The following is a 110919-nucleotide window of genomic DNA, read 5'->3' as shown; positions in this document are numbered from 1 at the left end:
CTGTCGAGCCCCAGCACCTCCGCCAGCGCGCGCGTGCGCGACTGCTGCGAGCCCTGCTCCGACAGCAATCGGGCCAGCGAGATTTCCGCGCCCTTCTGCGCCAGTTCGAGCCATTGGCGGCGCTGGCCCTGGGGCTGGAACACCAGGTTGATGCGGTGGCCGCACTGCTCCTGCAATGCCATCATCAGCTCGGGCTGGTCGAATTCGATGTTCAGGATGATGATGCCCGGGACGAACTTGTCGCCGTAATGCTGCGCCATGAACGCCGCGAGCACCTCCACTTCGATCGGGCATTCATCCATCGCCTCGCCCACCTGCGTCGGGAAGTACGCGCGGTCGCCCAGGTGGCGGCCGCCGCGCACCATCGCCAGGTTGACGCATGCGCGGCCGCCCTGCACGACCACGGCGATGACGTCGACGTCCGCATCGCCCGTCGTCTCCATGCTTTGCTGGTGCAACACGCGCGACAGCGCCTGGATCTGGTTGCGCACGCTCGCCGCCTGCTCGAATTTCAGGTCCTCGGCATACGCGAGCATCTTCTTCTCGAGCTCTTCCAGCACTTCCGTCTGGCGGCCGCGCAGGAATTTCGCGGCGTTGTCGACGTCGCGCCTGTAGTCTTCCGGCGCGATCAGGTCCACGCAGGGACCGCTGCAGCGGCCGATCTGGTGCAGCAGACAGGGCCGCGTGCGGTTGGCGAAGACGCTGTCCTCGCACGTGCGCAGCATGAATACCTTCTGCAGCAGCTGCATGGATTCCTTCACGGCCCACGCGCTCGGGAACGGTCCGAAGTACTGGTTCTTTTTATCCAGCGCGCCGCGGTAGTAGGCCATGCGCGGATAGTCGCCCGCCGTCAGTTTCAAATACGGGTAAGACTTGTCGTCGCGGAACAGGATGTTGTAGCGCGGCTTGAGCGTCTTGATCAGGTTGTTTTCCAGGATCAGCGCTTCGGCCTCGCTGTGCGTCACCGTCGTTTCCAGGCGCGCGATCTGCGACACCATCATCGCGATGCGGGGGCTCGACAGCGTCTTCTGGAAATAGCTCGACACGCGCTTCTTGAGATTGCGCGCCTTGCCGACGTAGAGAACCCTGTCTTCCGCGTCGAAATAGCGATACACGCCGGGCAGGTCGGGCAGCCTGGCCACCGTCGCCAGGACTTGTTCGCGCGCCGCCTCGGTGGGGCGCACGGGGGATTCCGCATCCTTCGTCATCGTCGCGATCAATTCCTCTTTCATGGCTTGCCACGCATCCGGACGGGCGCGCGGCGCTTTCGCCGGGGGCTGCAGCGGCTTGCGCCGGCGCGCCTTCAGTCCCGTGCTTACTACGACTTCGTCTGTCACTTCCGCTACACCTAGGCAGCGGACACTCCCTCGGGGGCCTGGGTGACGATGACGAACGCGACGCCGTAATCGGCTTCGTCGCTGATCGTCACCTGGGCCGTGAGCCGGTGCGTCCGCATGAATTCATCGAGCGCCCCGCTGCATACGATCATCGGCTTGCCGCTCGGGGCGTTGAGCATCTGGGCCGAGCGCCAGGTCATGGGCATGCGCATGCCCAGGCCGATCGCTTTCGAGAACGCCTCCTTGGCCGAGAACCGCGTGGCCAGGAAGCGCAGCCCCCGCACGTCGTTCTTGGCGCGGCGGGCGTGGTATTTGACGAGTTCCTCGGGACCGAGGATCTTTTCGGCGAAGCGTTCGCCGCTGCGCTTCAGGGCAGCCTCGACGCGCGAGATCTGGACGATGTCCGTGCCGATCCCGTAGATCATCACTGGCCCGCTTTGGACGAGGCGTAAGAGACGCCCAGGCGCGCCGCGACCATGATCGCCTTCATCTCGCGCACCGCATTTTCGAAACCCGCGAACAGCGCGTGCGCGACGATCGCGTGGCCGATGTTCAGCTCGTGGATGTCGGGGATCGCGGCGATCGGCTGCACGTTCGTGTAATGCAGGCCGTGGCCCGCGTTCACGCGCAGACCGTGCTTCACGCCGGCGCGCACGCCGGCCTTGACGCGTTCCAGCTCGCGCGCGTGCTCCTCGGGGCTTGAAGCCTCGGCGTAGCGCCCCGTGTGCAGCTCGATGACGGGCGCGCCGACGGCGGCCGCGGCCGCGATCTGCTGTTCGTCCGCATCGATGAACAGCGACACGCGGATGCCCTCGCTTTTCAGTTGCCGGATCGCGGCCTCGACTTCCTTCTGGTAGCGGATGATGTCCAGGCCGCCCTCGGTCGTCACCTCTTCGCGGCGTTCGGGCACGAGGCAGACGTCCTGCGGTTTCACCTTGCAGGCGAAATCGATCATCTCCTGCGTGACGGCCGCCTCCAGGTTCATGCGCGTCGCGAGTTGCGGGCGGATGGCGAGGACGTCGGCGTCCTTGATGTGGCGGCGGTCTTCGCGCAGGTGCAGCGTGATCAGGTCGGCGCCCGCCTGCTCGGCGATCAGCGCGGCGCGCAGCGGATCGGGATAGACGGTGCCGCGCGCGTTGCGGACGGTGGCGATGTGGTCGATGTTCACGCCCAGGTCGATCACCTGGCCGGCGGGTTGCAGGAAGCTCATGGTCGTAGTCTTGGTTCTCAAAGCTGCATCAGGTCGATCAAAATCTGGCGCGTGTTCAGCGGCGCGCCTCCCAGGTGATAGGCCAGCAGGAAGCGCATCAGCTGCTTGCTCTGCGCCTTCGTCTGCGGGTCGGCGTAATCCTCGCGTTCCATGTCGACCAGCGTCTTGCCGGACACCACCGGCCACGACTCCACGGCCTGCGCCGTGCGCGCGCCGCGTTCCGGGTCGACGACGTACAGGCCGTCCGGCTCGACGGGGGCGCGCGTCGTCGTGCAGCGCGTCAGGTCGGCGGCGACCCCGGTTTCCTTAAGTAAGGCCCGTTCGAATTTTCGCAAGGCGATCGGCGCCGGTTCGCCGTGCGCCAGTTCGTTCAGCGTGGCGACGTAGTGGTTGAACAAGGCCGGATGCGCGTCGTCGCGCGCCAGCAGTTTCACCAGCAATTCATTGAGATAGAAGCCGCACAGCAGCGCATTCTTCTCGATCGGGAGCATGCCGCCGACCCACTCGGCATCGATCAGCGTGCGCAGTTCGGACTTGCCCGAGAACGACACGGACAGCGGTTGAAACGTCTGCAGCACGCCGCGCAGTTTCGAATGCGGCCGCTTCGCGCCCTTCGCGACAACACCGATGCGGCCGTGATCGCGCGTAAAGAGGTCGACGATGAGGCTCGTTTCCTTGTACGGATAGCTGTGCAGCACGAAGCCCGGTTGGCCGACCACGCGGCCTTCGCGCGCGGGCGTGCGGCGCTTGTTCACCGGCGTCGCGTGCGGGGCATGCGACGCGGCTGAATGCGCGTCATTGTCCTTGTCGATGAGTTCGTCGTCGCGAGTGGGCATGCGGAGATGATACCCCGGCTCGTTACTCGTAACCGTAAGCGCGCAGGCCCGCTTCGTTGTCGGCCCAGCCCGATTTCACCTTGACCCAGATTTCCAGGTAGACCGGTCCGCCGAACAGTTTTTCCATGTCGAGGCGGGATTGCGTGGAAATCTCTTTCAGGCGCGCGCCCTTGTTCCCGATGATCATGGACTTGTGCGTGTCGCGCTCGACGAGGATCGCGGCGAAGACGCGGCGCAGATTGCCCTCTTGCTGGAATTGTTCGATGAGGACGGTGCTCGTGTACGGCAGCTCGTCGCCCAGCAGGCGGAACACTTTTTCGCGCACGATCTCGGCCGCGAGGAACTTCTCGCTGCGGTCCGTGATGTCGTCCGGGCCGAAGATCGGCGGATTTTCCGGCAGGTGCCGCTTGATCTCGCCTTCGAGCGCATCGACCTGGAAGCGCAGCTTCGCGGACACGGGCACGACCGCGGTGAAATCGCGCAGGCTGGCGACCTTCGCGGCGAACGGCATCAGCTCGGCCTTGTCCTTCATGCGGTCGGACTTGTTGATGACGAGGATGACGGGCACGTTCTTCGGCAGCAGGTCCGCTACCAGCTGGTCGGCCGGGCCGAACGTGCCGGCCTCGACGAGGAACAGGATCACGTCGGATGCCGTCAGCGTGTTCGACACGGTCTTGTTCAGCGTCTTGTTCAGCGCGTTCGCGTGGCGGGTCTGGAAGCCGGGCGTGTCGACGTAGATGAACTGGGCGTCGTCGCGGGTCTGGATGCCCGTGATGCGGTGGCGCGTCGTCTGCGCCTTGCGCGACGTGATCGACACCTTGGCACCGATCAGCACGTTCATCAAGGTCGACTTGCCCACGTTCGGACGGCCGACGATGGCGATGTAGCCGCAGCGGAAACCTTCCGGTGCAGTGTCGTTGGTCTCGGTGGTGGTCTCGATGTTCATGCTGGGGTGTTTCCTGACTTGTGGGATTGTTTCTGCTGCGACTGCGGCTCTTCGGCCTGCACCGCCAGCTCGGTCTGGTCGGTGGCGATGCCAGCCAGCTTCAGCTGGGCCGACCGGGGCCGCGACTTGCGCGTCGTGGACGGACTTTTTTGCAGCAGTTGCTCGGCCGTCTCCAGCGCGAGGCGCGCCGCGGCCTGCTCGCCGGCGCGGCGGCTGCCGCCGCGGCCGAACACCTGGATGCCCAGCTTGGGCACGAGGCATTCGATCTCGAATTCCTGGCTGTGCGCGGCGCCGTGCGTGGCGACGACGTTGTACGTGGGCAGCGAGATCTTTTTGCTCTGCAAGAACTCCTGCAACAGGGTCTTGGCATCCTTGCCGAGCGTACGCGGGTCGACGGAATCGAGCAGCGGAATATAAAACGAGCGGATCGCGGCGCGCGCCGCATCGAAGCCGCTGTCGAGGAAGATGGCGCCGAGCAGCGCTTCCAGGGTGTCGGCCAGGATCGACGGCCGGCGGAACCCGCCGGATTTCAGCTCGCCCTCGCCCAGGCGCAGGAATTGCGACAATTCCAGCTTCTGGGCGATCTCGAACAGCGATTGCTGCTTGACGAGGTTGGCGCGCAGGCGAGAGAGGTCGCCTTCGGCCAGGTTATGGAAACGTTCGTACAGGATGGAGGCGACGACGCAGTTCAGGATCGAGTCGCCGAGGAATTCCAGGCGCTCGTTATGCAGACTGCTGTGGCTACGGTGGGTCAACGCCTGTTGCAGCAGGCCGGCGTCCCGGAACGTATAGCCTAGGCGAGTTTGCAATAACTGAAGATTCATTGTCGTACCAATCTAATGGGCCGGCGCCGCGCGCCGATCCCATCGCGCGCCTCCCGGCGTATTACTTGTCGGCCTTGTCGGCCTTGGCGGCATTGTTGCCGCTGGGGTCGGTGGTACCGTCGAACTTGAACGTCAGGTTGATGCTGTCCGTCAGCGGCACCTGCTTCTCGTAGGCGAAGCTGATCTCGGTCGTGCCGCCATCGCGCGTGATCACGAGGTCGCGGCCCTGGATGGCCGACACGTCGTTGACGCCGGCATTCTTGTCGAACGCCTGCTGGATCTCGCGCACGGTGCCGGAGCCGGCCTCGGCCTTCGCCTTGCCGATCGAATCCTTGACGGCGCGGTATTCCAGGAAGGCCGGCGTCACCTTGATGGCCACCAGCGCCAACGCGCCCAGCACGATCAACACGACGATCAGGCCCGACAGCGAGACACCGCTTTCCGCACCGATCCGATACCGCTTGCCACCTTTCATCACACCCTCCGCGCCGGCTTAGTGGATACCGCCGATGCGCTTCAGGTTGCTGAAGTTCATCCAAACAAACACAGCCTTGCCGACGATGTTCTGGTCCGGCACGAAGCCCCAGTAGCGGCTGTCTGCGCTGTTGTCGCGGTTATCGCCCATCATGAAATAATTGCCCTCCGGTACGATACAGGTAAATTCATCGTACGAATAGTTGCAATTTTCGTGATGGGGGAACTCCTCCACGGCGCTCTGGTTGTAAGTGCGGGCTCCGTCCATGTTCAGGATGCGGTGCGGCGCGTTCGTCAGCTTTTCCAGGAATTGCTTGTGGTAGACCGGGCGCTCGTCGTCCAGGTAATCGTCCATCGGCACGTACTCGACCGGCTGGCCGTTGACGGTCAGGCGCTTGTTCTCGTAGTGGATTTTATCACCCGGCACGCCGATCACGCGCTTGATGTAGTCCTGGCTCGGATCCTTGGGGTATTTGAAGACCATGACGTCGCCCCGCTGCGGATTGCCGACTTCGATGATCTTCTTGTTGATCACCGGGAGGCGGATGCCGTAGTCGAACTTGTTCACGAGGATCAGGTCGCCCACGAGCAGGGTCGGCACCATCGACGACGACGGGATCTTGAACGGCTCGAACAGGAAGGAACGCAGCACGAACACGAGCGCGATCACGGGGAAGAAGCTGCCGGAATACTCGACCCACGTCGGCTGGCGCAGGATCGATGCCTCCAGCGCCGCGCGGTTGCCGTTGTCCAGCTTGATGCCGTCGGCCGTCAGCTTGGCGTGGCGCGCGTCGTACTCGGCCAGGGCCGCATCCGCCTTCGCGCGGCGCTGCTTCGCGAGGACGAACACGTCGAGGCACCAGATGACGCCCGTGATCACCATGGCCACGAACAAAATCAGGGCAAAATTGCCGAGGATCGGTTGCAGATTCATCGTTTCTGATTCTTCCCTTATTTTTCTTCCACTTGGAGGATGGCAAGGAAAGCCTCTTGCGGGATCTCCACCGAGCCCACCTGCTTCATGCGCTTCTTGCCGGCCTTTTGTTTCTCAAGCAGCTTCTTCTTGCGGCTGACGTCGCCGCCATAGCACTTCGCCAGCACGTTCTTGCGCAGCGCCTTGACGTTTTCACGCGAGATGATCGTCGCGCCGATCGCGGCCTGGATCGCCACGTCGAACATCTGGCGCGGGATCAGTTCGCGCATCTTCGCGGCCACCTGGCGGCCGCGGTAGGCGGCGTTGGCGCGGTGCACGATGATGGCGAGCGCGTCGACCTTGTCGCCGTTGATCAGCATGTCGACCTTCACGACGTCCGATGCGCGGTATTCCTTGAACTCGTAGTCCATCGACGCATAGCCGCGCGACGTGGATTTCAGGCGATCGAAGAAGTCCAGCACGATCTCGGCCATCGGGATCTCGTACACGAGTTTCACCTGGCGGCCGTGGTAGCTCATGTCCATCTGCACGCCGCGCTTGCCGGTGCACAGCGTGATGACGGCGCCGACATATTCCTGCGGCATGTACAGGTTGACGGTGACGATCGGCTCGCGCACTTCCTCGATCTTCGACACTTCCGGCATCTTGGACGGGTTGTCGACCTTGATCATGGAACCGTCGCGCATCACGACTTCGTACACGACGGTCGGGGCCGTCGTGATCAGGTCCTGGTCGAATTCACGCTCCAGGCGTTCCTGGATGACGTCCATGTGCAGCAGGCCCAGGAAGCCGCAGCGGAAGCCGAAGCCCAGCGCTTGCGATACTTCCGGCTCGTACTGCAGCGCGGCGTCGTTCAGCTTCAGCTTTTCCAGCGAATCGCGCAGCGCGTCGTACTGGTTCGCTTCCACCGGGAACAGGCCGGCGAACACCTGCGGCTGCACTTCCTTGAAGCCGGGCAGCGGCGCCAAGGCCGGACGCGACGCCAGCGTGACGGTATCGCCCACTTTCGCGGCCTTCAATTCCTTGATGCCGGCAATGATGAAGCCCACTTGGCCGGCCTTCAGTTCCGACAGCTGCACGGAGCGCGGCGTGAACACGCCGACCTGCTCGACCAGCTGTTGCGAGTCCGTCGCCATCAGGAGGATCTTGTCTTTCGGACGCAGCGTGCCGTTCTTCACGCGCACCAGCATCACGACGCCGACGTAGCTGTCGTACCACGAGTCGACGATCAGCGCCTGCAGCGGCGCGTCCGGATCGCCTTCCGGCGGCGGCACCTTCGCGATCAGCGTTTCGAGCACGTCTTCCACGCCCAGGCCCGTCTTTGCGGAGCAGGTGGTGGCGTCGGTGGCGTCGAGGCCGATGACGTCCTCGATTTCCTGCTTGGCGCGGTCCGGATCGGCGTGCGGCAGGTCGATCTTGTTCAGGATGGGCACCACTTCCACGCCCAGGTCCAGCGCCGTGTAGCAGTTGGCGACGGTCTGCGCTTCCACGCCCTGCGACGCGTCGACGACGAGCAGCGCGCCTTCACAGGCGGACAGCGAGCGCGACACTTCATAGCTGAAGTCGACGTGGCCCGGGGTGTCGATCAGGTTCAGGTTATAGGTCTGGCCATCGCGCGCTTTATAGGACAGCGCCGCGGTCTGGGCCTTGATGGTGATGCCGCGCTCGCGCTCCAGGTCCATCGAGTCGAGCACCTGCTCGTCCATTTCACGTTCCGACAGGCCGCCGCACAGCTGGATGATGCGGTCCGCCAGGGTCGATTTACCGTGATCGATGTGGGCGATGATGGAAAAGTTACGTATGTTTTTCATTAACAAACTCAAAACCAAAAAGAGCGGCACGCGGCCAGGCCGACAGGCTTGGTTCCTGCCGGCGCAATACGAAAAAAGCGCCGCGTCTGGGGGACGGGAAGTTCCCCGGGCGAGCGCCTTATCGGGCGAATCGCGGCTCATGAAGGCCGCGGCTTGACCCGCAAGCTGCCCATTTTACCGGATTTCGAGGCAGAAAGCCCGGTTTCCGGGGAGGACCACGATTCAAGTTGGCCATCGGCGCGCCGTTAATGGCACATCGGCACCTTACGGCCCTTCTTTTTTGCCACCATGATCTACACGTCCGAACCGCAGCAATGGCGCACGCAGCTTTCCTTGCCCATCGAGCAACGCATCCTGCCCCTGCCCGATGAAGTGCGCAACATCGTGCACCAGGTGAACATGGCGAGCGGACTGGACGCCGTGCCCGCCCCGTGCGTGCCGGATCCCGCCCTGCAGGCCGACCTGCGCGCCGCGCTGGCGGGCATGCCGGCCGCCGTGCGCGACCTCGTGGGCCCGCTGCTGCTGGGCGTGTGCACGGGCCGCGGCCTCGGGTCGTCGGGGATCACGGACATCGTGGCGGATGCCGTCGACGGCCGCATCCTCGGCTGCGTCGTGCTGCTCGACATGGATCTGCTGGAAACGCATACGGCCAATTCCTGGGTCACGTGGAAGGAAAACCTGCCATTCGGCGGCCCCGGTTTCTCGCTCGCCGCGACGATCGCCGCCCCGCAGAACGACACCAGGGCGCACGCGCTGCAATTCCTGCTGCTGCACGAATTCGGCCACGTCGTGACGGCGGGCGGATCGTTCCTGCCGCGCTGGTGGGAACCGGCGCCGGCCGCGTTCTTCCCCTTCCTCGACCTGAGCTGGCATATAAACGCCGCCGGGCGCTTCGTGCCGTGGAGCGGCTCCGATTTCGACCTGCGCGGCGCCGTCGATTTCTACGGCACCAATAAGCTGCACAGCGACGCCATCGTGACCGCGTATGCCGGTCTTGAGGGCAGCGATTTTCCCAGCCTGTACGGCGCGACGAATCCGTATGACGATTTCGCGGAATGCTTTGCGAGCTATGTGCACAGCGAACTGCTGGGGCGGCCGTACGCGTTGCGCGTCGATTACGACGGGGTGCCGCAGGCGACGCTCGAGCGTTTCTGGGCGAGTCCGCGCAGCGAGGCGAAACGGGCGTTCATGCGGGAATTACTCGGTGAGACGGCGGTCGTCGCCAACGATGAAAAAAAGTTTGTCGCTGCATGAAAAACCGTCGCCCCCCCGCGAAGGAGGGGACCCAAAGCCGTCGCCCCCGCGAAGGCGCGGGCCCAATCCGGATCTGCCGCAACGCGTAAGACTTGGGTCCCCGCCTGCGCGGGGATGACGGCTAATTCGAGGCCGCGCTTACAACCCGGTGCAGCATCTTTTCGAACGCCCCGAACACCCGCTCCATCACCGGCCCCTTGTACGGATACCTGCCCGGATCGTCCATCGCGTGCACGACCATGGCGTTGTCCACTTCGAAGATGAGCAGCCGGCCATCGCGCGTTTCCGCGCAATCGATGCCCAGGTAAGGCAAGCCCATGCGCGAGTCGATCCCGGCCAGCGCCGCCGCGTGCCGGCGCGCGAACCCGTCGTCGAACGCGGCCATCCCGGCCGCCTCCTCCGCCCGCTTGGCGGCGCTGTCGTCCATGCCTGCATTCAGGTAATGCACCATCCAATGCGACGAGATCGCCAGGTGGCAGATGAATGGCGTGCCGTCGATGAGCACGATGCGGTATTTGCGGAACTGGCCGTCCGGACCAGAATAATCGACGAACGGCGCGAGATAGAACTCGCTCGCAGGATGCGTGGCGAGATAGGCGTGCAGCGCGGTGCCGTCGTCCACCTTTTGCAGATCCGTGCCCGCGTGCGAATCCACTGGCCGCACGATCAGCGGGAACGCATCGTCGGTTAGTTGCATAGCGCCCGCGCGGTCCAGGCGCATCGTCCGCGGCACCAGCGTACCGGCCGCGCCGTCGAGCGCCGCGCAGACGCCGTCGCGCGACAGGTGCGCGATCTGCTCCGGGCGGTTGACGACGGGACGCGGCCAGCCGTCGAGCATCCGCGCCACGTCGCGCAGCAGCAGCGCGTTGGCGTCCGATTGCGCAATCGCCACGAACAGCACGTCGTGGTCGGGCACCTTCTCCGGCAGCGGCAAATCGGGCGTCACGTATTGCACGGTCGCGGCGATGCTTGAGGTCTGCAACAGGAATTCGACGGGCGTATTGGCCATGAAGTCGCCGGGCCCCATCAGCACGAGCAGGTTCAAGGTGGGCGTGCGCGCCGGCGCCGGCAGCGCGTACAGCGACCGGATGGCCAGCGCGTGGTGTTGCACGTCCAGGCCCGCCGCGCGCTGCCCCAGCAATTGCAGGACGAAGCTGGCATCCAGCCACGCGTTCGCATCGTGGGGATGCGCCTGGGCACGTGCCAGCAGGCGTACGCCGACCGGACGCAGGTCGGCCCGGTAAAACGCGCAGCGCATCAGCGCCGCGGCGCCGATCAGCGGGGCATACGGCGTGGCGGCGGCGGCCAGGAGTGCGGTCGTGATCATGACAGGCGGCGGCCGGCGCGCAGCACGGCTTCGACGAGCGCGTCGATGTCGGCGCGGCATGTGCGGTGGTTGACGATCGCGGCGCGGATCGCGTAGCGGCCGTACAGCGTCGTCGCGGATGGCGCCACGCGGCCTTCGTCGTACAGCGCGAGCACGATCTCGCGATTCACACGTTCGGGATCCGCGCAGACGTAGCGGAAGCAGACGATGTTCAACGTGACGGGCGCCACCAGCTCCAGCGACGGCTCGGCCGCGACGCGCTCGGCGAGGTAGCGGGCCAGCGCGCACGTGGCCGAGATCGAGCGGCCGATGGCGTCGGCGCCGTAGACCTGGAACGTGAGCCACGTCTTCAGCGCCCGGAAGCCCCGTGACAGGTCGGGCCCCACGTCGCACGGCCACGCGGTCCCGGCGGCGAGCCCCGTGCTGGCGCGCTGCAGGTACGCGGCCGGTGCGGCAAAAGCGTCGAGCATGTGCGCACCGTCGCGCGCGAGAAAATAGCCGGCGTCGTACGGCACCTGGCCCCACTTGTGAAAATCGAAGGCGAGCGAGTCCGCACGCGCGATGCCGTCGAGCAGCGGCGCCACGTCCGGCGCCAGCATCCCCAGCGCCCCGTACGCGCCGTCGACGTGCAGCCATATGCCCTGTGCGCGCGTGAAATCCGCCAGCGTCGCGAGCGGATCGATGGCGCCCGTGTTCACCGTGCCGGCGCTGGCGACGACGAGGAATGGCCGCAACCCGTTGCGGCGATCCGCATCGACCTGCGCGGCGAGATCCTGCATGTCCATGCGGCCGGCGGCGTCCACGCGCACGGTGCGCAGCGCAGCGGAGCCGAAGCCCGCCATGTCCATGGCCTTCGCGATGCAGCCGTGCGCTTCGGCCGACGCGTACGCGCGCAGGCCCGCATGCGCCGCGAGCCCGTGCGCGCGCACGTCGCGCCCGAGCGCCTGCGTGCGCGCGACGACGACGCCCATGAAGTTGGCGATCGACGTGCCCGTGACGAACACGCCGCGGGCCGTAGCGGGAAAGCCGAACAGCGCCGCCATCCACTGCGACACCTGGCGCTCCACCTCGACGGGCGCCTGGTTGCGGCCGCCGACGTTCGCGTTCAGCGCCCCCGCGATCATCTCGGCGACGATGCCCACCGGCGTGCCGGCGCCATGCACCCAGCCCATGAAGCCGGGATGCGGGTTGCCGACGGTGTAGGGGATGACGTTGTCCTGCAGGCTGCGGTACGCATCCGCCAGCGAGCCCGGCGCGCGCGGCAGCGGAGTGCGCAGGCTGTCTCGCGCGGCGTCCGGCATCTGCTGCCAGACGGGTCGCGCGCGAATGCCCTCCAGGTGGTCGAACATGTCGTCCAGGATCTGGTGCCCGAGGGCGCGAAGTTGCGTCCAGTCCGCGGGGTCGAGCGTAGCGTCGGGGCCGTCAGCCATATGCATCATCCAGGAATCGATGCAGCCGATTATCGCAGGTCGGCTCGCATCCGATCCATCGAGCAAGATGTAAAAGCCATGGTTATTGCCCGAATCACTAAACTTCCGCCTGCTCCAGGCCGAGGTGACGCCGCAGCGCCCCCTCGTCGAGGAAGTAATGGCACAGCTCGGTGCCGGCCGGCTCCGCGGCGAGCACCGGCACCAGTTCGTCGTAGCGGGCGACGAGGGCCGGGTCGGCATCCACGTCGACCACGTCCACCGTGTACGCCTGCCCCTGGCGGGCCATGAACGCCTGCAGCGCCGCCCGCATGTCCTCGCACAGGTGGCAGTACGAGCGCGAGTACAGGGTGAAATGCGGCGTAAGGCGTGTACTCATTGGCGCGGGCGGATGACGAGGTAGCGCGAGACATTGTCCCTACGCACGAGCAGCGCGACCGGTTTCTTCGCGTCGACCTTGGCGACGAGCCCGTTGAACTGGGCCGCGCCCGTGATCTCGACATTGTTCATCTGCAGGATCACGTCGCCCTGGCGGATGCCGGCCGACGCGGCGCGCCCTTCGGAGAACTCGACCAGCACACCGGTCTCCGTCTTGAGCTCGCGCTTCTGGGCGGCGGTGAGGTCCGAGACGTGCAGGCCCAGCGCGTTCGGCGCCTGGTCCGGCGCCGGTTTCTTGGGCGTCGCCTTGGCCGTCGGCGATTTTTCTTCCTGCAGTTCGACGATTGTCACCGGCAGGTCGATCTGGCTGCCGCGGCGCCACACGGTGACGGTGGCGCGGCTGCCGACGGCGCTGCCGCCCACGAGGCGCGGGAGGTCGGAGCTGCGTTCGATGTCCTTGCCGTTGAATTTCAGGATGATGTCGCCGACCTTCAGGCCGGCCTTGTCCGCCGGCCCGCCCGGCTCGACCATCGCGACCTCGGCGCCGCGCGCGCGGCCCAGGCCCAGCGATTCCGCGACGTCCGTCGTGACCTCGCTGATCTGCACGCCGAGGCGCCCGCGCGTCACCTTGCCCGTCTTGCGGATCTGCTCGGAGACGCGCATCACCTCGTCGATCGGCACGGCGAACGAGATGCCGTTATAGGCGCCGGACAGCGTGGCGATCTGCGAGTTGATGCCGATGACCTCGCCGCGCATGTTGATCAGCGGGCCGCCCGAGTTGCCGGGGTTGACGGCCACGTCGCTCTGGATCAGCGGCAGGTATTCGCCCGTGTCGCGCGCCTTGGCCGAGATGATGCCGGCGGTCACCGTGTTCTCCAGGTTGAACGGCGAACCGATGGCGATCACCCACTCGCCCACGCGGATCTTGCTGGAATCGCCGATGCGCACGTTCGGCAGGTTGCGCGCGTCCACTTTCAGCAGGGCCACGTCGCTGCGGGCGTCCGAACCCAGCACCTTGGCCTTGAATTCGCGGCGGTCGGTCAAGGTCACGACGACCTCGTCCGCGCCTTCCACGACGTGCGCATTGGTCAGCACATACCCGTCGTCCGAGATGATGAAGCCGGAGCCGACGCCCCGCTGCACCCGTTCTTCCTGCGGCTGTTCCGCGGGCCCGCCGCGGCGTCCGCGCGGCACCATCTGGCCGCCGAAGAAGCGGCGCAGGAATTCCTGCATCTCTTCGTCGGGACCGCCCTGGTCGAGGCGGACGCGTTCGGTGGTGCGGATGTTGACGACGGCCGGGCCGACCTTGTCGACGAGGTCGGCAAAATCGGGCAGGCCGGTGACGGTCGGGGCGGCAACGGGAGCGGCCGCTTGGGCCGCCGGGAGAGACATCAGACTCGCGCCCGCAAAGACGAGGGCGGACAGGATCGCGCTTCCAGTTTTGCTTGTCATAGGTTCGGTAAGGTCTGTGCTTGGATGGTTCGTATGGTAAGACAAAAGAGCATTGTTGTCGCGTTGGCACCGCCGTGGCGAACGGACGGCGCGGCCCGCGCCGGCATCAGGCGGTGCCGCGTGACGAGCCGGGCGGCTCAGGTAGGGTCGGCGGCGACGGTCGCCTGGCCGGCGGCGGCGTCGGCGACGGCCGCGCGCTTGCCCGGCAGCGGCTCGGCCGCGAGGCGGGCCGCCATGCGTTCCGTGAAACCAGGCGACAGGTCAGTCGCGGGATCGGCGCGCAGGACGTCGCCGATCTGGTGGAAAAGCGCCCAGGCCTGCCGGCCCTCCGGGGTGTCGAGGGCGGCGAGCGCCAGTTCCTGGTCGACATCCGGAATCTCGCCGTCGCAGAGCGCCGAGATGAGTTCACGATTTTTCTTGTTCGTGTCCATAGCCATTACGCCGGTACGTAAAACTTTGTCTTCATATCGCTACCTACCGACGTTTGTCCGCCGAGATATCGAGCAAGGGCCGCAATTTCTCGGCGATGACTTCGCGCGCCCGGAAAATCCGGCTCCGCACCGTCCCGATTGGACACGCCATCACTTCGGAGATTTCCTCGTAGCTTAAACCTTCTATTTCGCGCAGGACGATCGCCGTTCTCAATTCGAGCGGCAAGGCCTCCATGGCCGCATTCACGGTATAGGCGATCTGCTTGCTGGCCAACATTGATTCCGGTGTATTAATGTCTCGCAAGCTATCTGCGTCGTCAAATCCTTCCGCACGTTCGGCATCGGCTTCCGTCGAGGTCGGCGCCCGCCTGCCTTGCGTGACCAGGAAATTCTTTGCCGTATTAATTCCTATTCGATATAGCCATGTATAAAACGCGGAATCGCCGCGGAAATGGCGCAGTGCACGGAATGCCTTGATAAAGGTTTCCTGCACCACGTCTTCCGCCTCGGCCGGATCGTGCACGAGACGCGACACGAGCCGCATCAGGCGACGCTGGTATTTCGCCACCAGCAGGTCGAACGCCCGGCGATCGCCCGCCTGGACGCGCTCAACCAGCAGTTGATCACATTCGCGTTCGGTCGTCACTGCAATGCCCCGTTGGCTGCGGCGGCGTCCCTGTTATACGGAAACGGTGAGCACGTTTCCTTAAGAGTTGGTCCGCTGCAATGAGTTCGTCGTGTCTTCGCATCCTTCGTTTGCATGTCCGCGCCGGCCGACCACTGCCAGCGCGACGGCCAGCGCGCGCCACACCGCGGCGTCGACGCTGTCGCGCCACACGCACAGGACGCGTGGTCCCGTGCCCGGCGCGGCGTGCCGCAACACCATCAGCATCGGCCAGACGACCGATCCGGGCAGCAGGACCGCATTGCCCTCCGGCGGCGAGCCCACGTCCTGTTGTACCGTTACGCGCAAGGCGCCGGTTCCAGAAATATCAATCCGGTGCGTCTTTGAAGGAAGGAGCGCCGCGCCCAGCACGGCGCTGCCCGCGGCCGCCAGCGCCGCCGCGACGAGAGGCGCGAGCCGGACATGCCCCGGCGCCGCCAGCCCAATGGCCAGCGCGGACGCGAGAAGGGCCAGGCCCCAGCCACCCCATACGAACCGCTGGATGCGCGACGGCCTGACGAGCGCGGACACCGCGATCGACATGGGTGTTTCCAGTTAGAATCCGAAGAGGTCAGAAATGACAAACGCCCATTCCTTGGACAGGAATGGGCGTCCGAAAGTTCGGCTATTGCGGGATCGTTAGATCTTGGCGAAGACCAGCGTACCGTTGGTACCGCCGAAACCGAAGGAATTTTTCACCGCGTAATCGATCTTCATGTCCCGTGCCGTGTTGGCGCAGAAGTCCAGGTCGCATTCCGGATCCTGGTTGAAGATGTTGATCGTCGGCGGCGAGACCTGGTTGTGAATCGCGAGCACGGTGAACACCGACTCCAGGCCGCCCGCGCCACCCAGCAGGTGGCCCGTCATCGACTTGGTGGAGTTGACGACCAGCTTGTTCGCATGGTCGCCGAAGGTGCGCTTGATGCCCTTCACTTCCGCCACGTCGCCCACGGGGGTCGACGTGCCGTGCGCGTTCACGTACTGCACCTGGTCCGGGTTGATGCCCGCGTACTGCATCGCGGCGACCATGCAGCGCGATGCGCCGCTGCCGTCCTCGAGCGGTGCCGTGATGTGGTTCGCGTCCGCGCTCATGCCGAAGCCGACGACTTCCGCATAGATCTTCGCGCCGCGCGCCTTGGCGTGTTCGTACTCTTCGAGCACCATCACGCCCGCGCCCTCGCCCAGCACGAAGCCGTCGCGGTCGCGGTCCCACGGACGCGAGGCCGTGGCCGGATCGTCATTGCGCGACGACAGCGCGCGTGCCGAGGCGAAACCGCCCAGGCCCAGCGGCGACACGGTCGATTCCGCACCGCCGGCGATCATCACGTCGGCGTCGCCGTACTCGATCAGGCGCGCTGCCTGGCCGATGCAATGCAGGCCGGTCGTGCAGGCGGTCACAATGGCCAGGTTCGGACCACGCAGGCCGAACTTGATCGACAGGTCGCCCGAGATCATGTTGATGATCGACGCCGGGACGAAGAACGGCGAAATGCGGCGCGGGCCGCGGCTGTCGTACTCCGCCTTCGTGTCTTCGATCATCGGCAGGCCGCCGATGCCGGAACCCACGAGCACGCCGATACGATCGCGATTGTCGTCGGTGACGACAATGCCCGAATCCTGTAACGCCTGGATGCCGGCGGCCATGCCGAAATGGATGAACGTATCCATATGACGGCCTTCCTTGCCCGGCAGGTAATCCTCGACGTTAAAGTTCTTCACCTCGCCCGCAAAGCGGGTCGAGAATGGCGTTGCGTCGAACTTGGTGATGTTGGCAATACCCGACTTGCCCGCCAGTGCTGCCTCCCACGCGTCGGCAATGGTGTTGCCGATCGGAGAGATGCAACCCAGGCCGGTCACTACGACACGACGGTTGCGTGAACTCAAGCGCTTCTCCTGAAATCCTGAAAGCTTAGGCCTTGACGTGAGCCTGTGCGTACTCGATAGCCTGGCGAACGGTCGTGATCTTCTCGGCCTGCTCGTCCGGGATTTCCATTTCGAATTCGTCTTCCAGGGCCATCACCAGTTCCACGGTGTCCAGCGAGTCAGCGCCGAGGTCGTCAACGAACGAGGAATCGATTTTGATGTCTGCTTCGGCAACGCCCAGTTGCTCAGCGACGATTTTTTTAACGCGTTGTTCGATATCCGACATGTTATGGCTCCATTAGGTATGTGTTGCGGAAAGTGCGCGCATTTTATCAGGGTTTGCGCGTTGAAAAACTATTTTCAGCGTCTGACGCTAAAACGGTCGAAACTACTGCGAACTGCCGAGATCTCTAATTAAAGGATGCCCATCAGTTCATGTACATGCCGCCGTTCACGTGCAGTTCCGTGCCCGTGATGTAGGCAGCCTGCGGCCCCGCCAGGAAGGCGACCGCGTACGCGATGTCTTCCGGCGCGCCCAGGCGGCCCAGCGGAATCTGCGTCAGCAGCGCTTCGTGCTGGCCTTCGCCCAGGGCCTTCGTCATGTCGGTGTCGATGAAGCCCGGCGCCACGCAGTTGACGGTGATGTTGCGGCTGCCGATCTCGCGTGCCAGCGCACGGGTCATGCCGGCCACGCCGGCCTTCGCCGCCGCGTAATTCATCTGGCCCGGATTGCCGGCCGCGCCCACGACGGACGTGATGTTGATGATACGCCCCTGCTTCGCCTTCATCATCCCGCGCAGCACGGCGCGCGACAGGCGGCCGACGGCCGTCAGGTTGGTGGCGATCACGTTGTCCCACTCTTCGTCCTTCATGCGCATCGCCAGTTGGTCCTGGGTGATGCCGGCATTGTTGACGAGGATGCCGATCGTGCCGACGTTCTTGGTGACGTCGTCGATGACGGCCGCGCACTGGGCGGCGTCGGTGACGTTCAGCACGACGCCCTTGCCGCCGAACTCGGCGAGGTAGGCGCCGATGGCTTCCGCGCCGGCTGCCGTCGTGGCGGTGCCGACGACCTTGGCGCCCTGGCGGGCCAGTTCGAGTGCGATGGCCTTGCCGATGCCGCGCGAGGCGCCGGTGACGAGGGCGACTTGGTTTTGCAGGTTCATTGAGTCCTCTTTTTCTCTAACGGGGGGATGCGGCGGCGCTCAGCCCTGGACGGCGGCGAGCACACGCTCCAGCGATGCCTGGTCGACGAGGGCCTCGCCCACCAGCACCGGATCGATCCGCTTGGCCATGCCGATCAGGGTCTTGCTCGGCGCGCATTCGATGACTTGCGTCACGCCGTCCGCGGCCATCTTCTGCATGGTCTCGACCCAGCGCACGGGACCGGCCGCCTGGCGCACCAGCGCGTCCTTGATCGCGGCGGGATCGTTCAGGATAGCCACGTCGACGTTGTTGATCAAGTCGATCTGCGGCGCGGCAAAGTTCAGGTTCGCCATGTAGTCGCGCAGGCGGTCCGACGCCGGCTTCAGCAGCGACGAGTGGAACGGCGCCGACACGGCCAGTTTCATGGCGCGCTTGGCGCCCTTGGCCTTGGCGATGTCGCACGCGCGCTCGACGGCGGCCGTGTGGCCGGCGATCACGATCTGCGTCGGCTCGTTGAAATTCACGGCTTCCACGACCTCGCCCTGCGCCGCTTCTGCGCAGACCGCGCGGACGTCGTCGGCCGCAAGGCCGAGGATGACGGCCATGCCGCCCTGCCCGACCGGGACCGCATCCTGCATCGACTGTGCACGGAAGCGCACGAGCGGCACGGCATCCTTGAAGTCGATCACGCCAGCAGCCACCAGCGCCGAGTACTCGCCGAGGCTGTGGCCGGCGACGACGGCAGGCTTCGGGCCGCCCGCGGCGATCCACGCGCGGTAGACGGCGACGGCGGCCGTCAGCATCACGGGCTGCGTGTTCGTGGTCAGGTCCAGGTCTTCCTTCGGACCTTCGGCGATCAGTTTGCTGAGGTCCTGGCCCAGCGCTGCGGACGCTTCGGCGACGGTCTGTGCGACGACCGGGTTGCCGGCGAAGCCGTTCAGCATGCCGACGGCTTGCGCGCCCTGGCCGGTAAACAGAAATGCGAATTTGCTCATCGATTCCTCTTTGGGTGTTTTTGTCTTGTTATTACATGCGCGCCAGCACGGCACCCCAGGTAAAGCCGCCGCCGACGCCTTCCATCATGACGTTGTGGCCCGGCTTGATGCGGCCGTCGCGCATCGCGACATCGAGTGCCAGCGGGATCGACGCGGCCGACGTGTTGCCGTGTTCGTGGACGGTCACGACCATCTTGTCGGCCGGGAGCCCGAGTTTCTTCGCGGTGCCCGTCATGATGCGCAGGTTGGCCTGGTGCGGGATCAGCCAGTCGATGTCGCCAGCCGGCATCTGCGCATGCGCCAGCGCTTCGTTGGCGACCTTTTCCAGCACGGAGACGGCCAGCTTGAAGACGGCCGGGCCATCCATGTACAGGAATTTCTGGTTCGAGGCCTGGTTCGACGGGTTCGCGGGGCCGCACAGGATGCCGCCGTGGCTGCCGTCGGCATGCAGCTTGACGGCCAGCACACCCGGCTCCTCGGACGCGGCCAGCACGACGGCGCCGGCGCCGTCGCCGAACAGCACGCAAGTGCTGCGGTCATCGAAGTCGAGGATGCGCGAGAACACTTCCGTGCCGATCACGAGCACGTTCTTCGCGTTGCCGGCCTTGATGAAGGCATCGGCCGTCGCCATCGCGTAGACGAAGCCCGAGCACACGGCGCCCATGTCGAACGCGGCGCTGTTGTTGCGCATGCCCAGCTTGTTCTGGACGATGCAGGCCGTGCTCGGGAAGCTGCCGAAATAATCCGGCGTCGACGTGGCGACGATGATCAGGTCGATCTGCTCCGCTTCGAGGCCGGACGCTTCGAGCGCCTTGCGCGCCGCGTTCACGGCCAGGTCCGACGCGTTTTCGTCGGGCGCGGCGTAGTGGCGGGCGGAAATGCCGCTGCGGGTGACGATCCATTCGTCCGACGTTTCGATGCCCTTGGCGGCGAGCTGCGCCGCGAGGTCGTCGTTGGTGACACGCTTCGCGGGCAGATAGCTGCCGGTACCGATAATTTTGCTGTATGTCATTGCTAACCCTGCTGAATAGTTGAGCCAGGCGCTTCCGGATTGGGAGCTTGCGGCAACATTTCGGCGATCAAGGTCGAGAGTTGCGCTTGCACATTATATTTCGCCGCGTCAAAAGCGCGTCGAAGTGCCCACTCGTAGGCGTAGGCATTGGCACCGCCATGGCTCTTGAAGACCAGGCCTTTGAGGCCCAGCAGGCCGGCGCCGTTATAACTTTCGGGGTTCAGCTTCTTGAGCGATTTGCGCGCGAACAGGGCGCCGATCTTCGACATCGTCGTTTCGAGGAACACCGATTTAACGAAGCGCGACAGGCCCTCGATCGCCTTCAGGGTCACGTTGCCGACGAACCCGTCGCATACGACGACGTCGACGGTGCCCTTGAAGATATCGTTACCTTCCACATTGCCATGGAAATTCAGCACGCCGCGTTCATGGTCGGCCCGCAACAGGGGCGCGGTGGCCTTGACCACTTCGTTGCCCTTGATCTCTTCCGTGCCGACATTCAGCAGGCCGATGCTCGGGCGGCGGTGTTCCATCGCCTCGAACAGCACGGCGCCCATGATGGCGAACTGGTGCAAGTGATGGGGCTCGCAGTCGACGTTGGCGCCCAGGTCGAGCATGTACGTCGGACCGCCCTTCTGGTTCGGCAGGATCGAGCAGATGGCCGGACGGTCGACGTCGGCCATGGTCTTCAGGACATAACGCGAGATGGCCATCAGCGCGCCCGTATTGCCGGCGGAGACGCAGACGTCGGCGCTGCCGTCCTTGACGAGCTCGATCGCCACGCGCATCGACGAATCCTTCTTGCGGCGCAGGGCGACTTCGATGGGATCGTCCATCGCGACCACGTCGGAGGCGTGGCGGACGGTCAGGCGCGGGTTGTCGCCCGCGTGATGTTTCTTGAGTTCAGCACGGACCAGCTCTTCCTGACCTACGAGGATCAGCTCGGCGTCGGGTTCGCGCTTGAGGAATGCGAGGGCTGCCGGGATGGTCACGGCGGGGCCGTGGTCGCCGCCCATGCAGTCGATGGAAATTTTGATTGTCATTTGTCGGAATGAACCGCGGGCTCAAGGTCGGCCGGCGGCTGCTCGGTCTCGTCGGGCTACAAGGTGAGCTGCAATGAGTGCCGAGTCAGTGGGGTGGTAAATGACGGAGTTACCGCAAAAGAAAAAGCGGCGCCACGCATTCGACATACGTTGCACCGCTTTCATGGAACAAAACAGCAAGACGTCGATTACTCGTCGTTCTTGGTCTTGAGCACTTTACGGCCACGGTAGAAACCGTTCGGGCTGATGTGGTGACGCAGGTGCGTTTCGCCGGTGGTCGGCTCGACTGCCAGGTTCGGGGCGGTCAGGAAATCGTGCGAACGGTGCATGCCGCGCTTCGACGGGGACTTCTTATTCTGTTGAACTGCCATGATGACTCCTAAACTTAAGTTCTAAAATTCTAACACATTCGACTTGCAAGTACATGCGCATCGAGTATCCCAGCGGCAATAACGTTGGACTGCCATTGCCGACATGTTTAACGCTGCCTTACAACGATGACTCAATACTCGAGCTGCACGCGTTTGACACGTTTTGACGCTGCGAATGCTACCCGGAGGTAGCACCCACTGCAATTCTTTTATTCAGATTTGAGGCTCTTCAGTGCCGCGAACGGCGATACCTTCTCGGACTTGATGGCGTCCAGCAGCTTGGTATCGGGGCACACCTCGTGTTTCGGTGCCTGCGGCAGGGCCAGCAGGGCTTCATCTTCCAGCAAATCGCGGATGTCGCAGGCGTGGCTGCCGACGATCACGTCGATACTTTCATCGTCGAGGATTTCCTCGATCTCGTCCGCTTCCTTGTCGTCCTTGCCCAGCACCAGCACGGTCGACGAATCGAGCTCGTAGCCGAACGGGGTCAGGCAGCGCTGGCAGACCAGCTGCACGGTACCGGAGACGGACAGCGTCAGCATCGGATACCCCTGGCGGGTCTGGCCACCTTCGATGGTCCAGGCGATCTCGCCGGACTTGTCGGCGCAATCGGCCGCAAGGCGATTCATTTCCGCCACCGGCGTGACGCCTTCACGATGGCCGTTGTTCCGACAAAATTCAAAGGCGTCGATGACAAAAGCGCTCATTTGGAAAAACATCCCCGGAAAACCTGCGATAATAGCAGGCTTCTGCCCGCGTAGTCAAAGACTTCCTCACAAAGCGCTATCTTCCTGTTTTATTTACGAAAATCGATGCCAAGCTCCACCCTGCCGCGCCTCATCCTGGCCTCCAGTTCCGCCTACCGGCGCGAGCTGCTCGGTCGCCTGCACCTGCCGTTCGAAGCGATCGCGCCCGACATCGACGAGACCCCGCATCCAGGTGAAACGCCGCAGGCGACGGCATTGCGCCTGGCCCGCGCGAAGGCCGCGGCCGTCGCCCTCGAGAACCCCGATGCCCTGGTGATCGGCTCGGACCAGGTGGCCACGCTGGACGGCATCCAGATCGGCAAGCCGGGCGACCACGCCCGCGCCCTCGCCCAATTGCAGATGATGCGCGGCCGCCGCGTCATATTCCATACGGCCCTGTGCCTGTGGGACGGTCGCACAGGCACGGCGCAGGTCGAGAATATCCAGGTGTTCGTGACGTTCCGCGACCTGCCGGATGCCGATCTGGACGCCTATCTGCGCATCGAGCAGCCTTACGACTGCGCCGGCAGCGCCAAGAACGAGGGACTCGGCATCGCCCTGCTCGAACGCATCGACAGCAGCGATCCGACCGCCCTCACCGGCCTGCCCCTGATCGCCCTGACCGGCATGCTGCGGCGCGCCGGCATGCCATTTTTTAATCTCCAACAATAACAACCATGCCCGGTACGCTCTACCTGATTCCGAACACCCTCGGCCCGACCGAGGCCGCACCGCACGCGCTATCCCACATCCTGCCCGAGCAGGTGCAGGACATCGCCAGCAAGCTCGAATATTTCGTGGCCGAGAACGCCAAGACGGCGCGCGCCTTCCTGAAACTGGTCGCCATCGACCATCCGCTCGCGCGCCCGCTGCAAGAGATTCAGATCGCGGAACTCAATGTAAACACCCCGCCACAGGCGCTGGCCGCGCTGCTCGCGCCGCTGCTGGAGGGACGCGACGCGGGCCTCGTGTCGGAAGCGGGCGTGCCGGCCGTCGCGGATCCGGGTGCCGACCTCGTCCGGCTCGCGCACCAGCACGGCGTGCCCGTGCGTCCGCTCGTGGGACCATCGTCGCTGCTGCTGGCCGTCATGGCGAGCGGCCTGAACGGCCAGAGCTTCGCATTCAACGGCTACCTGCCGACGGACGCCGGCCAGCGCACCAAGCGCATCCAGCAACTGGAGCAGCGCTCGCGCAGCGAGAAACAGACGCAGTTGCTGATCGAGACGCCGTACCGCAACGGTGCGATGCTGGAAGCCCTCATCACCAGCTGCCAGCCGGGCACGCTGGTGTGCGTGGCGACCGATCTGTCGCTGACGACGGAAACCGTGCGGACGCAGACGGCCGCGAAGTGGAAGGCGCAACTGGCGTCCGGCCAGGCGCCGGACTTCCACAAGAAGCCGACCGTCTTCCTGTTCCTCGCGCAATCGTAGAGGTCAGTGCACCTCGGCGCCGAGTTCGCGCACCCAGCCGAACGCGGCCAGTTCGATGTCGCGCACCTGTTTCACCGACAGCCCGAGCCGGTCCAGCGCGGCCGCCAGGTTGCGGCCCGGCTCCGCATGCTCCAGCGCTTCCGCCACGCTGAGCATGGCGCCATAGTCGCCGTCGCGCTCCAGCAGCGCGGCGCGGACGTCGCGCGACAGGTCGACCTTATCGAAGATCTCGCGCATCGGCACGTCGAACAACGCATCCATCAGCGACATGATGCCGACCGTAAAGGCGGTATTCGCGCCGGCCACGTCGCCCGGACGCAGGGTCAGCGTCATCAGCTCGAGCAGGCGGCCGCGCGTCGTCGCCATCTGCAGCAACGGCGAACTCAGTTCGACGTGCCCCTCCGGGCCGCTGTACAACAGGATCTGCACCCAGCGCTGCAACTGGCTGCGGCCGAGCTGGACGAGCGCCTGCGAAATCGACTCGACCTGCGGCGCGCCCGTGCCGACCAGGTGACCGTTCACGAGGCGCAGCAGGTTCAGGCTCAGCAACGGGTCGCGCTTGACGGCCGCCTCGATCGCGTCGTTGTCGGCTTGCGAATGAATGAGATCGAACAGGCGCAGCAGCACGAGCTCGGACGGCGTGATCTTCTTGCCGGACAGGATCGCGGGGCGCGCAAAGTAATAGCCCTGGAAGTATTCGAAGCCGAGTTCCATGCATAACTCGAATTCCTCGATCGTCTCGACCTTTTCCGCGAGCAGCTTCTGGTGCGGCCCGCGCACGGTGCGGACGAGCTCGGCAAGCTCGTCGCGCCCGACACCCTGCAAGTCGATCTTGATGATGTCCACGAGGCTCATCAGCTTGCTTACCTGCTCGGAATGGCCTATAACATCGTCGAGTGCGAACTTGAAGCCGAGCTCTTTCAACTCCCGCACACGGGCCAGCAAGGCCGTGGTGGGACGGACGGTTTCAAGGATTTCCAGAATGACCTTATCGGGAGGCAGGAATCGGACGAAATCGCTCATCAGCACGACCTCGTCGACATTGACGAAGGCAACCTGCTCGCCCACCACCTGCTTCATCCCCAGTTGTGACGCATGGGAGATCACGGCGGCGGTGGCGGCGGCATAATCGGTCAGCTGCGCGTCCTCATGCTCCGGCGCGGCGCGAAACAGCAACTCGAACGCCACCAGTTTCTGGTCGCGTCCGAGGATGGGCTGGCGCGCCAGAAAGAATTCGTCGGACGGCGTGGACGTGGCTGCCGTTGCTACCGCTTGCATGTAAAAACTCCTGAAACGACGGCACGCACCATGCGTGCCGGATCCGGTCTGGCCGGAATATCGGTCCGACTATACTACAGACGGGAAGTCTTTACATTTCGACATCGTATCAAATCGTTTCAGACATAGTTGTGCCTGTCAGAAACGATCGATGCGAAAAGGATCAGGAACGGCCCGATCCGCTGCGTTTGGCCGGACCGCGCGGTGCCGGTTTGGCCTCCGTGCGCGGGGTGCGCGGACGTCCTTCGGCGCCCTCGCCTTCCTTGCGCGGACGTGGATCGTCGCCGAACGGCTGGCCCGGCAAGCGCAGGCTGCCGCCGCCGGACAGCGGGCTCGCGCGGCGCGCATTGCCCACCGGCTTGCGGGGACCGCCCAGGGCCGGCACCGTGCCGGTGACCTGCGTGCCTTTTTCAATACGGAACGTTGCACCACTGTCCTGGCCCAGCACCTGCACGAGATACGGCATCGTCTCGCGCAACGTCGCCTCCAGCGTGTACGGCGGATTCAGGATGAACATGCCGCTGCTGTGCAGGCCGTTGCCGTCGGCGCGCGGGCCGGCCACACTCAACGTCACATGCAGCCATTCCTTGGCCGGCAGGCGCTTCAGGCGATCGGCAAACTGGCGCGATTCCATGCGCTGCAGCACCGGATACCAGACCGCATACATGCCCGCCGGGAAGCGCTTGAGCGCCTCGTCGAGCGCATCGCGCACGTGCTTGTAGTCGAGCTTGACTTCGTACGGCGGATCGATGAGCACCAGCGCCCGGCGCGACGGCGGCGGCAGCAGCGCCTTCAGGCCGTGGAAACCGTCCGCGTGCTCGACGAGGATGCGGCGACCGCGCGCACGCTCGCCCTGCTCCGCGTGGTGCGCCTCCAGCTTGCGGACATTCTCCGCCAGCACCCTGATGTCGGCCGGATGCAGTTCGAACAGGCGCAGGCGATCCTCCAGGCGCGCCTCGGCATCCGCGACCCACGGCGAACCGGGATACCAGCGCAGCTTGCCGCTTGGGTTCAACTTGCCTACGAGGTCCACGTACTCGGCCAGCGCCGGCGGCAGGTCGTCGCGCCCCCACAGGCGCCCGATGCCGTCGATGTATTCGCCACTCCTGACCGCCTGCGCACTGTCGAGCGCGTACACGCCGGCACCGGCATGGGTGTCGATATAGGTGTAGGCCGTGTCTTTCTGGTTCATGTATTTGTGCAACTGAACCTGGATAAAGTGCTTCAGGACATCGGCGTGATTACCCGCGTGGAAGGCGTGGCGGTAGCTGAACATAGAGATTCCAATCTGGTTGATGCGGCGCCCGCGGTGCGATCGCTGATGCGGGCCAACCGCCATTATCCCTCAGATACGTCTCGACCCCAACAGCCCAAATTCGGGGTCAGAGCACATTTTCGGCAAAATTCGGGGTCAGAGCACTTTTAGGTGAAATTTCCTGTAGATGATTTCTACTCGTGACGGCGACGCGTTTAAGGGGACAGTCGGCGCACCACGCCGGGATGGCGAAACTTCTTGCACATCCGGACATTGATCGCAAATGTGCTCTGACCCCGAATTCGGAGCGAAATGGGACCTGACCCCGAAGTTTGGAAACAAAAATGCCGCAGCGGCTTGTGGCCACTGCGGCAGACCATCGCGAGGATGGGTGGAGGAAGGTTACGCGCCGGCGCTCAGGCGACTTGTTTTTCGTCGAAGAATTGTTCGTCCTCGGTCGAGCCGTGCAGCGCCGTCGTCGAGCTCTGGTGCTGCTGGATCGTCTGGGTCACGGCGTCGAAGTAGCCGGTGCCCACTTCGCGCTGGTGCTTGACGGCCGTGAAGCCCTTGTCGGCGGCGGAGAATTCCGCTTCCTGCAACTCGACGAAGGCCGACATGCCGCGGCGCGCATAGCCGTGCGCCAGGTTGAACATGCTGTAGTTCAGCGCATGGAAGCCGGCCAGCGTGATGAACTGGAATTTGTAGCCCATCGCGCCCAGCTCTTTCTGGAACTTGGCGATCGTCGCGTCGTCCAGGTTCTTCTTCCAGTTGAACGACGGCGAGCAGTTATACGCGAGCATCTTGCCCGGGAATTTCGCATGGATGGCGTCGGCGAAGCGCTTGGCGAATTCCAGGTCGGGCTTGCCCGTCTCGCACCACACGAGGTCGGCGTACGGCGCATAGGCGAGGCCCCGCGCGATCGCCTGGTCGACGCCCGGCTTCACGCGGAAGAAACCCTCTACCGTGCGTTCGCCCGTGCAGAACGGCTTGTCGTTCGCGTCGACGTCGGCCGTCAGCAGGTCGGCCGCTTCGGCGTCCGTGCGGGCGACGAGGATCGTCGGCGTGCCCATCACGTCGGCCGCGAGGCGGGCCGCCGTCAGCTTTTCCACGGCTTCGCGCGTCGGCACGAGCACCTTGCCCCCCATATGGCCGCATTTCTTGACGGAGGCCAACTGGTCTTCGAAGTGCACGCCGGCCGCGCCCGCTTCGATCATGGATTTCATCAGCTCGAAAGCGTTCAGCACGCCGCCGAAGCCTGCTTCCGCATCGGCCACGATCGGGGCGAAGTAATCGACGTCGTCCTTGCCTTCCGACCACTGGATCTGGTCGGCGCGCTGGAACGTGTTGTTGATGCGCTTGACGACCATCGGCACCGAATTGGCCGGGTACAGCGACTGGTCCGGATACATCTCGCCGGCCAGGTTGGCGTCGCCGGCAACCTGCCAGCCCGACAGGTAGATGGCTTTCAGCCCGGCCTTGACCTGTTGCATGGCCTGGTTGCCCGTCAGCGCGCCCAGGGCGTTCACGTACGGCTCGTTGTTGATCAGGTTCCACAGCTTCTCGGCGCCGCGCCGCGCCAGCGTATGTTCGATCTGCACGGAGCCTCGCAGCCGTACGACATCTTCCGCCGTGTAATTGCGAGAGATACCTTTCCAGCGCGGGTTGGACTCCCAATCCTGTTGCAGGGCGGCGATTTGCTGTTCACGAGTTGCCATGGTGTTCTCCTGATTGAAAAGACGGGGTTGGACAGTGATTCCGTTAGAAACATCATAGCGCCGGTTGTGCGCAGCACCAATACTCTTATATAAGACATATGACGATTTTTATTTCTTTTAAAATCATATGCTTACAACCCATATTTCATGATACGGGAACATATTTCTTACAATGGAAACTGCCGGGCAGGTGCGTCTTGTGCGCTTTTCACATGCACGGACCAGTTTTCATAATGTGAAATACACCACGTTGTTTCCGCAAAGCATTCCGTAAATACTGCCGCAAATCTGACAATTTTGTCTGATTAAACAACACTAATCCCGTCATAAATAATCACAAATTGACGATTTGCATCAAATCGGGAGACAATAATTTCCGAGCACCATTATTAGATTCTTAAGAGCAATTTCTACATTCCCGAAAGAGACAACCGATGACACTGCGATTGACCGCACTGGCTGCCGTGCTGGCCGCTACGACGATGACGGCCCACGCCGGTATCCTGACGACGGACGGCGTGACTTTCACGTCGAACTGGAGCGGCAATGTGCTGACGCTGGAAATCGACGCCGCGCAGCGCAGCGGCGGGTGGAGCGGCGCGACGGGCCTCGCTGCGCTGGCGATCAAGGGCGTGGGCACCTACAGCAGCGTGAGCGTGACCGGCGGGCCGGGCGGGACCGATGCGTGGAAACTGTCGACGTCCGAACTGAAAGCGTCCGGCTGCTCCGGCACGAGCAACGGGGCGGCCGGCAGCCGCATGTGCTTCTACGGCCAGCAGATCGCGCTTGTCGACGACATGGTGTTCAAGTTCACGTTCAACGGCGCCAGCGTCGCGACGAACGAGCCGCACGTGAAGGTCGAGTTCGTCGACGCCCGGGGCAACAAGGTGGGCTCGCTGTTGTCGCAGGTGCTGCCGGCATCGCCCCCGGCCACGACGCCGTCCACCCCGACCGCGCCGGACACCCCGGTCACCCCGGTCACCCCGGTCACCCCGGTCGTTCCGGTGATCCCCGACGCACCGATCACGTCCGCCGGCACGCAAACCAACACGACAGCCGACACGAAAACGCCTACCGGCACGCCCGACGTCGCCTCCCCATCCGGCACGCCGGCCGCCTTGCCCCCGCAGGAAGACCTGCCGTCCACGCTCCCTGCCAAGGGTCCCGACGTCGTGCAAACGCCATCCGGCAATGCCACCGGCCCGGCGAACGTCCCGGAACCGGAGAGCATCGCCCTGCTGCTGGGCGGCCTGGGCCTGATGGGCCTCGTGCTGCGCCGCCGCCCGCGCTGAGCGCACCCCTCCCCCGAACGCCCCGCCCGGCCCAGCGCCCGGCGGGGCGTTGTTGTTACAAACGATGAGTTAGTCGGCTAACAGAGCCATATCGGGCCCCCTTCTACCCTTGCGGCACGGATCTGATCCGTATGTGCCCGGCGGTCTCGCAGGACGCGAGCCGTCGGGTCCTTGCATTTCGTGGAAGGAGAGAACATGACATCACGCATCCGCACTACCCTGCTGGCGGCGCTGCTGGGCGCAGGCACGCTCGCGTCGGCGCAGGCCGGCACGATCGAATTCCAGGGGGTCGACTTTACGTCATCCTGGTCCGGCAACATGCTGACCCTCGAAGTCGACGCCGCCAACCCGACCGGCAGCTGGGCCGGTGCCACGTCGCTCGGCGCCCTGCAGTTGAAGGACCTCGGCAGCTTCGACAACGTGTCGCTCACGGCCGCGCCGGGCGGCGCGTCGAACTGGAGCCTGTCCAGCAACGAGCTGAACGCGAACGGCTGCACGGGCGGCGGCCATGGCGGCACGTCGCTGTGCTATTCCGGCGCACACGTCGCCCTGACGGACGATATGGTGTTCCAGTTCACCTTCTCCGGCGGCAATGTCGACGCGACGTCGCCCCAGCTCAAGGTGACCATGTTCGGCGCGGACGGCAATAAAAAGGTCGGCAGCCTGATGGGCGAGCACCTGGTGGTCTCCGCCGTGCCCGAACCGCAGACGTACGCAATGATGCTCGGCGGCCTCGGCCTGCTCGGCTTCATGGCGCGCCGCAAGCGCGCGTAAAAAAACGCCCTGCCGGCGCCGGCCGACAGGGCGTTTCCATAGCCACGAACAGATTACTTCGCCAGCTCGACAGCCGGCTCCTCGCCGAACACCAGCTGGCCGCCGCGCACGCCGACGCGGATCGTATCCTTCGGCCCGAAGCGGCCCGCCAGGATGTCCTTCGACAGCGGATTCTCGATCTGCTGCTGGATCGCGCGCTTGAGCGGCCGCGCGCCATACACCGGATCGAAGCCCGCTTCCGCGATCTTCTGCAAGGCCTCCTCGCTGATGTCGAGCGCCATTTCCATCTTCTCGAGGCGCTGCTCCAGGTTCTTCAGCTGGATCTTCGCGATCGCGCCGATGTTCTTCTCGTCGAGCGCATGGAACACGACGATCTCGTCGATCCGGTTGATGAACTCGGGGCGGAAGTGGCCGCGCACCTCGGCCATCACCGCCAGCTTCACGACGGCCGGATCGTCGGAATCCATCGACTGGATCTTGTGCGAACCCAGGTTCGACGTCATCACGATCACGGTGTTCTTGAAGTCCACCGTGCGGCCCTGGCCGTCCGTCATGCGGCCGTCGTCGAGCACCTGCAGCAGGACGTTGAACACGTCCGGATGCGCCTTCTCGATCTCGTCCAGCAGGATCACGCTGTACGGCTTGCGGCGCACGGCTTCGGTCAGGTAGCCGCCCTCCTCGTAGCCGACATAACCCGGCGGCGCGCCGATCAGGCGGGCCACGGAATGCTTCTCCATGAACTCGCTCATGTCGATGCGGATCAGTGCGTCTTCCGTGTCGAACAGGAAGTTCGCCAGCGCCTTGCACAATTCCGTCTTGCCGACACCCGTCGGGCCGAGGAACATGAACGAGCCATACGGCCGGTTCGGGTCCGCGAGACCCGCGCGCGAGCGGCGGATCGCATCGGACACGGCCTCGATCGCCTCGTCCTGGCCCACGACGCGCTCATGCAGCTTCTCTTCGATGTGCAGCAGCTTGTCGCGTTCGCCCTGCATCATGCGGGCCACGGGGATGCCGGTCGCGCGCGACACGACTTCCGCGATCTCCTCGGCCCCCACCTGCGTGCGCAGCAGGCGCGGCTTGCTGTCCGCACCGTCCGGCTGCTCACCGGCCGCTTCTGCTTCCTTCAGCTGCTTTTCCAGCTCCGGCAAGCGGCCATACTGCAGTTCCGATACCTTCTGCCAATTGCTCTGGCGCTTCGCTTCATCCATCTGCAGGCGGATACGCTCGATCTCTTCCTTGATGTGCGTCGTGCCCTGCACGGCCGCCTTCTCGGACGTCAGGATTTCCTCGTAGTCGGCGTACTCGCGCTCCAGCCGGACGATCTCTTCGTTGATCAGCTCCAGGCGGCGCTGCGAGGCCTCGTCCGTTTCCTTCTTGACGGCTTCGCGCTCGATCTTCAGCTGGATCAGGCGACGGTCGAGCTTGTCCATCACTTCCGGCTTCGAGTCGATCTCGATCTTGATCTTCGAGGCGGCCTCGTCGATCAGGTCGATGGCCTTGTCCGGCAGGAAGCGGTCGGTGATGTAGCGGTGCGACAGCTCGGCCGCGGCGATGATCGCCGGGTCCGTGATCTCCACCTTGTGGTGCAGTTCGTACTTCTCCTGCAGGCCACGCAGGATGGCGATGGTCGCTTCCACGCTCGGCTCGTCGACGATGATCTTCTGGAAACGGCGCTCCAGCGCGGCATCCTTCTCGACGTACTTGCGATACTCGTCGAGCGTGGTCGCGCCTATGCAGTGCAGCTCGCCGCGCGCCAGGGCCGGCTTCAGCATATTGCCCGCATCCATCGCGCCTTCGGCCTTGCCGGCGCCGACCATCGTGTGGATCTCGTCGATGAAGACGATCGTCATGCCTTCGTCCTGCGCGAGTTCCTTCAGCACGGCTTTCAGGCGTTCCTCGAATTCGCCGCGGAACTTGGCGCCCGCGAGCAGCGCGGCCATGTCGAGCGACAGCACACGCTTGCCCTTCAGCGAATCCGGCACTTCGCCGTTGACGATACGCTGCGCCAGCCCCTCCACGATCGCGGTCTTGCCGACGCCGGGTTCGCCGATCAGCACCGGGTTGTTCTTGGTACGGCGCTGCAGCACCTGGATGGCGCGGCGGATCTCGTCGTCGCGGCCGATCACGGGGTCGAGCTTGCCGCTGCGGGCACGTTCCGTCAGGTCGAGCGTGTATTTCTTGAGCGCTTCGCGCTGGCCTTCGGCATCCTGCGAGCTGACGGATTCGCCGCCGCGCACGGCGGAGATCGCCGATTCGAGCGCCTTGCGGGCGAGACCGTTTTCGCGCGCGAGGCGGCCGGCTTCGGACTTGTCGTCCGTAAAGGCGAGCAGCACCATCTCGCTCGACAGGAACTGGTCGCCGCGTTTCTGCGATTCGCGGTCGGCCAGGTTCAGCAGCGAGACGAGCTCGCGGCCGACCTGCACGTCGCCGCCCGTGCCGTGCACTTTCGGCAGGCGGTCGAACGCGGAGCGCAGCGCCGTCTGCAGGCTGCCGACATTGACGCCGGCCCGCTGCAGCAGCGAGCGCGCGCCGCCGTCGCTCTGGCCCAGCAGCGCGGCCAGCAGGTGGACGGGTTCGATGTACTGGTTGTCGTTGCCGACCGCCAGGCTCTGCGCGTCGGCGAGCGCTTCCTGGAGCTTGGTCGTCAATTTATCTTGTCGCATATTCTTGCCCCTAGTGTGTTTGGGTGGGATTTCGGATTGACATGAAGTTAGGGATGCCATAGCGACTTTTCAAGATGTGGACGCGCGACGGCAGGCATTAAATCGTGCTGAGATAAAATGTCCGTCATGGAACATTCATTCTTGTCCGAGCAACGCCGCCTGCTGCCCTATATGGGGAAATGGCTGCTGCTCGCCCTCGCCGTCGGGCTGCTGTCCGGGTCCGCCTCCGCCTTCTTCCTGTTCGCGCTCGAACTGGCGACCGGGACGCGCAACGCCCACCGCTGGCTGATCGCGCTGCTGCCGCTGGCCGGCTTCGCCGTCGGCTGGCTGTACCTGCGTTTCGGCAGGTCGGTCGAGGCGGGCAACAACCTGCTGATCGACGAAATCCACGACCCGAAGAACGTCATCCCGCTGCGCATGGCGCCGCTCGTGCTGGGCGGCACCGTGATCTCGCATTTGTTCGGCGCCTCGGTCGGGCGCGAGGGCACGGCCGTGCAGATGGGCGGCGCGCTCGCCGACCAGCTCACGCACGTGTTCAAGCTCAAGATGGAAGACCGGAGGATCGTCTTGATGGCCGGCATCAGCGCGGGCTTCGCCTCCGTGTTCGGCACGCCGCTGGCGGGAGCGATCTTCGGCCTGGAAGTGCTCGCGATCGGCCGCCTGCGCTACGACGCCCTGCTCGCCTGCCTGGCGGCCGCCATCGCCGGCGACCAGGTCTGCCTGCTGTGGAGTCATGCGCTGGGCATTCACCACACGCATTACGCCATCGCGTCCGTACCGGCACTGGGCCTCTGGCCGCTGGCGGCCGTCGCCATCGCGGGGGCGCTGTTCGGCCTCGCAGGAAAACTGTTCGCGGATTGCACGCACGCGCTGTCGGGCTGGATGAAGCGGCGCGTGCCTTACGGTCCGCTGCGGCCGCTGCTGGGCGGCAGCGTCGTCGCCGCCGTCGTGCTGGCGTTCGGCGCGGACCGCTACATCGGCCTCGGCATCCCGACCATCCAGGCCGCATTCACCGAGCCGCTGGCGCCGTGGGACTTCGCCGGCAAGCTGGTGTTCACGGTCGCGTCGCTCGGCAGCGGCTTCAAGGGCGGCGAAGTGACACCGCTGTTCTACATCGGCGCCACGCTCGGCAATGCGCTGGCGCCGCTGCTGCACCTGCCCTTTTCCCTGCTGGCGGGCGTTGGGTTCGTGGCCGTGTTCGCCGGCGCGGCCAACACGCCGATCGCGTCGACCCTGATGGCCATCGAATTGTTCGGCGCGGAGGTGGGGGTGTATGCGGCCGTCGGGTGCGTACTGGCCTATCTGTTTTCCGGCCACACGGGGATTTACCGGGCCCAGCGCATCGGCCACGCCAAGCCCGGCAAGTCGTGATGCATCAAGCCTGCTGCGCTTCGGGCACGTCGCCCGCCGCAGCCAGGTCGCGCACGTTCTTTTGCACGGCGATGATCGCGAACAGGGTCAGCACGAACGACATGGCATAAAACCCTTTTTCGCTGAGCATCAAGGTCGCATTCCACAGGCCGACCGTCAGCAGCACGACGGCGGCCATCAGCGAGGTCCAGCACAAGCCGACGTACATGCCCGTCACCGGCAAGCCCTCGGCCCGGTCGCGCACCGTCTTTTGCAGCGACACGGCGGCAAAGCAGCCGTACAGCAGGATCGTCAGGTAATAGCCCTTTTCATTGAGCTGCATCTGGGCATTCCATAAACCGATGAGGTAGGCAAGGATGCCGACGATCATGGCGCCCCAGGATGCGCCGACGAAGGCCGGGCTCGGGCGTGCAAATGATTGCTTGGTCATGCTGTTCTCCGGTCAGTGAAAATTAAGACATTGCCAGATTGCAGTTCTCACGCATTGCGCGCAAGCGAACGACGCGCAGGTATCACGCGATGGCACGCCAGGTCGCATATCCTGCGACGCAGCAGCCGATCGACCCCAGCAGGTGCACCGCCGAATGGGCCAGCGCCCAGCCGTAATGGCCCCGCTGGAGCAGCACCATGGCTTCGGCGGAAAAGCTGGAAAACGTGGTCAGTCCCCCGAGGAAGCCCGTGATGACGAACAAACGCCACGCCGGGGACAGGGCCGGCATGGCGTCGAAGAAGCCCAGCGCCAGCCCGATCAGATACCCGCCGACGAGATTGGCGACGAGCGTCCCCAGCTGGATGTGGGCATGCAGCTGGCCGAGGAAGATGGTCAGCCCCCAGCGCAGCCACGCCCCGAAGGCCGCGCCGACGGCGACCGCGATCCAGCTCAGCGGCTGGCCCACTTGGCCCGGGCCATGTCGTCCGTCACGCGCGCATCGACCCAGCGCGCACCGTTCGGCGTCTGCTCCTTCTTCCAGAACGGGGCCTCGGTCTTGAGGTAGTCCATGATGAATTCGCACGCGGCGAACGCTTCGCCGCGGTGCGCGGACGTGCAGGCGACGAGGACGATCTGGTCCAGCGGCCGCATCGGCCCGATGCGGTGGATCACGAGGACGCCATACAGCGGCCAGCGCGCCCGCGCCTGCTCCACGATGTCATGCAGCGCACGCTCCGTCATGCCCGGATAATGTTCCAGCTCGAGTTCGGCCACATTGTCGCCGTCGTTCATGTCGCGCACCGTGCCGACGAAACTGACGACGGCCCCCACGCGCGCATCACCCGCGCGCAGGCGCGCGATTTCCACGCTCACGTCGAAATCCGCGGCCTCGACCCGGACCTCCGTCACATCCTTCTTCACTTGCCCTCCTTGGCCACACGCAGCGCGAGCTGCTCGATCCGGGACGCCGTACGCGCATCGACGAGCGCCGCCAACGCGCACAGGTCGCGCAGTTGCGCCGTCGCGCCGCCCTGGGCGCCGCGGCCGCTGCCCTGTCCTGCGCCTTGTCCTGATTTCAACGACGACTGCAATACCTCGACCTGCAGCTTCAAGCGCTCGCGCGCGAATTCCGGGCCGCTGTCGATGCCGGCGCCGATTTCCAGGCGCAGCAGCTCGTGCAGCAGCTTGCCGCGGTTCGCTTCCAGCGTGCGGCCATACGCGGCCTTCTGTTCCGCGCTCCCGCGCAGCGCGGCCAGCGCGGCGTCGAAACGGGTGCGCAACGTGCGTTCCATGTCGGCGTCCAGGGACGGCAAGCCGGACCAGCGCGCCTCCCAATCGGTGGCGCCGGCATTGTCCGCGGCGACGGCCTGCTCCAGTTCCTGCACGAGCCTCAGCTTGTCGCGCAACATGCCCGCCTGGGCGACGCCGGCGGCGCGGCGAGCCTGGTCCGCATGCTGCTGCACGAGCGTCACGGCCGCGTGATAACGTTTTTCCACGCGGGCTTCATGCGCGCGCGGCACCGGGCCGATCGCCTGCCATTCCGCCTGCGCCTCACGCAGCACCTTGCCGACCGTGGCCGGCGTGACGCTGTCCGCCGCCGCTTCCAGGCGCGCGCTGATGGCTTCCTTGGCGGCCTCGTGGGCGCGGCGCTCGATGTCGGCCTCGTGCATCGTTTCCTTGCGGCGCTGGAACACATCGTCGCACACGGCGCGGAAGCGCTGCCACAGCGCCTGCTCGCTCTTGCGTTCGAGCGGCAGCGAGCGTGCATGGTCCTGCCAGCGCTGCTGCAGGGCGCGCATCGTGTCGATCGCATGGCGGTCGTGCGGGTCGATGGCGGCCGCTTCCTCGATGATGGCTTCACGCTCGGCCATCTCGGCCTTGCGCTGCTCTTCGAGCGGCCCCTGCAGCACGTTCAGCGCATCGGCAAACAAGGCGTCCAGGCGCTTCTTTTCCTTGCGGTCGATGGCGCCCAGGTGGCTCCACGCGAGACGCAGCCGCTGCACCGTGCCCGCCACGTGCTTCCACTCGACGCTGCCCTCGCGCAGGCGCGCGATCTCGGCTTGCGCTTCCTCGACGAGCTCCTGGCCGCGTGCCGCGTTCGCATGGCGTTCGTCGGCCAGGTGGCGGAAGTGGGCCGCGGCCGGCGCATAGGCGGCCGTGCAGGCGGCGTCGAACCGCTCCCACAGGCTCTTCGGCGCGGCGCCGGACAGGCTGTCGAGCGCTTTCCAGCGGTCGCGCATGCTGCCGACCTTCTTGGCCAGCTCGCTCATCGCCAGGTTTTGCGTGGGCAAGGCCTCGACTGTCTTGATGAGTTCCTCGCGCGACACGTTCCCGCCCCAGCGCGCCCAGTCGGACAGGCGCTTGAGCTCGGCCCGCAGGTGGGCCAGGCGGTCGGATTGCGCGGGCGTGAGGCGCATGCCCTTTTCGCGCGCGTCCTTCAGCGCCTTGTCGTGGTCGGCGGCGGCGCCCAGCGAGCCCTGTTGCAGGGCGGCTTCCATTGCATCCATCGTGTCGATGAAATGCTGGTCCGCACCGCGCGGCTTGTTGTCCTTCGCGCCCTCCTTGGCGGGCGCCTTTGCGCCGCCTTCATGCGCCAGCCTGGGCTCGCGCGGCTCCTTCGGCTTGCGCGGCTCGGGCTGCGGCACCGTGGCCAGCAGGGCGTCGAAGCGGCGCTGCAGTTCGGCGGCCTGCTCGTCCTGGGGCAGATGCGGCAGCGCTTTCCATTCGCGCCGCAGCGTCTCCGCATTCAGCTCGGCAACCGGTTTCGCCTGCTGGGCGTCGATGAATGCGGCGCGCGCGGCGAGCGCGGCCTGGCCGGCTTCCTGCACCTGCAAGCCGGCGCGCAGCTTCTCCATCCCGGCCGCGAATTCGGCGACGAGGGCGCGCGGCAGCGACGGGTGTTCGGGCGAACGCAGGGCCTCGTCCTGTTCCTGTGCCAGCACATCCAGGCGCTGCCCCAGTTCCGCTGCCGACAGCCCGGCGCCGCCCAGCTGGCGCAAGGCGGCCACGCGGTCGATCATGGCGCGCTGCAGGGCCACCTGCGCTTCGAGGCGCTGGGCCAGTGCGGCGCGCACGGTCTGGAACGCGGCATCGAGTTCGGGGGCGGAGATCACGGACCATTTGCGGTCCAGCTCGGCCACGTGGTTCGGGGTCAGCAATGCATCCTTGAGGAGGGATTCGGCCTGCTCGACGGCGGCCTGTGCGCGCCGGTGCTCCGCTTCGCGGTGACGGTGCGCGTCGAGGCGCGACTGCATCAGTTTGGCGACGCGGCGATCGGTATTGCGCATCGCGGTGTGCACACGTTCGATCAGCGCCGGGCTGTGGACGAACTCGGCGGCGGCGAGCCGCAGTTCGGAAAATTCGCACTGGAGGATGAATTCCACCGCGGCGGCTTCATCATCCCCGATCCGGCCCAGCTTTTCAGCCTGGGCCGTGCGTTGATGGTTGGACGAATGCGTGGCGGCGGACGCGGACGGTTCCGCTTGCGCCCCCGCCTGTCCTCCCTGCCCGGCCGGCTTGTCGCCGGGCTTGTCGCCCGGCCGCTTGAATAGGAACTCGAACATGATGAAATCGCACTTCCAAAATCGCCATCATAGCAAAGAACCCTGATGGCCTCGTGACACCAGCCTGGCGCGTGCGAGCAATCGTTCATCATTTCCCACTGACAATGTCGATGCTGTCAGTGGGCCGCGGTCAACGTCGCCTGCCGTCGCGCATGCACATCGTGGCCGGCATGCCCGACCAGTTCGTGACGCAGGCGGCGCGGACCGGCGCGGTGCTCCTGCGCGTAGGCGTCGTGCGCGAGCATCTGGTTCGCGATCGCGAACCACGCGTCGCCGCCGACCGCCGCACGCGCCAGCGGGAACAACTCGTGTTCCTCGCGCTCCAGCCGGCAGCGCAGGGCCGCGACGCAGCTCTCGACGGCGCCGCAGAACACGTCGCGCGGCACCGGACGGTCCGCCGCGCCGACGCAGGCCTCGGCCGTGGCCATCGCGCTGGCCGCCTGGCCGCTGAGCCGTTCGAGCTCCTCCAGCAACCTGTCGGCCGCCGCGGTGCTGCGGCGCAGGGCCGGCACGAGGAACTTGTCGAGCTTGCGCCAGTGACAGTTGTCGTACGCCTGGCGCAGTGCAGTACACAATTGTGCGGCCCGGCCGGCGGCCAGGGTGCTGAAGTCGCCCGGCAGAGCGCGCAGCTCGTCGAGGAGCGACTGCAGGGCCGCGCGCACCGTCGTCTGTTCGACGGACAGGGCGACGAGGGTATAAGTCGATGTCAGCATTCGGTCTCCACCTTTTTCTCACGAGTGAGTTCGACAAATCCGCTCCCCGGCCGCATGGCATGCGCGGCGCTATGCAAGGTCCGTGGGAGCGTTGTTGACAGGCCCGGGGCGCTCTCGAATCGCGAGTCTCGGATCGCGAGGCGTCCTCTGGTTGGTTTCGGCCTGAAGGAAGGTCTAGTGTAAGGAGGCGGGGCTGGCACCCGTTTGATCTATCACAAACGGCTACCCGGCATCAGGCCGCGGCCGCCAGGGTCTGGCCCAGCGCGGCGGCCAGCGGCGCGGCGAGCCCGGCCGGCTCGGCGTGCGCCAGCACGACCTGCGGGCAGCCGTGCCAGCGCGCGCAGCGGGTGAACGCCGCGGCCAGGTCGCGCACGAACCGGTCGCTGATACGTACCCCGGGCTCCAGCACGAGGGATTTCAGCTCGAACACGCCGGTCTTGCGGTGCGCCTTGGCATCCACCCGGCCGACGAGCGCCCCGCGCCGCAGCAAGGGGAGCGTGAAATAGCCGTAGCGCCGTTTCTCGGCCGGCGTGTAGCACTCCAGCCGGTAGTCGAAACCGAACAGGTCGAGGGCGCGGCGGCGGTCCCAGACGATGGGGTCGAACGGCGACAGCACGCTGGTGAGCGTCGCCTGCAGCCCCCCATCGGCGGCCTGCCCGAGCAGCGCCGCATGGTCGGGGTGGACGTACACGGGCTCCTTCCAGCCCTCGACGCTGGCGCGCAGCAACAGGCCCTCGTCGGCCAGCCGCGCCGGATCGAGGTGCGGCGGCTTCGTGCGGTGATAGTCCGGAATCCAGGCCGCCTTCGCCACGCCCAGCGCGCGCACGGCGTCCAGCACGAACCGCCGCCGCGTCGCGTCGATCGACGGCATGCGCGCATCGTCCCAGCCGGGCAGCACGCGCTCGGCCAGGTCATACACGCGCTGGAATTGCTGGCGGCGCGCGATCATCAGCCGCCCGGTCGTGAACAGGACTTCCAGCGCGCGCTTTTCCGGCTTCCATGCCCACCAGCCGCCGGCCTTGCCGTCCGAGCGCTCGAAGTCGGCCGAGCGGGCCGGCCCGTTGGCCCGGACATGCGCCAGCACGCGCTCGACCTCCTCCCGGTGCGACGCCAGCCACGTCCCCGCGTATTTCCAGCCGAGCGAGCCGGGATCGACCATCCGGTGCCGGTACAGGCCGTAATCCTCGATCGGGATGAAGCACGCCTCGTGGGCCCAGTACTCGAACAGCCGGCCCTCGGCCAGCAACTGGTCGAGCCAGTCCGGGTCGTAGTCGCCCACGCGGCTCCACAGCACGAGATACGGGCTGCGCGCGACGACGCTGATGGTGTCGATCTGCAACACGCCCATGCGGCGAATCGCGGCCAGGACATCGGCTTTGGTGGCACGGGCGCGTTTCGCCTGCAGCATGCCCTGGGCCGCAAGGTGCAGGTTTCGAGCGACAGCAGGAGTCAGAATTGGTTCAGTCATCCCGGCATTCTAGTGACATCTCATCAACATTTGTACAGGTCGCCGCGAAAAAGTACTGGTTTTTTTTACAGTATCTCGTTCCATGCGATATAGTTGGCGCCCAGGTTCAACCACTGTTGCGGATTTCTTAACGACCATGCGGCTGCTGCACACATCGGACTGGCACCTCGGCCAGACCCTGCACAATTTCGACCGGACCTACGAACACCAGTGCTTCCTCGACTGGCTGCTCGACACGATCGTCGCCGAGGAAGCGGACGCCCTCTTGATCGCGGGCGACGTGTTCGACACCTCGAACCCGTCCGCCGTAGCGCAGCGCCAGCTGTACCGCTTCCTGCAGCAGGCGCGGGCACGCGCGCCGCGGCTGGACATCGTCATCATCGCCGGCAACCACGACTCGCCGGGCCGGCTGGAGGCGCCGGGGCCGCTGCTGGAAGCGCACGGCACGCGCGTCGTGGGCCACGTCATGCGCGACGCCGAAGGCAGCGTCGACCTGGAGCGCTTCATCGTCCCGCTGACCGGCAAGGACGGTGCGGTGAAAGCCTGGTGCGTCGCGATCCCGTTCCTGCGGCCGGGTGACGTGCCGCGCGTCGCGTCGCAGGCAGCGGGCGACGATGCGTTCGACGCCTACCTGGCCGGCATCCGCCTGCTCTACCAGCAGGCGTACGACCTGGCCCGCGCCCGGGCCGCCGAGGGCCAGGCGATCCTCGCGATGGGCCACTGCCACATGGTCGGCGGGGATGCGTCGCCGGACTCGGAACGCCGCATCGTCATCGGCGGCACCGAGGCCCTGCCCGCGTCGATGTTCGGCCCGGACGTCGCGTATGCCGCGCTGGGCCACCTGCACCTGGCCCAGCGGGTCGGCCAGCAGGAGCACCTGCGCTATTCCGGCAGCCCCCTCCCCCTGTCGTTCGCCGAGGTCGGCTACAAGCACCAGGTGCTGCGCATCGACCTGGACGGCATGCGCGCCGCCGCCATCGAACCGCTGCACGTGCCGCGCGCGGTCGAACTGCTGCGCGTGCCGGCCAGCCCGGCGCCCGTCAAGCAGGCGATCGCGGAACTGGGCGCCCTCGACCTGCCCGACCTGCCGCGCGACGTCTGGCCCTACCTGGAAGTGCGCGTGCTGCTCGACGCGCCCGAGCCGGGCCTGCGCGCACAGGTCGAGGCGGCACTGGAAGGCAAGCCCGTGCGCCTGGCGAAGATCGAACCGACGCGCCGCGTGGTCACGACGGCCGGCGTGGAACCCGCGCTGAGCCTCGACCAGCTCGCCCAGCTGCAGCCGGACGACATCTTCCGCCGCCTGTGGCAACAGCGCTTCGGCGAGGACGCGCCGGACGACCAGCTGGCCGCATTCACGGAACTGCTGCTGCCGACGGATGGCACCGCCAGGAACCGGGAGGCCGCATGAAGATCCTGCGCATCGGCGGCAAGAACCTGGCCTCGCTGGCCGGCGAATTCGAAGTCGATTTCGAGAGCGAACCGCTGGTCTCGTCGGGCCTGTTCGCGATCAGCGGCCCCACCGGCGCCGGCAAGAGCACCCTGCTGGACGCCTTGTGCCTGGCCTTGTACGACGCCACGCCGCGCCTCATCAAGGGGCCGCGCGTGGGCAACTACCTGCCCGACGTGGGCGACGAAACGCTGTCCGTCGCCGACCGCCGCACGCTGATGCGGCGCGGGACGGCGGACGCGTTCGCCGAAGTGGACTTCGTCGGCAACGACGAGCAGCGCTACCGGGCGCGCTGGAGCGTACGGCGCTCGCGCAACCGCGCGGCCGGCGCCCTGCAGCCGTCCACGATGAGCCTGCAACAACTGCCCGGCCTGCAACCGCTGGGCGGCACGAAGACGGAGGTGCTGGCCGAAATCGAGCGCCGCATCGGCCTCTCGTTCGAACAGTTCACACGCTCCGTGCTGCTCGCACAGAACGAATTCTCCGCCTTTGTCCGTACCGACGAGAACGAGCGCGGCGAACTGCTGGAAACGCTGACGGGCAGCGCCGTCTACAGCGACATCTCGCGCCGCGCCTACGAGCGCTGGCGCGTGGAGCAGGAAGCCATGCGCCGCCTGACGTCGCGCCTGCAGGACCAGGCGCCGCTCGGCCCGGACGCGCGCGCCGAGCTCGACGCCGACCATGCCGCCGCCCAGGCCGCGCTGACGACGGCCGAGACGCGCCGCGCCGCGCTGGAACGTCACCTGCGCTGGTACCAGGAACTGGACCGGCTGCGCGCGGCCGAGACCCAGGCGGACGGCGCGCTGGCCAGGGCCCGCGCCGAGGCCGACGCCGCTGCCGACCGCCGGCGCCGGCTGGCCACGCTGGACGCCGTGCAACCTGCACGCGCCCTCGTCGCCGACCTGAACCGCCTGGCCGGCGAACAGCGCCAGGTGCAGGCCCGACTGGCCGGCAGCGAACACGAACTGGCACGTGCCCTCGATGCGCAGCAACAGGCCGCACGCGGCCTGATGGAGGCCGAACGCAAGCTGGAAGCGGCCGAGGACGCGCAGCGCGCGGCCGCGCCGCAGCTGGACCGCGCGAAAGCCCTCGACGCCACGCTGGACACGCTCGCGCCCGCCCACGCGAAGGCGCGCGCGGCGCAGGACGGCGTGCGCACGGAGTCGACGCAGGCCCAGGCCGCCCTGCGGGCCAAGGCGGAGGAACTGGAAGCGAGCCGGCGCGCGCTGCACGACACGACGGGCTGGCTCGCCGCGCACGGCACCCGCGAACTGCTCGCCACCCAATGGACGCGCTGGGACCAGCGCCTGGCCCAGGCCGAGCAGGCCGCGCGCCAGGACGCCACCAGCGCCCAGGCCCTGAACGCGGCCCGCGCCGGCGCTGAACAAGCCGCCGCGATGGCGCAGCGCACGGCGCACGCGCTGTCGGCTTCCGTCGAACTCCTTGCCGTGCGCGAAGCCGCGCGCAAGCAGGCAGCCGCGGCGCTCGACGGCATCGACGCCGACGCCCTGCGCGCCGAACGCCGCACGCTCGACAAGCGGCGCGAACACCTCGCCTCGCTCGACCACACCTGGCAGGCTTTGCGCACCCAGCGCTCCCGCCTGGCCGACCTCGATGCACAGGCCACCCAGGCCACCCAGGCGCAGGCGAAGGCGCAGGAAGCACTCAACGCCGCGCGCACCGCGGGCATCGCGCTGGACGCGGCCGTCACCCAGGCCGAGCGCATGCTGAAGACGGCCCAGCTGGCGTGCGCCGACGGCGTCGAAAAGCTGCGCGCCACGCTCGTGGACGGCGACGCCTGCCCCGTGTGCGGCGGCACGGAACACCCCTACCGGCACCAGGACGACCGGCTGCATGCCGTGCTGGAAGAGCTGTCCGCCGAACTTGCCGCGCGCCGCGCCGAACAGCGCGCCAACGTCGACCAGCAGGCTGGCCAGCGGGCCGCGTACGATGCTGCCGGCGGACGGCTGGCGGCGCTGGCACGCGAACGCGACAGCCTCGCCGCCGCGCTCGCCCAGCTGGATGCGGAATGGGCCGACAATCCGCTCGCGGCGGACGCGCCGGACAGCGACGCGGGCACCGACGCGCGCGGCCGCTGGCTGGCGGCCGAACAGGCCGCGCTGCGCAAGGCGTACGAAGAACTCGAGACACGCGACGGCGACCTGCGCCGAGCCGAACTCGCGCGCGATGCCGCCCAGCAGGCCTGGGACCAGGCCAACCGCGAACACGCGCGCCTGCTCGACGCGGCGCAGACGGCGCAAGGCACGCTGGCGCGGCTGGATGCCGACATCGCCGCGCTGGCCGCGCGGCGCGAAGCGGCCGCGGCCACGCTGGCCGAATTGCTCGCCGAACTGGACCCCGTGCTGGCGGAAGCGTGCGGCGACGGCTGGCAGAGTCAATGGCAGCGCGACCCCGCCGGCTGGCGCCAGGTCCGCGCGAACGAGGCGCGCGAATGGCATGACCAGGCGGCACGCCTTGCGCGGCTGCAGGGCGCCATCGGCACCCTCGACGCCGAGCACGCCGCGCTAGCCACGCGCACGGAGCATGCCGGCCGGCGCCTCGTCGAGGCGGAGGCCGAATTCGCCCGCCTGGATGCAGACCTGGCCGCGCGCCGCGTCGAACGTGCGGAACTGTTCGACGGCCGCGCCGCGCGCGACGTCGAGCAACAGCTTGTGAGTGCCGTGAACGCGGCACGCGACACCGTGAACGCCTGCCAGGCCGCGAGCCTGCAGGCCGCGCAGGCGGAAGCGCGGGTACGGGAAGCGCAGTCGCTGGCCGCGCGCCGCATTACGGACCTGCAGAGCGAACTGGCCGACGCCGGCGAGCGCCTCGCGCACTGGATCCATGAGTTCGACGGCAGCGATCCGGCACTGGAAAGCGTGGCCAACGAACAGCAGCTCGCGGCCCTGCTCCAGGTCGGCGCCGGCTGGATCGCCCAGGAACGCGCGGCCCTGCAGGAACTGGACGCGGCCCTGCGCCAGGCGACGGCCGTCCTGGCCGAACGCCGTGCGCAGCGCGAACAGCATGAACGTTTGCGCGAAGACGTGGCGCCGGCGCAGGCAGACGTCGAACAGCCGGACGCGCAGGCCGGGGACGGCGCGCTCGCCACGGGACAAGCAACTGAGCTGGCAACTGAGCAGGCAGCTGAGCAGGCAACCGCGCAGGGCCAGGACGCCGACTCGGTCGCGGCCGCCCTGCGCCGCGCCCAGACCGACCGGGACGCCGCGCACGAAGCGGCGGCGAGCCTCGCCATGCGCATCCGCGAGGACGAGCAGCGGCGCGAGCGGGCGCGCTCGATGATGGCCGAGATCGAGCGCCAGCGCGCCGTCGAGGACCGGTGGGCGAAGCTGGCGGAACTGATCGGCTCCGCGGACGGCAAGAAATTCCGCAACTACGCCCAGCAATTCACGCTCGACGTGCTGCTCGGCTATGCCAACACCCACCTGGCCCAGCTGGCGCGGCGCTACCGCCTGGAGCGCGTCGTCAGCACGGCCGGCCCGTCGCTGGCGCTGATGGTGCGCGACCAGGACATGGGCGGCGAAGTCCGCTCCGTAAACTCCCTGTCCGGCGGCGAATCGTTCCTCGTGTCGCTGGCGCTCGCGCTGGGCCTCGCCTCGCTGTCGTCGAACCGCGTCAAGGTGGAATCGCTGTTCATCGACGAAGGATTCGGCAGCCTGGACAGTGATACGCTGGGCGTCGCGATGGATGCGCTGGACGCGTTGCAGTCGCTGGGCCGCAAGGTCGGCGTCATCTCGCACGTGCAGGAGATGACGGAACGGATCGCCACCAAGGTGCTCGTCCGGCCGGCCGGCGGGGGCAGCAGTGCCGTGACCGTGCAGTGCTAAAATGCGCCCCTTCCTTTGATTCATCGCTCTCTTTCATCATGAACAAACCCGCCCGTTTCCTGACCTTCAAGTGCGCCAAATGCGCCAAGCCGGTCAAGGTCGCCCTGCAGAAAGTGTCCGCCTGCTCGCACATCCAGCCCTACCAGGGCATTTGCGAATGCGGCGAAATCAAGCGCCACGCGACCGGCAACCCGGATGCCGTGAAATCCTTCGTCGAGTCGAACGAACTCCACTGGCACCACCACCATTGATCGGACGCGCGATGACGACTCCCGACGGCGCGGTGCGCATCCGCTGGATCGAACACGGCGAGGAACGCTCGGCGCGCTGGCGCTCCGAAAGCGGCTGGCCGGCGCCGAAGAAGGTCGTGCTCGCGGACGACACGATGAGCGCCGACGCGGCCTGGCGCCACGCGCTGGACGGCACGGCGCTGCTGTGGCGCGGCGACTTCCAGAACGCGCGCCAGCTGCTGCAGGCGCTCGTGCGCCGCGTCGACCATAAAGGTCCACGCGCCAAACGCGCCAAGGCCGGCAAGGCGCCGGCGACGCTCACCGAACAATTCCACCGCCACCGCCTCGCGCAACTGCAGCGCGCGCGCACGCTGGCCATGCTGCTGATGCCGTTCGACGCGGACCACGGCGTCCCGCTGCGCCGCGCGCCCGACGTGCGCGAAGCGTGCACGGAAGCCTACGGTGGGGCGACGGAACCGTACGTCGCCTCGCTGCGCGAACTGCTGGGCGTGATCGGCGCGCACGAGTGGCGCCGCAAGGGCGTGTTCATTCCCGCCCTCGACGAGCGCATCCACCCGTGGTACGGCGTGTTCTCGCCGGTGCGCGGTGAATATGTCGAGCTCGTCGCGCAGGCGCCGTTGCCGGCCGGCGCGACGCTCGCGTTCGACATCGGTGCCGGTACCGGTGTGCTGTCGGCCGTGCTGGCGCATCGCGGCATGCAGGGCGTGCTCGCCACCGACGTGGACGAGCGCGCGCTCGGCTGCGCCCGTGCCAACGTCGAGCGCCTGGGTCTCGCCGGTCAGGTCGAGATCGTGCGCGCCGACCTGTATCCCGAGGGCCGCGCCGACCTGGTCGTCTGCAATCCGCCCTGGCTGCCGGGCAAGCCGAGCTCCGCCATCGAATACGCCGTCTACGATCCCGACAGCCGCATGTTGAAAGGTTTTCTCGCGGGATTGAAAGAGCATCTGCGCGATGGCGGCGAAGGCTGGCTCATCCTGTCCGACCTGGCCGAGCACCTGGGCCTGCGGTCGCGCGATCAACTGCTCGGCTGGATCACCGAGGCGGGGCTGAACGTCGCCGGCCGCCACGACATCCGCCCCACGCACCCGAAGGCCAGCGATCCCGACGATCCGCTGGCCGCGGCACGCATGGCCGAGGTGACGTCGCTGTGGCGCCTGCGGGTGGCTGGCTAATGAATCGACAACCCGATTTGCGCTCCGGCGCCGATCGGGTTAAAATAGCGTACTCAGACGCGGGGTGGAGCAGTCTGGCAGCTCGTCGGGCTCATAACCCGAAGGTCACAGGTTCAAATCCTGTCCCCGCAACCAAATACCGTAACAACAAGCCCGACTCTTGTAGCCGGGCTTTTGTTTTCTGGGCCAGCGCAGCGCATGAGAGACAAGAAAGACAACGCGACCTTCGACCTGCCCGGCTTCGAGCCGGCGCCGCACGACGATGACGCCGCGGCTCTTTCTTCGTCTCCGTCCGCAGTTCCGGCGGCAGCCAAGCGTCCCCGGGCGCGCCGCACGGCACAGAAACAGGAACAGCTGATGCTGATGAACCTGGCAGAAACAGATGCGACCGGCCTGCCGGTCTGGAAACACGATCCCGATCTGGACCTTACCGGCTTGCCTGTCTGGAAGCCGGCACCCTGAAGCACGCGACATGAACACCGGTTCGTCGCGCCAACGAAACGCCGACACCATGTCCGACACCACCTTTTCCTCGCTGCAGCTCGCAGCCCCCTTCCTCGCCAACCTCGACCAGCTCGGCTACAAGGATATGACGCCCGTGCAGGCGGCCACCTTGCCGCTCGCACTCGCAGGCCGCGACCTCATCGCGCAGGCCAAGACGGGCAGCGGCAAGACGGCCGCGTTCGGCATCGGCATGCTGCTGAAGCTGAACCCGACCCTGTTCGCCGTGCAGGGCCTCGTCATGTGCCCCACGCGCGAACTGGCCGACCAGGTCGCGAACGAGCTGCGCCGCCTGGCGCGCGGCATCGGCAACGTCAAGGTCGTCGTGCTGACGGGCGGCATCTCGATGCGGCCGCAGATCGCATCGCTGGAATTCGGCGCGCACATCGCCGTCGGCACGCCGGGCCGCATCCGCGACCACCTGCAGCGCCGCACGCTCGACCTCGCGCGCCTGCGTACCCTCGTGCTGGACGAGGCCGACCGCATGACGGACATGGGGTTCTACGACGAGATCGCGGCCATCGTGCGCGAATGCCCCGCGCATCGCCAGACCCTGCTGTTCTCCGCGACGTATCCCGACGACATCCGCGCCGCCACCGCGCGCTTCCTGCGCGATCCGCTCGAGGTCGCCGTCGACACGGCGCACGCCCCGGCCCGCATCGAGCAGCGCTTCTACGAGATCGGCTTCGACGGCCGCGTGGATGCCGTCGCGCGGCTGCTGCGCCATCACCGGCCCGTGTCCGCGATCGCGTTCTGCAACACGAAGGCGCGCTGCCGCGAAGTCGCGGACGCCCTGCGCGAACAGGGCTTTTCCGCGCTCGCACTGTACGGCGAGATGGAACAGCGCGAGCGCGACGAGACGCTCGTGCGCTTCGCCAACCGCAGCTGCGCGGTGCTCGTCGCCACCGACGTGGCCGCGCGCGGCATCGACATCGCGGGGCTGGAAGCCGTCATCAACGTCGACGTGTCCAAGGATCCGGAAGTGCACGTGCACCGCGTCGGCCGCACGGGACGCGCGGGCGCGAACGGCCTCGCGCTGTCGCTGTGCGCGCCGAACGAAAAGCGCTGGGTCAAGCTGATCGAGGACGCACAGGGCTTCACGGCCGAGTGGCATGCACTCGGCGAACTGGATGACGACGACGGCGCGGTCGACCCCGCGCCGATGATCACGTTGTGCGTTTCCGGCGGCAAGAAGGACAAGCTGCGGCCGGGCGACCTGCTGGGCGCCCTCACCGGCGACGCGGGCCTGCTGAAGGAGCAGGTCGGCAAGATCGCCATCTTCGAATTCGTCAGCTACGTCGCGCTCGACCGCCGGGTCGCGCAGCAGGCGTTCGACCGGCTGAACGGCGCCAACCCGCTGGGACCGGATTTCGGCACCATCAAGGGCCGGCACTTCAAGATGCGCTTCATCGACGACTGATAGTCGACAGGTCGCGCTTGTAACAGTTGTAACAGGCGCGCACGGTTGAGTTGTGCACGGGCACCGGCGCTACAAATCTGGCATGATTTTGCCAAGCCCATGCCTTAGCAAAATGACCAGCCTAACTACCATCGGACCGGAGCAGCAGCACCTCGAAGGCCGCACCGTCAGGGACATCGTCGAGTACAGTCCCGAACAGGTCAACGAAGTCTGGTGCCGCAAGATCCTTCGCCAGATCCTGCAGTCGCTCGAACTGCAGTACGCGATGCACATGCCGCATCGCGCCATCACGCCCGACACGATCGTGTTCCACGAGAATGGCGAGCCGCTCCTGATTCCCACCGACTTCGGCCCGCCGGAAGCACAGGAGGCCGATGACCTGAACGCGCTGGCACGCATCATCCATTACGCCATCACGCGCGAGCTCGCACCCACGGGCCCATTGGCCGGCCGGGCCGAGGGCTACAGCGATTCGCTCGTGAATGCCGTCGACCGCTGCATGGATCCCGACCCGGCGCGCCGCCCCCAGAGCATCGAACAGCTGCGCGACCTGCTCGGCATCGTCCCGCTCGGTCCGCCCGTCGGGGCCGCGGTGGCGTCGCACATGACGCTGCCGATGCCGCCCGACGCGCCTGCGCCTGCGCCCGACCTCGGTCCCGCAGCCGCGCCACCCGCAGCCGCGCCACCCGCGTTCATGCAGACCGCCGAGCGCCCACGCCGAAGCCTGAACCTGAGCCGCTGGCAACGCTGGGCCGTCGCGGCCGGCGGCGGCGCCGTCCTCATCGCGCTGGCGCTCGCCATGTTCGCGGAAATGCGCGATTCGGGCTCGTTCGACCACGTCGTGCTCACGTTGCCTCAGCAGGCCGATAAACCGTCCGTCGCGACCGGCGCCGCGGCCGCGGGCGCACTGGACAGTGGCGAGGGCTATGTCGCACCGGATTCGCCGGCAGCGAGCCCGGCGGCCGTGCCGCAAACGCCCGCCAACCCGGCCGCGCCCATCGTCGCCGGCCAGGCCCAGTCCGCGCCGGACACCCGGCTGCCCGGTGTCGTCGTCACGCCGAACGGCAACCTCTACAAGTTGCAGATCCAGCCGTGGGGTGTCGTCTACGTCGACGACGTCGACCGCGGCGTCAGTCCTCCCGTCAAGCGCCTCGTGCTGGCACCCGGCCGCCACACGATCCGCGTGACGAACCCGAACTTCCACGACCGCGTGCTCGAGGTCGACACGGCGAGCGGCGACGGCCAGATCACCGTGGACTTCAATGCCGAACCGCGCGCCGACGCCCGATGACCCACGACCGGAGACCAATGAATACCCACCGCTTCGCCCACGCCATCCTGCTGACCGCAGCGGCCGCCCTGCTCGGCGGCTGTGCCGACCTGCCCGGCTTCGACAAGAAACCGGCACGCAGCCCCAGCCATCCGAAGGCGGCGGCGGTGGAGCGGGACACCCCGGCGGTGCGCGAAGCCCCGGCGCGGCCGAAGGAAAAGCCGCGCGACCGCGACGACGTGTCGACGCCCAGCGCCGGCCTGCAGGAAGGCATCCGGCTGTACAACGACGGCGACTACAACGGTGCGATCCGGCGCCTGTCCGCGCGCGACGTGAACAACGGCCCGCTCGCCACGCGCCTCACGGCCTTGAAATACATGGCGTTCAGCTATTGCGTGACGTCGCGCCCCGGCCCGTGCCGCCAGGCGTTCGACCGCGCACTGCGCCTCGACCCGTCGTTCGACCTGGCACCGGGCGAGCACGGCCATCCGCTGTGGGGGCCCGTCTTCACGAAGGCCAAGCAGGCGGCAACGCCGCGCTAGAACGTGAGCGCGCTGCCGGCCCATTGCGATCGCCCGCTGGCCGACAGTACGCCGACGAGCGGCCACACCGACCACCCGCACCTGGTGCTGGCCACGTCGATCCTGGCCAGCAGCCTCGCCTTCATCGACGGCTCCGTCGTCAACGTGGGCCTGGCCGCCATCGGCCGCGACCTGGGCGGCGCGGGCGCGGACCTGTCGTGGGTCGTGAGCGGCTATCTTCTCCCCTTGAGTTCGCTTCTTCTGCTGGGCGGCGCGGCCGGCGACCGCTACGGCCGGCGCCGCATCCTGCTCGCCGGCATCGCGACGTTCGCGCTGGCCTCGCTACTGTGCGCGTGGGCGCCACGGCTGTGGCTGCTCGTCGGCGGGCGCGTGCTGCAAGGCATAGGCGCAGCCTTCTTGCTGCCCAACAGCCTGGCGATCCTCGGCGCCACATTCGACGGCAAGGCGCGCGGCAAGGCCATCGGGGTCTGGGCCGCGGCCGGCGCGGCGGCCGGTGCCATCGGGCCGCTGCTCGGCGGCTGGCTGATCGACACCGTGGGCTGGCGCGCGGTGTTTTACATTAACCTGCCGATCGCGGCAGTGGCCATGTTCCTCGGCTGGCGCTACGTGCGCTTGCCGCCCGGCGAGAAGCCCGTCGCGCTCGATCCGGCCGGCGCGCTGCTGGCCAGCGTCGGCCTGGGCTGCTTGACGTGGGGCCTGGCCGCGGCATCGGCCGACAAGGGCGTGACGGCGGCATCCGGCAGCGCGATGGCGGCCGGCGTGCTCGTGCTGCTGGGGTTCCTGCGGGCGGAGCGGCGGGCGGGCGACAAGGCGATGCTGCCATTGAAACTGTTCGGATCGAGCAGCTTTTCCGGCCTGAACCTGATGACGTTCCTGCTCTACGGCGCCCTTGGCGCGCTGATGCTGCTCGTGCCGTTCGTGTTGATCCAGGCGCTGCAGTATTCGGCGAAGCAGGCGGGCGCGGCGCTGCTGCCGTTTCCCATCGTCCTCGCGATCGGTTCTCCATTGATGGGCAAGGTAGCCGGCAGCCACGGGTCGCGGCTACCGTTATCGATCGGGGCGCTCATCGTCGCCGGCGGATTCCTGCTGGGCACGCGCATCGGCGACGGCGGCTATGCCACCACCGTGCTGCCCGCCATCCTCGTCATCGCCGTCGGCATGGCGTGCGTTGCGGCGCCGCTGACGACGGCCGTGCTGTCGTCCGTGGACGCCCATCACACGGGCGTCGCGTCCGGTTTCAACAGCGCCGTCGCGCGCGGCGGCGGGCTCATCGCGACGGCGCTGCTGGGCGTCGTGCTGACGGCGCAAGGCCGCGCACTGCTGGCGCCGTTCCACGTGGCGATGGTCGTATGCGCCGCCTGCGCGCTGGCGGCATCGATCTGCGCGTTCGTGTGGGTCAGGCGCGCGGGTTGACGGACGCCGGATATGTGGGCGCGCGGCGCCGCTGGCTCGCCTGCTCGTAGGCATAGGCCATCGCGATCAGCGCCGCTTCGCTCCACGCGCCGCCGACGAACGACAGCCCGACGGGCAACCCGTGCACGAAGCCGGCCGGGACCGTCACGTGCGGGTAGCCGGCCACGGCCGCGGGCGACGAAAAGCTGGGGCCGTCGTGGTCGCCGTTGATGTAGTCGGTCAGCCATCCCGTGCCGCCCGTCGGCGCGACCAGCGCATCCAACTTTTCCTCGCGCAGGATCTGGTCGATACCCTCGTCGCGGCTGTAGCGATGGTTGTTGGCGAGTGCGTCGCGGTAGGCCCTGGCGTCGAGGCCCGGCCGGGCCGCCGCCGCGATCAGGTGTTCCTGGCCGAAGTGGCGGAGTTCCTGCGCGGCGTGCTTGTCGTTGAAGGCGATCACGTCGGCCATCGTCTTGACGGACGCGTGCGGCGCGTAGCCGGCCAGGTATGCCTCCAGGTCGGGACGGAATTCGGACAGCAGCACTTCCAGTTCCGTGTCGCCGTACTTGTCGACGTTGGGCACCTGCACGTCGACGAGCGTCGCGCCCTGCGCGCTGAGGATGGCCAGCTCGGCTTCGATCACGGCGTTCACGGCCGGGCTATTGAAAAAATTGCGCGCGACGCCGATGCGGCGGCCGCGCAGGCCGTCCGACCTCAAGGCCGCCGCGTAATCGGCCGGCCTGCCCTGCATGGTGCCCGTGGCGGCGTCGTCCGGATCGGCGCCGGCGATGGCCGCGAGCAGCAGCGCGGCGTCGGCCACGGTACGCGTCATGGGGCCGGCCGTGTCCTGCGAATGCGCGATCGGGATGATGCCGCTGCGGCTGACGAGGCCCAATGTGGGCTTGATGCCGACGATGCCGCAGATCGACGCCGGCGACACGATCGACCCGTCCGTCTCCGTGCCGATGGCGAGCGTGGCGAGCGCGGCCGCCATCGCGGCGCCCGAACCGGCACTGGAACCGCTCGTGTTGCGGTCGAGCGCATACGGGTTGCGCGTCTGGCCGCCGCGTCCGCTCCAGCCGCTGACGGAATGCGTCGAGCGCATGTTCGCCCATTCGGACAGATTAGTCTTGCCGAGGATGACGGCGCCGGCCACGCGCAGGCGCGCCGCGACGAACGCATCGCGCGTGGCGCGCACGCCGTCCAGCGCGAGCGAGCCGGCGCTCGTGCTCATCCTGTCGCCCGTCGCGATATTGTCCTTCAACAGGACGGGGATGCCGTGCAGCGGGCCGCGCACCTTGCCGGCCTTGCGCTCGCGATCGAGGTCGGCGGCGATCCTGGCGGCGTCGGGATTCAGTTCGATGACGGCGTTCAGGCGCGGCCCGGCCTTGTCGACGGCCGCAATGCGCGCGAGGTAGCGCTGCACGAGCGTCTTCGACGTCAGCTTGCCCGTTTCCATCAGCGCCTGCTGCTCGCGCACGCCGGCGTCCAGGACGGCATCGAGTTCCTTGCCCGTTGCCGTGGCGGTCACGCCGGCCGCGGCGCTCGCCGCCAGTCCCAGCCGAACGAAATCCCTGCGATCCATGCATCCTCCTCGAGAATGCGCCAGCATAACAGCATCTTGCTTATATGACATGCACGCGTGTCGGACGTATCGACGAAAAAAAACGCTGCCCGATGGACAGCGTTTTTTTCAGAGAGCGGTCGGCTTAGTTGCGGACGACTTTCTTGTACTCGGCGGTACGGGTGTCGATCTCGATGACGTCGTCCTGGTTGACGAACAGCGGCACCTGGATGGTGAACTGCTTCGACTCGATGGCGTTTTCGAGCTTGGCTTCCTTCAGGACGTTGCCCGAGGTATTGCCCTTGACGGCCGGTTCCGTGTAGATGATCTGGCGTGCGATGGTGATCGGCAGTTCGACCGAGATGGCCTTGCCGTCGTAGAACACGGCTTCGCATTCCATACCGTCTTTCAGGTAGTTGATGGCGTCGCCCAGGTTTTCTTCTTCGATTTCGTACTGGTTGTACTCTTCATCCATGAAGACGTACAGCGGGTCGGCGAAGTACGAGTAGGTCACCGGCTTCTTGTCCAGGACGACGACGTCGAACTTGTCGTCGCCGCGGAACACGTTTTCCAGCGGTGCGTTGGTGAGAAGATTCTTCATCTTCCACTTGTACGTGAAGCCCGTGCGGCTCGAGCCATTGACGTCGGAGCGCAGCACGATGAAAGGCTTGGCATCAACCATGATGATGTTGCCGACACGGATTTCTTTTGCGGGTTTCATAGGAGGGTTTTAACCTAAAAATGAGTTGCAGTAATCAAGCATGATACCATGTTCCTCGCCCGTCGCCTACCGCAGCGACCGGGCGAAATCCAGCAGGTTGCGCACCAGGTCGCCATTCGCCGACATCCGCGCCTGCCACTCGGCATCGCGTGAGCGTATCGTCGGCAAACTGGCTTGCAGCGATGTCCACAGGGCCGGCCAATCGGCCGGCGCATCACCTTCCACGCCATTCCAGCGCAGGGAAAAATCGATCAGGCTGTCCAGGTTCTCCGCGTACTTTTGCAGGAACGCGCGGAGTTTAACATGATGCAAGTTTTCATCTTGCGGATAAATGTGCCAGATGAATGGTCGTCCAGCCCATTGCGCGCGCACCCAGGAATCCTCGCCCCGGACGAAGTTTACATCGCACGACCACAGCAGGCGGTCGTAATCGTCCTGCGACAGGAACGGGATGGTGCGGACCGTGAGATTGCCGTGCGTCGCCACCGCGCCGGCGCCGACGAACGCCGCCACCTGCTCGTGTGCGACACCTTGCGGCACGAGGCACGTCACCGGACGATCCCCCGCCTGCCACGCGGCGAACAGCGCCGCCACCGGGGCGTGCGGATAGCAGAACAGGCTGACCGTCAGCGCGGCCATCTCGTCTTTTCCGACGCCCAGCCGCGCCAGGAAATCCGCCCGCGCCGCCGCGTCGGCCTGGAAGCGGTCGCGCGCGTCGAGCAGATCGCGTTCGCGCAGCAGGCCGCCCGTCTTGTCCGTAAAACCCGGGAAGAAGAAATGCTTCGTCAGCTTCAGGCGCGGATGCATCGACGGCAGCGCGTGGCAACCCTCGACCCATTCCTCGGCGCTGAGGCCTTCGTAATTGATCCACACGGGCCGCGGCTCGCACTGGGCCATCGCGGCGACATAGCCCGGCGGGATGTCGACGCCGAAGAATTCGATGACGATGTCGGCCACGTCGGCCGGCGCGTAGGCGCCATCCTGGTCGCGCCAGCGCAGCACGCGCACGCCGTCGACCACCTGTTCGCCGGCATCGACGGACACGCCTGGCCAGATGCGGCGGAAACTGGCGAGGTCGTCGACCCACAGGGTCACCGCGATGCCATGCTCGCGGTGGAACTGCCGCGCGAGGCGCCAGCAGATGCCGATGTCGCCGAAGTTGTCGACCACCTTGCAGAAGATGGCGAGAGTCGTGGAGCGTTGATCGTTGTGCATGGTCGCGGACCCAAAGAAAAACCGGAGCACCTTTCCGCATGTGCGGGTGGTCTGCTCCGGTCTTTGACTGGCGTCCCCACGGGGATTCGAACCCCGGTACTCACCGTGAAAGGGTGATGTCCTAGGCCTCTAGACGATGGGGACCTAAAACTGTTTTTACTACTGCTTGCCGTATTCTTGGCGTCCCCACGGGGATTCGAACCCCGGTACTCACCGTGAAAGGGTGATGTCCTAGGCCTCTAGACGATGGGGACCCTGGAACTTTTACCGCTATGCCTGATCGCAGGCATCTTACATCAAAACTGGCGTCCCCACGGGGATTCGAACCCCGGTACTCACCGTGAAAGGGTGATGTCCTAGGCCTCTAGACGATGGGGACCTGAACTTTGCTACTACGTATTCTTGGTGGAGGTAAGCGGGATCGAACCGCTGACCTCTTGCATGCCATGCAAGCGCTCTCCCAGCTGAGCTATACCCCCAAAACAAAAGCCGCTCAAGGCGGCTTCCTTGCAACTCTACTGCGACAGGCCAATCAAATCTTGGCGTCCCCACGGGGATTCGAACCCCGGTACTCACCGTGAAAGGGTGATGTCCTAGGCCTCTAGACGATGGGGACCCTGGACTGCACTGTGTTACTCTGTTTTTCCCTGCTTGGTGGAGGTAAGCGGGATCGAACCGCTGACCTCTTGCATGCCATGCAAGCGCTCTCCCAGCTGAGCTATACCCCCTACGGGAAAACAGCACTATAACACACTACATTTACTGCTTACGTCGTTTTTCAACGTCGCTGCCGAATCTGGCGTCCCCACGGGGATTCGAACCCCGGTACTCACCGTGAAAGGGTGATGTCCTAGGCCTCTAGACGATGGGGACCTGGACTACGACATACTGCACTTCAGAGTTGGTGGAGGTAAGCGGGATCGAACCGCTGACCTCTTGCATGCCATGCAAGCGCTCTCCCAGCTGAGCTATACCCCCGCAGCGCTGAAGTGCGAGCATTATAGCGGACGCACTTGCATTACGCAAATAGTCATAGCCCGGCTTTCACTCGTGCGATCACCGTTTCGCGGCCGAACAATTCGAGCACCGCGTCGATGGCCGGCGTCTGCAGTTGACCCGTAACGAGAAGACGCAGCGGCATGGCCAGTTGCGGCATCTTGAGGCCGTGCGCGGCCAGCACTTCCTTCATCAGCGCGGACAGCGCGGGCTTGGTCCATTCCACGTCGCGCAGGCGCTCGGCGAACTGGGCCAGCGCGGGACGCACGGCGTCGGTCAGGTGCTGGGTCAGCAGCGCCGCGTCCGGCTTCGGTTCGCGGTAGAACAGCATGGCGGCGTCGGCCAGTTCGTTGATCGTGTTGGTGCGCTCCTTCATCAGGCCCAGCACGGCGGCCAGCGGCGGCGCGCCGTCGAACACCGCGCCTTCGCGCGCCATCTTCGGACGCGCGAGACCTGCCAGGCGCTCGTTGTCGGCCTGCTTGATATAGTGGTTGTTCAGCCAGCCCAGCTTTTCCGGATTGAACTGCGCGGCCGACGCGGTCAGGTGGTCGAGGTTGAACCACTCGGTGAACTGCTGCATCGAGAAGATCTCGTCGTCGCCGTGACTCCAGCCCAGGCGCGCCAGGTAGTTCAACATCGCTTCCGGCAGATAGCCCTGCTCCGGGTATTCCATCACGCTGACGGCGCCGTGGCGCTTGGACAGCTTCTGGCCGTCCGGGCCGAGGATCATCGGCAGGTGGCCGTACTGCGGCAGTTCGGCGCCCAGCGCGCGCAGGATATTGATCTGGCGGGGCGTGTTGTTGACGTGGTCGTCGCCGCGCAGCACGTGCGTGATCTTCATGTCCCAGTCGTCGACGGCGACGCAGAAGTTATAGGTCGGCGTGCCGTCCGGACGGGCGATCACGAGGTCGTCCAGTTCCTTGTTGGCGATGGTGATCGGGCCCTTGACGACGTCGTGCCACGTGACTTCGCCGTCCAGCGGATTCTTGAAGCGCACGACGGGCTTGACGCCTTCCGGCACGGGCGGCAGCACCTTGCCCGGTTCCGGGCGCCAGGTGCCGTCGTAGCGCGGCTTTTCGCCGGCGGCGCGCATGCGCTCGCGCATCGCTTCCACTTCTTCCGGCGAGCAGTAGCACAGGTAGGCCGTGCCGGCTTCCAGCATGCCCTTCACCACCTCACGGTAACGGTCCATGCGCTGCATCTGGTAGAACGGGCCTTCGTCGTGCGCGAGGCCCAGCCATTCCATCCCCTGCAGGATCGCCTGCACGGCTTCCGGCGTCGAGCGCTCCAGGTCGGTGTCTTCGATGCGCAGGACGAAGGTGCCGCCGAAATGGCGGGCATAAGCCCACGAATACAGCGCGGTGCGCGCGCCGCCGAGGTGGAGATAGCCGGTCGGGCTGGGAGCGAAACGGGTACGGACGGTCATGGTCGGATGCGAAGGGAACGCATGAATATTAATGAAGCGGCTATTTTACCGCGAGGCCCGGCAATGGGGGGCGAGCGATCCTGCGACATGGTTACTCACGATGACTGAAAATTACTTTACAGAAATTAAAGTTTTGGCTACAGTCTCGTCCGGCTTTTCCATCTCATGCATATATCAACCTACCCATGACGAGCGACCCGAGCACCGCTGCCATTGCGCGCCTGCGCGGCGAATTCGTCTGCGCGGCGACGGAAGCCGGCTTCCTGCACGAGCAGGCGCCGACGATCCTGCGCGACCTGCGCCGCGCGCTGATCGTGTGCTCGCTGTTCTACCTGATGTTCAGCGTAGCCGACGTATTGGCGCTGGGCCTGCCGGGCGCCATCCCGTCCCTGCTCGCCCGCGCCGTCGTGCCGGTCTTCGCCTGGGCCGGCCTGCGCCATGCGCGCCGCGCCGCCACGCCCGTCAAGGCCGCGTACCGGGTGGCGAGCGTGTTCACATTGCTGGGGATGCTCACCTATATGTTCGTCGCGTGGCGCCGCCCGGCCGACACGCTGCTGCACGGCACGTCCGTCGGCCTCATGGCCGTGGTGATCCTGATCTTCATCCCGAACCGCCTGCGCACGTCCGTCGCCATTGCGCTGAGCTCCAGCCTCGTGTTCGTCGCGCTGGCGTGGATCCAGCACCTCGAAACGACGCGTCACCTCGTGTCGATGACGATGCTGGTCCTGTTCGCCAACGCCTTCGGCGCCGTCGCCGCGAACCGCCACGCGCGCCTGTGGCGCGAGCAATATCGCACGCGCCAGGTGCTGACGAATTTGTCCGTGCGCGATCCGCTGACCGGCTGCTACAACCGGCGCCACCTGAATGCGGCCCTGCTCGACGGCGAGATCGCCCGCGCGCGGCGCTACCGCTTGAGCCTGTCGCTGATCATGTGCGACCTGGACGGCTTCAAGGCCATCAACGACACGTACGGCCACCACGCGGGCGACGAGTTGCTGCGCCGCTTCGCCGACCTGTTACAGGCCATGACGCGCGAATCCATCGACACCGTCGTGCGCTACGGCGGCGAGGAATTCCTGATCATCCTGCCGGAGACCCGGCTGGACGGCGCCGTCGAACTGGCCGAGCGTGTCCGCGCCGCGTTCGCCGCCGAACGCATCCCGTACAACGACGCCGCGCTGGCCACGACTGCCAGCTTCGGCGTCGCCGGCGCCGACTTCGCGGCGCACCAGGCCATCACGCCGCAATCCCTGATCGCCGTCGCGGACGACCTGATGTACGACGCCAAGCGGGGCGGCCGCAACCAGGTGCGCGCACGCCAGGTCGAGACGGGTATCGCACGCGTGGCATAGAATCGCCCGGATGAGCGATTCTTCTTTACCCGATCTGCGCGCCCACTACGACGCCATGTGGGACCGCGCCTGGCCGGACGTCTCCCGCGGCGACGTCGAGTGCGACCTGCACCTGGCCGGCGGCCTCGATCCGCGCCGCGGCCTCACGCTGGTCGCGCGTCCCGACGCGGCGCTGGCGGCCCGCTTCGAAGCCGTGCAGGACGCCTTGCTCGCCGCCGACCCGCGCCAGTACCGGCAACCCCTTTCCGACCTGCACATGACGGTGCTGTCGCTGTTCACGGTCACGGAAGACTACGCATCGCACCTGGCCCGGCGCGCGGATTATGCGGCGGCCGCGCGCGCGGCACTGGGAGACCTGCCGGCGTTCGAGATCGGCTTCGAAGGCATCACGATCTCGCGCGGCGCCGTGCTGGCCAAGGGATTCCCGCGCGACGGCACACTGGAACGGCTGCGTGCGCGCCTGCGCGACGCGCTGCGCGCACGCGGGCTCGACGGGACACTGGACCAGCGCTACCGGCTCGTCACCGCGCATTCGACGGTGCTGCGCTTCGTCGCCCCGCCCGCCGATCCGGCGCGACTGGCCGCAGTGCTGGCGGCGATGCGCGACGTGCCGCTCGGGACCATGCGGGCAAGCAGCCTGCAGCTCGTGATCAACGACTGGTATATGTCGAGCGCGGCGGTCGAACCGGTCGCGACATTTACGCTGCGGCCGCCGTCCGACGCAACGTGACGGTCTGTTCGCCGGTGGCGCGCGCCCGCAACTGGCCGCAGCCGCCGTCGACATCCTGCCCGGCCGAGTCGCGCAACTTGGTCAGGATGCCCCGCTCGAACAGCCAGGCGGCGATAGCCCGCGCCTTGTCCCACTCGGGCCGGCGGAACGGCAGCCCGGGATTCGTGTTGTAGGGGATCATGTTCAGCACGGCATATTTGCCGCGCAAGAGGTCTACCAGGGCCTCGAGTTCGTCCGGCCCGTCGTTGACGCCGTCCAGCAAGGTCCACTGGTACTGGATCGGATAGCCGGTCAGGCGCGCATAGCGCTCGCCCTCGTCGACCAGCTCGCGCGCCGCGAAGCGCGGGGCGCGCGGCAGCAGCCGTGCGCGCAGGTCCGACTTCGTCGTGTGCAGCGACAGTGCCAGCGCCGGTTTCACGCGGCCTTGCGGCAGGCGCTCGAACACGCGCGGATCGCCCACCGTCGAGAACACGAGATTCTTGTGCGCGATATTGCCTTCGACGCCCAGCAGCTCGATGGCTTCCAGCACATTGTCGAGATTGTGCGCGGGCTCGCCCATGCCCATGAACACGACCTTCTTGACAGGCCGCAGGCGGCGCGCCAGCACGACCTGGGCAACGATCTCGCCGCTCGTCACCTGCCGGATCAGGCCACTTTGGCCCGTCATGCAGAACTGGCAGCCGACCGCGCACCCGACCTGGCTCGATACGCACACGCCGTCGCGCGGCAGCAGCACGGATTCCACCGTCTGGCCATCGGCGAGGCCGACCAGCAGGCGGGCCGAGCCGTCGTCCGCGGGGTGCGTGCTGATGACGCGGGCGAGCGCGTCCAGTTCGGCATCCAGCTGCGGCAGCGCTTCGCGCACGGGCTTCGGGAGGAAGTCGTCGGGACGGCGGCGGCCGCGGTCGTGGTCCATCACGCGGATCCAGTCGCGCAGCACGCGGTCTTCGTGCAGGGGCCGGGCGCCTAAAGTACGCAAATGCGCACGGATTGCTTCAATTCTCATGGTTTGCCCAAAAACGTCGTCCCCGCGAAGGCGGGGACCCAAGTTCTGCACGCGCAGTCGAAACGCAAGCAAAATTGGATCCCCGCCAAGGCGACCGGCGAGGTCGGGGATAACGTGTCTATAGCGCGAGAACGACGTATATAGCGGTGGCGACTCAGTCGTTCTTGACGACGATCGTCGGAAACTTCGCCGACATATCCTTCGACTGCTCCGCCACCTTCACGGCCACCTTGCGCGCGATCTCTTTATAGATCGCGGCGACGGCACCATCCGGTTCCGCCACGACGGTCGGCGTACCGGAATCCGTCTGCTCGCGGATCGACAGCTGCAGCGGCAGCTTGCCGAGGAAGTCCACATGGAAGTCTTCGCACATCTTCTGGCCGCCGCCTTCACCGAAGATCGCCTCGACGTGGCCGCAATTCGAGCAGATGTGGGTGCTCATGTTTTCCACGACGCCGACGATCGGGATGCCGACCTTCTCGAACATCTTGAGGCCCTTGCGCGCGTCCAGCAGCGCGATGTCCTGCGGGGTCGTGACGATCACGGCGCCCGTCACCGGAACCTTTTGCGACAGCGTGAGCTGGATGTCGCCCGTACCCGGCGGCATGTCGACGACGAGGTAGTCGAGGTTCTTCCAGTTGGTCTGTTCCAGCAGCTGCTGCAGGGCTTGCGTGACCATCGGGCCGCGCCACACCATCGGCTCGTCCGGATCGATCAGGAAGCCGATCGACGACACCTGCACGCCGTGATTCTCCAGCGGCTCCATCGTCTTGCCGTCGAGGCTCTGCGGGCGGCCGTTCACGCCCAGCATCATCGGCTGCGACGGGCCGTAGATGTCGGCGTCCAGCAGGCCGACCGCGGCGCCCTCGGCGGCCAGCGCCAGCGCGAGGTTGACGGCCGTCGTCGACTTGCCGACGCCGCCCTTGCCGGACGCGACGGCGATGATGTTCTTCACGTTCGGCATCACCTTCAGGCCGCGCTGCACGGCGTGCGACAGGATCTTGCTCGTGACGTTGACGCTGGCGTTGTCCACGCCCGGAAGCTTGCGCAGCGCGTCGACGACGGCCGCGCGGATGCCCGCGACCTGGCTCTTCGCCGGATAGCCGAGCTCGATGTCGAGGGCGACGTTGCCGCCGTCGACCTGGATGTTCTTGACTGCCTTGGAGGTGACGAAATCTTTATGGGTGTTGGGATCGACGACAGCGGCCAGGGCGGCCTTGACGTCATCTACAGTGATGCTCATTGGGTTCTCCGGATGTGATGCGCAAGTTTAGCGCAAAACACGGTATCCCCTGTTGTCAGGCCGGCAAATGCACGGAGTACCCCCTGCGCGCTTGGGGTCATCCGCTGGTAAAATGCTTTTTTTCCTCGACAACCTCACCCTTCGACCATGACACGCAAGCTGTTCGTCACCACCGCCCTGCCCTACGCCAACGCTGCCTTTCACATCGGCCACATGATGGAATACATCCAGGCCGACATCTGGGTCCGCTTCCAGCGAATGCAGCGCGACGCCGGTGCGCAGCGCGTCGTGCACTTCGTCGGCGCCGACGACACGCACGGCACGCCGATCATGATCGCCGCGGAAAAGGAAGGCGTCACGCCGCAGGAGTTCGTCGCGAAGATCGCGGCCGGCCGCGCGCAATACCTGGACGGCTTCCACATCGCGTTCGACAACTGGTACTCCACGGATTCGCCGGAAAACGTCGACCTGTCGCAGGGCATCTACCGCCGCCTGCGCGACAACGGCCTGATCACTACGAAGACCGTCGACCGCTTCTACGACACGGCCAAGGGCATGTTCCTGGCCGACCGCAACATCAAGGGCGAGTGCCCGGTCTGCCACGCAAAGGACCAGTACGGCGACAACTGCGAAGTCTGCGGCGCCGCCTACCAGCCGACCGAGCTGATCAACCCGTACTCCGTGTTCACGGGCTCGACGCCGATCCTGAAGCCGTCCGAACAATACTTCTTCAAGCTGTCCGACCCGCGCTGCTTCCAATTCCTGAAGGAGTGGTTGAACACGCCGGGCCGCCTGCAGCCGGAAATGGTCAACAAGGTCTCCGAATGGCTGGGCGAGAACGGCGAAAAGCTGGCCGACTGGGACATCTCGCGCGACGCGCCCTATTTCGGCATCCCGATCCCGGATGCGCCAGGTAAATTCTTCTACGTGTGGCTGGACGCGCCGGTCGGCTATCTCGCCAGCCTGAAGAATTACTTCGAAAAACAGGGCATCGATTACGAAGCGTTCCTGAACGATCCGTCCGCCGAGCAAGTGCACTTCATCGGCAAGGACATCGTGTCGTTCCACCTGCTGTTCTGGCCGGCGATGCTGAATTTCTCGGGCCACCCGATCATTGACAAGCTGAAGGTCAATGTCCACGGCCACCTGACCGTGAACAACGAGAAGATGTCGAAGTCGCGCGGCACGGGCATCTCGCCGCTGCGCTACCTGCAGCTGGGCATGAATCCGGAATGGCTGCGCTACTACCTCGCGTTCAAGCTGAACGCCCGGGTCGAAGACCTGGACTTCACGGGCGAGGACTTCGTCGCGCGCGTGAACAGCGACCTGATCGGCAAGTACGTGAACATCGCCAGCCGCTGCGCCGGCTTCATCGCCAAGCGCTTCGACGGCAAGCTGGCATCGACCTTGTCGGACGATGCGAAGAGCTGGATCGCGCGCGCCCTCAATGGCGAGAATGGTGAACGCCAGGCCGCCATCGCCGCGAACTTCGAGTCGCGCGAATTCGGCAAGGCGCTGCGCGAGATCATGGAAGTGGCCGACGTCGCCAACCGCTACGTCGACGAGAACAAGCCGTGGATCCTGGCCAAGGACGAGTCGAAGACGTCCGAGCTGCACGATGTGTGCACGACCGCGCTGATCCTGTTCCGCCAGCTGACGATCATGCTGTCGCCGGTGCTGCCGCACGTGGCCGCGCGGGTGCGTGAATTCCTCGGCGACGAGGCGTACTCGTGGCAAGACACCCAGGGCGAGGGCGTCTACGCCCCGCTGCTGGGCCGCACGATCGGTGCGTACAGCCACCTGATGCAGCGCGTGGATGCGAAGATGGTCGAGGACCTGTTCGACAAGCCGGCCCCGGCCGGTGCCGCGCCGGCCGACGCCGTCGAGACCGCCGCCGCCCCGGCCCCGGAAGCCTCCGACATCGAGGAACTGGCACCGGAAATCTCGATCGACGACTTTACGAAAATCGACCTGCGCGTGGCGAAGATCGTCAATTGTGAGCACGTCGAAGGCGCTGGCAAGCTGCTGCGCCTCACGCTGGACGTGGGCGAAGGCCGCTATCGTAATGTGTTCTCGGGTATCAAGTCGGCTTACCAGCCGGAGCAATTGATCGGCAAGCTGACGGTGCTCGTGGCCAACCTGGCGCCGCGCAAGATGAAGTTCGGGGTGTCGGAAGGCATGGTGCTGTGCGCGTCCGCGAAAGATGAAAAAGCGAATCCGGGCCTGTACCTGCTGGAGCCGGTGAGCGGCGCCCAGCCGGGCATGCGGATCCGCTAAGCGGGCCGTGCCGGTGGCGCTAGTTGCTCTGCAGCGGCGCCATCAGCGAGCTCTTGTTGTCCTTGTAGTCCTTGCCGCCGATCTGGCTGACCATCTTTTCGGTGCGTTTGGCGGGAATGCGGCTGCCGGTGATCGGCGCGGCCGCGTCCGTCGTCGATGTGGATGCGGCGCCCGGCGCGGGCATGTCCGCGGCGGCAGGCTCATTCGTACTGGCGCACCCGGCCAGGATGAATGACAAGGCAGCGCAAGGCAGGACAGCTTTCATGGATCACCTGTACGGGAATAGGTTGAGGGAAAGATAAATACCTTGCCAGAATACTATCAATTCCCGCACGCGGGTAGCAGTATAATGCGCTGTTTAATTAGATGAGGTCAGAGCCCCAACGGAAGAACCGTGCTCTGACCCCATAAAAATTAGATGAGGTCAGAGCCCTAACAGAAGAACCGTGCTCTGACCCCATAAAATAAACTTACTTTAGAGTAGTAGCGACTAATATGACCGAATACAAAGCCCTGAGGCACATCCCGCAAGCGAATCTGTTCCGCCAAGGTGACGTCTTCGTCCTGTTCGGCGAACTGTTCGGCCGCGGCTATGTGAACGGCCTGATCGACGAGGCGCGCGCCGCCGGCATGACGATCCTCGGCATCACCGTCGGCCGCCGCAACGACGATGGCACCCTGCGCGCCCTGACGCCGGAAGAGCACGCGGAAGCGGAAGCCAAGCTGGGCGGCCGCATCGTGAATGTGCCCCTGATGGCCGGTTTCGACATGGACGCGCCCCCGGGCGAGCAGAATCCGACCGAGATGCTGTCCGGTATTACCCTCAAAAGCTGGCAAGAAGACAAGCTGGACTGGACCAAGATCGAAGCCTGCCGCACCGCCGGCGTGCAGCGCTTCACGCAGTCCGCGCAAGACGTCATGGCCGAGATCGACAAGCTGATCCCGGACGGCGCCAACGTGTTCTTCGCCCACACGATGGCCGGCGGCATCCCGAAGATCAAGGCCTTCCTCGCCATCGCCAACCGCATCTATAAAGGCCGCGGCGACCGCTTCATGTCGTCGCGCGCCCTGCTCGACAGCGACCTGGGCAAGCTGATCCTGATGAACTTCGACGAAGTGTCGGCGAACACGCTGAAATACCTGATCGATGCGTCCGCCGCCATCCGCGCGCGCGTGGAAGCCAAGGGCGGCCAGGTGCGCTACACGGCGTACGGCTACCACGGCACCGAGATCCTGATCGGCGGCGAGTACGTGTGGCAGACCTACACGAACTACACGCAGGGCTATGCCAAGATGCGCCTGGAGTCGATCGCCGAGGCCGCCTGGGCCCAGGGCGTCACCGCCACCGTGTTCAACTGCCCGGAAATCCGCACGAACTCGTCCGACATCTTCGTCGGCGTGGAACTGTCGCTGTTCCCGCTGCTGCTCGCCCTCAAGAAGGAAGGTGGCGGCGCATGGGCGCAGGAGCAATGGGACATCTGCCAGGAACTGCTGGGCGAAGGCGTCTCGCTGCAATCGATCCTCGACAAGCTGGAAGCGTATCTGCAGACCGCCACCAGCACCTCGTTCCGCAACTTCGACGCCTGGCCGATGGACAACACGCCGGAACTGGCCGACCTGATGATCGGCACGTCCGACGAGATCACGTCGCTGCACACGGACAAGAAGGCGCTGATCACGGACCACCTGTCGGCCCTCGTGCTGGAAGGCACCGGCCCGCTGATGTTCCACGGCGCCGCCGAGAAGATCGCACCGGTGCTGTGGCTCAACCACGACATCATCGCCCGTCAACTGAATGCGCTGCACCAATAAGCGCTGACTCGCAGTATCATTCCTTGTTTTTATGATGCGGCGGCTCTCGATAAGCGAGGCCGCCGTTTGTACGACCTGCCTAGAAAAGCCATGAAACACATCCAGTACGAATCCGAGCACACCAAGTTCATCAAGGAACTGAAGGAAAAGACCCCGGGCATGGAAGAGCGCCAGCAGGCCGGCCGCTCGCTGCTGTGGGACAAAGCCCCGCTGTCGCTGGACGAGCAGCGCCGCATCGACGAGTCGCGCCTCCGCCAGCAGGCGTATCCGTACCAGACGAAGGTCTGACCTACCCGGTCTGACGCCCTCTCGATCATTCCCAGGCCGACGACGATGGTGCCCGAGCAGGCGACGCCCGGGGGGCGCGCCGATCCCGACACGGGCGACGGCACCACGGCCTCCCCTTCCGATCCCGCGAGTGTCGACGCCCACGTCGACAGCGCCATCGCACGCCTGTACGGCGAGCCGATGCTGCAGCTGCCCACCGACCTGTACATCCCGCCCGATGCGCTCGAGATCTTTCTTGATGCGTTCGAAGGTCCGCTCGACCTGCTGCTGTACCTGATCCGCAAGCAGAATTTCAATATCCTCGACATCCCGATGGCCCAGGTCACGTTGCAGTACCTGGAATACGTCGAGCAGATCCGCAAGAGCAACCTGGAGCTGGCGGCGGAATACCTGTTGATGGCCGCGATGCTCATCGAGATCAAGTCGCGCATGCTGTTGCCAAAGCGCGTCGACACGCTCGTCGAGGAGGCGGAAGACCCGCGTGCGGAACTGGTGCGGCGCCTGCTGGACTACGAGCAGATCAAGATCGCGGCCCAGCAGTTGGGTGCCCTGCCCCAGGAAGGCCGCGACTTCGTGCGCCCGCAGCTGCACATCGAGCAGGCGCTGGGGCCGGTCTGGCCGCAGGTCGACCCGCACGATCTGCAGCGCGCCTGGATGGACGTGCTGCGCCGCGCCAAGCTGACCCAGCACCACCGCATCGGCCGCGAGGAATTGTCCGTGCGCGAGCACATGTCGGCCATCCTGCGCACCTTGCAGTCGGCCCGCTTCGTCGAGTTCTCGGAACTGTTCGGCGGCCAGGCGAGCGTGCCCGTCGTCGTCGTGCATTTCGTCGCCATGCTCGAACTGGCGAAAGAAACCTTAATCGAAATAACCCAGGCCGAACCTTTCGCCCCCATCTATGTGCGGCTCGCCTATTCTCCCGCGTGACGCCATTACGAATCCGATACCATGAAAATCATCTCCACCATTGACGAACTGCGCGACCAGCTGCGCGGACAACTGCGCACCGCCTTCGTGCCGACGATGGGCAACCTGCACGAAGGTCATCTGTCGCTGATGCGCCTGGCGCGCCGCCACGGCGACCCGGTCGTCGCCTCGATCTTCGTCAACCGCCTGCAGTTCGGCCCGAACGAAGACTTCGACAAATACCCGCGCACGTTCGAAGCGGACGTTGCCAAGCTGGAGAAGGAAGGCGTGTACGTCCTGTTCGCGCCGACCGAAAGAGACCTGTATCCGGAGCCGCAGGAATACCGCGTGCAGCCGCCCGACGACCTGGGCAATATCCTGGAGGGAGAGTTCCGCCCCGGCTTCTTCAACGGCGTGTGCACGGTCGTGACGAAGCTGTTCTCCTGCGTGCAGCCGCGCGTGGCCGTGTTCGGCAAGAAGGATTACCAGCAGTTGATGATCGTCCGTAACATGGCGCGCCAATTCGCGCTGCCGACGGAAATCATCGGCGCCGAGACGTTCCGCGCGGAAGATGGCCTGGCGCTGTCGTCGCGCAACGGCTACCTGAGCACGGCGGAACGCACCGAAGCGCCGTTCCTGTACCAGACGCTGCAGTACGTGGCGGAACAGACCCGCGCCGGCCACGCCGACCTGGCCGCGCTGGAGCGCGACGCGATGGAACGCCTGGCCGCGCGCGGCTGGCAGCCCGACTACGTGTCGATCCGCAAGCGCATGAACCTGCAGGCGCCGGGCCGCGAGGAATATGAAGCGGGCGCACCGCTCGTCGTCCTGACGGCCGCCAAACTTGGTGCGACGCGTCTGATCGATAATCTCGAGATCTGACTCTAAAAATTACTTTGTTGCAAATATGTTGTAGGAATTGGCAACTCTTCTTGCTAGACTCGGAGTTTGGCTTTTTACCCAAACCACGTAAAAAGAAGGAGTAGCGTCTTGACCGACCTCTCGTTGCTTCAAATGCGCAAGGGCCCGCCCAAACCGGCGGACGCCGTGGACCGGATCCGCCCCGATTCCGGCGCCCATGACATGCGCGACCCGTTCGACATCGGCGACGCGTTGACCACGCTCGCCCTGACGGGCGAACCCGTGACCGTGTACCCGCGCGGCCAGGACTTCGTCATGGCGCGCATCGACAGCGTCGATCCCGAGCACAAGGTGTTCACCCTCGAGCTCGCCGGCAACGACGTCCTGGCGGAAGGCGAGGCCGTGTTCGTCGCGGCACTCGGGAGCAATGCGAAGATCCAGTTCGAGCTCGACGCCGACTGGGCCATCGTGGAGGGACGCCCGGACCTCGTGCAACTGCCGCTGCCGGAGGTCTGCCTTGTGCTGAACCGGCGCGCCGAGCCTCGCCTGGAGTCACCGGTCGGCATGAATTACGGCGCCCGCTTCACGCTGCTGGGCAAGGTGTTCGAGATGCCGCTGTACGATTTCTCACGCGGGGGCGTCGGCCTGCGCGCGACGCCGGAACAGGCGCTAGAACTGTACGTCGGCAAGAAGCTGGAAGGCGTGCAGCTGGAACTGGGCACGTCGCTGGCCGTCTCGGCCGACCTCGAAATCCGCCTGCTGCGGCCGTTCCGTACCTTCCTGCTGGGTCAGCAGGTGCAGGTGGGGTGCCGCATTTCGAATATTTCGATGCAGATGCGGCAGACGCTCGAGCGGGCTGTCGTCAAGGTCCAGAAGCGCAGATAAACAAGGCGGCCCGTCAGGGCCGTTTTTCATGCGGCGACGTTCTGCGCCCACGCCAGCGCCGATAAATGCGCCTTGTTGACGTCGAGCGGGCTGATATCCAGCGACGCCGCCAACGACGCCACGAGGTCCGAATTCAGCTCGCACGCCTCCGCCAGCGCGAGATAAGGCCCGTATACGCCATCGCGCCCCAGCAACGCCTGCACGACCTGCTCCGGCAGCTGGATCGTGTCCAGCACCTCCTTCATCGGCAGCCCCAGCAGGCGGTCCAGCAGCGAGAACATGCCCGCCACGAACAGGTGCTCGCCCTCGCTGCGCGGCAGATACGTCTGGCCCAGCAGTTCGCACAGGCGCGCACGCACGACCGCCGTTTCCATCAGCACGGGCGAATAGCCGCTCGTGCTGGCCGTCGCCAGCAGTAGGACGAGCCAGCGGTACAGCGGCGCGTAGCCGAGCATCGCGATCGCCTGGCGCAGCGACTGGATGTCGCGGCCCGAGCCGAAGCCGGCCGAATTGATGAAGCGCAGGAGTTTATAGATCAGTGCCGGATCGCGCTTGAGCACGGCCTCGATCTTGGGCACGTCCTCGTTGTTCTGCACCATCTGCATCAGCTGCAGGATGATGGTCTGGGCGGGGTTCATGCCCTTGACGGGATTGCCCGGCCGCGGCGTCAGGTGCAGCTTGCCGACGAAGGCATCCAGGCCCAGCGCGGCGCAGGCGTCGAAATCCTGCCACGTCGACACGGGCCGGCCGACGAGGCGCAGCGCCGACTGCTTCGCGGCGGCGTACGCGCGCGCCTGGGCGGCCACGTCGGCGCCGGCGAAGCGCACTTCGGCGTAGGACGCGAAGGGAGACAGGTTCTTGCCCAGCAGGGTCAGGTCGGCGCCGCGGATCGAGATGCCGACGCCGCCCGCGCGCAGCGCCTGCACGGCCGCGCGGGTGTCGGGATTCGCGAGATCGCGCACGGGCAGCGAGAGGACGGTGCGTTCCGGGGGCAGCGCGTGCAGCGCATCCAGCGACAGCATCGCCGGCACGGCGTCGAGGAACAGGGTCTTGTCGCGCAGGAGCCAGCCCTGCTCCTCGTCGACCACGTGGTCGGCCACGAAGGCGACGAGGCGTTCGAGGTCGGCGTCGCCGAGTGGCTGGCCGTCGCGCTGTTGCCAGCGGAGCTCGTACCCGATCACGCGTTGCTTGGGGTCGAGCAGGGGTTCACGGACGATGAAGTGAGTCTGGTGCATGTCTTGTAACGATCGCCGGGTGGAACGAAAAACGGCGGCTCGAGGCCGCCGCGTCGGGATCAGAAGCCCAGGCTGTCCAGCAAGTCGTCGACCTGGCCCTGGTCGGCCACGATGTCGCTATTGCCTTCCGGGTTGATCTGCGGACCGTTCAGCAAGCCATTGTCGAGCTCGCGCTTGATCTCGCTCGGGGCGAAATCGACGAGCACCTGCACCAGCTGCTTTTCCAGGTTCTGGGCGATGCCCGTGATACGCGAGATCACCTGGCCGGTCAGGTCCTGGAAGTCCTGGGCCATCATGATGTCCATCAAATGCGCCTTCGTGGCGCTGGCCGCGTCGCGCGATTCGGCCAGGCTCGCGACCGTGCGCTCGGCCAGCGCACGCCAGTCGCCGTCGGCGCCCGGTGCGGCCAGCAGGGCCTGCCACGAACGGCCGAGTTCGGCGGCACGGTCGTCGATGCCATCCTGAAGCGGATTGGCGGCATCGGTCGCGTCGAGCACGCGCTTGGCCGATTGCTCGGACAGCCGGACCACGTAATCGAGGCGGTCGCGCGCATCGGGGATGTCGCTGGCCGCCTTTTCGATCAGCTTGTCCAGGCCCAGCCCGCGCAGGCTTTCGTGCAATGCGCGGGTCATGTGCCCGATCCGGCTCAGAACCTCGTCGGGCGAAGTCGAGTCGGCGATGTGCTCGCTCATTTACGCGGCCTTTTCCATCTTTTCGAAAATCTTGTTCAGCTTTTCGTCCAGCGTGGCCGCGGTGAACGGCTTCACGACGTAGCCGTTGGCGCCGGCTTGCGCCGCCGCGATGATGTTTTCCTTCTTGGCTTCGGCGGTCACCATCAGCACCGGCAGCTTGGCCAGTGCGGGATCGGCGCGGATGTTCTGCAGCATCGTCAGACCGTCCATGTTCGGCATGTTCCAGTCCGACACGACGAAATCGAACTGTTCGCTGCGCAGCTTGGCCAGTGCCTGGACACCGTCTTCTGCCTCGTCGACATTGCCGTAACCCAGTTCTTTCAGCAGATTTTTGACGATGCGTCGCATCGTCGAAAAATCGTCAACAACCAGGAAACGCATCTTAGGATCAGCCATGAAATACTCCGTTGTTTCTTAACTCTGATGATGGGCTTCGAGGACTACGAAGCCCCTAGTATAGGTTGGTCGGTTCGGCACTGCGAATACAGGCTAAAGCATAGCAGTTTTGTTGCTCTACGGCGATAAAACCGCAGTGAATGCACCGTACGCGGATCAAACGCGCAACGCCCGGCCTCCATGCGTTGCCAGATGGCCAAGCACGAGGCCCGGCAATGCGCTCAGGGCGGCCACCTCGTGGGCGGCGCCGATGGCGATCGCTTCGCGCGGCATGCCGAACACGACGCACGACGCTTCATCCTGGGCGAAATTGTGGGCGCCCGCGTTCTTCATCTCCAGCATACCCTGTGCGCCGTCTTTTCCCATGCCCGTCAGGATCACGCCGACGGCATTCTTGCCGGCCGCCTGCGCCGCCGAGCGGAACAGGACGTCCACGGACGGACGGTGACGGTTCACGGGCTCGCTCTGCTCGATCTTCGTCATGTAGTTGGCGCCGGATCGAGTCAACAGCAAATGGGAGTGGCCCGGCGCGATGTACGCGTGGCCCGGCAGCACACGCTCGTTGCCGGCGGACTCGACGACGCTGATCTTGCACAGCGAATCGAGGCGGCGCGCGAACGACGTCGTAAAGCCTTCCGGCATGTGCTGGGCGATCAGGATGCCGGGGCAGTCCGACGGCATCTGCATGAGGAATTCGCGGATCGCTTCCGTGCCGCCCGTCGAGGCGCCGATGATGATCAGCTTTTCGGACGACGTCAACGGGCTGCGCAGTTGCGGCAGCGGGGTCGTGGCGCCGGCCGTGGCCGCATGCAGGGTGCGCGGCTTGATGCGGGCGCGCGACGCGCCGCGGATCTTGTCGGCGATCAGTTCGGTATATTCGCGCATGCCGCTCTGGATCGAGATCTTGGGTTTGGTCACGAAATCGACGGCGCCCAGCTCCAGCGCGCGCATCGTGATCTCGGAACCGCGCTCGGTCAGCGACGACACCATCAGCACGGGCATCGGGCGCAGGCGCATGAGTTTTTCGAGGAAGTCGAGGCCGTCCATCTTCGGCATCTCGACGTCCAGGGTGAGCACGTCCGGGTTCGTGCGCTTGATCAGTTCGCGGGCGACGAGCGGATCGGGCGCGACACCGACCACTTCCATGTCGGGCTGCGAATTGACGATCTCGGTCATCACGCTGCGGATCAGCGCGGAATCGTCCACGATCACCACTTTGATCTTTGTCATTGGTTTTGCCTTTCTCTTCAGAACAGGTCGACGGCGCCGGAGACGGGCGTGACCTTGAGGCGGCTGGCGTAATCGAGCTCGCGCTTCGCCAGCGTATCGTTATGGGTTTGCATCAGTTTCTTGACGAGCACCTTGCCCGTGCGCGGGAAGAAATACACCTTGCGCGGATAGATGTCGTTCAGGTCCTCGGCCAGCACGGGAATCCGTTCCGTCTTGAGAAACTGAATGACGAACGCGGCATTGCGCTCGCCCACGTTCATCGCGGAAAAGCCGCGCAGCACGGCGCCGCCGCCGAACACCTTCGCTTCCAGGTGCTCGCGCCGGGCGCCGGCCTTGAGCAGGTCGTTGATCAGCACTTCCATCGCATGCGTGCCGTAGCGCATCGAGGCCGAGACCGGGTTGCCCGGATCGCCGCCGTCCGGCAGCATGAAGTGGTTCATGCCGCCCAGGCCCTTCACGCGGTCGCGGATGCAGGCCGACACGCACGAGCCAAGCACCGTCACGATCAGCATGTCCTTGCCCGTGTAGTAGTACTCGCCGGGCAGGATCTTGGCCGCGTCGCAGTCGAACGTGCGGTCGTAATAGACGTTGGTGGCGAAATGGCTGTTCGTTTCCATGGGCGGTGTGGTGGGCGTCAGCCTTGGTTCAATTCGTAGACCGTCTTGCCGCGCAGGCGCAGCGAGTCGGACACGTACAGGAAATTCTCGGAGTGGCCGGCGAACAGCAGCGCGTCCGGCTTCATCAGGGGCACGAAGCGCGACAGGATCTTGCGCTGCGTGGCCTTGTCGAAGTAAATCATCACGTTGCGGCAGAAGATCGCGTCGAACGGGCCCTTGAGGTCCCAGCCGTCGGCCAGCAGGTTCAATTGCCGGAACGTGATCAGCTGGCGCAGTTCCGGGCGCACGCGCACGAGGCCTTCCTGGGCGCCCTTCCCTTTCAGGAAAAAGCGGCGCAGGCGCGCCTGCTCCATCTTGTCGACGCGCTCGAGCGGATAGACGCCGGCACTGGCCGTGGCCAGCACGTTCGTATCGATGTCGGTGGCGATGATCTGGACCGGCGGGGTCAAGGTATCGAACGCCTCGCACGCGGTCATCGCGATGGAATACGGCTCCTCGCCCGTGGAACTGGCGGAGCACCAGATCGTGAGCGGCGCGCCGTGTTTCGCGCGCGCCTTGAGCGCGTGTTCGGCCAGCAGCGGGAAGTGGTGCGCCTCGCGGAAGAACGACGTCAGGTTCGTCGTCAGCGCGTTCGTGAACGATTCCCACTCGGCCGGCATGCGGCCCGCTTCCAGCGCGTCGAGGTAGGACGCGAACGAGGCGATGCCGTTGGCGCGCAGGCGACGCGCGAGACGGCTGTAGACCATTTCCTGCTTGCTGTCGGCCAGGGAGATGCCGGCGCGCTGGTAGATCAGGCCCCGCACGCGCTCGAAGTCGGCGCGCGTGAAGTTGAATTCCTTGCCCGTCTCCTGCTTGTTGATATTGGTGGGCGGCACGTTATAACCTATGGATTGCTGTCGTTCTGCGGACCGCGTGCGGTCCGGGTGTGTCCCTTGCGCCGCGCTGTGTGTCTTATGCCGCCAACCGGTCCATCAGGCCCATCTCGCTGGACGACATCAGCTTGTCGATGTCGATCAGGATGAGCATGCGTTCGTCGACGGTGCCGAGGCCGGTCAGGTAGTCGGAATTGAAGGCGGAGCCCATCTCCGGCGCCGGCTTGATCTGGTCCGGCGTGAGCGTGGTCACGTCCGACACGCTGTCCACGACCATGCCCATGATGCGGCCGCCGATGTTCAGGATGATCACGACGGTGAACTGGTCGTAGGTCGGCGTGCCCAGGTTGAACTTGATACGCATGTCGACCACCGGAATGATGATGCCGCGCAGGTTGATCACGCCCTTGATGAACTCGGGGGCGTTGGCGATGCGGGTCACGGCTTCGTAGCCGCGGATCTCCTGCACCTTCAGGATGTCGATGCCGTATTCCTCGGAGCCGAGGGTGAAGGCCAGGTATTCGCTGCCGTTGCCGTCGTGGGCATCGTTCGGCTTGTTCGTCGGTTGAGTGGACATGTCGGTTCCTTATCGGAGCAAAAGTAAGGGTTAAATCAGGAGATGACGGATTCGTCGGACAACTGGCGCGACGAGCGCAGCAGCGCGCCCACGTCCAGGATCAGCGCCACGCCGCCATCGCCGAGGATGGTGGCGCCGGAGATCCCGGCGACCTTGCGGTAGTTCGCTTCCAGGTTCTTCACGACGACCTGCTGCTGGCCGACCAGTTCGTCGACGAACAGCGCGGCCTTGCGCCCTTCCGCCTCGAGGATCACGAGGATGCCTTCGCACGGGTCGGTGATGCGCGGCTCGATGTTGAACATCTGGTACAGCGGGATCAGCGGCAGGTATTCGCCGCGCACCTTCACCACGCGGCCCTGGCCGTGGATCTCCTTGACGTCGGCGCGCGCCGGCTGCAGGGACTCCACGACGAAGCCCAGCGGCAGGATGTAGATCTCGTCGCCGCTGCGGATCGACATGCCGTCCAGGATCGCGAGCGTCAGCGGCAGCGAGATCAGGATCGTCGTGCCGAAGCCCCGCGCCGAGCGGATGTCGATGGTACCGCCCAGCGCCTGGATGTTGCGCTTGACGACGTCCATGCCGACGCCGCGGCCCGACACGTCGGTGACGATTTCCGCCGTCGAGAAGCCGGGCGCGAAGATCAGTTGCCAGACGTCGGCGTCGCTCATGTTGTCCGACACCGGCAGGCCATTCTGCCTGGCCTTGGCCAGGATGCGTTCGCGATTCAGGCCGCCGCCGTCGTCCGCGACTTCGATCACGATGTTGCCGCCCTGGTGAGCGGCGGACAGGAACAGGCGTCCCGACTCCGACTTGCCGGCGGCCATGCGCGCGGCGGGCAGCTCGATGCCGTGGTCGATCGAGTTGCGCACCAGGTGCGTGAGCGGATCGACGATGCGTTCGATCAGGCCCTTGTCCAGTTCCGTCGCGGCGCCGTTGGTGATGAAGTCGACTTTCTTGCCCAGCTTGCCGGCCAGGTCGCGCACCATGCGCGGGAAGCGCGAGAACACGAAGTCCATCGGCATCATGCGGATCGACATGACGGCTTCCTGCAGGTCGCGCGTATTGCGCGTCAGCTGCGACACGGACGCCAGCAGGCGCTGGTGCACCATCGGGTCGAGCCCGTCGCTGCGCTGCTCGATCATGGCCTGCGTGATCACCAGTTCGCCGACGAGGTTGATCAGCTGGTCGACCTTTTCGATCGACACGCGGATCGACGACGATTCGGAGCCCTGCACGTGGCTGCCCTCGGCAGCCTTCTTGGCGGCTTTCTTTTCGGCCGCCACTTCGGTGATTTCGAGCGGTTCCGGCTTCGCGGGCACGGGCAGCGGCGCCTCGGCCACGATGCCCGCTTCGCGGCGGATCTGCTCGATCGGCTGGAAGAATCCATAGCCGAGTTCGTCCTCGGACGGCTCGTTCGTGGTGGCGTCCACCGCATCGGTCGGGTCGAAGAAACCGTAGCCCTGCTCGTCCTCGATGCGGGCGCGTTCTGCCGCCTCGCGCGCGCGCTGCTCGGGCGTGAGCGGGGGCGCCTCGAAGATCCTGAGGTCGTTCGGGTCGAGCACGAAGGAGCAGATGGCGATGATGTCGTCCAGGCTCTCGTGCGTCATGATGATCAGCGCCGTGCGTCCAGCTGCGAGCGGCACGACGGACACGCGGCCCAGCAGGCCGAGTTCGTCCACGAGCGCGTCGACGTCGCGCTTGGCGAGGTCGGGCAGCTCGATCTTGTAGCGGTGGGCGCCATCGGCGACCTGCTGCTTCTGTTCCGCGTGCAGGAACGACGGCACGGTCGGCTGGTGCGTCGGCACGATCACGCCTTCGGACAGGTCGTGCAGCATCATGCGCACGTTGGCGACCGCTTCCTGGTCGACGTCCGCGCCATTGCGGTGGCCGTCGAGCTGCATCTTGAGGATGTCCTTGGCGGCCAGGAAGGCGTCCACGTGCTGGCTGGTGAGCGCCATCTCGCCCTTGCGGATGCGGTCCAGCAGGGACTCGAGCACGTGCGTCACTTCGCTCATGTCCGTCAGGCCGAAGGTCGATGCCCCGCCCTTGATCGAATGGGCGGTGCGGAAGATCGCGTTCAGGTCTTCCGGGTCCGGCGAATCGATATCGACGGCCAGCAGCAGACGCTCCTTCTCGGCGAGCAGCTCTTCCGCCTCGTCGAAAAAGACCTTGTAAAACTGGCTGATGTCGATGGTCATGTCAAATTTCCGTCTGGTGCGATCGGCGTGAAACGATCAGCCGATGACTTTCTTGACCACCTCGATCAGGCGCTGCGGGTCGAACGGCTTGACCAGCCAGCCGTTGGCGCCGGCCGCGCGGCCTTTCGTCTTCATGTCTTCGGACGACTCGGTCGTGAGCATGAGGATCGGCGTCTTCTGGTAGCCCGGCAGGCCGCGCAGCGACTTGATGAGGGTGAGCCCGTCCATCTTCGGCATGTTCTGGTCGGTCAGGACCAGGTCGACGGTCTGAAGCTTCGCCTTTTCCAGGCCATCCTGTCCGTCGACGGCTTCCACCACCTGGTAGCCCGCGGCCTTCAGGCTGAAAGCCACCATCTGGCGCAGGGAACTGGAATCGTCGACTGCGAGAATAGTTTTTGCCATCTTTATGCTCCTGCTGTTGGGGTCAGAGACCGGTTTTTCTTTTGGGGCTCTGACCCCGGTTTCAATCCGCGCCAGTCGCCCGGCCTTTTATTTATAGTCAGATGGGGTCAGAGCCCAACCCGGACACCGGGCTCTGACCCCATGGTTAAAATAATTCCACGTCGCCGCTTTCGAGATGCCGCTGCTCCACCGACTTGCGCAGCATACTCCGCAGCTCGAGCGACTGGATCGCCAGCGCCATGCTGACCTTGCCCAGACGCTCGACGATCTCGTCGCCGTCGCTCTCCGGCAGGATCTCGTCGCCATGCTCGGACAACGTCGTCAGGAACTCGCGCAGGCCGGTCACGCGGCGCAACGTGCGGTCCAGCAGCTGGCTCGTCATGTCCTGGAACTGCATGCTCGTCACGGCCGCGTTCACGTGGCCGGCGATCTCGCCCGACATGCCCGTCAGGCATGCGCTTTCCTCGGCCGTGGGCGCCTGGCCCGCCAGCAGGCGGTTGATCGCCTCCTGGCGCGAGTCGACCACGTGGTGGATCGCCATGAAACTGCTCGTCAGCTTCTCGACGGCTTCCTCCAGCAACAGCGTCGTCTGCACGAGGTCGGTCTCGACTTCGGACAGGTGGCGCCGGCCATGGTCGGAGACACCCGACAGGAGGCGCTTGACGTGTGACCCGAGAATCTTTTTTCTTGTCGTCATAAAATCCTCCAGAACTCCCCGCCCGTTATTTCTTTCCGGCCGGCGCTGCCGCCGGCTGTGCCAGACCGCCACCTTTTTCGACGGGTGCCGCCACCCCGGCACCCGTCGCTTCAGCCACGGCTTTCACCGCCGCGTCGGCGCTTTCGCCAGGCACGTCCAGCGGCGTACCGTCGTGCAGCACGGCGTTCTCGGTACGCTTGTTCATCACGAGAATGCTGATGCGGCGGTTGATCGGGTTGAACGGATCCGCGCGGTCGAGGTGGACGGCCGAGCCGAGACCCACCACGCGCAGGATCTTGGCGTCGGACAGGCCTCCATGCACCAGTTCGCGTCGCGAAGCGTTGGCGCGGTCGGCCGACAATTCCCAGTTCGTATACCCTTCGGCCGTCGAATACGGCGTGGAATCCGTGTGCCCCGACAGGCCGATGCGGTTCGGCACGTCGTTCAGCACGAGACCAAGCACATCGAGGATGTCGCGGGTGTACGGTTGCAATTGCGCGCTCGCCGAGGCGAACATGGGGCGGTTCTTTTCGTCGACGATCTGGATGCGCAGGCCTTCGCTCGTCACGTCGAGCAGCAGCTGGTTCTTGTATTTGCGCAGCAGCGGATTGGCGTCGATCGTCTGCTGGATACGTTGCTTGAGCTCTTCCAGGCGCGCCGCCTCCTGCTTCTCGAGGGCTTCGCGCGCGGACTTCAGGTCCATCGATTTCTTGTTGGGCTCGATGTCGCCGTTCTTGACCTGGCCGTTGCGGCGCGTCAGGTCCTTGCCGCCGCCCTGCAGGATCGAATTGCTGTTACCGGAGCCGGAGCCGGAGCCGCCCTGCATGGCGACCTTCAACGGCGTCTTGAAGTAATTGGCGATGCCTTCCATGTCGCCCTTGGTCGTCGAGCCCAGCAGCCACATGAGCAGGAAGAATGCCATCATCGCCGTCACGAAGTCGGCGTACGCGATCTTCCAGGCGCCGCCATGGTGACCATGGCCGCCCTTCTTGACGCGCTTGACGATGATCGGCTTCTGGCCTTCGTCAGCCATGCCGCACTCCCGCGCCGATGTGGTTAGCTCGCACCATTACTTGCTCTTGGCCTTCTTGATGTGGTCCTCGAGTTCGGCGAACGTCGGGCGCTCGGTCGAGTACAGCACCTTGCGGCCGAATTCGACGGCCAGCGCCGGCGCATAACCGTTCAGGCTCGCCAGCAGCGTCACCTTCACGGTCTGGAACATCTTGCTCGACTCTTCCAGCTTCTGCTCGAGCAGGCTGGCCAGCGGTCCCACGAAGCCATAGGCCAGCAGGATGCCGAGGAATGTACCGACCAGCGCGTGCGCGATCAGCATGCCCAGCTCGGCCGGCGGCAGGCCCACGGATTCCATCGTGTGCACCACGCCCATCACGGCCGCCACGATACCGAACGCCGGCAGGCCGTCGCCCAGCTTCGCGATACATTGCGCCGGGACCGCACCTTCATGATGGTGGGTCTCGATCTCGTTGTCCATCAGGTTCTCGATCTGGAACGCGTCCATGTTGCCCGAAACCATCAATCGCAGGTAATCGGTGATGAATTCGATAATGTGGTGGTCCGCCAGCACCAGCGGGTACTTCGAGAACACGGGGCTCTGCTCGGGGCTCTCGATGTCGCCTTCGATCGACATCAGGCCTTCCTTGCGCACTTTCGACAACACGTCGAACAGCAGCGACATCAGCTCCATGTACATCTCGCGCGTGTACTTGGACCCCTTGAACAGCGTGGGCAGTGCGCCCAGTGTCGCCTTCACCGCCTTGGGCGTGTTACCGACGAAGAACGCACCGGCAGCCGCGCCGCCGATCATCAGCAGTTCGAGCGGCTGGAACAATGCTGCCAGGTGACCGCCGGCCATGGCAAAGCCGCCGAAGACGCATGCGCAGACGATTACGTAACCAACAATGACAAACACGGGACTCCCGATGCGTGATTCCGGGGTTCGCCCGGATTGGATCCAAGTTGATGAATCCAAAGAGAAATATTTACGTAGGGAACTAGATTAGCTTGAGAATGGCCCACGGGCAAGTAAAAGTGCCCGGACGACCGTCAAAATTGCCAAAGAAAGAGAATTTTCTTACTGTTAGTCGTCACAATGCGACGGTCGGGCATTCTTCCGGGAATGTCGAATTCGTAACTTAACAGGATGCTACCGGGCCGCATTTCGCTCTCCGCCTTGCGCCACAGTCCCGCCATCGCCGCCGGCGACAGATAGGCGAACACGACATCGTAGTGACCAAAATTCACCGTTTCGTAGTCGGCGCGCAGGAAGCGCGCGCGGCTGCCCGACAGTTTCCCGCGCAGGCGGCTGACGAACCACGGCAGCGGCGCCAATTCGATGCCGTCCACCTGAGAATCGGGACGGCGCCGCGCCAGATCGAGCACGAGACCACCGAGGCCGCTGCCCACGTCCGCGATCGCGAGCGGGCGGTCCGCGGGCAGCACACCGGCGACGGCATCCCGGGCAGCACGCCCGGACGGGTAGTACGGCACCTGCGTGCGGAACGTCGACCAATATATTAGAAGGAACAGCACGAACAGCACGAGGAACACGCCCGGCGGCAGCTCGAAGCCGCGCGCCAGCAGCACGCCGGTGGGGAACACGAGTTCGATGGCCCGCCACCAGATGGCGAGCCGGAAGCCCCAGGCCAGCAGTGCGGCAAAGGCGCCCTGGATGAGGGCGACACACTCCCACGATATGGGCAACCGCGCGGGTACGCCCGCACGGGCGAGCAGCCAGACGGCGATCAGGGTGAGAGGGAAAGCGCCGGCCTGGGCCAGCAGCGCGCGGACGGACGGCGCCGCGAACGCGCGGCGCGAGGCAGGCTGGGTCATCGACCTGGAGGGAAAACCGCTCAGGCGGCGGCGAGTGCGGCGGCGTCCTTGGCCTTGCGGGTCTTGCCGGCGCGCGAAGGCATGTGGCACAGGCCGCACTGGTAATCGTTGTTCAGGTCGAGGGCGTTGACGACGTATTTACCCTGGCATTTGGAGCACGGTGCCAGTTGGAGCATATTGCCCTGGAAGAAGCGCACGAGAGTCCAGGCGCGGGTCAGCGACAGCAGCGGCTCTTCGCCCGCGGCCGGCGGCATTTGTTCCAGGTACAGCTTGTAGGCTTTCATCACGGCCTCGATGCCCGTGGCACCCGCATACTCGACCAGGAATTTATAGATGTTGATGTACAGCGAAGCGTGGATATTCGGTTGCCACGTCAGGAACCAGTCGGTCGAGAACGGCAGCATGCCCTTCGGTGGCGACATGCCCTTCAGTTCCTTGTACAGCTTGATCAGGCGCTCGCGCGACAGGGAGACTTCGCTTTCCAGCAGTTGGAGGCGTGCACCGAGCTGGATCAGTTCGATGGCCAGCTGGATTTCCTGGGCTTCCGAGACGACGCTTTTCTTGGTCATGCTGTTCTCCGTGACTTCGATTCTGATGTATTGCTGCTGGCTGAAACCGGGGTCAGAGCCCTGAAATGGGCAATTGAACCCGGGTCAGAGCCCTAACTGAAAAACCGGGCTCTGACCCTATGCGATTTCTTCTGCGGGCTGGCCAGCCATCAGGATGGCGGCGTGCGACTGGGCGAGGGCGCGGTCCTTGCTGTGGCTCGTCAGCATGCCGAGGATCGCGGCGTCGTCGAAGCGGAAGCGGGCCAGCATCATGTTGCCGCCGGCGAGTTTCAGGATCTGGGCGTTGCTCATGCCTTCGATCAGGTCGGCGATGTCGGCCGAGATGCCAAGACGGAAGATTGCGGTGACCTTGTCTGCGCGAATCATCTGCTGTGCCAGCATCAGGTAGCTCAGGTTCGCATCACGAATTTCAGCCATCATGTCGTTCGCAGTCATTTCCATCTCTCCGTTTGATCTATCTGTGAGGCGTTGTGTGTTGCCGGTGAGATAGATTCTGACTGTGAGGAAACTTTTGGAGAATAGGAGACTGTCTGTATTTTTCGTCCGGCAAAGACGAGAGCGATCCGTAGGAGTTTGTCTGACAAACCCTGCCGAATCGTGGTGGCTCCCCTATGAAAAGGGGCCGGAAGAATGATGTGCAACCGGGGCGATTTCTGCCCTTCGACGTCGCCAACAACGTATTGCTGTGTTGGTTTACGTCAACGGTTTCGGGAACTTTAGGGTTTCTCAAAAAAAAATTTTTGTCCCTCAAGCAACCCTACTGACTCGTTATCGGACAGTTTTTGCCGAACTTTAGGGTTTCGACAAACTTTTTTTTCGATCCAATCCTGGTCATCTGAGACGGTTATCGTCAGCCTTCAGAGAAACTTTAGGGTCAGGACCAAAAAATTTTGAAATTTTTTTTCTGCGCCCGATTGATGTAAAACTGGCTACACTTCCCGCATGAACCCACCCACCTATGACATCGCCGCCGTCACCACGCGCGCGGCCTGCCTCGCGCTCGACGCCGCCGACCCGGCCGCGCCGCTGCGCGACCGTTTCGACCTGCCCGAGGGCGTCATCTACCTGGACGGCAATTCTCTGGGCGCCCGCCCGCGCGCCGCGCTCGACCGCACGCGCGACGTCGTCGCCCAGGAATGGGGCCAGGGATTGATCCGCAGCTGGAACACGGCCGGCTGGTTCGCCCTGCCCGGCCGCCTGGGCGACCGCCTCGCCCCGCTGATCGGCGCCACGGCCGGCGAAGTGGTCGTCACGGACACGACGTCGCTGAACCTGTTCAAGGCGCTGGCCGCCGCGCTGGCGATCCAGGCGGACCGCGACCCGGCCCGCAAGGTGCTCGTCACGGAACGCAGCAACTTCCCCACCGATATCTATATGGCGGACGGTCTCGCGCGCTGGCTGGACCGCGGCTACCGCATCCACCTCGTCGACTCGCCCGACGAACTGGAAGCGGCCGTCGACGCGGATTGCGCCGTGCTGATGCTCACGCACGTGAACTACCGCACGGGGCGCATGCACGACATGGCCGCGCTGACGCGCCACGCGCACGCCTGCGGCGCCCTCGTGCTGTGGGACCTCGCCCACTCGGCCGGCGCCGTGCCGGTGGACCTGAACGGGGCCGACGCCGACTTCGCGGTGGGCTGCACCTATAAATACCTGAACGGCGGCCCGGGCGCCCCGGCCTTCATCTGGGTGCCCAGGCGTCACCAGGCCGCGTTCCGCCATCCGCTCACGGGCTGGTGGAGCCACGCGGCGCCGTTCGCCATGGCGCACGGGTTCGAGGCCGCCGACGGCATCGGACGCGCGCTGTGCGGCACGCAGCCGGTCGTGTCGCTCGCGCTCGTCGAGTGCGGGCTGGAGATCTTCGAAGCCACCAGCATGGCCGCCCTGCGCGCCAAATCGCTGGCGCTGACGGACCTGTTCATCGCGCTGGCGGAAAGCCGCTGCGCCGCCCACCCGCTGGGCCTCGTCACGCCGCGCGAGCATGCCGCGCGCGGGAGCCAGGTGAGCTTCACGCATCCGCACGGGTATGCGGTGATGCAGGCGCTGATCGCGCGCGGCGTCATCGGCGACTACCGCGAGCCGGAAATCATGCGCTTCGGCTTCACGCCGCTGTACACCAGTTTCGCGGACGTCTGGGACGCCGTGGAGATACTGCGCGACATCCTCGACCGCGCCGACTACGACACCCGCGCCGAGCGCAGCGCCGTGACCTGAGGAGGCACCGTGGACACCAGTAAGGAAGACAAAGGAGACGCGCAGTGGCACGGCGCGAAGATGGATTTCAGCCGCAGCATGAGCTACGGCGACTACCTGGGCCTGGACCAGATCCTGTCGGCCCAGCACCCGCTGTCGCCGAACCACAACGAGATGCTGTTCATCGTCCAGCACCAGACGAGCGAGCTGTGGATCAAGCTGATGCTGCACGAGCTGCAGGCCGTGCGCGCCCACATTCGCGTGGACGACCTGCCGCCCGCTTTTAAAATGCTGGCGCGGGTGGCGCGCATCATGGACCAGCTGGTGCACGCCTGGGACGTGCTGGCCACGATGACGCCCCCGGAATACAGCGCGATCCGCCCCTACCTGGCGTCGTCCTCGGGCTTCCAGTCGTTCCAGTACCGCGAGCTGGAATTCATCCTCGGGAACAAGAATGCCGCCATGCTGGCCGTGCACAAGGCCTCGCCCGAGCACCACGCGCTGCTCGAGCGCGAACTGCACGCGCCGTCGATCTACGACGAAGCCGTGCGGCTGCTGGCCCGCACAGGCCTCGCCATCGCGCCAGGCCGGCTGGACGTCGACCCGACGCAGCCGACCGTCCACGACGACAGCGTGATGGCCGCGTGGCTCGAGGTCTACCGCGATCCGGAGCACCACTGGGCCCTGTACGAACTGGCCGAAAAGCTGGTGGACCTGGAGACGGCCTTCCGGTTCTGGCGCTTCCGCCACGTGTCGACGGTGGAGCGCATCATCGGCTTCAAGACCGGCACGGGCGGCACGGCGGGCGTGAGCTACCTGCGCAAGATGCTGGACGTCGTACTGTTCCCCGAGCTGTTCGCGCTGCGCACGGCGCTGTAGCGGCGCGCCATCGTACAATGGCCGGCAAGACCACACTGGAGCGAACATGAAGTGCGACATCCTGACCCTGGCCGGCCTGTGGAACTCGGGCCCGCAGCACTGGCAGACCCATTGGGAACGTAAATATCCCGCCTGGACACGGGTGCCGCATCGCGACTGGAACAACCCGGACCGCGACGAATGGGTGGCCGAACTGGATGCCGCCATCGCCGAGTGCGAGGGCCGGCCGATCCTCGTCGCGCACAGCCTCGCCTGCATGCTGGTGGCGCAATGGGCGCAGTCCGGATCGAAGCTCAAGATCGCCGGCGCCTTCCTCGTCGCGCCGAGCGACGTCGAAGCGGCGTCCTACCCGATCGATGCCAACGGCTTCAGGCCGATCCCGCTGGCAAAGCTGCCGTTCCCGTCCATCGTCGTCGCCAGCAGCAACGACGAATACGTGGCCCCGGACCGCGCGCGCATGTTCGCCCTGGCGTGGGGCAGCAAGCTGGTGGAGATCGGACCGGCGGGCCACATCAACGGCGGCAGCGGCTACGGTCCATGGCCGGAGGGCGAAGCGATGCTCGACGAATTCTGCCGCGACCTGAACCCGTAACGCCGGACGGCACGATGACCCCGGCGCGGGCCGGCGCGCTCGACGCGCGCTTCTCCCTCTACCTCGACCTCGCGCGCGCCTGCGCCGCGCTGGCCGTCGTGGTGGCGCACTTCGGCTATTTCCGCATCTTCGACGACGCCCAGATCGCCCGCATCCCCGACTTCGGGCGCGAGGCGGTCATCGCGTTCTTCGTGCTGTCCGGCTTCGTGATCGCGTACAGCGCCGAACACAAGAACCTGACGGCGCCGAGCTACGTCGTGGCGCGGGCGGCGCGCCTGTATTCCGTCGTGCTGCCCGTGCTGGCCCTGGCCTTCATCCTGGCGACGGTCGTGCAGGACGTGCTGCACGTGCCCATCGACGACTCGTACGAGCTGCGCCGCCCCTGGCTGTACGTGCCGTTCCACCTCGCCTTCCTGGGCGACGCATGGAGCTTCGTCGAGCGGCCGCCGTGGCTGATCCCGTACTGGTCGCTCGATTACGAAGCCTGGTATTACGTGCTGTTCGGCGTCTTCCATTTCACGAAGGGACGGCGCCGCTGGCTCGCCGCCGGTGCCGTGCTGGCGGTCGTCGGCCCGCGCCTGTGGCTGCTGCTGCCCGTGTGGCTGTCCGGCGTCGCGCTGTACCGCCTGCAGGGCCGGCTGACGTTCGGTCCCGCCCTCGCGCGCGCCGGCTGGATGCTGTCCGTCGTCCTGATCGGCCTGTGGGGCTGGTTCGACCCGGAACCCTACCTGCGCGACGTCGCCAACGGCCTGTGGCCCTTCGCCGGCATCCGCATGGGCAGCGCCGACCGCGTGCTGGCCGACTACGCCGTCATGCTGCTCGTGCTGCTGAATTTCGCCTGCGCGCGCCAGGCGCGGTTCGACGCCCTGCCGCGGCTGGCGCGCCCGATCCGCTTCGTGGCCGGACATACGTTCACGCTCTACCTGTCGCACGGAATCGTGATCGGGCTGTGGCAATCGCTGCTGCCGATCGAGCGCGGGGCGGCGCACGAGATCCTCGCGATCGGCACCGCGATCGCCGTCGTGGCGCTGGCGTTGAATCCCCTCACCGAAGCGCTGCAGCGGGTGCTGCGGCGGGCGATTGCTGCCGCCCTGTCGCTGGGTGCGCGCGGACTGGGTATGCGGGCCTGAATCCAGGTCGAAAAAAAAGCCGGGCAGTGCCCGGCTTCCATGATGATGCGCTTACTTGGCCGCCGTCGCCAGCAGCATCTCGTTCAGGCGCTTCACGAACGCCGCCGGATCCGTCAGGCTGCCGCCTTCGGCCAGCATGGCCTGGTCGAACAGGATGTGCGCCCAGTCGCCGAAACGCGGGCTCGCGGCGTCCTCGTACTTCAGGCGCGTGACGAGCGGATGGTTCGGGTTGATCTCGAGGATCGGCTTCGACTCCGGCGCATCCTGGCCGGCCGCCTTCAGCATGCGCACGAGGTTCGCGGACAGTTCGTGTTCGTCCGCCACGAGGCAGGCCGGCGAATCCGTCAGGCGGAACGTGACGCGCACGTCCTTGGCCTTGTCGGCCAGCGCCCCCTTCATCTTCTCGACGAGATCCTTGTACTGCGTCTCGGTCTCTTCGTGCTCCTTCTTCTCGGCCTCGTCCTCGAGCTTGCCCAGGTCCAGGCCGCCCTTCGCGACCGACACCAGTTCCTTGCCGTCGAAGTCGTTCAGGAACGACAGCATCCACTCGTCCACGCGGTCGGTCAGCAGCAGCACTTCGACGCCCTTCTTGCGGAAGATCTCCAGGTGCGGGCTGTTCTTCGCGGCGTTGTAGTTATCCGCCGTGACGTAGTAAATCTTGTCCTGGCCTTCCTTCATGCGGCCGATGTAGTCGGCGAACGACACGGTCTGGTCCGGGGAATCCGTCTGCGTCGACGCGAAGCGCAGCAGCTTGGCGATGCGGTCCTTGTTGGTGGCATCCTCGCCGATGCCTTCCTTCAGCACCTGGCCGAATTCCTTCCAGAAGGTCGCGTACTTGTCCTTGCCTTCCTGCTCGTCGCTGTTGGCCATCTCTTCCAGCATGCCCAGCACGCGCTTGGTCGAGCCTTCGCGGATCACGCGCACGTCGCGCGATTCCTGCAGGATCTCGCGCGAGACGTTCAGCGGCAGGTCGTTCGAATCGATCACGCCCTTCACGAAGCGCAGGTAGACCGGCATCAGCTGTTCGGCGTCGTCCATGATGAAGACGCGCTTCACGTACAGCTTGATGCCGCCGCGCTTGTTGCGGTCCCACAGGTCGAACGGGGCGTGGCCCGGCACGTACAGCAGCTGCGTATATTCGCTGCGGCCTTCGACGCGGTTGTGCGTGTAGGCGAGCGGCGGCTGGAAGTCGTGCGAGACGTGTTTATAAAACTCTTCGTACTGCTCTTTGGTGATGTCCGACTTCGAGCGGGCCCACAGCGCGGACGCCTGGTTGACGGTCTCGAATTCGTCCTTGACGACGGTTTCCTTCTTCTCCTCGTCCCACTCTTCCTTCTTCATCTCGATCGGGAGCGAGATGTGGTCGGAGTACTTGCGGATGATGGACTTCAGCTTCCACGACGACAGCAGCTCTTCCTCGCCTTCGCGCAGGTGCAGGACGATGTCGGTGCCGCGGCTGGTCTTCTCGACCTGCTCGACGGTGTAGTCGCCCTCGCCCGTCGATTCCCAACGGACGCCGTCCGCCGCGTCGGCGCCCGCGCGGCGGGTCTCGACGGTGACGCGGTCGGCCACGATGAAGGCCGAGTAGAAGCCCACGCCGAACTGGCCGATCAGCGCGGCGTCGGCCTGCTGGTCGCCCGACAGCCTGCTGAAGAATTCCTTCGTGCCCGACTTGGCGATCGTGCCCAGGTGCGAGATCACTTCGTCGCGGCTCATGCCGATGCCGTTGTCGGAAATGGTGACGGTCTTCGCATCCTTGTCGAACAGGACCTTGATCTTCAGTTCATGGTCGTTGCCGTACAGGCTGTCGTTGTTGATGGCCTCGAAACGCAGCTTGTCGGCCGCGTCGGACGCATTGGAAATCAGTTCTCGAAGGAAAATCTCCTTGTTCGAATACAAGGAGTGGATCATCAGTTGCAGCAGCTGTTTGACTTCTGCTTGGAACCCAAGGGTTTCTTTTTCGGCGACAGCCATCTTTTATATCCTCGTGACTAACAGGGTTGGACAGACCGGTTCGATATTGGGATACCAACAGGGATTTCAAGAGCTATTTTTTCCGAATCGCATTTCTTATACATACACTAAGATTCTCGACTTTTTGACCGAGTCGGCATAACGTTGCGGTCGGCCGAAATTTTTTTGCGCGGGCGTGTCGAAACCGTGGAAGCCCGATCGTCGTACGGATGGCGGCACCCACAACCACTCACGAAGGAGAAACATCATGACCCAGCAAGTGCGTCCCATCCCCGAAGGCTTCCACACGATCACCCCGCACCTCGTCTGCAGCGGCGCGGCCGACGCGCTGACGTTCTACGCGCAGGCCTTCGGCGCCGTCGAAATGAGCCGCATGCCCGGCCCGGACGGCAAGATCATGCATGCCCAGATGCGCATCGGCGACTCGATCTTCATGCTGGCCGACGACTTCCCCGACTACGGTTGCGTCGGCCCGCTGGCCCTGAAGAACACGCCCGTCTACATCCACCTGTACGTGGAAGACGTCGACGCCGCCTACGCCCGCGCCATCGACGCGGGCGGCAAGCCGATCATGCAGGTCGCCGACATGTTCTGGGGCGACCGCTACGGCCAGCTCGAGGACCCGTTCGGCCACCGCTGGTCGATCGCCACCCACAAGCGCGACATGACGCCCGAGCAGATCCGGGAAGAAATGCAGCAATCGATGGGCCAGGGCTGCGAAGGAGCACAGCAATGAAATTCATGGTGATCGTGAAGGCCAGCGCGGCCTCGGAAGCCGGCATCATGCCGAGCGAAAAACTGTTTACGGACATGGGCAATTTCAACGAGGAACTCGTCAAGGCCGGCGTCATGCTGGCCGGCGAGGGCCTGATGCCCAGTGCCAAAGGCGCCCGCATCCGGTTCAATGGGAACCAGCGCACCGTGATCGACGGTCCGTTCACGGAAACGAAGGAACTCGTGGCCGGTTTCTGGCTGATCGAGGTGGGTTCGAAGGAAGAAGCCATCGAGTGGTTCAAGCGCTGCCCGAATCCGCACGAAGGTGTCGAGAGCGAGATCGAAATCCGCCAGATCTTCGGCCCCGACGACTTCGGCACGGACCTCCCGGCCGACGTGCGCGAACAGGAAGACCGCCTGCGCGAACAAATGGCGGCACGCTAAGGAGACCACCATGCAGTTCATGCTCATCCGTACCGACAACGGCACGCGCGCCGCGGCCGCCGACCCGCAGGCCGTGCTGGACGACCTGCTGCGCCGCCTGCCGGGCGGCCAGGCGGCGACCGCCGACGGTCCGCGCGCCCCCGCGCTCGCGCTGGCCTTCGCGCCGGACGCCGACGCGCGGCGCCTGAAACTGTGGCCCGGCGGCGAAGCCGTGACCTCCGGCCCCTTCCCGGCCGGCGAGCGCCTGCCGGCCGGTTTCGCCGTGTTCGAGGCGCCGTCGCGCGCCGCGGCGCTGGCATGGCTGCAGGCCAATGGCGTGGTCTCCGCCAAGGACGACGTCACGGTGGAATTGCGCGAGACGGGTTGCCCCGGCGGCTGCGCGGGCATCCCGCCCGGCGCGGCCGGCGACGACACGTGCTACGCGATCCTGCTGCGCTCCGACGCCGGCACCGAGCGCGACGCCATCCCGCTGCAGGAAAAGCTGGACCGGCTGAACGCCTTCAACGCCATCCACGCGGCGGCCGGCACGCTGCTGGCCGGCGACGGCCTGAAATCCACGGCGCGCGGCGCCCGCGTGCGCGTCGCGAACGGCGGCGCCAGCATCATCGACGGCCCGTTCGCGGAAGCCAAGGAACTGATCGCCGGCTTCTGGATGATCCGCGCACCGTCGATCGATGCCGCGCTGGACTGGGCGCGCACGCTGCCCTATCCGACGGGGCCGGAAGTCGAGGTCGAGGTCCGGCCGGTGGCGCTGATCGCGCCGCTCGGCAAGCGCGCGCCAGCGGACGAGACCACGGCCCGGCTGCGCGAGGATGCCAGCGTGCGCGCCGAACAGCTCGACGCCGCCCTGCGCGCCGAGCTGGCGCCGCAACCGGCCTGGGACCGTCCGTGACATGACGCGCGGCGCCGACACGGGCAAGATCGTCGAGGCCGTCTGGCGCATGGAGTCGGCGCGCATCGTCGGCGCGCTGACCCGCATGCTGCGCGACCTCGGCCGGGCCGAGGAACTCGCCCAGGACGCGCTGCTGGAAGCGCTGGAGCGCTGGCCGGCGGACGGCGTGCCGGACCGGCCCGGCGCCTGGCTGATGCAGGTGGCCAAGCGGCGCGCCCTCGACCACCTGCGCCACCACGCCATGCACGCCAGCAAGGAAGGCGAGCTGAGCTGGGAGATGGACAACCTGCTCGCGGACGGCGGCAGTTTCCGCGACCCGGCCGAGCTGGCCGCGCTGACGCAGGAGACCGCGGGCGAGATCGACGACGACGTGCTGCGCCTGATCTTCGTCTGCTGCCACCCCGTGCTGTCGGCCGAGGCGCGCGCGGCGCTGGCGCTGAAACTGCTGGGCGGTCTCGCCACCGGAGAAATCGCCCGCGCCTTCCTCGTGCCGGAAGCGACGGTCGCCCAGCGCATCGTACGCGCCAAGCGCACGCTGGCGGAAGCGCGCGTGCCGTTCGAAGTGCCGCGCGACGACGAACTCAAGCCGCGCCTCGCGTCCGTGCTGCAGGTGATCTACCTGATCTACAACGAAGGCTATTCCGCGAGCGCGGGGAACGAATGGCTGCGGCCGACACTGTGCCGCGAGGCGCTGCGCGTGGGCCGCGTGCTGGCGGAACTGATGCCCGACGAGGGCGAAGTCCACGGCCTCGTCGCGCTGATGGAAATCCAGTCCTCGCGCGAGCGCGCCCGCACGGGCCCGGACGGCGCGCCGATCCTGCTGATGGACCAGGACCGTTCGCGCTGGGACCGGCTGCTGATCGGCCGCGGCCTGGCCGCGCTCGACCGCGCGGGCCGCCTCGGCGCGCTCGGCCCCTACGCGCTGCAGGCGGCCATCGCCGCCTGCCACGCGCGCGCGCTCACGCCCGACGCGACCGACTGGGCCCGCATCGCCGCGCTGTACGACGCGCTGTCCCAGCTGACGCCGTCGCCCGTCGTGGAACTGAACCGCGCCGTCGCGCTGGGCATGGCCTATGGCCCCGACGCGGGCCTGGCCCTCGCCGACGCGCTGCTCGACGTGCCTGCGCTCCGCATGTACCACCTGCTGCCGAGCGTGCGCGGCGACCTGCTGGCGAAACTGGGCCGGCATGCGGAAGCGAAAGCGGAGTTCGAACGGGCTGCCAGCCTCACGCAGAACGAGCGCGAGCAGGCGCTGCTGCTGGAGCGGGCACGGTCGAGGGCGCTACTGGAAAGATAGACCCGTGGGCAAGATCGATCTCAAGAAAGACCTCAAGCATCTGTACCAGCCGTCCGCGCGCGACGTCGTGCAGGTGGACGTCCCCGCAATCCGCTACCTGATGATCGACGGCGCGGGCGATCCGAACACGTCGCCGCACTATGCGCGGGCCGTGGAAGCGCAGTTCTCCGTGTCCTATACGGCCAAGTTCATGGTCAAGAAGGGACCGGCGGGCATCGACTACGCGGTGATGCCGCTGGAGGGCCTGTGGTGGTCGGACGACATGGCGTCGTTCGTCGCCAACGACCGGACGAAGTGGCAATGGACGATGATGATCCACCAGCCGGCGTTCGTCGACGAGTCGCTGCTGCGCGACGCGATGGCGGAAGTGAAGCGCAAGAAGGGACTGGACACCGTCGACGCGCTGCGGATCGAACGTTTTACGGAGGGACCGTGCGCCCAGATCCTGCACGTCGGCCCGTTCACCGCAGAAGGTCCGACGATCCAGCGGGTGCACGATTTCATCGAGGCGCGCGGCCGCCTCGCCGGCAAGCACCACGAAATCTACCTGAGCGACATCCGCCGCGCCGATCCGGCCCGGTGGAAGACGGTCATTCGCCAGCCGATGGCGTAGCGGACAGGAATGGCGCCAGCGCCTGCCCGGCAGCGGCCGGATTGACGGCGCGTGCCTGCAGCGCATGCATGGCGGCGGCGACGTCGGCCTGGCGGCCGCCGTCGTGCAACAGCGCCTGGTTGTCGGCCATGGCGCGCAGCAGCTGGGTGGTGAGGCGGTCCAGCTCTGGACGGATGGTCTTGCCGAGATCGGGCGCGTCGTCGAAGCGGCCCGCGCCCTCCGCATGCCAGCGCTCGTACAGCGCGCGCTGCACCGTCTTGGAGGCGTCGATCTGCGCGCGGAACACGGTGCGTATCCATGCCTCCGGCAGGCCCAGCGCGCTTCCCTGGCGCACTGCCGCGGCGATGACTTGTTCTTCGCGCGGCAGGTCTTCGATGGCGGCCTGCGTATTCCACTTGGCCCGCGCCACATCCCGCGCCAGCAGCAGGCGCTGGTCGATGGCCTGGCGCAGCGGCTCCAGCCCCCAGGGGAACGCCAGCCATCGATCCAGGCGGCGCGGCACGTCGCCATTGTCGATGCGCTGCTGCAGCCAGCGGTCGACGTACGTCTTCAGCGCCGCATCGCGCGGCAGCAGGATGGCCTTCTGCGCCATGTCGAACGGCGCCTCCGGATGCACCGCGCACAGCTGCGGATGCAGGCGCTGCTGCAAACGGGTTTCGATGGCGTCGGTGATCATGAGGTCGGCCGCACCGCTGACGATCTGGCCGAAGATGGTCACATTGTCCGGGTACACGGTCAGCCGGGCGTGCGGCGCCCGGGCGCGCGCGAAGCGCTCGTTGGTGCCGCCCGGATTGACGATCAGCCGCACCTCCGGCCGGTCGATCTGCGCCAGCGTCTGGAAGCGGGCGGCGTTCTCGCAGCGCGTGATCGGGGTCTTGCCATCGTGCAGATAGGGCACCGAGAATAGCGCCTGCCGTCGACGCTCGGCCGTCACCGAGACGCCGCTCAGTGCGAGGTCGAACTTGTCCGTCCTCAGGTCGGCCATCAGCGTCGGCCAGGTGGTCGGCACCAGTTCCAGCCGCACGCCGAGCGAGCGCGCCAGTTCGCCCGCCAGCTCCACATCCATGCCGATGAACCCGCCGCCGGCCTGCCGGTAGCTGAAGGGCTTGTAGTCGCCCGTACTGCCCACGCGCAGCACGCCGCGCGCGGCGATGTCGTCCAGTCGGCCGGCCTGCGCCGGCGTCAGTGCAGCTGCCAGCAGGACGGCTATCCAGGCTCCATGAATCGTTGCGGCGCGCATGCTGTTCCTTTGTCTGTCCGTAGCGGACCGCGCAGCGTAGGACAAGAGAATATGCCTGTCAAGCCGGGCCAAGTACCGCCGCGAGCCCGTCGAAGACGAACGCCGTGAACACCCGGATCCGCTGCACGCGCCTCAGGTCGGGATGCGTGAGTATCCACACGTCCGTGTCCAGCGCCGGATCGGGATCGGCCAGCCGGACGAGCCCCGGCCGCGCATCCGCCAGCAAACACAGCAGCATGCCGGCACCCAGGCCGGCCTCGACGGCCGCCGCCATGCCCAGCAGCGTATCCACGCTGGCGGCGATTTTGTCCGCCGGCACGTGCTCGCGCAGCCAGCGGGCCTGGCGCAGGTGCGCGAGGCTGTCGTCGGGCGCGATCCACTCGTGGTCTCCGCGCGGCCGCTGCGCCAGATACGCCGTCGACGCGTACGGCGCCGTGCGCAGGGTGCCGGCCTTGCGGCCGACGAGGTTGTCGGGCGGCATGTTCGACGGCCGGATGGCGACGTCCGCATCGCGCTTCGACAGATTCAGGAAGCTGTTGTTGACCGTGATCTGCAACTGGATGCCGGGGTAGCGCGCGCGAAAATCCGCCAGCACCGGCAGCAGCACGGCCATCAGGGTATCGGTCGTCGTGATGCGGATCGTGCCCTGCAGTGCCGCATCCTGCCCGGCCAGCTTCCGCTCGATGTCCTGCATGCCCTCGCCGATCGGGGTCAGCAGCGCCTGTAATTCCTCGCCGCTGGCCGTCAGCACGTAGCCGGTCTGGAAGCGCTCGAACAGGCGGACGTCGAGCGCGGTCTCCAATTTGTCCAGCCGGCGCAGTACCGTCGAGTGGCTCTGCCCGAACCGGCGCGCGGCGGCCGAGACGGAGCCGCCGCCCGCCACCGCCAGGAAGTATTGATAGTCGTCCCAGTCCATGGATATGCAAAAACAGACAAGCAATGTCTGAATAAATCGAATGTTCATCCATTTTTGCACAAGCTACGCTCTCCCTGTCCATCACAGGAGGAAAACATGTACACCGCTTATGTCGCCGACACCCCGAACGGCAGGAAACTCATCATTGCGCTGGAAGAACTCGGCCTGGACTACCGGGTCCGCCACGTCGACCTGGGCGCGGGCGAGCAGTTCGCGCCCGCGTTCTTGAAAATCAGCCCCAACAACAAGATCCCCGCGCTCGTCGACGACCACACCGGCCAGGGCATGTTCGAATCGTGCGCGATCCTGGCCCACCTCGGCCGCGCCACGGGCAGGTTGATCCCCGACGAGGATGTCGTGCTGCAATGGCTGTTCCTGCAGGCGGCCAGCGTCGGGCCGATGCTGGGCCAGCTGTGGTGGTTCAGGCACGCGGCCCCGGAACGCAACGCGATGGCGCTGGACCGCTACACGCGCGAAACGCAGCGGCTCTACGGCGTGATCGAGCGCCGCCTCGCCGTCTCGGCCTGGATCGCGGGCGACGCGTACACGATGGCGGACATCGCGTTCTACCCGTGGCTGGCCACCTATGACGAGCTGGGCATCGCCCCACGCGACTATCCGCACGTGGACGCCTGGCTGCGCAGGATCGACGAGCGCCCGGCCGTCGCGCGGGCCCGGATCAAGATGCGGCAGGCCTGACATGGCCGCATGGGCGCAACTCTTCGCGGCCGGGGTGCTGGAAGTCGCGATGGCCTTCGCGCTGAAGGCATCGGCGGGCGCCACCCGCCCCGTTCCCTCGCTCGTGGCGGTGCTCGCCGCGCTGGGCAGCATCTGGCTGCTCGCTGGTGCCGTACGCACGCTGCCGCTCGGGATCGCGTATGCGGTGTGGACGGGCATCGGCGCCCTCGGCGTCAGCCTCGTCGGTGTCGCCATCTTCGCCGAGACGCTGTCGCCGGCGCGGATGCTGTGCATGGCGGTCGTCTTCGGCGGGATCGCCGGTCTCAAATTCCTGGAGCAATCATGAATACGATTTATATTGTTATCGCCTTCCTGGCAGGCTGCGGCCTGCCGTTGCAGGCGGCGGCCAACGCCCGCCTGGGCAAGGCCGTCGCGAGCCCGTTCGCCGCCGCGACCCTGCAACTGTTCGTCGCCACCGTCCTGCTGTTCATTGCCGTCGCGGCCGGCGGCGCCCTGCCCGCGCTGGGCCGGCTGGGGCAGGCCCACTGGTGGCAGCTGCTGGGCGGCCTCGCCAGCGCCATGTTTGTCGTCGCGGGGATCGTGTTCATCCCCCGCATCGGCGCCGTCACCACGATCGGGCTGTTCATCGCGGGGCAGGCGTTCACGTCGCTGCTGCTGGACGGTGCCGGCCTGCTGGGCGTCGTCCAGCGCGCGCCCGGGCCGTTCACGTGGCTGGGCGCCGCATGCGTCGCCGCCGGCATCCTGTTGATCGTGCGCGGCCAGCGTCCCGCGGCGGGCGCCCCGCCCCGCCGGATCAAGCCGGCGTGGGTCGCGGCGGCCGTGCTGTGCGGCGGCGTGCTGCCCATGCAGGGTGCGCTCAACGCGGCCGTCGCGCGGACCGTCGGTGCGCCGCTGGTCGTGTCGCTCGCGAGTTTCGCCGTGGCGACGGCGGGCATGGCGATCGTGCTCGCCCTCGTGCTGGCCTTGAACCGCAACGAACGTCCGACGCTCGGCGGACTGTGCGCCGTGCCGTGGTGGGCGTGGCTGGGCGGGCCGGTGGGCGTGTGCTACGTCACGACCGTCTTCCTCGCGCTGCCCGTGATCGGCGCGGCCGCGACGGTCGGATTCACGATCGCCGGGCAGCAGGTCGTGGCGATCCTGACCGACCGGTTCGGCCTGTTCGGCCTGCCGAAAAGTGCCGTCTCCGGCGTCCGGCTCGCCGGCGCGCTGGTCTTGCTGGCCGGCGTCGTGTCGATCAAGCTGCCCTGACCATCAGGCCAATGCGCGCTCGAGGAAGCGCCACGCGGTGTCGTCCTCCATGGCCGCCACGTTCAGGCGCAGCTTCGTGGACGGCAGCTGGTTCGGCGAGAACAGGCTGCCCGGCGCGAGCAGCAGGCCCTCGTCCATCGCGCGCGCCGCGAGCACGTTGGTGTCGCGGCCGCAGTCGGCCCACACGAACATGCCCGCGGTCGGCGCCGGCTCCAGGGTCATGCCGAGCGATTCGATGCGCCGCAGCACCGGCGGGCGGATGGCGTCCAGGCGGGTACGGATGCGGTCCAGGTGCTTGCGGTACACGCCCTCGGACAGAATTTTATAAACGACCCGCTCGCCCAGGTCGCTCGTGCTCAGGGTGGCCAGCATCTTGCGGTCCGCCAGGCGTTGCGCGATGTCGCTCGAGGCCGCGATGAAGCCCACGCGCAGGTTCGGCGCCAGCGATTTCGAAAAGCCGCCCAGGTAGATCACGCGCTGCAGCTGGTCCAGCGCCGCCAGCCGGGTGGCGGGCTGCGAACCGCCCGGGTGCAGATCGCAATAGATGTCATCCTCGACGACCGTGATGTCGTGGCGCTCGGCGATGCGCAGGATCTGGAAAGCCTTCGCGGCCGACAGCGACGTGGAGCTCGGATTGTGCAGCACCGAGTTGATGATGTACAGGCGCGGCTTGTGCAATGCCGCCAGCGCCTCGAACTCGGCCAGGTCCGGGCCGTCCGCCTGACGCCGGATACCTACCACTTTCAGCCCCATTGCGGCGAACGAGCCGAACATCAGGAACCAGGCCGGGTCGTCGACGAACACGGTGTCGCCCGGGCGGCAGAATTCGCGCGCGACGAGGTCCAGGCCTTGCGTCACGCCCAGCGTCGTCACGAACTGTTCGGGCGCGGCCGCGATTTCCAGCTCCGCCAGCTTGCGCTGCAGCTGTTCGCGCAGCGGCGCGTACCCCTGCGGACTGGCGTAGTTCAGCAGCGCGCTGCTGTTCTGGCGGCTGACGGCACGCAGCGCGTTGGCGACGCCCTGCCCGTCCAGCCACGCGGTCGGCAAGACGCCGGCCGCGCTCGTCGGCTGGCCCGGCATCTGGCGGAACATGTGGCGGACCAGCCAAACGACGTCCAGCGCGCGCTTTTCCAGCGCGCCCGCAATGTCCGGGTCGTCGCGGCGCAGCGCCGTGTTCAGCGGCGCGCGCTCGCGCACGAAAAAACCGGCGCCGCGGCGCGATTCCAGGTAGCCCTGCGCGACGAGGCGGTCGTAGCTGGCGACGACCGTGAACGGCGAGACGCCGTGCGCCGCGGCGAAGCGGCGGATCGAGGGCATGCGCGCACCCGCGCGCAACTGCTTGTCGTCGATTCGGGCGCTGATCATCCGGACGATCTGGTCGGCCAGCGGTTCGCCGGAATCGCGTGACAGCAATGTCGGGATCGTTGTATCGGTCATTTCACCATTACAGTGCGAAAAGGATATCGGTAAGTGTATAGGGACTGTACTGCTCGTCCGGACTAGCATAACCCTGACCAAAGTTTGCTGCAACGACAACCGGAGAACGTATGCGTCCCACGACACTCACACCGACCCCACCCCTCGGCACGACGTCCGACGAAGCGCGCGGCATGCTGCTGGGCCTGGTCGGCGTCGCCATCTTCAGCCTCACCCTGCCGTTCACGCGGCTCGCGGTGCGCGAGCTCGACCCGCTGTTCCTCACGCTGGCGCGCGCGCTGGGCGCCGCCGTGCTCGCGGCCGGCTGGCTGCGGATGCGCCGTGTGGCGTGGCCGGGACGCGCGGCGCTGCGGCCCCTGGTCATCGTGGGGCTCGGCTGCGTGCTCGGGTTTCCGCTGCTTAGCTCCATCGCGATGCGCAGCGTGCCGGCGTCGCACGGTGCCGTGCTGGCGGGCATGCTGCCGCTGGCGACGGCGCTGTACGCGGCGCTGCGCGGCTACGAGCGGCCATCGAACGGGTTCTGGCTCGTCGCGCTGCTGGGTTCCGGACTGGTCGTCGCGTTCGCGCTGAGCCAGGGCGGCGGCGCGCTGCAGGCGGCCGATGTACTGATGTTCGGCGCCATCGTCTCCGCGGCGGCCGGCTATGCGGAAGGCGGCCGCCTGGCGCGCACGCTGGGCGGGCAGGAAACCATCTGCTGGGCGCTCGTATTGGCCGCCGTTCCGGCCGCCGTCCTGCTGCTGTTAATGGAGGGCGAGCAGATCGGCCGCCTGGGCGACGTCGGCGCGGCCAGCTGGCTCGCGTTCGGCTACGTCACCGTCTTCTCGATGTTCATCGGCTTCTTTTTCTGGTACCGCGGCCTGGCGCTGGGCGGCGTGGCCCGCGTGGGACAGGTACAGTTGCTGCAGCCCTTCCTGTCGCTGGCCGGCGCCGCCGCCCTGCTCGGCGAGACGCTCACGCTTGCCAACGTCGGCTTCGCGCTGGCCGTGATCGCGACCGTCGCGCTGGGGCGACGCATGCAGGTGAGGCGATGATGGGCATGAACCACAGGGGGAAGCGTCCCGCGATGCCTACGCCGGCCGGCAAGTCGTACAATAACGGCTTTCTTTTCAAACAACCCTGGGGAATCCATGTCCGTCTACGACAAACTCAACGCACTGAACATCACCCTCTCGGCACCGGCGACGCCGGCGGCTGCCTACGTCATGTATGCGCAGACCGGCAACCTGGTCTTCCTGTCCGGCCACATTTCCAAGAATGCGGATGGTACGGTGAACACCGGCCTGCTGGGCAAGGACAAGACGACGGAACAGGGCAAGGCGGCGGCGCGCGCCGTGGCGGTCGACCTGATCGGCACGCTGCAGGCGGCCGTCGGCGGCGACCTGAACCGCGTGAAGCGCATCGTCAAGGTGATGAGCCTGGTGGCGTCGACGCCGGACTACACGGAACAGCACCTCGTCACGAACGGCTGCTCGGAACTGCTGGGCGAAGTGTTCGGCGACGCCGGCAAGCACGCGCGCTCGGCGTTCGGCGTGGCATCGCTGCCCCTCGGTGCCTCGGTCGAGATCGAACTGATCGCCGAAGTGGAATAAACTATCGCTCTGCTACAGAAATTTAACCGGAGCATGCTTATCAGGCGTGCTCCTCTATCGAGAGAGCAGCCTACCCGGCGTGCTTTATAATGGCCGACGCACCATCGTGGCCCTTCCTGTGAGACCAGTATGAAAATCGAAAATCCCAATCCCATCCAGTGGCAGTTCTCGGAGCGCGCCCAGCAGCTGCAAAGCTCGGCGATCCGCGAGATCCTGAAGATCACCCAGCGTCCGGAGATCATCTCCTTCGCCGGCGGCCTGCCTTCGCCCGCCACCTTCCCCGTCGAACGCATGAAGGCAGCCTACGACAAGGTGCTCAGCGAAAACGGCAAGCAAGCGCTGCAGTACGGCCCGACGGACGGCTACGCGCCGCTGCGCGAATGGGTGGCGAACTACCTGTCCACGGAAGGCAGCAAGATCGTGCCGGAACAGATCCTGATGGTGTCCGGCTCGCAGCAGGCCCTCGACCTGCTCGGCAAGGTCCTGATCGACGAAGGCTCGCGCGTGCTGGTGGAAACCCCCAGCTACCTCGGCGCGCTGCAAGCCTTCTCGGTCTACCGTCCGGAATTCCAGTCGGTCGACACGGACGACCACGGCCTGGTGCCGTCGTCGATCGAGCCGCTGGCCAAGGGTGCACGCCTGCTGTACTCGCTGCCGAACTTCCAGAACCCGACCGGCCGCTCGCTGTCGATCGAGCGCCGCCGCGAACTGGTGGAAACCTGCGCCCGCCTCGGCCTGCCGCTGATCGAGGACGATCCGTACGGCGCGCTGTCGTACAAGGGCGAGCCGATGCCGCGCATGCTGTCGATGAACCCGGACGGCGTCATCTACATGGGCTCGTTCTCGAAAGTGCTGACGCCGGGCATCCGCCTGGGCTACGTCGTCGCCCCGCTGCCGCTCGTGCGCCGCCTCGAGCTGGCCAAGCAGGCCGCCGACCTGCACACCGCGACCCTGACGCAGATGGTCGTGCACGAAGTCGTCAAGGATGGCTTCCTGAACGAACACATCCCGACCATCCGCAACCTGTACGCCAACCAGTGCCAGGTGATGCTGGACGCGATGGCCGAGCAGTTCCCGGAAGGCGTGACGTGGACCCGTCCGGAAGGCGGCATGTTCATCTGGGTCACGCTGCCGAAGCACATCGACGCAATGAAACTGCTGGACCAGGCGATCGCCGCCCGCGTCGCGTTCGTCCCGGGCGCCCCGTTCTACGCCAACAAGCCGGAAACGAACACGCTGCGCCTGTCGTTCGTGACGGTGCCGCCGGAGCGCATCCGCGAAGGCATTGCGACCCTGGGCAAGCTGATCAAGGACCAAATGTAAGGCTTTACCTGCTCGGCGGCTATGTGCCGCCGAGCATCAACAATTGTTGAACAGATCAGACAATTGTCAGTTGCGCAAAAGTTACAGATTTTTCCACTTGTAAAAGAAGTTGTTGCCCCACGTCAGTGCTGCGAGGTGTATGATTTTGGACGCAATATCAACGTGCAGTCCTCGCAAAGCACCGTATGACCAACCCAGTGCCCGTGCCGCTTGCCGACCCACGCAAGCCCGCCATCCTCATCGTCGACGACGCGCCCGACAACCTCGGCACGCTGCGTTCGATGATGCTGCGTCAAGGCTACCAGACGTTCGTCGCCACTTCCGGTGACCGCGCGCTGGACATCGCCCAACGCGTCAAGCCGGACCTGATCCTGCTGGACGTCGTCATGCCCGGCATCGACGGCCTGGAGACGTGCCGCCGCCTGAAGGCGCATCCGGCCACGACGCGCATCCCCGTGATCTTCATGAGCGCGCGCGGCGAGACGGAAGACATCGTCGCCGGTTTCGACACGGGCGCCGCCGACTACATCCCGAAACCCCTGCGCCTGGAAGAAGTGTGTGCCCGCGTGCGCGCCCAGCTGCGCCTGCGCAGCGGCAGCGACACCCAGTCCGAGCAGACCGACCGCCTGCGCATGATCGTCAACAGCATGGACCAGGGCCTGCTGATCGTCGAGAGCTGCGGCCGCGTGCAGTACGCGAACCCGGCATGCGACCGCTACCTGGGCTATGCGCCGGAGGAACTGGTCGGGCAGTCGCTGAAGGATCTGCTGGACTGCAAGGAACCCGGCTGCTGTGCAGGCCTCGATGCAATGACGTACGGCACGCGCGAAGTCGAGATCCGTCACCGCGACGGCAACCTGCGCGCGATGGACCTGACGATGACGCCGATGCACGCGGCGGACGGCCTGTTCGTCGTCCTGCTGCACGACATCACGCACCACAAGCAGTCCGAGGACGCGCTGCAGCGCGCCGCGATGCTGGACCCGCTGACCAAGATCGCCAACCGCCGCCACTTCGACGCCTTCCTGGACAAGGAATGGCACCGTGCCATCCGCACCGCCCAGCCGCTGTCGCTGGTCGTGCTGGACGTCGACCACTTCAAGCTGTACAACGACACGCTGGGCCACGCGGCGGGCGACGTCTGCCTGCAGAAGGTCGCGCAGACGCTGCAGGACCACGCCGCGCGCCCGACCGACCTGGCGGCCCGCTACGGCGGCGAGGAATTCGTGCTGCTGTTCGCCGAGACGCCCGCGGAGAACGCGGCGCGCGTGGCAGAAATGATCCGCGCGGCCGTGGCAGCGCTGGAAATCCCGAATCCGGGTTCGACGACGTCGACCTGGCTCACGGTGTCCGTGGGCGTGGCGACGATCGTGCCGACGCAGCTCGATGCGATCGACAACCTGTTCGTGTGCGCGGACCGCGCCATGTATGCGGCCAAGGCCGGGGGGCGCAATCGGGTGGAGTCGACCATTGTCGGGGCGGCATGGGACGTGGTGCACGACGCGGCTGTTCTGACCGCGCCCTGAACGCCCGTGGGCAGTCCCATGCAGTCCTGCAGGCCTAAACGACCGGGCCTCCCCGCGTTCGCGCATGAATGCCGACCGCTTTGCCGTATATCTCGGTGTCCGCTTCGTAAGCCAGGCCAAGGCGTTTGGCGACGCGCAGCGACGATTCATTGGCCGCAGCGATGACAGCGCGGACTTTCGGTTCGCGCCGGACCTCGAGCGCATGGTGCATGGCCGCCGCCGCCGCTTCGTTCGCGAATCCGCGGCCCCAACATGCGCGATAGGTATTCCAGCCAAGCTCCATCACGGCGCAATCCTCGCGAAAGAACGCGCCGACGTTGCCGACGAGCCGACCCGTCGCCTTTTCCTCGACAGCCCACCACCCGGCACCGTGGATGAGCCATAGGCCCGCTTGCGAACAAAAGATGCGCCAGGCGGCATGGCGGTCGGCCGGGATCAGGTGGGCCGCGCTGACCGGGTCGGCCAGGTGGGCCGCGAATGCGTCGAAGTCCTCGCGCCGGTATTCGCGCAGGAGGAGCCGTTCCGTGTGAAGGTAGGGAACAGCAGTGATGAAGTCGCTATTCTCCGGGGAATCGGTCGGGTCGTCGTTCACAGCCACTCCACAGGGTAACTCGGAAGGCCCAGTGTATGAGCCAGGGCTGACGCCCGTCAACGCTGCGGATACCCGGTAATCTCCGCAATCTCCCGATACAACGGCTGCAACTGCCGATACATCTTCAAATAGACCTGCCGATACAGCCGCTCGTACACGTCGCGATGCGCCGGCACTGGCTCGAATACCCGCCCCACGCGCGTCATCGCGCCGATCGCCGTCGCGAAATCGCGGTGCAGCCCCAGCCCCACGGCCGCGTCGATGGCGGCACCCAGGCCCGACGTCTCGTACACGTGCGGCCGCGACGTCGGCAGGCCGAAGATGTCGGCCGTCAGCTGCATCGCGCAATCGCTCTGCGAGCCGCCGCCGGACACGCGCAGTTCCGTGATCGCCACGCCGCTTCGCTTCTCGATGCGTTCCTTCCCCTCGCGCAGCGCGTACGCGAGCCCTTCCAGGATCGCGCGGTACACGTGCGCCCGTGTGTGCACGTCGCCGAAGCCGACGATCGCGCCCTTCGCTTCGCGGCCCGGCACGCGGATGCCGGGCGTCCAGTACGGCTGCAGCATCAGCCCCATCGATCCGGGCGGGACGGAACGCGCCAGCTGGTCGAACAGCTGTTCCGGCGCAACGTCTTCCGCCAGCGCGCGCTGCTGCTCGCGGTGGCCGAACTGCTCCTTGAACCAGTTGACCATCCAGTACCCGCGGAACACCTGCACCTCGCTGCTGTACGCGCCGGGAATCGCGGCCGGATACGGCGGCAGAAAGGGCGTCACCTCGACATAGCGCGTGCCCGTGGTGTTGATGGTCGCCGTCGTGCCGTAGCTCAGGCATCCCACGTGCGGTTCGCGGCAGCCGGCGCCGATCACCTCGCAGGCCTTGTCGGCCGCCGCGGCCAGCAGCGGCGTGCCGGCCGGGATGCCGGTCGCGTCGGATGCATCCCGGCCGATCTCGCCCAGTCGCTCGCCCGGCTCGACGAGTTCCGGCAGCATGCGCGGTTCGACGGCGAGCGCCTGCCACTTCCAGTCGCGCGGACCGGCCCAGCGGCGGCGCTTGTAATCGAACGGGACGTACGCGACCTGCGAGCCGGACGAATCCGCGAAGCGCCCGCACAGCCGCCAGTTCAGGTAGCCGGACAGCAGCAGGAATTTGTCCGTCGCGGCCCACACGTCCGGCTCGTGCGCGCGGATCCAGTTGATCTCCGCCTCGCCTCGAAAATAATCGATGGTGCCGTCCACGCGCGCCAGCTTGAACGCCGTGCGCCACCACCACGAGATCGGCGGCACGGTGTCCGTGTGGCGCTGGTCGAGCCATGTGATCGCGGGCCGCAGCGGCCGGCCGTTACGGTCGAGGTTCACCACCGTCCCGCGCTGCGTCGTCACGGCCACGCCGGCGATGGCGTCGCGCCGGACGCCGGGCTGCGTCCACAGGCCCTGGCATGCGCGGCACAACGCCTGCCAGTAATCCTCCGGATCGTGCTCGGCCCAGCCGGGCTGCGTCGAGAAATACGGGTCCAGCATCACCTGCGATTTCGCGACGATGTTCCCGGCGAGGTCGAACAGCAGCGCGCGCACGCTCTGGGTGCCGTTGTCGATGGCGAGGATCGTCGTCGCATCGCAATTCTTCCTAGTCTTCATGTGGCAAACCGTGGTGAAGGGTCCAGTGCGCGCGATACGCCGCGTCCTCGTGCTCCCAGCGTGCGTCATCCCAGCCGAGTTCCGGCTGGCAGATCGCGCGGATGCGGTCCAGGTGCGCCGTGCCGCCGTCGCGCAGCAGCAGGCCGAGGCGCGTGCGGCGCAGCAGCAGGTCGTCCAGGTGCTGCACGGCTTCGCAGCGCGCGGCCCAGCGCAGTTCGGCCCACGCGGTCTCCGTGCCGGGGATGCGTTCCAGTTCGCCGGGCCGCGCGGCGTCCAGCAGCGCGGCCGCGCAAGCGCCATAACGGCCGTGGAGGCGCCGCGGTACACCCGCGCCGGCGCAGGACACGGGCGCGAACACGGCGCGGGCATCGAGCGGATCGTCCCAGCCGGGCAACTGCTGTTTTACCAGCCGCAACGCATCGAGCGCGATGGCGCGGAACGTCGTGAGCTTGCCGCCGGCAATCGCCACGAGGCCGGCCGACTTCCACGCGGCATGTTCACGCCCTTCCCGCGACGGCGCCCCGCCCTCCTTGCCCGCGATGACGGGGCGCACGCCCGCGTACGTCGCCACCACGTCCTCGTCGGTTAGTTGCAGGCCAGGAAACTGCGCCTGCAGCGCCACCATCAGGTAATCGACTTCCGCACGCGTGATGCGGACCGCGCGGTCCATGCCGTCCGTGTGGTCGAGGTCCGTCGTGCCGACCAGCGTGGCGCCTTCCCACGGAAACGCGAACACGGGCCGGCCGTCGTGCGGATGCATCAGGCTCACCGCGCGCGCCAGCGGCAGCCGCCACGCGGGCAGCACGAGATGGCTGCCGCGCAGCGGACGCAGACGCGGGCCGGCGCCGTGCAGAGGGCCGGACCACGCGCCCGTCGCATCGACGACGACCCGGGCACGCACCGCGTAGTCCGTACCGTCGCCGGCGAGCAGCGCCCCGCACACGCGGCCATCGGAAGAGCGCAGCAACTCGCGCGCGCCGAGATAATTGACGGCCGCCGCGCCATGACCGAGTGCCTCGCGCAGTACGCGCAGCACGAGGCGGGCATCGTCCGTGCGCGCGTCCGTGTAAACGATGCCGCCCGCGAGACCTTCCCGCTTCACGTTCGGCGCCGCCAGCAGAAAATCGTCGGCATCGAGCCAGTGCCGCTCGCGCCGGCCCGCCATCACGTCGTAGAGCGCGAGGCCGGCCAGGAAGCTGCGCCGGCCGCGCGCGCCCCCATACTGCGCGAACGCGAAGCCCTGCGGTTCGACGAGGCCAGGCGCGCAGGCGAGCAGCATCTCGCGCTCGCGCACGGATTCCGCCGTCAGCCGCACGTGGCCATCCTTCAGGTAGCGCAGGCCGCCGTGCACGAGCTTCGACGAACGGCTCGACGTGCCCCACGCGAAATCGCGGCGTTCGACGAGCAGCGCCTTGAGTCCCCGCCGTGCGGCCTCCAGCAGCACGCCGGCGCCGCAGATGCCGCCGCCGATCACGAGCACGTCCCAGTCGCGCGCCAGCACGTCCGCCAGGCCCGCGCGGCCGCCCCGCTGCCACAGCGCGGAGAAGGCGCCGCTCATGGCGTCACCAGCTTGCCCGGGTTCATGCGGCCGTCCGGATCGAATGCATGGAACAAGGCGCGCAGCGCGGCCATGCCCAGCTCTCCCTTTTCGTGCGCGAGCCACGGCGCGTGGTCGCGGCCCACGCCGTGCTGGTGGCTGATGGTGCCGCCGCTCGCGACGATGGCTTCCGACACCGCCGTCTTCAGCAGCCGCCAGCGCGCGAGGTCCGCGTCGTAGTCCCCGGCCAGGCGCCAGATGAACGTCGAGTAGACGCTCGCGCCCTGCGGATACAGGTGCGACAGGTGCGTGTACGCGTGCACCCGCTCGCCGTCGCGCGCCAGCGCATCGTGCGCGGACCGTTCGATGGCGCGCATGGCGGGCGTGACGCGCGGCCAGTCGAGCGCCGTCTCCACCGTGTCGATCGCAAAGCCGTGCGTCCACGCGCTGTTGCGCAGGTAGACGTTGCGGAAGCGGTTGCGCTTCCACCGCTCGCCCAGTCCCTGGCCGACGTGCACACCGCCATCCGGACGTGCCAGCGCCAGCGCCGCCTTCAGCGCGGCGCGTGCCTGCGCCTTTTCTCCGCTCGCGCCCACGAGCAGCATGCATTTATCCGGGCCCGCGCCGCGCAGCTTCAGCCACGTCTCCAGCAGCGCCACCTGGCGGCCGTGGCCGGCCAGCGTGAGCATCGTCGCCGTCTCCGCCGCATTCGACAGGCGCAGCATCGACAGGCCCAGTCGCGCCTGCACGATGGTGCGCACGGCCCGCTCGGCCGCCGTCCAGTCGGGGAAGAACACGGCATGGAACGCTTCATATGCGGGCAGGCGGCTGATGCGCACGGCGGCTTCCGTCAGGATGCCGAGCCGGCCTTCCGACCCCAGCACCAGTTCGCGCAGGTCGGGGCCGGCGGCGGACGCGGGAAAGGTGGGGATGGCGAGCGGGCCGGCGGGCGTCTCCACGCGGCCGCCGGCGAACAGCTGTTCGATGCGGCCGTAGCGCAGCGATTGCTGGCCCGAAGAGCGCGTGACGACCCAGCCGCCCAGGGTCGAATAATCGAACGATTGCGGGAAGTGGCCCAGCGTATGGCCGTGCGCGCGCAGCTGCGCTTCCAGGTCCGGGCCGGCCACGCCGGCTTCGAACACGGCCAGCTGCGCCTCCGCGTCGATGGACACGAGCGCACGCATGCGCGCCATGTCGACGCACAGCGTGGGCCGCGCGCCGACGGCGTCCAGGTGTCCGGCGACGCTCGTGCCGCCGCCGTACGGGACGACGGCCGCGTCGTGGTCCGCGGCCCAGCGCAGCAGCGTGCGCACGTCGGCGCCGCTTTCCGGGAACGCGACGCCATCCGGCGCCGTGCCGATGCGGCCGTAGCGCAGGCGCAGCCAGTCCTGCAGGCTCTGGCCCGCCGCATGCGTCAGGCGGCTCGGCGGCGTCGCGTCGACCAGAGGATGCGCCGGCAGCCTGCCCGGCGGCAGGGAAGCGCACAGCGCGTCGAACCCGGCGTCGCGCGGGGCCGTGCCCGCGCCGATCTGCCCGCGCAGGAAATCCAGCGCGGACTCGCCCAGCGCCACCTCGATCGTATCGTCTCCCCAGCCGTTCCAGCGTCGCATTCTATTTTTCTCCGTACGCAGTGTTCATCCTGTCGCTATACTGCCTGGGGTCATCACGACCGTATTGCGGATTCATGCCAAGCGCTTGTTCGAACATGCCAGCCACGCCGCCCCGAGTCACCGCGGCCTATCTGCAGCCGCTGCTGGAGACGGCCGCCGCGCGCGGCATCGACGCGGCCGCGCTCGCGGCGGGCGCCGGTCTCGCGGACATCGCATCGGATCCGCTGCCGGCTGCCGACTACATCGCCCTGCTGGCCGCGGGCAGCCGCCTCGCGAACGATCCGCATTTCGGCCTGCACGTGGGCGAGCGCGTACGGCCCGGCACGTACAGCGTGTACGGCCTCGTGCTGCTGGCCTGCCGCGACATCGGCCAGGCGCTGGATCAGACGCAGCGCTACGAACGGCTCGCGCACGACCTCGGGCGCTCACGCCTGGAACCCCGCGGCGCGCTCGCCCGCTACACGTGGACGAGCCACTATCCGCATGCGAGCCGCCACCTGGCGGAGAGCGTGTTCGCCGGCATCCGCACGTTCGGGTCGTGGCTCGCGGGACGTCCGCTCGCGCCGCACGCGCTCGCGTTCGCGCATGCGCGCCCGCCCGATGCCGACCCGGCCGAGTACGCGCGCGTGCTGGGCACGATGCCGGACTTCGGCGCGCCCGCGCACACCGCCGACTTCGACGCCGCCCTCCTCGCGCTGCCGCTGCCCGCCGCGGACATCGCCATGTACCCGCTGCTGCAGCAGCACGCCGAACGCCTGCTGCGCGAACGGGAACAGACGCCCGGCGGGATCGTCGCGCAGGTCCATGCGGCGATCGTCGACGCGCTCGCCCGCGAACCCGTGCGGCTGGCCGGCATCGCGGCCGCGCTGGACCTGTCCCCGCGCACCTTGCAGCGCAAGCTGGCCGACGCCGGCGCGACGTTCCAGCAGGCGCTCGACGCGGCCCGTTACGCGCTGGCGATGGATTACCTGCGCCGGGACGGGCTGTCGCTCGTCGACATCGCCTTCCTGCTCGGCTTCCAGGAACAGAGCGCGTTCACGCACGCGTTCCGCGAATGGTCGGGCATGAATCCCGGCGCGTGGCGCGAGCGCGTGGCCGGTAAAAAATAGATGGCGCCCTGGGTGTTTTCATAAACGATGCCGCGGACGCATTTGCTATAACGACAGGTTGACCCGGCCGCTGGGCTGGACTACACACAGAGAGTCAATACAAATGTGGAAATCGTTATTCATTGGAGGCCTGTCCGCGTGCGCACTGGCGGCACATGCCGCGCCGCCGACCATGCAGCGCGTGGGCACGGGCATGGAGGTGCGCACGGACCAGGGCGTGCTGACGATCGAGCCGGTAGCACCGCGCGTCGTCCACGTCCGCTTCGGCCCCGCGGGCTACACGGGCAATTACAACCCGGCCGTCATCGCGCAGCCGCAAAAGATCGCGTTCGAGATCGGTGAATCCACGGACGCGTGGACGCTGTCCACGGCCGGCCTGAAGGTGCGCGTGGGACGCCAGGACGGCAACGTCTCGTTCCAGACGCCGGACGGCAAGGAGATCGTCAAGGAAGGCGGCCGCGACCTGTCGCGCGGCGTCGTGCAGCGCTTTTATAACGACGACCATGGCACGGTCCTGTACGGCCTCGGCCAGCACCAGAACGGCCTGCTCGACTACGGCGGCAACATCGTGCGCCTGCAGCAGGCGAACCGCGACGTCGCCGTGCCGATGCTGGTCTCGCCCAAGGGCTACGGCATCCTGTGGAACAACGCGGCCGTCACGGACGTCGAGGTCGACATCCCGTCCGGACCGCCGATCCTGGTCCGTTCGGAAGCGGGCGGCGGCGTCGATTACCATTTCATGTACGGTCCCGGGCTGGACGACGTGATCAAGGGCTACCGCCGCCTGACGGGCACGGCGCCCATGATGCCGCGCTGGACGTGGGGCCTGTGGCAGTCGAAGGAACACTACAAGACGCAGGACGAGCTGCTGTCGGTCGCGGCGAAATACCGTGAGATGAAGGTGCCGCTCGACGCGGTCATCCAGGACTGGCAGTACTGGCTGCCGGGCCAGTGGGGCAGCCACGAATTCGACAAGGCGCGCTTCCCCGATCCGGCCGCGATGGTCAGGAAGCTGCACGACCAGAACGTCCACACGATCATCTCCGTGTGGGCCCGCCTCGACCCGGACACCGCCAACACGAAGGCGCTGGACGCGATGGGCGGCCTGTACCCGCCCACCTATTCGAACGTCTACCCGGCCGGCAAGGGCCGCTGGTACGACGCGTACAACCCGCGCGCCCGCGACCTGTACTGGCGCCAGGTCATGCGCGGCCTCGGCACGCTCGGCTTCGACGGCTGGTGGCTGGACGCGTCGGAAGCGGAACTGGGCGGCTGGTGGGGCCAGATGCGCGAACTGCAGACCGGCGCCGGTCCGGGCAGCGTCGTCTACAACGCCTATCCGTTGCTGCACACGACGGCTGTGCATGACGGGATGAAGCGCGACCAGCCCGGCAAGCGCGCGTTCATCCTGACCCGCTCCGCGTACGCGGGCCAGCAGCGCAACGCGGCCATCACGTGGTCGGGCGACACGATGGGCAACTGGGACGTGTTCCGCCGCCAGATTCCGGCCGGGTTGAATTTCATGCTGAGCGGTATCCCGTACTGGTCGGCCGACATCGGCGGCTTCTTCGGCGGTTCGCCGAAAGATCCGGCGTACGCGGAACTGTTCACGCGCTGGTTCCAGTTCGGCGTGTTCAACCCGATGTTCCGCGTGCACGGCACCGGGGACGGCAAGGAGATCTGGCAGTTCGACGACGCCACGCAGAAGATCATGCGCGACTACATCGACCTGCGCTACCGCCTGCTCCCGTACATCTATTCGGCGTCGTGGGACGTCACGCACAACGACGGCACGATGATGCGCGCCCTCGCCTTCGACTTCCGCGAGGACGAGC

General features: G+C 66.3%; 105 protein-coding genes, 9 tRNA genes and 1 pseudogene (2 of these 115 only partly in view). 42 read left to right on the top strand and 73 right to left on the bottom strand.

Going from position 1 to position 110919, the window contains the following annotated elements; translation table 11 throughout:
• From uvrC to lepA, 9 genes are all read right to left on the bottom strand, one after another.
• Nucleotides 1-1208, bottom strand: the 5' portion of a protein-coding gene (uvrC, locus tag ASD28_RS30530; protein ID WP_056137460.1) for an excinuclease ABC subunit UvrC. The gene continues 661 nt to the left of window position 1, outside the view; the window shows 1208 of its 1869 coding nt (coding positions 1-1208); it begins with the start codon at nt 1206-1208; the stop codon falls past the left edge of the window.
• A gap of 140 nt (nt 1209-1348) precedes the next feature.
• A complete protein-coding gene (acpS, locus tag ASD28_RS30525; protein WP_056137321.1) occupies nt 1349-1762 on the bottom strand; it encodes a holo-ACP synthase in 414 nt (137 codons plus the stop codon).
• Complete coding sequence (gene pdxJ, locus ASD28_RS30520; protein ID WP_056137319.1) at nt 1762-2547, bottom strand: pyridoxine 5'-phosphate synthase; 786 nt, start codon at nt 2545-2547, stop codon at nt 1762-1764. The genes acpS and pdxJ overlap by 1 nt, the downstream gene beginning before the upstream one ends.
• A gap of 17 nt (nt 2548-2564) precedes the next feature.
• Nucleotides 2565-3383 carry a DNA repair protein RecO gene (gene recO, locus ASD28_RS30515; protein ID WP_056137317.1) on the bottom strand — a complete coding sequence of 273 codons (819 nt, stop codon included), beginning with the start codon at nt 3381-3383 and terminating at the stop codon, nt 2565-2567.
• 22 nt (nt 3384-3405) lie between these two features.
• A complete protein-coding gene (gene era / locus ASD28_RS30510) occupies nt 3406-4329 on the bottom strand; it encodes a GTPase Era (protein ID WP_056137315.1) in 924 nt (307 codons plus the stop codon).
• Nucleotides 4326-5138 (bottom strand): ribonuclease III, encoded by an 813-nt coding sequence (gene rnc / locus ASD28_RS30505; protein WP_229412440.1) that lies wholly within the window; start codon nt 5136-5138, stop codon nt 4326-4328. Before rnc ends, era begins: the two co-directional genes overlap by 4 nt.
• A 76-nt stretch (nt 5139-5214) precedes the next feature.
• Nucleotides 5215-5628: a DUF4845 domain-containing protein gene (locus ASD28_RS30500; protein ID WP_056137311.1), complete on the bottom strand. Its 414-nt coding sequence runs from the start codon at nt 5626-5628 to the stop codon at nt 5215-5217.
• Nucleotides 5629-5646: 18 nt separating this feature from the next.
• On the bottom strand, nt 5647-6561 hold the full coding sequence (lepB, locus tag ASD28_RS30495; RefSeq protein ID WP_056137309.1) for a signal peptidase I: 915 nt from the start codon (nt 6559-6561) through the stop codon (nt 5647-5649).
• A gap of 17 nt (nt 6562-6578) precedes the next feature.
• Nucleotides 6579-8372, bottom strand: coding sequence for a translation elongation factor 4 (lepA, locus tag ASD28_RS30490; protein WP_056137307.1), 1794 nt, complete (start codon nt 8370-8372; stop codon nt 6579-6581).
• 288 nt (nt 8373-8660) lie between these two features.
• Here lepA and ASD28_RS30485 point away from each other — a divergent pair, with 288 nt between their 5' ends.
• Nucleotides 8661-9626, top strand: coding sequence for a hypothetical protein (locus ASD28_RS30485; RefSeq protein ID WP_056137305.1), 966 nt, complete (start codon nt 8661-8663; stop codon nt 9624-9626).
• A gap of 121 nt (nt 9627-9747) precedes the next feature.
• Here ASD28_RS30485 and ASD28_RS30480 read toward each other — a convergent pair whose 3' ends face one another.
• From ASD28_RS30480 to ASD28_RS30410, 15 genes are all read right to left on the bottom strand, one after another.
• Nucleotides 9748-10953 carry a RimK family alpha-L-glutamate ligase gene (locus ASD28_RS30480; protein WP_056137303.1) on the bottom strand — a complete coding sequence of 402 codons (1206 nt, stop codon included), beginning with the start codon at nt 10951-10953 and terminating at the stop codon, nt 9748-9750.
• The gene (locus ASD28_RS30475; RefSeq protein ID WP_229412439.1) at nt 10950-12383 is read right to left on the bottom strand and encodes an aminotransferase class V-fold PLP-dependent enzyme; all 1434 of its coding nucleotides are present in this window, start codon (nt 12381-12383) and stop codon (nt 10950-10952) included. Before ASD28_RS30475 ends, ASD28_RS30480 begins: the two co-directional genes overlap by 4 nt.
• 97 nt (nt 12384-12480) lie before the next feature.
• The gene (locus ASD28_RS30470; RefSeq protein WP_056137301.1) at nt 12481-12759 is read right to left on the bottom strand and encodes a glutaredoxin family protein; all 279 of its coding nucleotides are present in this window, start codon (nt 12757-12759) and stop codon (nt 12481-12483) included.
• Nucleotides 12756-14210 carry a DegQ family serine endoprotease gene (locus ASD28_RS30465; RefSeq protein ID WP_056137300.1) on the bottom strand — a complete coding sequence of 485 codons (1455 nt, stop codon included), beginning with the start codon at nt 14208-14210 and terminating at the stop codon, nt 12756-12758. Before ASD28_RS30465 ends, ASD28_RS30470 begins: the two co-directional genes overlap by 4 nt.
• A gap of 137 nt (nt 14211-14347) precedes the next feature.
• Nucleotides 14348-14647, bottom strand: coding sequence for a sigma-E factor negative regulatory protein (locus tag ASD28_RS30460; RefSeq protein ID WP_229412330.1), 300 nt, complete (start codon nt 14645-14647; stop codon nt 14348-14350).
• A gap of 37 nt (nt 14648-14684) precedes the next feature.
• On the bottom strand, nt 14685-15287 hold the full coding sequence (gene rpoE / locus ASD28_RS30455) for an RNA polymerase sigma factor RpoE (protein ID WP_056137296.1): 603 nt from the start codon (nt 15285-15287) through the stop codon (nt 14685-14687).
• Between the two features lie 60 nt (nt 15288-15347).
• Nucleotides 15348-15848, bottom strand: a complete 501-nt coding sequence (locus ASD28_RS30450) for a hypothetical protein (protein WP_056137294.1) — start codon at nt 15846-15848, stop codon at nt 15348-15350.
• A gap of 96 nt (nt 15849-15944) precedes the next feature.
• Entirely contained in the window at nt 15945-17189 is a 1245-nt protein-coding gene (gene fabF, locus ASD28_RS30445) for a beta-ketoacyl-ACP synthase II (protein WP_056137292.1), read from the bottom strand.
• Between the two features lie 25 nt (nt 17190-17214).
• A complete protein-coding gene (gene acpP, locus ASD28_RS30440; protein ID WP_036168404.1) occupies nt 17215-17454 on the bottom strand; it encodes an acyl carrier protein in 240 nt (79 codons plus the stop codon).
• 142 nt (nt 17455-17596) lie between these two features.
• Nucleotides 17597-18334, bottom strand: a complete 738-nt coding sequence (gene fabG / locus ASD28_RS30435; protein ID WP_056137290.1) for a 3-oxoacyl-ACP reductase FabG — start codon at nt 18332-18334, stop codon at nt 17597-17599.
• Between the two features lie 39 nt (nt 18335-18373).
• Complete coding sequence (fabD, locus tag ASD28_RS30430) at nt 18374-19309, bottom strand: ACP S-malonyltransferase (protein WP_056137288.1); 936 nt, start codon at nt 19307-19309, stop codon at nt 18374-18376.
• A 31-nt stretch (nt 19310-19340) separates the two neighbouring features.
• Nucleotides 19341-20321 (bottom strand): beta-ketoacyl-ACP synthase III, encoded by a 981-nt coding sequence (locus ASD28_RS30425; RefSeq protein WP_056137286.1) that lies wholly within the window; start codon nt 20319-20321, stop codon nt 19341-19343.
• Nucleotides 20322-20323: 2 nt separating this feature from the next.
• Nucleotides 20324-21364: a phosphate acyltransferase PlsX gene (plsX, locus tag ASD28_RS30420; RefSeq protein ID WP_056137283.1), complete on the bottom strand. Its 1041-nt coding sequence runs from the start codon at nt 21362-21364 to the stop codon at nt 20324-20326.
• Nucleotides 21365-21552: 188 nt separating this feature from the next.
• Complete coding sequence (gene rpmF / locus ASD28_RS30415) at nt 21553-21735, bottom strand: 50S ribosomal protein L32 (RefSeq protein ID WP_005666806.1); 183 nt, start codon at nt 21733-21735, stop codon at nt 21553-21555.
• Between the two features lie 209 nt (nt 21736-21944).
• A complete protein-coding gene (locus ASD28_RS30410) occupies nt 21945-22442 on the bottom strand; it encodes a DUF177 domain-containing protein (RefSeq protein ID WP_056137281.1) in 498 nt (165 codons plus the stop codon).
• 105 nt (nt 22443-22547) lie between these two features.
• Here ASD28_RS30410 and ASD28_RS30405 point away from each other — a divergent pair, with 105 nt between their 5' ends.
• Nucleotides 22548-23153 (top strand): Maf-like protein, encoded by a 606-nt coding sequence (locus tag ASD28_RS30405; RefSeq protein ID WP_056137279.1) that lies wholly within the window; start codon nt 22548-22550, stop codon nt 23151-23153.
• Between the two features lie 5 nt (nt 23154-23158).
• Nucleotides 23159-23911: an SAM-dependent methyltransferase gene (locus tag ASD28_RS30400; RefSeq protein WP_056137276.1), complete on the top strand. Its 753-nt coding sequence runs from the start codon at nt 23159-23161 to the stop codon at nt 23909-23911.
• A gap of 3 nt (nt 23912-23914) precedes the next feature.
• Here the strand turns inward: ASD28_RS30400 and ASD28_RS30395 are convergent, their stop codons facing one another.
• From ASD28_RS30395 to aceA, 3 genes are all read right to left on the bottom strand, one after another.
• Nucleotides 23915-25189 carry an EAL and HDOD domain-containing protein gene (locus ASD28_RS30395; protein ID WP_056137275.1) on the bottom strand — a complete coding sequence of 425 codons (1275 nt, stop codon included), beginning with the start codon at nt 25187-25189 and terminating at the stop codon, nt 23915-23917.
• Between the two features lie 163 nt (nt 25190-25352).
• Nucleotides 25353-26381: a 23S rRNA (adenine(2030)-N(6))-methyltransferase RlmJ gene (locus ASD28_RS30390; RefSeq protein WP_229412329.1), complete on the bottom strand. Its 1029-nt coding sequence runs from the start codon at nt 26379-26381 to the stop codon at nt 25353-25355.
• A 479-nt stretch (nt 26382-26860) separates the two neighbouring features.
• Entirely contained in the window at nt 26861-28159 is a 1299-nt protein-coding gene (gene aceA, locus ASD28_RS30385; RefSeq protein WP_056137271.1) for an isocitrate lyase, read from the bottom strand.
• Between the two features lie 434 nt (nt 28160-28593).
• Here aceA and ASD28_RS33125 point away from each other — a divergent pair, with 434 nt between their 5' ends.
• Together ASD28_RS33125 and ASD28_RS30375 are read left to right on the top strand one after the other, a co-directional pair.
• Nucleotides 28594-29451: a PEP-CTERM sorting domain-containing protein gene (locus ASD28_RS33125; RefSeq protein WP_156404013.1), complete on the top strand. Its 858-nt coding sequence runs from the start codon at nt 28594-28596 to the stop codon at nt 29449-29451.
• 195 nt (nt 29452-29646) lie between these two features.
• Entirely contained in the window at nt 29647-30225 is a 579-nt protein-coding gene (locus tag ASD28_RS30375) for an FxDxF family PEP-CTERM protein (protein WP_056137267.1), read from the top strand.
• Nucleotides 30226-30278: 53 nt separating this feature from the next.
• On the opposite strand, the gene clpB is transcribed toward ASD28_RS30375, so the two are convergent.
• Complete coding sequence (gene clpB, locus ASD28_RS30370; protein ID WP_056137265.1) at nt 30279-32891, bottom strand: ATP-dependent chaperone ClpB; 2613 nt, start codon at nt 32889-32891, stop codon at nt 30279-30281.
• 126 nt (nt 32892-33017) lie between these two features.
• On the opposite strand from clpB, the gene ASD28_RS30365 reads away from it, so the two are divergent.
• On the top strand, nt 33018-34262 hold the full coding sequence (locus ASD28_RS30365) for a voltage-gated chloride channel family protein (protein WP_056137458.1): 1245 nt from the start codon (nt 33018-33020) through the stop codon (nt 34260-34262).
• 4 nt (nt 34263-34266) lie between these two features.
• Here ASD28_RS30365 and yiaA read toward each other — a convergent pair whose 3' ends face one another.
• From yiaA to ASD28_RS30335, 6 genes are all read right to left on the bottom strand, one after another.
• On the bottom strand, nt 34267-34692 hold the full coding sequence (gene yiaA, locus ASD28_RS30360; protein WP_056137263.1) for an inner membrane protein YiaA: 426 nt from the start codon (nt 34690-34692) through the stop codon (nt 34267-34269).
• 82 nt (nt 34693-34774) lie between these two features.
• Nucleotides 34775-35158, bottom strand: coding sequence for a fluoride efflux transporter CrcB (gene crcB / locus ASD28_RS30355; protein ID WP_229412327.1), 384 nt, complete (start codon nt 35156-35158; stop codon nt 34775-34777).
• Nucleotides 35143-35601, bottom strand: coding sequence for a molybdopterin synthase catalytic subunit MoaE (gene moaE, locus ASD28_RS30350; protein WP_056137454.1), 459 nt, complete (start codon nt 35599-35601; stop codon nt 35143-35145). Before moaE ends, crcB begins: the two co-directional genes overlap by 16 nt.
• Nucleotides 35602-35609: 8 nt before the next feature.
• Nucleotides 35610-38255, bottom strand: a complete 2646-nt coding sequence (locus tag ASD28_RS30345) for a DUF349 domain-containing protein (RefSeq protein ID WP_056137261.1) — start codon at nt 38253-38255, stop codon at nt 35610-35612.
• Nucleotides 38256-38371: 116 nt separating this feature from the next.
• A complete protein-coding gene (locus ASD28_RS30340; protein WP_056137259.1) occupies nt 38372-38968 on the bottom strand; it encodes a hemerythrin domain-containing protein in 597 nt (198 codons plus the stop codon).
• Between the two features lie 232 nt (nt 38969-39200).
• Nucleotides 39201-40436 carry a winged helix-turn-helix domain-containing protein gene (locus ASD28_RS30335; RefSeq protein ID WP_056137257.1) on the bottom strand — a complete coding sequence of 412 codons (1236 nt, stop codon included), beginning with the start codon at nt 40434-40436 and terminating at the stop codon, nt 39201-39203.
• Between the two features lie 136 nt (nt 40437-40572).
• On the opposite strand from ASD28_RS30335, the gene ASD28_RS30330 reads away from it, so the two are divergent.
• The 10 genes from ASD28_RS30330 (at nt 40573) to ASD28_RS30285 (ending at nt 52297) form a co-directional block, all read left to right on the top strand.
• Entirely contained in the window at nt 40573-41844 is a 1272-nt protein-coding gene (locus ASD28_RS30330; RefSeq protein WP_056137256.1) for an exonuclease SbcCD subunit D C-terminal domain-containing protein, read from the top strand.
• Complete coding sequence (locus tag ASD28_RS30325; protein ID WP_056137255.1) at nt 41841-45728, top strand: AAA family ATPase; 3888 nt, start codon at nt 41841-41843, stop codon at nt 45726-45728. The genes ASD28_RS30330 and ASD28_RS30325 overlap by 4 nt, the downstream gene beginning before the upstream one ends.
• A gap of 38 nt (nt 45729-45766) precedes the next feature.
• Nucleotides 45767-45979 carry a hypothetical protein gene (locus tag ASD28_RS30320; RefSeq protein WP_056137254.1) on the top strand — a complete coding sequence of 71 codons (213 nt, stop codon included), beginning with the start codon at nt 45767-45769 and terminating at the stop codon, nt 45977-45979.
• A gap of 11 nt (nt 45980-45990) precedes the next feature.
• The gene (locus ASD28_RS30315; protein WP_056137453.1) at nt 45991-47151 is read left to right on the top strand and encodes a class I SAM-dependent methyltransferase; all 1161 of its coding nucleotides are present in this window, start codon (nt 45991-45993) and stop codon (nt 47149-47151) included.
• 58 nt (nt 47152-47209) lie between these two features.
• Nucleotides 47210-47286, top strand: a tRNA-Met gene (locus ASD28_RS30310).
• Nucleotides 47287-47349: 63 nt separating this feature from the next.
• Nucleotides 47350-47613 (top strand): hypothetical protein, encoded by a 264-nt coding sequence (locus ASD28_RS30305; RefSeq protein WP_056137253.1) that lies wholly within the window; start codon nt 47350-47352, stop codon nt 47611-47613.
• A gap of 49 nt (nt 47614-47662) precedes the next feature.
• On the top strand, nt 47663-49072 hold the full coding sequence (dbpA, locus tag ASD28_RS30300; RefSeq protein ID WP_056137451.1) for an ATP-dependent RNA helicase DbpA: 1410 nt from the start codon (nt 47663-47665) through the stop codon (nt 49070-49072).
• 112 nt (nt 49073-49184) lie between these two features.
• Nucleotides 49185-50363 (top strand): hypothetical protein, encoded by a 1179-nt coding sequence (locus tag ASD28_RS30295; RefSeq protein WP_056137252.1) that lies wholly within the window; start codon nt 49185-49187, stop codon nt 50361-50363.
• Between the two features lie 17 nt (nt 50364-50380).
• Entirely contained in the window at nt 50381-50884 is a 504-nt protein-coding gene (locus ASD28_RS30290; protein ID WP_056137251.1) for a TssQ family T6SS-associated lipoprotein, read from the top strand.
• Nucleotides 50885-50887: 3 nt separating this feature from the next.
• Complete coding sequence (locus ASD28_RS30285) at nt 50888-52297, top strand: MFS transporter (protein WP_056137250.1); 1410 nt, start codon at nt 50888-50890, stop codon at nt 52295-52297.
• Here the strand turns inward: ASD28_RS30285 and ASD28_RS30280 are convergent.
• The 12 genes from ASD28_RS30280 to gltX form a co-directional block, all read right to left on the bottom strand.
• On the bottom strand, nt 52281-53861 hold the full coding sequence (locus ASD28_RS30280; RefSeq protein ID WP_056137249.1) for an amidase: 1581 nt from the start codon (nt 53859-53861) through the stop codon (nt 52281-52283). The two genes, ASD28_RS30285 and ASD28_RS30280, sit on opposite strands and share 17 nt — an antisense overlap.
• Before the next feature lie 124 nt (nt 53862-53985).
• Nucleotides 53986-54561 (bottom strand): elongation factor P, encoded by a 576-nt coding sequence (locus tag ASD28_RS30275; RefSeq protein ID WP_056137248.1) that lies wholly within the window; start codon nt 54559-54561, stop codon nt 53986-53988.
• A gap of 66 nt (nt 54562-54627) precedes the next feature.
• Nucleotides 54628-55776, bottom strand: coding sequence for an elongation factor P maturation arginine rhamnosyltransferase EarP (gene earP, locus ASD28_RS30270; RefSeq protein ID WP_056137247.1), 1149 nt, complete (start codon nt 55774-55776; stop codon nt 54628-54630).
• A 68-nt stretch (nt 55777-55844) separates the two neighbouring features.
• Nucleotides 55845-55920, bottom strand: a tRNA-Glu gene (locus ASD28_RS30265).
• A gap of 34 nt (nt 55921-55954) precedes the next feature.
• A tRNA-Glu gene (locus tag ASD28_RS30260) sits at nt 55955-56030 on the bottom strand.
• Between the two features lie 49 nt (nt 56031-56079).
• A tRNA-Glu gene (locus ASD28_RS30255) sits at nt 56080-56155 on the bottom strand.
• 24 nt (nt 56156-56179) lie between these two features.
• A tRNA-Ala gene (locus ASD28_RS30250) sits at nt 56180-56255 on the bottom strand.
• Nucleotides 56256-56316: 61 nt separating this feature from the next.
• Nucleotides 56317-56392, bottom strand: a tRNA-Glu gene (locus ASD28_RS30245).
• 36 nt (nt 56393-56428) lie between these two features.
• Nucleotides 56429-56504 (bottom strand) — tRNA-Ala (locus ASD28_RS30240).
• A 69-nt stretch (nt 56505-56573) separates the two neighbouring features.
• Nucleotides 56574-56649, bottom strand: a tRNA-Glu gene (locus ASD28_RS30235).
• Between the two features lie 29 nt (nt 56650-56678).
• A tRNA-Ala gene (locus ASD28_RS30230) sits at nt 56679-56754 on the bottom strand.
• A 52-nt stretch (nt 56755-56806) separates the two neighbouring features.
• Nucleotides 56807-58198: a glutamate--tRNA ligase gene (gene gltX / locus ASD28_RS30225; RefSeq protein ID WP_056137246.1), complete on the bottom strand. Its 1392-nt coding sequence runs from the start codon at nt 58196-58198 to the stop codon at nt 56807-56809.
• Nucleotides 58199-58383: 185 nt separating this feature from the next.
• Between gltX and ASD28_RS30220 the strand changes: the two genes are divergently transcribed.
• Both ASD28_RS30220 and ASD28_RS30215 read left to right on the top strand, forming a co-directional pair.
• A complete protein-coding gene (locus tag ASD28_RS30220) occupies nt 58384-59550 on the top strand; it encodes a diguanylate cyclase (protein ID WP_056137245.1) in 1167 nt (388 codons plus the stop codon).
• 10 nt (nt 59551-59560) lie between these two features.
• Nucleotides 59561-60280: a 2'-5' RNA ligase family protein gene (locus ASD28_RS30215; RefSeq protein WP_082579216.1), complete on the top strand. Its 720-nt coding sequence runs from the start codon at nt 59561-59563 to the stop codon at nt 60278-60280.
• On the opposite strand, the gene ASD28_RS30210 is transcribed toward ASD28_RS30215, so the two are convergent.
• Both ASD28_RS30210 and apbC read right to left on the bottom strand, forming a co-directional pair.
• Complete coding sequence (locus ASD28_RS30210; protein ID WP_056137243.1) at nt 60249-61286, bottom strand: RNA methyltransferase; 1038 nt, start codon at nt 61284-61286, stop codon at nt 60249-60251. The two genes, ASD28_RS30215 and ASD28_RS30210, sit on opposite strands and share 32 nt — an antisense overlap.
• A gap of 154 nt (nt 61287-61440) precedes the next feature.
• A complete protein-coding gene (gene apbC / locus ASD28_RS30205) occupies nt 61441-62529 on the bottom strand; it encodes an iron-sulfur cluster carrier protein ApbC (protein WP_056137242.1) in 1089 nt (362 codons plus the stop codon).
• 147 nt (nt 62530-62676) lie between these two features.
• Here apbC and metG point away from each other — a divergent pair, with 147 nt between their 5' ends.
• Nucleotides 62677-64806 carry a methionine--tRNA ligase gene (gene metG / locus ASD28_RS30200; protein WP_056137241.1) on the top strand — a complete coding sequence of 710 codons (2130 nt, stop codon included), beginning with the start codon at nt 62677-62679 and terminating at the stop codon, nt 64804-64806.
• Between the two features lie 19 nt (nt 64807-64825).
• On the opposite strand, the gene ASD28_RS32235 is transcribed toward metG, so the two are convergent.
• Nucleotides 64826-65071: a hypothetical protein gene (locus ASD28_RS32235; protein ID WP_156650961.1), complete on the bottom strand. Its 246-nt coding sequence runs from the start codon at nt 65069-65071 to the stop codon at nt 64826-64828.
• Nucleotides 65072-65301: 230 nt separating this feature from the next.
• On the opposite strand from ASD28_RS32235, the gene ASD28_RS30195 reads away from it, so the two are divergent.
• The 5 genes from ASD28_RS30195 (at nt 65302) to ASD28_RS30175 (ending at nt 69558) form a co-directional block, all read left to right on the top strand.
• Entirely contained in the window at nt 65302-66618 is a 1317-nt protein-coding gene (locus tag ASD28_RS30195) for a hypothetical protein (RefSeq protein WP_056137240.1), read from the top strand.
• A 90-nt stretch (nt 66619-66708) separates the two neighbouring features.
• Nucleotides 66709-66906, top strand: coding sequence for a DUF3460 family protein (locus ASD28_RS30190; RefSeq protein ID WP_056137239.1), 198 nt, complete (start codon nt 66709-66711; stop codon nt 66904-66906).
• A 45-nt stretch (nt 66907-66951) separates the two neighbouring features.
• Complete coding sequence (locus ASD28_RS30185) at nt 66952-67833, top strand: ScpA family protein (RefSeq protein ID WP_056137238.1); 882 nt, start codon at nt 66952-66954, stop codon at nt 67831-67833.
• A gap of 21 nt (nt 67834-67854) precedes the next feature.
• Entirely contained in the window at nt 67855-68694 is an 840-nt protein-coding gene (gene panC / locus ASD28_RS30180; protein WP_056137237.1) for a pantoate--beta-alanine ligase, read from the top strand.
• Between the two features lie 108 nt (nt 68695-68802).
• Nucleotides 68803-69558 carry a flagellar brake protein gene (locus ASD28_RS30175; RefSeq protein WP_229412326.1) on the top strand — a complete coding sequence of 252 codons (756 nt, stop codon included), beginning with the start codon at nt 68803-68805 and terminating at the stop codon, nt 69556-69558.
• A 26-nt stretch (nt 69559-69584) separates the two neighbouring features.
• On the opposite strand, the gene ASD28_RS30170 is transcribed toward ASD28_RS30175, so the two are convergent.
• The 15 genes from ASD28_RS30170 to flhD all read right to left on the bottom strand — a co-directional run bounded on the left by ASD28_RS30170 (nt 69585) and on the right by flhD (nt 82328).
• A complete protein-coding gene (locus tag ASD28_RS30170) occupies nt 69585-70793 on the bottom strand; it encodes an EAL and HDOD domain-containing protein (protein ID WP_056137236.1) in 1209 nt (402 codons plus the stop codon).
• 59 nt (nt 70794-70852) lie between these two features.
• On the bottom strand, nt 70853-71485 hold the full coding sequence (cheZ, locus tag ASD28_RS30165; protein WP_056137235.1) for a protein phosphatase CheZ: 633 nt from the start codon (nt 71483-71485) through the stop codon (nt 70853-70855).
• Nucleotides 71486-71881 (bottom strand): chemotaxis response regulator CheY, encoded by a 396-nt coding sequence (gene cheY / locus ASD28_RS30160; protein ID WP_036230336.1) that lies wholly within the window; start codon nt 71879-71881, stop codon nt 71486-71488.
• A 156-nt stretch (nt 71882-72037) separates the two neighbouring features.
• Nucleotides 72038-73111, bottom strand: coding sequence for a chemotaxis response regulator protein-glutamate methylesterase (locus tag ASD28_RS30155; RefSeq protein WP_056137234.1), 1074 nt, complete (start codon nt 73109-73111; stop codon nt 72038-72040).
• 17 nt (nt 73112-73128) lie between these two features.
• A complete protein-coding gene (gene cheD / locus ASD28_RS30150) occupies nt 73129-73728 on the bottom strand; it encodes a chemoreceptor glutamine deamidase CheD (RefSeq protein ID WP_056137233.1) in 600 nt (199 codons plus the stop codon).
• A gap of 17 nt (nt 73729-73745) precedes the next feature.
• Entirely contained in the window at nt 73746-74603 is an 858-nt protein-coding gene (locus ASD28_RS30145; protein WP_200949061.1) for a CheR family methyltransferase, read from the bottom strand.
• Between the two features lie 76 nt (nt 74604-74679).
• Nucleotides 74680-75177, bottom strand: coding sequence for a chemotaxis protein CheW (locus tag ASD28_RS30140; protein WP_036230347.1), 498 nt, complete (start codon nt 75175-75177; stop codon nt 74680-74682).
• 35 nt (nt 75178-75212) lie between these two features.
• Complete coding sequence (gene cheA / locus ASD28_RS30135) at nt 75213-77375, bottom strand: chemotaxis protein CheA (RefSeq protein WP_056137232.1); 2163 nt, start codon at nt 77373-77375, stop codon at nt 75213-75215.
• 36 nt (nt 77376-77411) lie between these two features.
• Nucleotides 77412-77777: a response regulator gene (locus ASD28_RS30130; protein ID WP_036230353.1), complete on the bottom strand. Its 366-nt coding sequence runs from the start codon at nt 77775-77777 to the stop codon at nt 77412-77414.
• Nucleotides 77778-77922: 145 nt separating this feature from the next.
• A complete protein-coding gene (locus ASD28_RS30125; protein WP_056137231.1) occupies nt 77923-78474 on the bottom strand; it encodes a hypothetical protein in 552 nt (183 codons plus the stop codon).
• Between the two features lie 25 nt (nt 78475-78499).
• Complete coding sequence (gene motB / locus ASD28_RS30120; protein WP_056137230.1) at nt 78500-79507, bottom strand: flagellar motor protein MotB; 1008 nt, start codon at nt 79505-79507, stop codon at nt 78500-78502.
• 36 nt (nt 79508-79543) lie between these two features.
• The gene (gene motA / locus ASD28_RS30115) at nt 79544-80404 is read right to left on the bottom strand and encodes a flagellar motor stator protein MotA (RefSeq protein ID WP_056137229.1); all 861 of its coding nucleotides are present in this window, start codon (nt 80402-80404) and stop codon (nt 79544-79546) included.
• A 134-nt stretch (nt 80405-80538) separates the two neighbouring features.
• On the bottom strand, nt 80539-81324 hold the full coding sequence (locus tag ASD28_RS30110; protein ID WP_056137228.1) for a trans-aconitate 2-methyltransferase: 786 nt from the start codon (nt 81322-81324) through the stop codon (nt 80539-80541).
• 20 nt (nt 81325-81344) lie between these two features.
• Nucleotides 81345-81893, bottom strand: coding sequence for a flagellar transcriptional regulator FlhC (gene flhC / locus ASD28_RS30105; protein ID WP_056137227.1), 549 nt, complete (start codon nt 81891-81893; stop codon nt 81345-81347).
• Nucleotides 81894-82010: 117 nt separating this feature from the next.
• Nucleotides 82011-82328: a flagellar transcriptional regulator FlhD gene (flhD, locus tag ASD28_RS30100; protein WP_036230363.1), complete on the bottom strand. Its 318-nt coding sequence runs from the start codon at nt 82326-82328 to the stop codon at nt 82011-82013.
• 507 nt (nt 82329-82835) lie between these two features.
• On the opposite strand from flhD, the gene kynU reads away from it, so the two are divergent.
• From kynU to ASD28_RS30080, 4 genes are read left to right on the top strand one after another with little or no spacing between them, the layout of a single operon-like run.
• Complete coding sequence (gene kynU / locus ASD28_RS30095) at nt 82836-84110, top strand: kynureninase (protein WP_056137226.1); 1275 nt, start codon at nt 82836-82838, stop codon at nt 84108-84110.
• A gap of 60 nt (nt 84111-84170) precedes the next feature.
• The gene (gene kynA / locus ASD28_RS30090; protein ID WP_082577692.1) at nt 84171-84968 is read left to right on the top strand and encodes a tryptophan 2,3-dioxygenase; all 798 of its coding nucleotides are present in this window, start codon (nt 84171-84173) and stop codon (nt 84966-84968) included.
• A 46-nt stretch (nt 84969-85014) separates the two neighbouring features.
• Complete coding sequence (locus ASD28_RS30085) at nt 85015-85560, top strand: alpha/beta hydrolase (RefSeq protein ID WP_056137224.1); 546 nt, start codon at nt 85015-85017, stop codon at nt 85558-85560.
• 14 nt (nt 85561-85574) lie between these two features.
• Nucleotides 85575-86690 carry an acyltransferase gene (locus ASD28_RS30080; protein WP_056137223.1) on the top strand — a complete coding sequence of 372 codons (1116 nt, stop codon included), beginning with the start codon at nt 85575-85577 and terminating at the stop codon, nt 86688-86690.
• Nucleotides 86691-86741: 51 nt separating this feature from the next.
• Here the strand turns inward: ASD28_RS30080 and htpG are convergent, their stop codons facing one another.
• A complete protein-coding gene (gene htpG, locus ASD28_RS30075) occupies nt 86742-88664 on the bottom strand; it encodes a molecular chaperone HtpG (protein ID WP_056137222.1) in 1923 nt (640 codons plus the stop codon).
• Between the two features lie 247 nt (nt 88665-88911).
• On the opposite strand from htpG, the gene ASD28_RS30070 reads away from it, so the two are divergent.
• The 5 genes from ASD28_RS30070 to ASD28_RS30050 are packed head-to-tail and all read left to right on the top strand — an operon-like array spanning nt 88912 to nt 92624.
• Complete coding sequence (locus ASD28_RS30070) at nt 88912-89400, top strand: VOC family protein (RefSeq protein ID WP_056137221.1); 489 nt, start codon at nt 88912-88914, stop codon at nt 89398-89400.
• Nucleotides 89397-89822 (top strand): YciI family protein, encoded by a 426-nt coding sequence (locus ASD28_RS30065; RefSeq protein WP_056137220.1) that lies wholly within the window; start codon nt 89397-89399, stop codon nt 89820-89822. Before ASD28_RS30070 ends, ASD28_RS30065 begins: the two co-directional genes overlap by 4 nt.
• A gap of 10 nt (nt 89823-89832) precedes the next feature.
• Nucleotides 89833-90714 carry a YciI family protein gene (locus tag ASD28_RS30060; protein ID WP_056137219.1) on the top strand — a complete coding sequence of 294 codons (882 nt, stop codon included), beginning with the start codon at nt 89833-89835 and terminating at the stop codon, nt 90712-90714.
• Between the two features lies 1 nt (nt 90715).
• The gene (locus ASD28_RS30055; protein WP_056137218.1) at nt 90716-92011 is read left to right on the top strand and encodes an RNA polymerase sigma factor; all 1296 of its coding nucleotides are present in this window, start codon (nt 90716-90718) and stop codon (nt 92009-92011) included.
• A 4-nt stretch (nt 92012-92015) separates the two neighbouring features.
• On the top strand, nt 92016-92624 hold the full coding sequence (locus tag ASD28_RS30050; RefSeq protein ID WP_056137217.1) for a GyrI-like domain-containing protein: 609 nt from the start codon (nt 92016-92018) through the stop codon (nt 92622-92624).
• Here the strand turns inward: ASD28_RS30050 and aroQ are convergent.
• From aroQ to ASD28_RS30040, 3 genes and pseudogenes are all read right to left on the bottom strand, one after another.
• Entirely contained in the window at nt 92602-93075 is a 474-nt protein-coding gene (gene aroQ, locus ASD28_RS33410) for a gamma subclass chorismate mutase AroQ (protein ID WP_267873890.1), read from the bottom strand. The two genes, ASD28_RS30050 and aroQ, sit on opposite strands and share 23 nt — an antisense overlap.
• A gap of 12 nt (nt 93076-93087) precedes the next feature.
• Nucleotides 93088-93864, bottom strand: a pseudogene (locus tag ASD28_RS33405) (transporter substrate-binding domain-containing protein); the annotation flags it as partial.
• Between the two features lie 58 nt (nt 93865-93922).
• Entirely contained in the window at nt 93923-94780 is an 858-nt protein-coding gene (locus tag ASD28_RS30040) for a LysR family transcriptional regulator (RefSeq protein WP_056137215.1), read from the bottom strand.
• 96 nt (nt 94781-94876) lie between these two features.
• Between ASD28_RS30040 and ASD28_RS30035 the strand changes: the two genes are divergently transcribed.
• From ASD28_RS30035 to ASD28_RS30025, 3 genes are read left to right on the top strand one after another with little or no spacing between them, the layout of a single operon-like run.
• Nucleotides 94877-95479, top strand: coding sequence for a glutathione binding-like protein (locus ASD28_RS30035; RefSeq protein ID WP_056137214.1), 603 nt, complete (start codon nt 94877-94879; stop codon nt 95477-95479).
• A gap of 1 nt (nt 95480) precedes the next feature.
• Entirely contained in the window at nt 95481-95804 is a 324-nt protein-coding gene (locus tag ASD28_RS30030; RefSeq protein ID WP_056137213.1) for a multidrug efflux SMR transporter, read from the top strand.
• A complete protein-coding gene (locus ASD28_RS30025; RefSeq protein WP_056137212.1) occupies nt 95801-96727 on the top strand; it encodes a DMT family transporter in 927 nt (308 codons plus the stop codon). The genes ASD28_RS30030 and ASD28_RS30025 overlap by 4 nt, the downstream gene beginning before the upstream one ends.
• A 3-nt stretch (nt 96728-96730) precedes the next feature.
• On the opposite strand, the gene ASD28_RS30020 is transcribed toward ASD28_RS30025, so the two are convergent.
• Nucleotides 96731-98164, bottom strand: a complete 1434-nt coding sequence (locus ASD28_RS30020; RefSeq protein ID WP_056137211.1) for a PLP-dependent aminotransferase family protein — start codon at nt 98162-98164, stop codon at nt 96731-96733.
• Nucleotides 98165-98274: 110 nt separating this feature from the next.
• Between ASD28_RS30020 and ASD28_RS30015 the strand changes: the two genes are divergently transcribed.
• The 4 genes from ASD28_RS30015 to ASD28_RS30000 all read left to right on the top strand — a co-directional run bounded on the left by ASD28_RS30015 (nt 98275) and on the right by ASD28_RS30000 (nt 102602).
• Nucleotides 98275-99195 carry a DMT family transporter gene (locus tag ASD28_RS30015; protein WP_056137210.1) on the top strand — a complete coding sequence of 307 codons (921 nt, stop codon included), beginning with the start codon at nt 98275-98277 and terminating at the stop codon, nt 99193-99195.
• Nucleotides 99196-99291: 96 nt separating this feature from the next.
• Nucleotides 99292-99753 (top strand): RidA family protein, encoded by a 462-nt coding sequence (locus tag ASD28_RS30010; protein WP_056137209.1) that lies wholly within the window; start codon nt 99292-99294, stop codon nt 99751-99753.
• Between the two features lie 129 nt (nt 99754-99882).
• The gene (locus tag ASD28_RS30005; RefSeq protein WP_056137208.1) at nt 99883-101076 is read left to right on the top strand and encodes a PLP-dependent aminotransferase family protein; all 1194 of its coding nucleotides are present in this window, start codon (nt 99883-99885) and stop codon (nt 101074-101076) included.
• A 185-nt stretch (nt 101077-101261) separates the two neighbouring features.
• Nucleotides 101262-102602, top strand: coding sequence for a diguanylate cyclase (locus tag ASD28_RS30000; protein ID WP_056137207.1), 1341 nt, complete (start codon nt 101262-101264; stop codon nt 102600-102602).
• Between the two features lie 34 nt (nt 102603-102636).
• Here the strand turns inward: ASD28_RS30000 and ASD28_RS29995 are convergent, their stop codons facing one another.
• Genes ASD28_RS29995 through ASD28_RS29980 form a run of 4 tightly spaced genes read right to left on the bottom strand, consistent with a single transcriptional unit; the run spans nt 102637 to nt 107975 of the window.
• A complete protein-coding gene (locus tag ASD28_RS29995; RefSeq protein ID WP_056137206.1) occupies nt 102637-103194 on the bottom strand; it encodes a GNAT family N-acetyltransferase in 558 nt (185 codons plus the stop codon).
• A 56-nt stretch (nt 103195-103250) separates the two neighbouring features.
• A complete protein-coding gene (locus ASD28_RS29990; protein WP_056137205.1) occupies nt 103251-104828 on the bottom strand; it encodes an FGGY-family carbohydrate kinase in 1578 nt (525 codons plus the stop codon).
• The gene (locus ASD28_RS29985) at nt 104818-106386 is read right to left on the bottom strand and encodes a glycerol-3-phosphate dehydrogenase/oxidase (protein ID WP_056137204.1); all 1569 of its coding nucleotides are present in this window, start codon (nt 106384-106386) and stop codon (nt 104818-104820) included. The genes ASD28_RS29990 and ASD28_RS29985 overlap by 11 nt, the downstream gene beginning before the upstream one ends.
• Nucleotides 106383-107975 carry an FAD-binding oxidoreductase gene (locus tag ASD28_RS29980; RefSeq protein WP_056137203.1) on the bottom strand — a complete coding sequence of 531 codons (1593 nt, stop codon included), beginning with the start codon at nt 107973-107975 and terminating at the stop codon, nt 106383-106385. The genes ASD28_RS29985 and ASD28_RS29980 overlap by 4 nt, the downstream gene beginning before the upstream one ends.
• Nucleotides 107976-108070: 95 nt before the next feature.
• Here ASD28_RS29980 and ASD28_RS29975 point away from each other — a divergent pair, with 95 nt between their 5' ends.
• Nucleotides 108071-109084 carry an AraC family transcriptional regulator gene (locus ASD28_RS29975; RefSeq protein WP_229412325.1) on the top strand — a complete coding sequence of 338 codons (1014 nt, stop codon included), beginning with the start codon at nt 108071-108073 and terminating at the stop codon, nt 109082-109084.
• Nucleotides 109085-109187: 103 nt separating this feature from the next.
• On the top strand, nt 109188-110919 hold the 5' portion of the coding sequence (locus ASD28_RS29970) for a glycoside hydrolase family 31 protein (protein ID WP_056137201.1). Its footprint extends 542 nt past the window's final position; 1732 of the gene's 2274 nt are visible here — the first part of the coding sequence; it begins with the start codon at nt 109188-109190; its stop codon lies off the right edge, out of view.

Source organism: Massilia sp. Root133 (assembly GCF_001426525.1).
GTDB lineage: Bacteria > Pseudomonadota > Gammaproteobacteria > Burkholderiales > Burkholderiaceae_D > Telluria > Telluria orientalis.
This window is presented reverse-complemented; position numbering and strand designations above follow the sequence as displayed.

What these genes read in the sequence shown, in the direction of transcription:
- acpS (WP_056137321.1), bottom strand. Translation starts at nt 1,762, where the DNA reads ATGATCTACGGGATCGGCACGGACATCGTCCAGATCTCGCGCGTCGAG.
- pdxJ (WP_056137319.1), bottom strand. Translation starts at nt 2,547, where the DNA reads ATGAGCTTCCTGCAACCCGCCGGCCAGGTGATCGACCTGGGCGTGAAC.
- recO (WP_056137317.1), bottom strand. Translation starts at nt 3,383, where the DNA reads ATGCCCACTCGCGACGACGAACTCATCGACAAGGACAATGACGCGCAT.
- era (WP_056137315.1), bottom strand. Translation starts at nt 4,329, where the DNA reads ATGAACATCGAGACCACCACCGAGACCAACGACACTGCACCGGAAGGT.
- ASD28_RS30500 (WP_056137311.1), bottom strand. Translation starts at nt 5,628, where the DNA reads ATGAAAGGTGGCAAGCGGTATCGGATCGGTGCGGAAAGCGGTGTCTCG.
- lepB (WP_056137309.1), bottom strand. Translation starts at nt 6,561, where the DNA reads ATGAATCTGCAACCGATCCTCGGCAATTTTGCCCTGATTTTGTTCGTG.
- lepA (WP_056137307.1), bottom strand. Translation starts at nt 8,372, where the DNA reads ATGAAAAACATACGTAACTTTTCCATCATCGCCCACATCGATCACGGT.
- ASD28_RS30485 (WP_056137305.1), top strand. Translation starts at nt 8,661, where the DNA reads ATGATCTACACGTCCGAACCGCAGCAATGGCGCACGCAGCTTTCCTTG.
- ASD28_RS30480 (WP_056137303.1), bottom strand. Translation starts at nt 10,953, where the DNA reads ATGATCACGACCGCACTCCTGGCCGCCGCCGCCACGCCGTATGCCCCG.
- ASD28_RS30475 (WP_229412439.1), bottom strand. Translation starts at nt 12,383, where the DNA reads ATGGCTGACGGCCCCGACGCTACGCTCGACCCCGCGGACTGGACGCAA.
- ASD28_RS30470 (WP_056137301.1), bottom strand. Translation starts at nt 12,759, where the DNA reads ATGAGTACACGCCTTACGCCGCATTTCACCCTGTACTCGCGCTCGTAC.
- ASD28_RS30465 (WP_056137300.1), bottom strand. Translation starts at nt 14,210, where the DNA reads ATGACAAGCAAAACTGGAAGCGCGATCCTGTCCGCCCTCGTCTTTGCG.
- ASD28_RS30460 (WP_229412330.1), bottom strand. Translation starts at nt 14,647, where the DNA reads ATGGCTATGGACACGAACAAGAAAAATCGTGAACTCATCTCGGCGCTC.
- ASD28_RS30450 (WP_056137294.1), bottom strand. Translation starts at nt 15,848, where the DNA reads ATGTCGATCGCGGTGTCCGCGCTCGTCAGGCCGTCGCGCATCCAGCGG.
- acpP (WP_036168404.1), bottom strand. Translation starts at nt 17,454, where the DNA reads ATGTCGGATATCGAACAACGCGTTAAAAAAATCGTCGCTGAGCAACTG.
- fabG (WP_056137290.1), bottom strand. Translation starts at nt 18,334, where the DNA reads ATGAACCTGCAAAACCAAGTCGCCCTCGTCACCGGCGCCTCGCGCGGC.
- fabD (WP_056137288.1), bottom strand. Translation starts at nt 19,309, where the DNA reads ATGAGCAAATTCGCATTTCTGTTTACCGGCCAGGGCGCGCAAGCCGTC.
- ASD28_RS30425 (WP_056137286.1), bottom strand. Translation starts at nt 20,321, where the DNA reads ATGACATACAGCAAAATTATCGGTACCGGCAGCTATCTGCCCGCGAAG.
- plsX (WP_056137283.1), bottom strand. Translation starts at nt 21,364, where the DNA reads ATGACAATCAAAATTTCCATCGACTGCATGGGCGGCGACCACGGCCCC.
- rpmF (WP_005666806.1), bottom strand. Translation starts at nt 21,735, where the DNA reads ATGGCAGTTCAACAGAATAAGAAGTCCCCGTCGAAGCGCGGCATGCAC.
- ASD28_RS30410 (WP_056137281.1), bottom strand. Translation starts at nt 22,442, where the DNA reads ATGAGCGCTTTTGTCATCGACGCCTTTGAATTTTGTCGGAACAACGGC.
- ASD28_RS30405 (WP_056137279.1), top strand. Translation starts at nt 22,548, where the DNA reads ATGCCAAGCTCCACCCTGCCGCGCCTCATCCTGGCCTCCAGTTCCGCC.
- ASD28_RS30400 (WP_056137276.1), top strand. Translation starts at nt 23,159, where the DNA reads ATGCCCGGTACGCTCTACCTGATTCCGAACACCCTCGGCCCGACCGAG.
- ASD28_RS30395 (WP_056137275.1), bottom strand. Translation starts at nt 25,189, where the DNA reads ATGCAAGCGGTAGCAACGGCAGCCACGTCCACGCCGTCCGACGAATTC.
- ASD28_RS30390 (WP_229412329.1), bottom strand. Translation starts at nt 26,381, where the DNA reads ATGAACCAGAAAGACACGGCCTACACCTATATCGACACCCATGCCGGT.
- aceA (WP_056137271.1), bottom strand. Translation starts at nt 28,159, where the DNA reads ATGGCAACTCGTGAACAGCAAATCGCCGCCCTGCAACAGGATTGGGAG.
- ASD28_RS33125 (WP_156404013.1), top strand. Translation starts at nt 28,594, where the DNA reads ATGACACTGCGATTGACCGCACTGGCTGCCGTGCTGGCCGCTACGACG.
- ASD28_RS30375 (WP_056137267.1), top strand. Translation starts at nt 29,647, where the DNA reads ATGACATCACGCATCCGCACTACCCTGCTGGCGGCGCTGCTGGGCGCA.
- clpB (WP_056137265.1), bottom strand. Translation starts at nt 32,891, where the DNA reads ATGCGACAAGATAAATTGACGACCAAGCTCCAGGAAGCGCTCGCCGAC.
- ASD28_RS30365 (WP_056137458.1), top strand. Translation starts at nt 33,018, where the DNA reads ATGGAACATTCATTCTTGTCCGAGCAACGCCGCCTGCTGCCCTATATG.
- yiaA (WP_056137263.1), bottom strand. Translation starts at nt 34,692, where the DNA reads ATGACCAAGCAATCATTTGCACGCCCGAGCCCGGCCTTCGTCGGCGCA.
- ASD28_RS30345 (WP_056137261.1), bottom strand. Translation starts at nt 38,255, where the DNA reads ATGTTCGAGTTCCTATTCAAGCGGCCGGGCGACAAGCCCGGCGACAAG.
- ASD28_RS30340 (WP_056137259.1), bottom strand. Translation starts at nt 38,968, where the DNA reads ATGCTGACATCGACTTATACCCTCGTCGCCCTGTCCGTCGAACAGACG.
- ASD28_RS30335 (WP_056137257.1), bottom strand. Translation starts at nt 40,436, where the DNA reads ATGACTGAACCAATTCTGACTCCTGCTGTCGCTCGAAACCTGCACCTT.
- ASD28_RS30330 (WP_056137256.1), top strand. Translation starts at nt 40,573, where the DNA reads ATGCGGCTGCTGCACACATCGGACTGGCACCTCGGCCAGACCCTGCAC.
- ASD28_RS30325 (WP_056137255.1), top strand. Translation starts at nt 41,841, where the DNA reads ATGAAGATCCTGCGCATCGGCGGCAAGAACCTGGCCTCGCTGGCCGGC.
- ASD28_RS30320 (WP_056137254.1), top strand. Translation starts at nt 45,767, where the DNA reads ATGAACAAACCCGCCCGTTTCCTGACCTTCAAGTGCGCCAAATGCGCC.
- ASD28_RS30315 (WP_056137453.1), top strand. Translation starts at nt 45,991, where the DNA reads ATGACGACTCCCGACGGCGCGGTGCGCATCCGCTGGATCGAACACGGC.
- ASD28_RS30305 (WP_056137253.1), top strand. Translation starts at nt 47,350, where the DNA reads ATGAGAGACAAGAAAGACAACGCGACCTTCGACCTGCCCGGCTTCGAG.
- dbpA (WP_056137451.1), top strand. Translation starts at nt 47,663, where the DNA reads ATGTCCGACACCACCTTTTCCTCGCTGCAGCTCGCAGCCCCCTTCCTC.
- ASD28_RS30295 (WP_056137252.1), top strand. Translation starts at nt 49,185, where the DNA reads ATGACCAGCCTAACTACCATCGGACCGGAGCAGCAGCACCTCGAAGGC.
- ASD28_RS30290 (WP_056137251.1), top strand. Translation starts at nt 50,381, where the DNA reads ATGAATACCCACCGCTTCGCCCACGCCATCCTGCTGACCGCAGCGGCC.
- ASD28_RS30280 (WP_056137249.1), bottom strand. Translation starts at nt 53,861, where the DNA reads ATGGATCGCAGGGATTTCGTTCGGCTGGGACTGGCGGCGAGCGCCGCG.
- ASD28_RS30275 (WP_056137248.1), bottom strand. Translation starts at nt 54,561, where the DNA reads ATGAAACCCGCAAAAGAAATCCGTGTCGGCAACATCATCATGGTTGAT.
- earP (WP_056137247.1), bottom strand. Translation starts at nt 55,776, where the DNA reads ATGCACAACGATCAACGCTCCACGACTCTCGCCATCTTCTGCAAGGTG.
- gltX (WP_056137246.1), bottom strand. Translation starts at nt 58,198, where the DNA reads ATGACCGTCCGTACCCGTTTCGCTCCCAGCCCGACCGGCTATCTCCAC.
- ASD28_RS30220 (WP_056137245.1), top strand. Translation starts at nt 58,384, where the DNA reads ATGACGAGCGACCCGAGCACCGCTGCCATTGCGCGCCTGCGCGGCGAA.
- ASD28_RS30215 (WP_082579216.1), top strand. Translation starts at nt 59,561, where the DNA reads ATGAGCGATTCTTCTTTACCCGATCTGCGCGCCCACTACGACGCCATG.
- ASD28_RS30210 (WP_056137243.1), bottom strand. Translation starts at nt 61,286, where the DNA reads ATGAGAATTGAAGCAATCCGTGCGCATTTGCGTACTTTAGGCGCCCGG.
- apbC (WP_056137242.1), bottom strand. Translation starts at nt 62,529, where the DNA reads ATGAGCATCACTGTAGATGACGTCAAGGCCGCCCTGGCCGCTGTCGTC.
- metG (WP_056137241.1), top strand. Translation starts at nt 62,677, where the DNA reads ATGACACGCAAGCTGTTCGTCACCACCGCCCTGCCCTACGCCAACGCT.
- ASD28_RS32235 (WP_156650961.1), bottom strand. Translation starts at nt 65,071, where the DNA reads ATGAAAGCTGTCCTGCCTTGCGCTGCCTTGTCATTCATCCTGGCCGGG.
- ASD28_RS30195 (WP_056137240.1), top strand. Translation starts at nt 65,302, where the DNA reads ATGACCGAATACAAAGCCCTGAGGCACATCCCGCAAGCGAATCTGTTC.
- ASD28_RS30190 (WP_056137239.1), top strand. Translation starts at nt 66,709, where the DNA reads ATGAAACACATCCAGTACGAATCCGAGCACACCAAGTTCATCAAGGAA.
- ASD28_RS30185 (WP_056137238.1), top strand. Translation starts at nt 66,952, where the DNA reads ATGGTGCCCGAGCAGGCGACGCCCGGGGGGCGCGCCGATCCCGACACG.
- panC (WP_056137237.1), top strand. Translation starts at nt 67,855, where the DNA reads ATGAAAATCATCTCCACCATTGACGAACTGCGCGACCAGCTGCGCGGA.
- ASD28_RS30170 (WP_056137236.1), bottom strand. Translation starts at nt 70,793, where the DNA reads ATGCACCAGACTCACTTCATCGTCCGTGAACCCCTGCTCGACCCCAAG.
- cheZ (WP_056137235.1), bottom strand. Translation starts at nt 71,485, where the DNA reads ATGAGCGAGCACATCGCCGACTCGACTTCGCCCGACGAGGTTCTGAGC.
- cheY (WP_036230336.1), bottom strand. Translation starts at nt 71,881, where the DNA reads ATGGCTGATCCTAAGATGCGTTTCCTGGTTGTTGACGATTTTTCGACG.
- ASD28_RS30155 (WP_056137234.1), bottom strand. Translation starts at nt 73,111, where the DNA reads ATGACAAAGATCAAAGTGGTGATCGTGGACGATTCCGCGCTGATCCGC.
- cheD (WP_056137233.1), bottom strand. Translation starts at nt 73,728, where the DNA reads ATGGAAACGAACAGCCATTTCGCCACCAACGTCTATTACGACCGCACG.
- ASD28_RS30140 (WP_036230347.1), bottom strand. Translation starts at nt 75,177, where the DNA reads ATGTCCACTCAACCGACGAACAAGCCGAACGATGCCCACGACGGCAAC.
- cheA (WP_056137232.1), bottom strand. Translation starts at nt 77,375, where the DNA reads ATGACCATCGACATCAGCCAGTTTTACAAGGTCTTTTTCGACGAGGCG.
- ASD28_RS30130 (WP_036230353.1), bottom strand. Translation starts at nt 77,777, where the DNA reads ATGGCAAAAACTATTCTCGCAGTCGACGATTCCAGTTCCCTGCGCCAG.
- ASD28_RS30125 (WP_056137231.1), bottom strand. Translation starts at nt 78,474, where the DNA reads ATGACGACAAGAAAAAAGATTCTCGGGTCACACGTCAAGCGCCTCCTG.
- motB (WP_056137230.1), bottom strand. Translation starts at nt 79,507, where the DNA reads ATGGCTGACGAAGGCCAGAAGCCGATCATCGTCAAGCGCGTCAAGAAG.
- ASD28_RS30110 (WP_056137228.1), bottom strand. Translation starts at nt 81,324, where the DNA reads ATGACCCAGCCTGCCTCGCGCCGCGCGTTCGCGGCGCCGTCCGTCCGC.
- flhC (WP_056137227.1), bottom strand. Translation starts at nt 81,893, where the DNA reads ATGACCAAGAAAAGCGTCGTCTCGGAAGCCCAGGAAATCCAGCTGGCC.
- flhD (WP_036230363.1), bottom strand. Translation starts at nt 82,328, where the DNA reads ATGACTGCGAACGACATGATGGCTGAAATTCGTGATGCGAACCTGAGC.
- kynU (WP_056137226.1), top strand. Translation starts at nt 82,836, where the DNA reads ATGAACCCACCCACCTATGACATCGCCGCCGTCACCACGCGCGCGGCC.
- kynA (WP_082577692.1), top strand. Translation starts at nt 84,171, where the DNA reads ATGGATTTCAGCCGCAGCATGAGCTACGGCGACTACCTGGGCCTGGAC.
- ASD28_RS30085 (WP_056137224.1), top strand. Translation starts at nt 85,015, where the DNA reads ATGAAGTGCGACATCCTGACCCTGGCCGGCCTGTGGAACTCGGGCCCG.
- ASD28_RS30080 (WP_056137223.1), top strand. Translation starts at nt 85,575, where the DNA reads ATGACCCCGGCGCGGGCCGGCGCGCTCGACGCGCGCTTCTCCCTCTAC.
- htpG (WP_056137222.1), bottom strand. Translation starts at nt 88,664, where the DNA reads ATGGCTGTCGCCGAAAAAGAAACCCTTGGGTTCCAAGCAGAAGTCAAA.
- ASD28_RS30070 (WP_056137221.1), top strand. Translation starts at nt 88,912, where the DNA reads ATGACCCAGCAAGTGCGTCCCATCCCCGAAGGCTTCCACACGATCACC.
- ASD28_RS30065 (WP_056137220.1), top strand. Translation starts at nt 89,397, where the DNA reads ATGAAATTCATGGTGATCGTGAAGGCCAGCGCGGCCTCGGAAGCCGGC.
- ASD28_RS30060 (WP_056137219.1), top strand. Translation starts at nt 89,833, where the DNA reads ATGCAGTTCATGCTCATCCGTACCGACAACGGCACGCGCGCCGCGGCC.
- ASD28_RS30055 (WP_056137218.1), top strand. Translation starts at nt 90,716, where the DNA reads ATGACGCGCGGCGCCGACACGGGCAAGATCGTCGAGGCCGTCTGGCGC.
- ASD28_RS30040 (WP_056137215.1), bottom strand. Translation starts at nt 94,780, where the DNA reads ATGGACTGGGACGACTATCAATACTTCCTGGCGGTGGCGGGCGGCGGC.
- ASD28_RS30035 (WP_056137214.1), top strand. Translation starts at nt 94,877, where the DNA reads ATGTACACCGCTTATGTCGCCGACACCCCGAACGGCAGGAAACTCATC.
- ASD28_RS30030 (WP_056137213.1), top strand. Translation starts at nt 95,481, where the DNA reads ATGGCCGCATGGGCGCAACTCTTCGCGGCCGGGGTGCTGGAAGTCGCG.
- ASD28_RS30025 (WP_056137212.1), top strand. Translation starts at nt 95,801, where the DNA reads ATGAATACGATTTATATTGTTATCGCCTTCCTGGCAGGCTGCGGCCTG.
- ASD28_RS30020 (WP_056137211.1), bottom strand. Translation starts at nt 98,164, where the DNA reads ATGACCGATACAACGATCCCGACATTGCTGTCACGCGATTCCGGCGAA.
- ASD28_RS30015 (WP_056137210.1), top strand. Translation starts at nt 98,275, where the DNA reads ATGCGTCCCACGACACTCACACCGACCCCACCCCTCGGCACGACGTCC.
- ASD28_RS30010 (WP_056137209.1), top strand. Translation starts at nt 99,292, where the DNA reads ATGTCCGTCTACGACAAACTCAACGCACTGAACATCACCCTCTCGGCA.
- ASD28_RS30005 (WP_056137208.1), top strand. Translation starts at nt 99,883, where the DNA reads ATGAAAATCGAAAATCCCAATCCCATCCAGTGGCAGTTCTCGGAGCGC.
- ASD28_RS30000 (WP_056137207.1), top strand. Translation starts at nt 101,262, where the DNA reads ATGACCAACCCAGTGCCCGTGCCGCTTGCCGACCCACGCAAGCCCGCC.
- ASD28_RS29990 (WP_056137205.1), bottom strand. Translation starts at nt 104,828, where the DNA reads ATGAAGACTAGGAAGAATTGCGATGCGACGACGATCCTCGCCATCGAC.
- ASD28_RS29985 (WP_056137204.1), bottom strand. Translation starts at nt 106,386, where the DNA reads ATGAGCGGCGCCTTCTCCGCGCTGTGGCAGCGGGGCGGCCGCGCGGGC.
- ASD28_RS29980 (WP_056137203.1), bottom strand. Translation starts at nt 107,975, where the DNA reads ATGCGACGCTGGAACGGCTGGGGAGACGATACGATCGAGGTGGCGCTG.
- ASD28_RS29975 (WP_229412325.1), top strand. Translation starts at nt 108,071, where the DNA reads ATGCCAGCCACGCCGCCCCGAGTCACCGCGGCCTATCTGCAGCCGCTG.